This window comes from Photobacterium rosenbergii (genome assembly GCF_033022775.1).
GTDB classification, from domain to species: Bacteria; Pseudomonadota; Gammaproteobacteria; order Enterobacterales; family Vibrionaceae; genus Photobacterium; species Photobacterium rosenbergii_A.
The window spans coordinates 57,672-173,014 of sequence record NZ_JAWJZI010000002.1; the positions used below are offsets into that span (position 1 = coordinate 57,672).

101 protein-coding genes and 5 tRNA genes (1 of these 106 only partly in view) are annotated in these 115,343 nt (G+C 47.0%); 66 read left to right on the forward strand and 40 right to left on the reverse strand.

Going from position 1 to position 115,343, the window contains the following annotated elements:
* Positions 1–347: 347 nt before the first annotated feature.
* The 4 genes from uhpT to R2X38_RS04515 all read left to right on the forward strand — a co-directional run bounded on the left by uhpT (position 348) and on the right by R2X38_RS04515 (position 5,445).
* The gene (gene uhpT / locus R2X38_RS04500) at positions 348–1,748 is read left to right on the forward strand and encodes a hexose-6-phosphate:phosphate antiporter (RefSeq protein WP_317520952.1); all 1,401 of its coding nucleotides are present in this window, start codon (positions 348–350) and stop codon (positions 1,746–1,748) included.
* 173 nt (positions 1,749–1,921) lie between these two features.
* Positions 1,922–2,530: a transcriptional regulator UhpA gene (gene uhpA / locus R2X38_RS04505; RefSeq protein WP_317520953.1), complete on the forward strand. Its 609-nt coding sequence runs from the start codon at positions 1,922–1,924 to the stop codon at positions 2,528–2,530.
* The gene (gene uhpB / locus R2X38_RS04510) at positions 2,530–4,056 is read left to right on the forward strand and encodes a signal transduction histidine-protein kinase/phosphatase UhpB (RefSeq protein ID WP_317520954.1); all 1,527 of its coding nucleotides are present in this window, start codon (positions 2,530–2,532) and stop codon (positions 4,054–4,056) included. Before uhpA ends, uhpB begins: the two co-directional genes overlap by 1 nt.
* 60 nt (positions 4,057–4,116) lie before the next feature.
* The gene (locus R2X38_RS04515; RefSeq protein WP_317520955.1) at positions 4,117–5,445 is read left to right on the forward strand and encodes an MFS transporter; all 1,329 of its coding nucleotides are present in this window, start codon (positions 4,117–4,119) and stop codon (positions 5,443–5,445) included.
* 40 nt (positions 5,446–5,485) lie between these two features.
* Here R2X38_RS04515 and R2X38_RS04520 read toward each other — a convergent pair whose 3' ends face one another.
* Positions 5,486–6,160, reverse strand: a complete 675-nt coding sequence (locus tag R2X38_RS04520) for a DUF2982 domain-containing protein (RefSeq protein WP_317520957.1) — start codon at positions 6,158–6,160, stop codon at positions 5,486–5,488.
* Positions 6,161–6,558: 398 nt separating this feature from the next.
* Between R2X38_RS04520 and R2X38_RS04525 the strand changes: the two genes are divergently transcribed.
* Both R2X38_RS04525 and R2X38_RS04530 read left to right on the forward strand, forming a co-directional pair.
* Positions 6,559–6,969: a MarR family transcriptional regulator gene (locus R2X38_RS04525; RefSeq protein ID WP_317520958.1), complete on the forward strand. Its 411-nt coding sequence runs from the start codon at positions 6,559–6,561 to the stop codon at positions 6,967–6,969.
* 308 nt (positions 6,970–7,277) lie between these two features.
* On the forward strand, positions 7,278–7,583 hold the full coding sequence (locus R2X38_RS04530) for a hypothetical protein (protein WP_317520959.1): 306 nt from the start codon (positions 7,278–7,280) through the stop codon (positions 7,581–7,583).
* Between the two features lie 94 nt (positions 7,584–7,677).
* Here the strand turns inward: R2X38_RS04530 and R2X38_RS04535 are convergent, their stop codons facing one another.
* Positions 7,678–8,868: an amino acid aminotransferase gene (locus tag R2X38_RS04535; RefSeq protein ID WP_317520961.1), complete on the reverse strand. Its 1,191-nt coding sequence runs from the start codon at positions 8,866–8,868 to the stop codon at positions 7,678–7,680.
* A 541-nt stretch (positions 8,869–9,409) separates the two neighbouring features.
* Here R2X38_RS04535 and R2X38_RS04540 point away from each other — a divergent pair.
* Complete coding sequence (locus R2X38_RS04540; protein WP_317520962.1) at positions 9,410–10,756, forward strand: MFS transporter; 1,347 nt, start codon at positions 9,410–9,412, stop codon at positions 10,754–10,756.
* A gap of 86 nt (positions 10,757–10,842) precedes the next feature.
* On the opposite strand, the gene R2X38_RS04545 is transcribed toward R2X38_RS04540, so the two are convergent.
* On the reverse strand, positions 10,843–11,592 hold the full coding sequence (locus tag R2X38_RS04545) for an enoyl-CoA hydratase-related protein (protein WP_317520963.1): 750 nt from the start codon (positions 11,590–11,592) through the stop codon (positions 10,843–10,845).
* Positions 11,593–11,746: 154 nt separating this feature from the next.
* Here R2X38_RS04545 and R2X38_RS04550 point away from each other — a divergent pair, with 154 nt between their 5' ends.
* Positions 11,747–11,935, forward strand: a complete 189-nt coding sequence (locus tag R2X38_RS04550; RefSeq protein ID WP_317520964.1) for a hypothetical protein — start codon at positions 11,747–11,749, stop codon at positions 11,933–11,935.
* An 82-nt stretch (positions 11,936–12,017) separates the two neighbouring features.
* On the opposite strand, the gene R2X38_RS04555 is transcribed toward R2X38_RS04550, so the two are convergent.
* Positions 12,018–12,236 (reverse strand): VF530 family protein, encoded by a 219-nt coding sequence (locus R2X38_RS04555; protein WP_317520965.1) that lies wholly within the window; start codon positions 12,234–12,236, stop codon positions 12,018–12,020.
* A 185-nt stretch (positions 12,237–12,421) separates the two neighbouring features.
* Here R2X38_RS04555 and R2X38_RS04560 point away from each other — a divergent pair, with 185 nt between their 5' ends.
* Entirely contained in the window at positions 12,422–12,892 is a 471-nt protein-coding gene (locus tag R2X38_RS04560; RefSeq protein ID WP_317520966.1) for a DUF1456 family protein, read from the forward strand.
* A gap of 65 nt (positions 12,893–12,957) precedes the next feature.
* Here the strand turns inward: R2X38_RS04560 and R2X38_RS04565 are convergent, their stop codons facing one another.
* The 8 genes from R2X38_RS04565 to queE all read right to left on the reverse strand — a co-directional run bounded on the left by R2X38_RS04565 (position 12,958) and on the right by queE (position 23,190).
* Positions 12,958–13,536, reverse strand: coding sequence for a hypothetical protein (locus R2X38_RS04565; RefSeq protein ID WP_317520967.1), 579 nt, complete (start codon positions 13,534–13,536; stop codon positions 12,958–12,960).
* A 136-nt stretch (positions 13,537–13,672) separates the two neighbouring features.
* Positions 13,673–14,191, reverse strand: a complete 519-nt coding sequence (locus R2X38_RS04570) for a DUF2937 family protein (protein WP_317520968.1) — start codon at positions 14,189–14,191, stop codon at positions 13,673–13,675.
* A 276-nt stretch (positions 14,192–14,467) separates the two neighbouring features.
* A complete protein-coding gene (gene asnS / locus R2X38_RS04575; RefSeq protein WP_222548936.1) occupies positions 14,468–15,868 on the reverse strand; it encodes an asparagine--tRNA ligase in 1,401 nt (466 codons plus the stop codon).
* 103 nt (positions 15,869–15,971) lie between these two features.
* Positions 15,972–17,591, reverse strand: a complete 1,620-nt coding sequence (locus tag R2X38_RS04580; RefSeq protein ID WP_317520969.1) for a methyl-accepting chemotaxis protein — start codon at positions 17,589–17,591, stop codon at positions 15,972–15,974.
* Positions 17,592–17,815: 224 nt separating this feature from the next.
* Positions 17,816–18,424 carry a GNAT family protein gene (locus R2X38_RS04585; protein WP_317520970.1) on the reverse strand — a complete coding sequence of 203 codons (609 nt, stop codon included), beginning with the start codon at positions 18,422–18,424 and terminating at the stop codon, positions 17,816–17,818.
* An 81-nt stretch (positions 18,425–18,505) separates the two neighbouring features.
* Positions 18,506–19,342 (reverse strand): AraC family transcriptional regulator, encoded by an 837-nt coding sequence (locus R2X38_RS04590; protein WP_317520971.1) that lies wholly within the window; start codon positions 19,340–19,342, stop codon positions 18,506–18,508.
* Positions 19,343–19,498: 156 nt separating this feature from the next.
* Positions 19,499–22,351, reverse strand: coding sequence for a hydrogenase expression protein HypA (locus R2X38_RS04595; protein WP_317520972.1), 2,853 nt, complete (start codon positions 22,349–22,351; stop codon positions 19,499–19,501).
* Positions 22,352–22,521: 170 nt separating this feature from the next.
* Entirely contained in the window at positions 22,522–23,190 is a 669-nt protein-coding gene (gene queE, locus R2X38_RS04600) for a 7-carboxy-7-deazaguanine synthase QueE (protein ID WP_317520973.1), read from the reverse strand.
* 263 nt (positions 23,191–23,453) lie between these two features.
* On the opposite strand from queE, the gene R2X38_RS04605 reads away from it, so the two are divergent.
* Positions 23,454–24,668, forward strand: coding sequence for an ROK family protein (locus tag R2X38_RS04605; RefSeq protein WP_317521680.1), 1,215 nt, complete (start codon positions 23,454–23,456; stop codon positions 24,666–24,668).
* 74 nt (positions 24,669–24,742) lie between these two features.
* Here R2X38_RS04605 and R2X38_RS04610 read toward each other — a convergent pair whose 3' ends face one another.
* Both R2X38_RS04610 and bioA read right to left on the reverse strand, forming a co-directional pair.
* Complete coding sequence (locus R2X38_RS04610; RefSeq protein ID WP_317520974.1) at positions 24,743–25,309, reverse strand: LON peptidase substrate-binding domain-containing protein; 567 nt, start codon at positions 25,307–25,309, stop codon at positions 24,743–24,745.
* A gap of 118 nt (positions 25,310–25,427) precedes the next feature.
* On the reverse strand, positions 25,428–26,708 hold the full coding sequence (gene bioA / locus R2X38_RS04615) for an adenosylmethionine--8-amino-7-oxononanoate transaminase (RefSeq protein ID WP_317520975.1): 1,281 nt from the start codon (positions 26,706–26,708) through the stop codon (positions 25,428–25,430).
* Positions 26,709–26,848: 140 nt separating this feature from the next.
* Here bioA and bioB point away from each other — a divergent pair, with 140 nt between their 5' ends.
* Genes bioB through bioD form a run of 4 tightly spaced genes read left to right on the forward strand, consistent with a single transcriptional unit; the run spans position 26,849 to position 30,535 of the window.
* Positions 26,849–27,901 carry a biotin synthase BioB gene (gene bioB / locus R2X38_RS04620; protein ID WP_317520976.1) on the forward strand — a complete coding sequence of 351 codons (1,053 nt, stop codon included), beginning with the start codon at positions 26,849–26,851 and terminating at the stop codon, positions 27,899–27,901.
* Positions 27,888–29,048: an 8-amino-7-oxononanoate synthase gene (gene bioF / locus R2X38_RS04625; RefSeq protein ID WP_317520977.1), complete on the forward strand. Its 1,161-nt coding sequence runs from the start codon at positions 27,888–27,890 to the stop codon at positions 29,046–29,048. The genes bioB and bioF overlap by 14 nt, the downstream gene beginning before the upstream one ends.
* Positions 29,038–29,862, forward strand: a complete 825-nt coding sequence (bioC, locus tag R2X38_RS04630; RefSeq protein ID WP_317520978.1) for a malonyl-ACP O-methyltransferase BioC — start codon at positions 29,038–29,040, stop codon at positions 29,860–29,862. Before bioF ends, bioC begins: the two co-directional genes overlap by 11 nt.
* Positions 29,855–30,535: a dethiobiotin synthase gene (gene bioD / locus R2X38_RS04635; RefSeq protein WP_317520979.1), complete on the forward strand. Its 681-nt coding sequence runs from the start codon at positions 29,855–29,857 to the stop codon at positions 30,533–30,535. The genes bioC and bioD overlap by 8 nt, the downstream gene beginning before the upstream one ends.
* A 181-nt stretch (positions 30,536–30,716) precedes the next feature.
* Here the strand turns inward: bioD and R2X38_RS04640 are convergent, their stop codons facing one another.
* Positions 30,717–30,875 (reverse strand): hypothetical protein, encoded by a 159-nt coding sequence (locus R2X38_RS04640; protein WP_317520980.1) that lies wholly within the window; start codon positions 30,873–30,875, stop codon positions 30,717–30,719.
* 380 nt (positions 30,876–31,255) lie between these two features.
* Between R2X38_RS04640 and htpX the strand changes: the two genes are divergently transcribed.
* Positions 31,256–32,134: a protease HtpX gene (gene htpX, locus R2X38_RS04645; protein ID WP_317520981.1), complete on the forward strand. Its 879-nt coding sequence runs from the start codon at positions 31,256–31,258 to the stop codon at positions 32,132–32,134.
* Positions 32,135–32,244: 110 nt separating this feature from the next.
* On the opposite strand, the gene R2X38_RS04650 is transcribed toward htpX, so the two are convergent.
* The 4 genes from R2X38_RS04650 to R2X38_RS04665 form a co-directional block, all read right to left on the reverse strand.
* Positions 32,245–33,453: an MFS transporter gene (locus tag R2X38_RS04650; RefSeq protein ID WP_317520982.1), complete on the reverse strand. Its 1,209-nt coding sequence runs from the start codon at positions 33,451–33,453 to the stop codon at positions 32,245–32,247.
* Between the two features lie 2 nt (positions 33,454–33,455).
* Positions 33,456–33,626 carry a hypothetical protein gene (locus R2X38_RS04655; RefSeq protein WP_317520983.1) on the reverse strand — a complete coding sequence of 57 codons (171 nt, stop codon included), beginning with the start codon at positions 33,624–33,626 and terminating at the stop codon, positions 33,456–33,458.
* A gap of 143 nt (positions 33,627–33,769) precedes the next feature.
* Complete coding sequence (locus R2X38_RS04660) at positions 33,770–34,948, reverse strand: PQQ-dependent sugar dehydrogenase (protein ID WP_317520984.1); 1,179 nt, start codon at positions 34,946–34,948, stop codon at positions 33,770–33,772.
* Positions 34,949–35,020: 72 nt separating this feature from the next.
* Positions 35,021–36,505: a PLP-dependent aminotransferase family protein gene (locus tag R2X38_RS04665; RefSeq protein ID WP_317520985.1), complete on the reverse strand. Its 1,485-nt coding sequence runs from the start codon at positions 36,503–36,505 to the stop codon at positions 35,021–35,023.
* 100 nt (positions 36,506–36,605) lie between these two features.
* On the opposite strand from R2X38_RS04665, the gene R2X38_RS04670 reads away from it, so the two are divergent.
* Complete coding sequence (locus R2X38_RS04670; RefSeq protein WP_317520986.1) at positions 36,606–37,511, forward strand: DMT family transporter; 906 nt, start codon at positions 36,606–36,608, stop codon at positions 37,509–37,511.
* Positions 37,512–37,650: 139 nt separating this feature from the next.
* On the forward strand, positions 37,651–37,989 hold the full coding sequence (locus tag R2X38_RS04675) for a hypothetical protein (RefSeq protein ID WP_317520987.1): 339 nt from the start codon (positions 37,651–37,653) through the stop codon (positions 37,987–37,989).
* Positions 37,990–38,030: 41 nt separating this feature from the next.
* On the opposite strand, the gene R2X38_RS04680 is transcribed toward R2X38_RS04675, so the two are convergent.
* The 4 genes from R2X38_RS04680 to R2X38_RS04695 form a co-directional block, all read right to left on the reverse strand.
* Positions 38,031–39,410: an AarF/ABC1/UbiB kinase family protein gene (locus tag R2X38_RS04680; RefSeq protein WP_317520988.1), complete on the reverse strand. Its 1,380-nt coding sequence runs from the start codon at positions 39,408–39,410 to the stop codon at positions 38,031–38,033.
* A 204-nt stretch (positions 39,411–39,614) separates the two neighbouring features.
* A complete protein-coding gene (locus R2X38_RS04685; protein ID WP_317520989.1) occupies positions 39,615–40,454 on the reverse strand; it encodes an energy-coupling factor transporter transmembrane component T in 840 nt (279 codons plus the stop codon).
* Entirely contained in the window at positions 40,451–42,148 is a 1,698-nt protein-coding gene (locus tag R2X38_RS04690; RefSeq protein WP_317520990.1) for an ABC transporter ATP-binding protein, read from the reverse strand. Before R2X38_RS04690 ends, R2X38_RS04685 begins: the two co-directional genes overlap by 4 nt.
* 3 nt (positions 42,149–42,151) lie before the next feature.
* On the reverse strand, positions 42,152–42,703 hold the full coding sequence (locus tag R2X38_RS04695; RefSeq protein WP_317520991.1) for an ECF-type riboflavin transporter substrate-binding protein: 552 nt from the start codon (positions 42,701–42,703) through the stop codon (positions 42,152–42,154).
* Between the two features lie 919 nt (positions 42,704–43,622).
* Between R2X38_RS04695 and uvrY the strand changes: the two genes are divergently transcribed.
* From uvrY to R2X38_RS04765, 14 genes are all read left to right on the forward strand, one after another.
* Positions 43,623–44,267, forward strand: a complete 645-nt coding sequence (gene uvrY, locus R2X38_RS04700) for a UvrY/SirA/GacA family response regulator transcription factor (protein ID WP_039468571.1) — start codon at positions 43,623–43,625, stop codon at positions 44,265–44,267.
* A complete protein-coding gene (gene uvrC / locus R2X38_RS04705; protein WP_317520992.1) occupies positions 44,267–46,099 on the forward strand; it encodes an excinuclease ABC subunit UvrC in 1,833 nt (610 codons plus the stop codon). Before uvrY ends, uvrC begins: the two co-directional genes overlap by 1 nt.
* A gap of 38 nt (positions 46,100–46,137) precedes the next feature.
* Positions 46,138–46,695: a CDP-diacylglycerol--glycerol-3-phosphate 3-phosphatidyltransferase gene (pgsA, locus tag R2X38_RS04710; RefSeq protein ID WP_317520993.1), complete on the forward strand. Its 558-nt coding sequence runs from the start codon at positions 46,138–46,140 to the stop codon at positions 46,693–46,695.
* A gap of 403 nt (positions 46,696–47,098) precedes the next feature.
* A tRNA-Cys gene (locus tag R2X38_RS04715) sits at positions 47,099–47,172 on the forward strand.
* Between the two features lie 3 nt (positions 47,173–47,175).
* Positions 47,176–47,251 (forward strand) — tRNA-Gly (locus tag R2X38_RS04720).
* A gap of 77 nt (positions 47,252–47,328) precedes the next feature.
* Positions 47,329–47,415, forward strand: a tRNA-Leu gene (locus tag R2X38_RS04725).
* A 252-nt stretch (positions 47,416–47,667) separates the two neighbouring features.
* On the forward strand, positions 47,668–49,056 hold the full coding sequence (gene atpD, locus R2X38_RS04730) for a F0F1 ATP synthase subunit beta (protein ID WP_317520994.1): 1,389 nt from the start codon (positions 47,668–47,670) through the stop codon (positions 49,054–49,056).
* Positions 49,053–49,448 carry a F0F1 ATP synthase subunit epsilon gene (locus tag R2X38_RS04735; RefSeq protein ID WP_317520995.1) on the forward strand — a complete coding sequence of 132 codons (396 nt, stop codon included), beginning with the start codon at positions 49,053–49,055 and terminating at the stop codon, positions 49,446–49,448. Before atpD ends, R2X38_RS04735 begins: the two co-directional genes overlap by 4 nt.
* Positions 49,449–49,457: 9 nt before the next feature.
* Entirely contained in the window at positions 49,458–49,727 is a 270-nt protein-coding gene (locus R2X38_RS04740; RefSeq protein WP_317520996.1) for an AtpZ/AtpI family protein, read from the forward strand.
* 5 nt (positions 49,728–49,732) lie between these two features.
* Positions 49,733–50,374, forward strand: a complete 642-nt coding sequence (locus R2X38_RS04745; protein WP_317520997.1) for a F0F1 ATP synthase subunit A — start codon at positions 49,733–49,735, stop codon at positions 50,372–50,374.
* Positions 50,367–50,633 carry an ATP F0F1 synthase subunit C gene (locus R2X38_RS04750; RefSeq protein WP_317520999.1) on the forward strand — a complete coding sequence of 89 codons (267 nt, stop codon included), beginning with the start codon at positions 50,367–50,369 and terminating at the stop codon, positions 50,631–50,633. Before R2X38_RS04745 ends, R2X38_RS04750 begins: the two co-directional genes overlap by 8 nt.
* A gap of 49 nt (positions 50,634–50,682) precedes the next feature.
* Positions 50,683–51,432 (forward strand): F0F1 ATP synthase subunit delta, encoded by a 750-nt coding sequence (locus R2X38_RS04755; RefSeq protein ID WP_317521001.1) that lies wholly within the window; start codon positions 50,683–50,685, stop codon positions 51,430–51,432.
* Positions 51,419–52,918 (forward strand): F0F1 ATP synthase subunit alpha, encoded by a 1,500-nt coding sequence (locus R2X38_RS04760; RefSeq protein WP_317521681.1) that lies wholly within the window; start codon positions 51,419–51,421, stop codon positions 52,916–52,918. Before R2X38_RS04755 ends, R2X38_RS04760 begins: the two co-directional genes overlap by 14 nt.
* Positions 52,915–53,754 carry a FoF1 ATP synthase subunit gamma gene (locus tag R2X38_RS04765; RefSeq protein ID WP_317521003.1) on the forward strand — a complete coding sequence of 280 codons (840 nt, stop codon included), beginning with the start codon at positions 52,915–52,917 and terminating at the stop codon, positions 53,752–53,754. The genes R2X38_RS04760 and R2X38_RS04765 overlap by 4 nt, the downstream gene beginning before the upstream one ends.
* Before the next feature lie 178 nt (positions 53,755–53,932).
* Here the strand turns inward: R2X38_RS04765 and R2X38_RS04770 are convergent, their stop codons facing one another.
* The gene (locus tag R2X38_RS04770) at positions 53,933–54,874 is read right to left on the reverse strand and encodes a universal stress protein (RefSeq protein ID WP_317521006.1); all 942 of its coding nucleotides are present in this window, start codon (positions 54,872–54,874) and stop codon (positions 53,933–53,935) included.
* A 602-nt stretch (positions 54,875–55,476) separates the two neighbouring features.
* Here R2X38_RS04770 and R2X38_RS04775 point away from each other — a divergent pair.
* Entirely contained in the window at positions 55,477–55,782 is a 306-nt protein-coding gene (locus R2X38_RS04775; protein ID WP_317521008.1) for a helix-turn-helix transcriptional regulator, read from the forward strand.
* A 74-nt stretch (positions 55,783–55,856) separates the two neighbouring features.
* Here R2X38_RS04775 and R2X38_RS04780 read toward each other — a convergent pair whose 3' ends face one another.
* From R2X38_RS04780 to R2X38_RS04795, 4 genes are all read right to left on the reverse strand, one after another.
* On the reverse strand, positions 55,857–56,162 hold the full coding sequence (locus tag R2X38_RS04780; protein ID WP_317521009.1) for a helix-turn-helix transcriptional regulator: 306 nt from the start codon (positions 56,160–56,162) through the stop codon (positions 55,857–55,859).
* A gap of 281 nt (positions 56,163–56,443) precedes the next feature.
* Positions 56,444–57,292, reverse strand: a complete 849-nt coding sequence (locus R2X38_RS04785; protein ID WP_317521010.1) for an SIS domain-containing protein — start codon at positions 57,290–57,292, stop codon at positions 56,444–56,446.
* 92 nt (positions 57,293–57,384) lie between these two features.
* Positions 57,385–58,824 (reverse strand): sucrose-6-phosphate hydrolase, encoded by a 1,440-nt coding sequence (locus tag R2X38_RS04790; protein WP_317521012.1) that lies wholly within the window; start codon positions 58,822–58,824, stop codon positions 57,385–57,387.
* 40 nt (positions 58,825–58,864) lie between these two features.
* Complete coding sequence (locus R2X38_RS04795; RefSeq protein ID WP_317521014.1) at positions 58,865–60,256, reverse strand: sucrose-specific PTS transporter subunit IIBC; 1,392 nt, start codon at positions 60,254–60,256, stop codon at positions 58,865–58,867.
* A 251-nt stretch (positions 60,257–60,507) separates the two neighbouring features.
* Between R2X38_RS04795 and rpiB the strand changes: the two genes are divergently transcribed.
* Together rpiB and rpe are read left to right on the forward strand one after the other, a co-directional pair.
* The gene (rpiB, locus tag R2X38_RS04800) at positions 60,508–60,957 is read left to right on the forward strand and encodes a ribose 5-phosphate isomerase B (protein ID WP_107297574.1); all 450 of its coding nucleotides are present in this window, start codon (positions 60,508–60,510) and stop codon (positions 60,955–60,957) included.
* Positions 60,950–61,621 (forward strand): ribulose-phosphate 3-epimerase, encoded by a 672-nt coding sequence (gene rpe / locus R2X38_RS04805; protein ID WP_317521017.1) that lies wholly within the window; start codon positions 60,950–60,952, stop codon positions 61,619–61,621. The genes rpiB and rpe overlap by 8 nt, the downstream gene beginning before the upstream one ends.
* Before the next feature lie 62 nt (positions 61,622–61,683).
* On the opposite strand, the gene R2X38_RS04810 is transcribed toward rpe, so the two are convergent.
* Positions 61,684–62,706, reverse strand: a complete 1,023-nt coding sequence (locus tag R2X38_RS04810) for a PTS sugar transporter subunit IIC (RefSeq protein ID WP_317521018.1) — start codon at positions 62,704–62,706, stop codon at positions 61,684–61,686.
* Positions 62,707–63,664: 958 nt separating this feature from the next.
* Between R2X38_RS04810 and R2X38_RS04815 the strand changes: the two genes are divergently transcribed.
* The 17 genes from R2X38_RS04815 (at position 63,665) to R2X38_RS04895 (ending at position 85,053) form a co-directional block, all read left to right on the forward strand.
* Positions 63,665–66,562: a pyridoxal phosphate-dependent class III aminotransferase gene (locus tag R2X38_RS04815; RefSeq protein ID WP_317521019.1), complete on the forward strand. Its 2,898-nt coding sequence runs from the start codon at positions 63,665–63,667 to the stop codon at positions 66,560–66,562.
* A gap of 70 nt (positions 66,563–66,632) precedes the next feature.
* Positions 66,633–67,877 carry a carboxynorspermidine synthase gene (locus tag R2X38_RS04820; protein WP_317521020.1) on the forward strand — a complete coding sequence of 415 codons (1,245 nt, stop codon included), beginning with the start codon at positions 66,633–66,635 and terminating at the stop codon, positions 67,875–67,877.
* Between the two features lie 330 nt (positions 67,878–68,207).
* Positions 68,208–69,347, forward strand: a complete 1,140-nt coding sequence (gene nspC, locus R2X38_RS04825; RefSeq protein ID WP_317521021.1) for a carboxynorspermidine decarboxylase — start codon at positions 68,208–68,210, stop codon at positions 69,345–69,347.
* A gap of 1,094 nt (positions 69,348–70,441) precedes the next feature.
* The gene (locus tag R2X38_RS04830) at positions 70,442–70,777 is read left to right on the forward strand and encodes a hypothetical protein (protein WP_317521022.1); all 336 of its coding nucleotides are present in this window, start codon (positions 70,442–70,444) and stop codon (positions 70,775–70,777) included.
* A gap of 345 nt (positions 70,778–71,122) precedes the next feature.
* Entirely contained in the window at positions 71,123–71,476 is a 354-nt protein-coding gene (locus R2X38_RS04835) for a hypothetical protein (RefSeq protein WP_317521024.1), read from the forward strand.
* Between the two features lie 223 nt (positions 71,477–71,699).
* Positions 71,700–72,029: a hypothetical protein gene (locus tag R2X38_RS04840; protein WP_317521025.1), complete on the forward strand. Its 330-nt coding sequence runs from the start codon at positions 71,700–71,702 to the stop codon at positions 72,027–72,029.
* Positions 72,029–79,510 carry an RHS repeat-associated core domain-containing protein gene (locus R2X38_RS04845; protein ID WP_317521026.1) on the forward strand — a complete coding sequence of 2,494 codons (7,482 nt, stop codon included), beginning with the start codon at positions 72,029–72,031 and terminating at the stop codon, positions 79,508–79,510. Before R2X38_RS04840 ends, R2X38_RS04845 begins: the two co-directional genes overlap by 1 nt.
* A complete protein-coding gene (locus tag R2X38_RS04850; protein ID WP_317521027.1) occupies positions 79,494–79,850 on the forward strand; it encodes a hypothetical protein in 357 nt (118 codons plus the stop codon). The genes R2X38_RS04845 and R2X38_RS04850 overlap by 17 nt, the downstream gene beginning before the upstream one ends.
* Positions 79,851–80,245: 395 nt before the next feature.
* Complete coding sequence (locus tag R2X38_RS04855) at positions 80,246–80,551, forward strand: hypothetical protein (RefSeq protein ID WP_317521028.1); 306 nt, start codon at positions 80,246–80,248, stop codon at positions 80,549–80,551.
* An 86-nt stretch (positions 80,552–80,637) separates the two neighbouring features.
* Complete coding sequence (locus R2X38_RS04860) at positions 80,638–81,000, forward strand: hypothetical protein (protein WP_317521029.1); 363 nt, start codon at positions 80,638–80,640, stop codon at positions 80,998–81,000.
* A 1,051-nt stretch (positions 81,001–82,051) separates the two neighbouring features.
* Positions 82,052–82,375, forward strand: a complete 324-nt coding sequence (locus R2X38_RS04865; protein WP_317521030.1) for a hypothetical protein — start codon at positions 82,052–82,054, stop codon at positions 82,373–82,375.
* A 65-nt stretch (positions 82,376–82,440) separates the two neighbouring features.
* Positions 82,441–82,758 carry a hypothetical protein gene (locus tag R2X38_RS04870; RefSeq protein ID WP_317521031.1) on the forward strand — a complete coding sequence of 106 codons (318 nt, stop codon included), beginning with the start codon at positions 82,441–82,443 and terminating at the stop codon, positions 82,756–82,758.
* Between the two features lie 95 nt (positions 82,759–82,853).
* Positions 82,854–83,189 carry a hypothetical protein gene (locus R2X38_RS04875; protein WP_317521032.1) on the forward strand — a complete coding sequence of 112 codons (336 nt, stop codon included), beginning with the start codon at positions 82,854–82,856 and terminating at the stop codon, positions 83,187–83,189.
* 303 nt (positions 83,190–83,492) lie between these two features.
* Positions 83,493–83,822 (forward strand): hypothetical protein, encoded by a 330-nt coding sequence (locus R2X38_RS04880; protein ID WP_317521033.1) that lies wholly within the window; start codon positions 83,493–83,495, stop codon positions 83,820–83,822.
* A 563-nt stretch (positions 83,823–84,385) separates the two neighbouring features.
* Positions 84,386–84,721, forward strand: a complete 336-nt coding sequence (locus R2X38_RS04885; RefSeq protein ID WP_317521034.1) for a hypothetical protein — start codon at positions 84,386–84,388, stop codon at positions 84,719–84,721.
* A 179-nt stretch (positions 84,722–84,900) separates the two neighbouring features.
* Positions 84,901–84,974: transfer RNA gene (locus tag R2X38_RS04890), tRNA-Cys, on the forward strand.
* Between the two features lie 3 nt (positions 84,975–84,977).
* Positions 84,978–85,053: transfer RNA gene (locus R2X38_RS04895), tRNA-Gly, on the forward strand.
* Between the two features lie 60 nt (positions 85,054–85,113).
* On the opposite strand, the gene R2X38_RS04900 is transcribed toward R2X38_RS04895, so the two are convergent.
* Positions 85,114–85,461, reverse strand: a complete 348-nt coding sequence (locus tag R2X38_RS04900) for a hypothetical protein (protein ID WP_317521035.1) — start codon at positions 85,459–85,461, stop codon at positions 85,114–85,116.
* A 431-nt stretch (positions 85,462–85,892) separates the two neighbouring features.
* Here R2X38_RS04900 and R2X38_RS04905 point away from each other — a divergent pair, with 431 nt between their 5' ends.
* Genes R2X38_RS04905 through R2X38_RS04925 form a run of 5 tightly spaced genes read left to right on the forward strand, consistent with a single transcriptional unit; the run spans position 85,893 to position 89,132 of the window.
* Complete coding sequence (locus R2X38_RS04905; protein ID WP_317521036.1) at positions 85,893–86,642, forward strand: 5-oxoprolinase subunit PxpA; 750 nt, start codon at positions 85,893–85,895, stop codon at positions 86,640–86,642.
* Positions 86,629–87,354 (forward strand): 5-oxoprolinase subunit PxpB, encoded by a 726-nt coding sequence (pxpB, locus tag R2X38_RS04910; RefSeq protein WP_317521037.1) that lies wholly within the window; start codon positions 86,629–86,631, stop codon positions 87,352–87,354. The genes R2X38_RS04905 and pxpB overlap by 14 nt, the downstream gene beginning before the upstream one ends.
* Positions 87,336–88,289 carry a biotin-dependent carboxyltransferase family protein gene (locus R2X38_RS04915; RefSeq protein WP_317521038.1) on the forward strand — a complete coding sequence of 318 codons (954 nt, stop codon included), beginning with the start codon at positions 87,336–87,338 and terminating at the stop codon, positions 88,287–88,289. Before pxpB ends, R2X38_RS04915 begins: the two co-directional genes overlap by 19 nt.
* A 29-nt stretch (positions 88,290–88,318) precedes the next feature.
* Complete coding sequence (locus R2X38_RS04920; protein WP_317521039.1) at positions 88,319–88,894, forward strand: gamma-glutamylcyclotransferase family protein; 576 nt, start codon at positions 88,319–88,321, stop codon at positions 88,892–88,894.
* Entirely contained in the window at positions 88,881–89,132 is a 252-nt protein-coding gene (locus R2X38_RS04925; protein WP_317521040.1) for a hypothetical protein, read from the forward strand. Before R2X38_RS04920 ends, R2X38_RS04925 begins: the two co-directional genes overlap by 14 nt.
* Before the next feature lie 2 nt (positions 89,133–89,134).
* Here the strand turns inward: R2X38_RS04925 and R2X38_RS04930 are convergent, their stop codons facing one another.
* Both R2X38_RS04930 and R2X38_RS04935 read right to left on the reverse strand, forming a co-directional pair.
* Entirely contained in the window at positions 89,135–89,911 is a 777-nt protein-coding gene (locus R2X38_RS04930) for a DUF3108 domain-containing protein (RefSeq protein ID WP_317521041.1), read from the reverse strand.
* Positions 89,912–90,047: 136 nt separating this feature from the next.
* Positions 90,048–91,592, reverse strand: coding sequence for a long-chain fatty acid--CoA ligase (locus R2X38_RS04935; protein WP_317521042.1), 1,545 nt, complete (start codon positions 91,590–91,592; stop codon positions 90,048–90,050).
* Between the two features lie 164 nt (positions 91,593–91,756).
* Here R2X38_RS04935 and R2X38_RS04940 point away from each other — a divergent pair, with 164 nt between their 5' ends.
* The 3 genes from R2X38_RS04940 to R2X38_RS04950 all read left to right on the forward strand — a co-directional run bounded on the left by R2X38_RS04940 (position 91,757) and on the right by R2X38_RS04950 (position 95,012).
* Entirely contained in the window at positions 91,757–93,868 is a 2,112-nt protein-coding gene (locus R2X38_RS04940) for a sodium:proton antiporter (protein ID WP_317521043.1), read from the forward strand.
* A 312-nt stretch (positions 93,869–94,180) separates the two neighbouring features.
* Positions 94,181–94,399 carry a hypothetical protein gene (locus R2X38_RS04945; protein ID WP_317521044.1) on the forward strand — a complete coding sequence of 73 codons (219 nt, stop codon included), beginning with the start codon at positions 94,181–94,183 and terminating at the stop codon, positions 94,397–94,399.
* A gap of 142 nt (positions 94,400–94,541) precedes the next feature.
* Positions 94,542–95,012 (forward strand): DUF2947 domain-containing protein, encoded by a 471-nt coding sequence (locus tag R2X38_RS04950; RefSeq protein WP_317521045.1) that lies wholly within the window; start codon positions 94,542–94,544, stop codon positions 95,010–95,012.
* A 253-nt stretch (positions 95,013–95,265) separates the two neighbouring features.
* Here R2X38_RS04950 and R2X38_RS04955 read toward each other — a convergent pair whose 3' ends face one another.
* The 3 genes from R2X38_RS04955 to R2X38_RS04965 form a co-directional block, all read right to left on the reverse strand.
* Positions 95,266–96,093 carry a pirin family protein gene (locus R2X38_RS04955; protein WP_317521046.1) on the reverse strand — a complete coding sequence of 276 codons (828 nt, stop codon included), beginning with the start codon at positions 96,091–96,093 and terminating at the stop codon, positions 95,266–95,268.
* Positions 96,094–96,321: 228 nt separating this feature from the next.
* The gene (locus R2X38_RS04960; RefSeq protein WP_317521047.1) at positions 96,322–97,608 is read right to left on the reverse strand and encodes an outer membrane protein transport protein; all 1,287 of its coding nucleotides are present in this window, start codon (positions 97,606–97,608) and stop codon (positions 96,322–96,324) included.
* A gap of 555 nt (positions 97,609–98,163) precedes the next feature.
* Positions 98,164–99,807, reverse strand: a complete 1,644-nt coding sequence (locus R2X38_RS04965) for a VRR-NUC domain-containing protein (protein WP_317521048.1) — start codon at positions 99,805–99,807, stop codon at positions 98,164–98,166.
* Positions 99,808–100,026: 219 nt separating this feature from the next.
* Between R2X38_RS04965 and R2X38_RS04970 the strand changes: the two genes are divergently transcribed.
* Together R2X38_RS04970 and R2X38_RS04975 are read left to right on the forward strand one after the other, a co-directional pair.
* Entirely contained in the window at positions 100,027–101,469 is a 1,443-nt protein-coding gene (locus R2X38_RS04970) for a phosphatase PAP2 family protein (protein ID WP_317521049.1), read from the forward strand.
* Positions 101,470–101,617: 148 nt separating this feature from the next.
* The gene (locus tag R2X38_RS04975; RefSeq protein WP_317521050.1) at positions 101,618–104,683 is read left to right on the forward strand and encodes an FAD-binding and (Fe-S)-binding domain-containing protein; all 3,066 of its coding nucleotides are present in this window, start codon (positions 101,618–101,620) and stop codon (positions 104,681–104,683) included.
* Positions 104,684–104,755: 72 nt separating this feature from the next.
* Here the strand turns inward: R2X38_RS04975 and aqpZ are convergent, their stop codons facing one another.
* From aqpZ to R2X38_RS04990, 3 genes are all read right to left on the reverse strand, one after another.
* Positions 104,756–105,445 carry an aquaporin Z gene (gene aqpZ, locus R2X38_RS04980; RefSeq protein WP_317521682.1) on the reverse strand — a complete coding sequence of 230 codons (690 nt, stop codon included), beginning with the start codon at positions 105,443–105,445 and terminating at the stop codon, positions 104,756–104,758.
* A 136-nt stretch (positions 105,446–105,581) separates the two neighbouring features.
* Positions 105,582–106,403 (reverse strand): UDP-2,3-diacylglucosamine diphosphatase, encoded by an 822-nt coding sequence (locus R2X38_RS04985; RefSeq protein ID WP_317521051.1) that lies wholly within the window; start codon positions 106,401–106,403, stop codon positions 105,582–105,584.
* A gap of 94 nt (positions 106,404–106,497) precedes the next feature.
* The gene (locus R2X38_RS04990) at positions 106,498–107,382 is read right to left on the reverse strand and encodes a LysR family transcriptional regulator (protein WP_317521052.1); all 885 of its coding nucleotides are present in this window, start codon (positions 107,380–107,382) and stop codon (positions 106,498–106,500) included.
* Between the two features lie 192 nt (positions 107,383–107,574).
* On the opposite strand from R2X38_RS04990, the gene R2X38_RS04995 reads away from it, so the two are divergent.
* Positions 107,575–108,249: a cation transporter gene (locus tag R2X38_RS04995; RefSeq protein ID WP_317521054.1), complete on the forward strand. Its 675-nt coding sequence runs from the start codon at positions 107,575–107,577 to the stop codon at positions 108,247–108,249.
* A gap of 102 nt (positions 108,250–108,351) precedes the next feature.
* Here R2X38_RS04995 and R2X38_RS05000 read toward each other — a convergent pair whose 3' ends face one another.
* Positions 108,352–108,831 carry an NYN domain-containing protein gene (locus R2X38_RS05000; RefSeq protein ID WP_317521056.1) on the reverse strand — a complete coding sequence of 160 codons (480 nt, stop codon included), beginning with the start codon at positions 108,829–108,831 and terminating at the stop codon, positions 108,352–108,354.
* Between the two features lie 176 nt (positions 108,832–109,007).
* Here R2X38_RS05000 and R2X38_RS05005 point away from each other — a divergent pair, with 176 nt between their 5' ends.
* The 3 genes from R2X38_RS05005 (at position 109,008) to R2X38_RS05015 (ending at position 112,182) form a co-directional block, all read left to right on the forward strand.
* Positions 109,008–109,751: a DUF2884 family protein gene (locus R2X38_RS05005; RefSeq protein WP_317521057.1), complete on the forward strand. Its 744-nt coding sequence runs from the start codon at positions 109,008–109,010 to the stop codon at positions 109,749–109,751.
* 380 nt (positions 109,752–110,131) lie between these two features.
* The gene (locus tag R2X38_RS05010) at positions 110,132–111,943 is read left to right on the forward strand and encodes a sensor domain-containing diguanylate cyclase (RefSeq protein WP_317521058.1); all 1,812 of its coding nucleotides are present in this window, start codon (positions 110,132–110,134) and stop codon (positions 111,941–111,943) included.
* Positions 111,944–112,026: 83 nt separating this feature from the next.
* Complete coding sequence (locus R2X38_RS05015; protein ID WP_317521059.1) at positions 112,027–112,182, forward strand: hypothetical protein; 156 nt, start codon at positions 112,027–112,029, stop codon at positions 112,180–112,182.
* Positions 112,183–112,257: 75 nt separating this feature from the next.
* On the opposite strand, the gene R2X38_RS05020 is transcribed toward R2X38_RS05015, so the two are convergent.
* A complete protein-coding gene (locus R2X38_RS05020; RefSeq protein ID WP_317521060.1) occupies positions 112,258–114,570 on the reverse strand; it encodes a YgiQ family radical SAM protein in 2,313 nt (770 codons plus the stop codon).
* A gap of 322 nt (positions 114,571–114,892) precedes the next feature.
* Between R2X38_RS05020 and R2X38_RS05025 the strand changes: the two genes are divergently transcribed.
* Positions 114,893–115,343, forward strand: partial view of a phosphoribosyltransferase family protein gene (locus tag R2X38_RS05025; RefSeq protein WP_317521061.1) — the start only. It continues 758 nt past the right edge of the window; 451 of the gene's 1,209 nt are visible here — the first part of the coding sequence; its start codon is at positions 114,893–114,895; its stop codon lies off the right edge, out of view.

A 115,343-nucleotide genomic window follows, 5' to 3' on the forward strand; every position in this document is an offset into this window, starting at 1 on the left:
TCATCTGGGCTGTATGCTTTCTCTCCCTCAACAGATTCCTGTTTCCTTTTTCCATGGGAATTTTGTGACTACTTTCACGTTTCTTCCTCACTTAGGCTGGAATTAGGAAAAATTCCTAATTGTCCTAAGTCCGGTTCTCAAGCCTGCTTTTATTCGTCCCCCTACAATGACTGCCAATGGTCTTCTTGCAGTTTGCTTATCTGGCGAGTAGGGGCTGTTGAAGCTTTAGGCTTTTAGGCGCGGTTTACACCGTCCCTTGAAGTTTCAACAGACCCTATTCGGCAGGAGAAGAACAGAACTAGCAGCAACTGCTGCACATAACGTCGAAAAAGTATTGAGGGTGACACATGCTTAAACTTCTTGACCAGGTAAGAAAGCCAACACTGGATCTGCCTGTAGAAGAGCGCCGTAAAATGTGGTTTAAGCCATTTATGCAATCTTACTTGGTTGTATTTATTGGCTACATGACCATGTATCTGATCCGTAAAAACTTCAACGTTGCTCAGAACGACATGATTTCTACCTACGGTTTGTCGATGACAGATCTGGGTCTGATCGGTCTGGGCTTCTCCATTACCTACGGTATTGGTAAAACTGTTGTTTCATATTATGCCGATGGAAAGAACACCAAACAGTTTCTTCCTTTCATGTTGATTCTTTCCGGTATTGCGATGCTGGGCTTTAGTGTGAGCATGGGTGGCTCAAGCGCCAGTCTGTTCATGATGATTGCGTTCTACGGACTGAGCGGCTTCTTCCAGAGTACCGGTGGCCCATCAAGTTACTCGACCATCACCAAATGGACACCGCGTAACAAGCGTGGTACTTACCTGGGGCTGTGGAACATGTCCCACAACGTGGGTGGTGCGGGTGCGGCAGGTGTTGCCCTGTTTGGTGCTAATTATCTGTTCGACGGCCACGTGATTGGTATGTTCATCTTCCCGTCAATTATCGCATTGGTAGTGGGCTTTTTAGGTCTGCGCTTTGGTAGTGACTCACCGGAAGCTTACGGTCTGGGTAAAGCCGAAGAGCTATTTGGTGAAGAGATCAGCGAAGAAGATATCAGCGCTGAAGAAAACCAGATGACCAAGCGTGAAATCTTCATGGAATATGTACTGAAGAATAAGATTATTTGGCTACTGTGTTTTGCCAATATCTTCTTGTACATCGTCCGTATCGGTATCGACCAGTGGTCTACTGTATATGCTTACCAAGAACTTGGCCTGTCGAAAGAAACAGCAATCTCTGGTTTCACCCTGTTCGAAGTGGGTGCGCTAGTTGGTACGCTGATGTGGGGTTACCTATCAGACTTGGCAAACGGTCGCCGTGCATTGGTTGCTTGTGTGTCTTTGGTACTGATCATCTTCAGCCTTGAGTTCTACCAGCATGCTACCAATGAGTACATGTACCTGGGTTCACTGTTCGTACTTGGCTTCTTGGTATTCGGCCCTCAGCTTCTTATCGGTGTGGCGGCAGTTGGCTTTGTACCGAAGAAAGCAATCAGTGTTGCCGACGGTATCAAGGGTACTTTTGCTTACCTGATTGGTGACAGCTTTGCCAAACTTGGTTTGGGTATGATTGCTGATGGTACGCCAATCTTTGGCCTGACAGGCTGGAAAGGCACCTTTGCTGCATTGGATACTTCAGCAGCGGTGTGTATTGTCCTACTGCTGTTTGTTGCCTTTGCAGAAGAGAAGAAAATCCGTCGCGAGAAGCGTCAGCAAAAGCAGCTTGAGCTAGAAACGGCTTAATCGACTTCACGAGATGCTTTCAATGAAAAACTGCCTGCGGGCAGTTTTTTTGTATCTGCTTTTTTATAAGCGATTAGTTGCAATCTCACTATTTTTGATTAATTACATTTCAGCCTTGTCTCGGCAGGGCTGAACAGGTAGTTTATGCCTCTTTTTCGCCTTGGGGATAAAAAATGATCAACGTCGCTTTGGTTGATGACCATATCATTGTGCGGTCTGGGTTTGCGCAGCTACTGATGTTGGAAGATGACATCAATGTGGTGGGCGAATTCGGTTCCGCCAAAGATGCCCGCCAAGGTCTGCCGGGCAGTCAGGCCAATGTCTGTATTCTCGATATTTCAATGCCGGATGAAAGCGGTTTGTCCCTGTTGGCTGATTTACCTGAAGGGATAGCTTGTATCATGCTTAGCGTCCACGATAGCCCATCGGTAGTCGAGAAGGCGTTGGAGGTAGGCGCGAGGGGATACCTGAGCAAACGCTGTAGCCCTGACGAACTGGTACAGGCCGTCAGAACAGCAGCGGCTGGTGGCTGTTATCTTACACCGGATATTGCTATCAAGCTGGCGACAACCTCGAAAACGGCTGCTTCGGTCTCTCAATTGACCAAGCGTGAACGTCAGGTTGGTGAGTTGCTGGCGACCGGTTTGGATGTCAAAGCGGTCGCTACTGAGCTCGGCCTCAGCCACAAAACTATCCATGTTCATCGCGCTAATGCGATGGACAAGTTGGGTGCCAAGAACAACGTTGAGCTTGCCAAGCATTTCGACACTGAGGTGTTGTAGTGCGCAAATTTGCCCTGACCACGTTGGGCGGGTGGCTGCTGATCACCTGTGCATGGTTTTGCCTTTGGGCCATTGCTTCCTATTTTACTCTCGACCCTGAGTTGGCTGTTTTCCTGTTCCCTTTCGCCTTGCGGATGGGGATTGCCTTACATTGCCCGAAGAAATACTGGGGGGCGGTATATGGTGCCGAATGGGGGTTGATGCTGGCATTGGCTCCGCAGGTAGGGAATCCTTTATGGGCATCGGCTCTGTGTGCCAGTATCGCGAGTGTACCGCTGCTATGGCTTGCCCATGGACAGTACTTTGGCTCTCAGATCCGTCGCCTGTGTGTGATGGGGACAGTCATTGGCTTGTCGGCGTTACTCAATGTCGCGATCGCCGGTTGGTTCAGTGATCATAGTTGGATGGTGCTGTTGGTAAGTGTGACCGGCGGTTTGATGTTGGTACCAAGCTGTTACTTGATTTGGAGTTACCTGTTTCAGCAGGCTTGGATCCCACTGACCGTCGATCTGGTATCCCGTCCGGTTGCCTTAAGGGTCAGGCACATCTTTCTGTATGCCGGATTGTTTATTGCCAGTATCGCCTTGCAACTTGGCCTGCCGGATGAAATGCGCCGTTTTGCCCCGTTCTGCTTGGCTATTCCGATTATTTTGTTGGCATTCCGCTATGGTTGGCAGGGCGCTTTGCTTGGCACCTTGCTCAACAGTGTAGCGCTGATTGCTGCCCGTAGCACTGGGAGTGATCTTGAGGTCACCGACTTATTGCTGTCGCTCTCGGCACAAAGCCTGACTGGTATTTTACTGGGGATGGGGATCCAGCGTCAGCGTGAGCTCAATCAGCAATTGAGGCTGCAGCTCAACCGTAACCACAGTCTTTCCCGTCAATTGGTCAAAGCTGAAGAGTCGGTGCGGCGTGACGTTGCCCGCGAGCTTCATGACGAAATCGGCCAGAACATTACCGCTATACGCACCCAGGCATCTATTATCCAACGGGTCGAAACAACGCCTGTCGGAGCCAATTGTGCCGGGATGATCGAAAACCTTTCGCTGAATATCTATGACACCACCAAAGGCTTGTTAAGTCAGTTGCGGCCCAAGTCCCTCGATGACATGGGGCTGGCTGATTCTCTTGAGCAATTGATCAGAGATTTGGAGTGCGAGGCACAGGGGATCAAGGCGACGATCAAATGGCACTGCAACGGCCGAGAGCCAGAAGCATTGAGCGATACCCTGAGCGTAACCTTGTACCGTCTTTGCCAGGAAGCGATGAACAATGTGGTTAAGTATGCCCATGCCAGTCAGCTTGAGCTGACCTTTGTGCTCGGTACCGAGTCGGTGTCTTTAACCGTCAAGGACGATGGACGTGGATTCAGTGTTGAACAAGTGATGCAGATGTCTTCAAAAGGCTTTGGTCTTCAGGGAATGCGCGAGCGGGTCGAAGCCCTTGGTGGCGAAATCCAGGTGGAAAGCCATACCTCAGGCTCGCAGAAAGGAACCCGTATCGCCATTCAACTGCCTGTGCTTTGAGCAAGCCTCGTTTGGCTGCATGAAATGAATTGAAGTGAGAACGTCATTGTGGAATCACCGATGTTAGGGAGCGTAAAGTCTCCACCCATATCAGAGGCTGAATGCCAATCTGACAATGTCGATGCGCGCTATCGCTATTGGCGTTTGCATATCATGCTGACCATGTATGTTGGCTACGCGGTGTTCTACTTTACCCGCAAAAACTTCAACTATGCCATGCCGACCATGCTGGTCGACCTCGGCTTGGATAAATCCGACATCGGTATGATGGGGACGTTGTTCTACATCACCTATGGCGCTTCTAAATTTCTCTCTGGGGTGATATCCGATCGCTCCAACCCTCGGTATTTTATGGGCATTGGCCTGATGGCTACCGGGGTGGTGAACATCATGTTCGGTTTTGCCGATTCTCTGTGGTGGCTGATGACGCTATGGGTTTGTAATGCCTGGTTCCAGGGCTGGGGATGGCCTCCTTGCTCGAAGTTGATGACCACATGGTATTCCCGCTCGGAGCGTGGTTTCTGGTGGTCTATCTGGAATACGGCCCACAATGTCGGTGGGGCCATGATCCCACTGCTGGTGGGTTACCTGACCTTGCACTACAGCTGGCGACTGGGCTTTATTGTACCGGGTGTTGTCGCTGTAGTAGTCGGGGCAGTACTGTGCTGGCGGTTGCGGGACAAGCCCGTTACCCTAGGCTTGCCCACTGTTGGTGAGTGGCGCCAGGACAGGCTTGAATTGACCCATGAGCGAGAGGGATTTGGCCTCAGTTCACGGGAGATCCTGCGTAAATACGTACTGAGCAATAAATATATTTGGTTGCTGGCCTTTAGCTATGTGCTGGTATACGTGGTACGGACCGCAATTAATGACTGGGGTAACCTGTACCTCAGTGAGCAGCAGGGTTACGGCTTGATCCAAGCCAATATGGCGTTGTCGCTGTTTGAGATTGGTGGCTTTGTTGGGTCATTGGTTGCTGGCTGGGGATCAGACCGCTTGTTTGGTGGTAACCGAGGGCCGATGAACGTCATTTTTGCTATCGGTATTTTCCTATCGGTGGCTGCTCTTTGGCTGATGCCAGTGAAAAATTTCGCCCTTTTGTCAGGATGCTTTTTCTCGGTGGGTTTCTTTGTCTTCGGTCCTCAAATGCTGATCGGCATGGCTGCGGCAGAGTGCTCGCATAAAGACTCTGTCGGGGCTGCCACAGGCTTTGTTGGCTTGTTTGCTTACATGGGGGCTGCATTGGCTGGTTACCCGTTGGCATTAGTGATGGAATATTTCCACTGGACGGGGTTCTTTGTGATGATCTCCATCGCGGCAGGGGTCATTGGCTTATTGTTGATGCCATTTCTTAAAGCCCAGTCGGCCTCAGAAACCAAGGTGGTATAGCTTCACGTAAGAGGCGTTATATGACTTGGCTTCACATGATTCAGCTAGCAGCGAGATAGCGCCGGGCCAAGCCGGCAAAGTCCGCGGCAGGGCGGTCGAGGAAATCTTCCGAAATAAAAAAGTCGTAACCGATAAGCTCACGATTATAGTGCATCCGGTTGGCAAGCATCGCTTGTAAGCCTTTGAGAGTGTGTCCTGATAAAGTGGTGTAGTGGTGATCATCAAACATGATGTCTTCTATCTCATAAGGAGGGTTATCAATACCTTTATGCGCCATGATCAGCAGGATGCGCTGGTCGATAAGGATTTTTGTCGCGACCCGCGGACAAATAGAATCGATGAATTCTTCGTAGTCTTTGAGTCGAACCCCAACCCAAGGCACGGGTTGGTGCCAACCGTCTTTGGCAATACTGGCTTGAGAAATGCTGTCGATATTTTTCCAGCGTGCTAACCACCCTCCGCAATGGCTATGAAATTGGATGTGCATGAAAGTCAGGGTGAATGAAAGTTCGGGGCCTTGAGAGTACTTGTAGCCAACCAGCATCATGATACAAGCACCAATCAATAGGATGGCAACAACTGGTGGGGCGACATCGGGGAAAACCAAACCTATGAGTGTGGCGACAATGAAGCCGGCAATACCTGCAATAAACAGGTTCGCTTGATAGGGGGTGATACCGGTAGTGATGTAACGAGTTTTCAGACTTTCACGCATTGCCAATACCGAGCTGATTTGATCACCTTAAGTATTGTCGAAATGGCAAAAACGATCACTCAAGATGTGAAATTATCACGGGGTATGTTTCTTTAATTGCATATGGGTATTTATCCAGATGTTAGGCGAAGATGGAGAAAAATCCCTGCAAATTTCTATAACATCTTTTTATTTCGAGCTTTTTTCTGTTCGGAGTTAATAGTCAAAAATGAGAGGTGGTCGCTTATTTTTGAGTAAAATCATCTTTTGTTGAGGATGAAATAACCGTTCGCTGGCATTTCTCTGACATCCTTGGTATAACACGCGCTTACTTTTTCCCGCTGGAAGTATCGGCCTGTTCTGTTTTCGGGTTGATGAATGGTGGTGACTGAAAGTAGTGCAACGGAGTAGGAAATTTAATGAGAATCTCTCACAAACGTAAAGTTCAGCTGAAACTACAAAAGCGCATTAAAGGCCTAGTAGTTGAAGCAAAACCAGCAGCAGTGAAGGCTGTTGTGAAAAAAGCACCAACTGCAGAAACAGTAAAAGCTGCTCCAGCGGCGAAACCTGTTGTTGAAGAGCAGAAGCCAGTAGAAGCGGCAGCGCCAGTTGCAGCGAAAGTGTCTTTGACTCCAAAACAGCAGCAAGTGCTGGATATTGTTGTTAAGAACGCAGAAGGCATCAATCCGAAAGGTATTGGTCTGGAAGCGGGCCAGGAAGACACCAAAGCGGCTTCTTGGGCGACTGGTGCGCTGAAAAAACTGACCGAAGAAGGTTTGGTTGAGCGCATCCAACTGGCAGGCAACAAGGTGCTTTACAAAGCACTTTAATTCCTCTGCTACGGGGCACACTGTGTGATGCAGAGTGATTCGAGCCAGCTTTGGAATTACAGCCAGGCCCGTTCCTGATGCTATCAGGGGCGGGTATTACCTCTCTTCTTCATTTTCCGATAATTCCTCTAAACAAAGCGTTCCTGCAACGTTTGTAACACTGTCTCAAAAATGCGCTAAATTGCATCTCAATGATAAACGTGTTGCATTCTTCTGTTGTTATGTCTCATCTCTGCTATAACTTATTATAAATAGACACCTATCAGTAACGTCTTGGTTTTCAAGATGTGTTATGCGGAGGCGAGTTTATGACAATGATAAGTGCTAGAGAGTTCTCCGACTGGTTGCGCGTTCGATTCGCTAACGAAGACCAAGGCGTGAGTTTAACTAGGGACGACATAAACCAGTTGACGGGACGTCAGAGCTTTTCGCTAGGATTTGTAAACGACATCCATTATGAACTCATGCAGCATGGTATGGCATTTGTCACTGATACATCACGAGAGACTTTCTATTTGATCCCTGTGGCGAACAAACCTTGGCGCGAGCAGTTGGAGCATCAATACGAAAGAGAGCTGTTCTGTAACGTGCTACCTCTAGACAAGTCTGGCTAACTGCTAACGCTAATTTATGACATAAAAAACGGGCGCACTGCGCCCGTTTTTGCTGTCTTGATGTAACAGTTAGCTGTCTGGTATCGCTTAAGAGTTACAGTACCGCTGCAATGCCTTTACACAGTGGCTGCATATTTGCCTTGGTCATACCCGCAACACTGATACGGCCCGAGCCAACGATGTAGATACCGAACTCATCTTTCAGGCGGTTAACTTGCTCTTTGCTCAAACCAGAGAAAGAGAACATACCGTTCTGGCGCTCGATAAAGCTGAAGTCAGCCTCCACACCCAGATCTTTCAGTGTCTGTACAAAGAGAGTGCGCATTTCCTGAATGCGATCGCGCATATCGGCCACTTCAATTTCCCATTCGGCGCGAAGAGCTGCATCGTTCAGGATTTCAGTCACAATCGCCGCACCGTGTGCTGGTGGGTTGGAGTAGATCACGCGGGCAATACTTTTCACTTGGCTAAATGCCGTGGTTGCTTCTGCGTTATCTTTAGCGACGAGCGTGAAGGCACCCACACGCTCGTTGTACAGACCAAAGTTTTTCGAGAATGAGCTGGCGATAAGAAGTTCTTCACAAAGGTCTGCAAAAATGCGTAGTCCTTGGGCATCTTCTTCAACACCTTTGGCAAAGCCCTGGTAGGCAAAGTCAAACATTGGCAGTAGTTGCTTTTCTTTACAAAGCTCAGCCAACTGTTGCCACTGAGGTGCTTGAGGGTCGATACCGGTTGGGTTGTGGCAGCAGCCGTGCAGTAGCACAACATCACCCGGTGCAGCATTCGCCAGATCTGCCAGCGCTGCGTCAAAGTCCATGTCTTTGCTTTGCGCGTCGTAGTAGCTGTACTGGACGGTTTCAAGGCCAGCGGCGGTGAAAACACCGTTGTGGTTTGCCCAAGTTGGGTTGCTGATCCACACTTTTACATCGCCAAGCTGGCGCTTGATAAATTCAGCAGCCAAACGCAATGCACCGGTACCACCTGGAGCCTGAGCCGTCTGGGCGCGTTTAGAAGAAATGATTGGAGAGTCGGCGCCAAACAGAAGTTGTTGAACAGCCAGGCCGTATTCTGCCGTGCCAGGAATACTTAGGTAAGACTTGGTGGTTTCTTTTTCCAGCAAAATCGCTTCCGCTTTTTTTACTGTTGCAAGAACGGGGGTATTTCCTGATTCGTCTTTGTAGATACCAACACCAAGGTTAATTTTCTCTGGGCGGGTGTCTTTTTTGAACTCTTCAGTTAATCCAAGAATTGGGTCGGCGGGTGCAGCAGAAATTTTCTCAAACATTGTCAATCATCCATGCTGGTAATGGTAAGGGGTCAATATGTTCTTTATACCTTTTATCACCGGGCATTGACAAGAAATTGTAACATCTTGGCCAAATAAAATATGACAGCAGTGAATTGTTATTAGTTTTCACTAACATTTGCGCAAAGCGGACAAACTTCAAACAATCTTGGTTGCAAGAAAATTACAACAAAAATCATTAATATACTGGTGTTTTGTGCGCCAAATCGCAGTGAAACCGTATAAATTTCATCTAAAAACGTAATTAAATTATAAAATGAGTATGCAAGTGTAATCCTATGTGAAACTGATCACAGTTGGTAGGGGTGGGGTTGTCATAGCATTGCGTCCCGATGGAAATCGGTCAAATGTGATGATCATGGCCTGAAATATCGATGTAAACATGGAAAAATCCTGTCTTCACCTCGAATAGTTCAGAAACATACTAATTAAGATAAAAAAGATCATCAGCTTTGTCCGAATGTTGTAAATCTGCTGCAGTTTCAATGTGTTTGCAGCAGGCAGTATCGGGGAACACTCAATGGAAAAGCCACGCCTTACGTTTTGGCAGATATGGAATATGAGCTTCGGCTTCATGGGGATTCAGTTTGGCTTCGGCTTGCAAAATGCCAATGTCAGTAGGATCTTCGAAACCCTGGGAGCAAGCATTGATCAAATCCCTATTCTTTGGATCGCAGCGCCGTTAACTGGTTTATTAGTGCAACCGATTATCGGTTATTTCAGTGACCGCACCTGGACGGTACTCGGCCGTCGTCGACCTTACTTTTTGTGTGGTGCCATCGCGTCTTCACTGGCTTTGATCATCATGCCTTATTCGCCATACCTGTGGGTGGCTGCCGGTATGCTATGGATCTTAGATGCTTCGATTAATATCTCGATGGAGCCTTTCCGTGCACTAGTGGCAGATAACCTGCCATCAGAGCAGCGCACCCAAGGCTTTGCGGTGCAGACGTTCTTCATCGGCGTTGGCTCGGTGGTTGCATCGGCAATGCCGTACTTGCTCAGCAATGTGTTCGATGTGGCAAATACTGCCCCGGTTGGCGAAGTACCACCGTCGGTGAAGATTTCATTCTTGTGCGGTGCCTTGGTCTTTGTCGCCTCAATTCTCTGGACAGTGATAAGAACTAAGGAATACTCACCGAAAGAGCTGGCAGCATTTCACGGTGAGGCATCTGAGCCGGAACAAGAGAAGGCTAGCCTGAAAGCCATTTTTGCTGATATTAAAGCCATGCCAAAGACCATGATGCAGTTGGCTGTGGTGCAGTTCTTTTCTTGGTTCGCGCTGTTTGCGATGTGGATATACACCACTTCTGCGGTGACATCGCAAATTTTCGGTACCGCTGACACCAGTTCAGCAATGTATAACGAAGGAGCAGACTGGGTTGGTTTGTGTTTCGCTGCGTACAACGGTATTTCAGCTTTAGCTGCGTTTGCACTGCCTTGGTTGGCACAGCGTACCAGTCGTAAGTTTGTCCATAGCCTGTCGCTGATCATTGGTGGCTTGAGTTTGGCATCGATTTCCCTTATCCAGAACCCGACCATGCTGATGGTCAATATGGTGGGAATTGGTCTGGCCTGGGCCAGTATTCTTTGTATGCCTTACGCCATCTTGGCGGGCGCACTGCCAGCGAAGAAGATGGGGTTCTATATGGGGGTGTTCAACTTCTTTATCGTCCTGCCGCAAATCCTGGCTGCTGGGATCTTGGGCTTCTTTACCCGTTGGGCGTTCGACGGCAATACCATGATGGCGATTGTATTGGGTGGCGCTTCAATGATTTTCGCAGGCTTGGTGGTTTGCATTGTCAAAGATGAAGACGAGCCGAATAAGATAGAGCAAGGGATTCAGGCTGAAGGGGTAACAGCTTAAATCCAGCGTTTATAGTCGTAGGCCAGTGGTTAACTGGCCTAACTCTCCCAATGCTGTTCTTTTTACCAATCGGCAACCGCCTAAAGCTAACTAAACTTCGCAGGACGTTTTTCCAAAAATACACTGACGGCTTCTTTGGCCTCGTCACTTCGGATCCGTTTAATCAGCTCTACGTTTTCGTCTTCAATCGTTGTTAGTAGTCGTGCTTTGTCCTGCTGGCTGAGCATTCGCTTACTGATCTGCATTGCCTTGGGAGGAAGCTGGCTGATTTGTTCGGCGCACTGAAAGGCCAAGTCGTCAGGGGTTTGGTTGATCTGATTGATAAAACCCAACGCAAGTGCCTCTTCGGCGGTCATCGGCATTCCAAGCAATAGCATTTCTTTGGCTTTTCTCAGGCCGACTATCTTTGCAAACTCCGTGCTCGAGGCCATTTCCGGGCAAAGCCCTAGATGGACAAACGGCGTTTTGAAAATTGCCGAGGGTGAGCAATAAACCACATCGACAAACTGCAGCATCGTCGTCCCTATGCCAATCGCCGGGCCTGAAACCGACGCGACGATGGGGGTTTCGCATTCTACCAATGACTTCATAAAACGTTCGCCATGAAAGTCAGCCATGCCTTGTGAGATAGCCACAAAATCCTGCATGTCATTACCACCACAAAAGATTTCAGGCAGGCCGCGTAACACAATGACTCGGGTTTCGGGAGACAGGTTTGCGTGGTTGATGGTGTCTGCCAGCGTATGGTACATCGCTTGATTCAGCGCGTTTTTGGCATCAGGACGGGTGAGCTGGATATCAAGAATTGGTCCGTTGTGGGTAATGCAGATGTCCATGTCAGCTTTCCTTAAGTGGTAGGATGAGTTGTTTTGTCTATTAATCATGGACAAGGAAACAGCTAATGACAATAAAGGAACAAAAAGTGAGATCTTACCCCACTATTTTTCGCAGTAACTATAGTTACTCGCATAGAAGAAAAAGGGGGGATCTATGTTTCATTTCAGATGGGTAATGATTAGCGGGCTGCTAGTTTTTGCGTTGGGAGGCTGTCAGTCAACGGAAGAGGGCTATGATTGGTCCCCGGGAGATGACATTCAGACTAACGCCAGTGGCGAGGTGGTTGTGCCCGATGCGATTGTACTGCCAGAGCAAGATATTGAGGCAATTAACAAATTATGAGTTTGCTTAAATCATGTGCTTCAGCCATGGCTGACCCACCCCAAGCGGCGTGTCAGCCCTCATTGGCGATAAAGCCAGCCAACTAAAGGAAGAAGGTGTCGAGATACAATTGCTCGACTTCTTTCCTTGCCCATTCGGTGCGGCGCAAGAACTTCAGGCTTGATTTGATGCTTGGATCGCTATTGAAGCAACGGATTTTGATAATTTGACCAAGCTCTTCCCAGCCGTAGTGATCGACAAGTTCTTCGACAATTCTTTGCAGGGTAAGGCCATGTAATGGGTTGTTCGGTTGGTGATCCATAGTGTGTGCTTCATTGTGTTATCTGAGACGGCACTATACCAGCTTGGCTAGCACGAATGAATCTTCGGTGTCGAATATCTGTTAGACTACATAGCCAAGCGACCTCCAAACTGTTTTAGGTTGTCGGGGGAAGCCATTTCGCAGCAAGCCGTGTTGGCAAGCCTGCATTATTTTTAGGATTTACTGTGCTCAATAACGATATCTTGCGACGTCTTCGCTATACCTTTGATTTTAACGACTCGGCAATGATCAATATTTTCGCTGCTGCTGAGCATGAAGTGACGCGTGAGCAAGTTAGTGACTGGTTAAAGAAAGAAGATGATCCTGCATTTACCAAATGCACGGACCGTGAGCTGGCGATCTTCCTTAACGGTTTAATTAATGAAAAACGTGGCAAGAAAGAAGGGCCGCAGCCTGAGCCAGAATCACGTTTGACCAATAATATGATTTTCATGAAGCTGCGTATTGCGTTGAACTACAAAGCGGAAGATATCTTGGACATTATGCAGAGCGTTGATTTCAACTTGAGCAAGCATGAATTAAGTGCATTTTTCAGAAAGCCAGACAACAAGCATTACCGTGAGTGTAAAGATCAGATCCTGCGCAACTTCCTGCTAGGGGTGCAATACAAATTTCGTCCGGAGGCCTCAGAATAGCTCAGAGCATTCATGACGAAATCAAAAAGGCTGCCGATGGGCAGCCTTTGTTGTTTTTATCCGTCTTACCCTGCACTTTCGTCCAAGGTGATGTCACCTTCGTGTTGGTTGAGCAGCATTTTCTGGATGTTAAAGCCGCACAGCATCAAGATCAGGCACCAGTTCAAAAATGGTAGTGTGCCTTTGACCATACTCTCGGCAAGCTGAGCCGGTTTCCACTGAAACGTCTCGCACAGGCTTTCGATAGTGATGCCGGTAAAGGTATTGTCACCGATAACACGCTTGAACTCTTTTTCTGTCGGCATTTCAAATGCGGTTTTGTTCTTGAAAGCGGTCGGTTTGAACGCGCGCATGACTTTCCTTGCATCGACCTCAAGCGGCTGGCCGTTATTCTGGATGTTAGGACGACCTGCCAAGGCACAGAGGAAACACCAGCAAGGGTACGGTATATCAGACACATTCTCTGGCTCTCGCTTGTAGCGTGACATCCAATCAGAGAGTTTTTTCTCTTGCAGCCCCGTTAATTTTGCAAGGGCTGCGCCATCGTAGCCATACTCTTTGAGCAGGTTGATAATTTCAGCCACTTCGGCAACGAAGGGTTTCTTCCATTGGTTTGCCGGGGCTAGGGTGACATCTCTGATCATAATGGACTCATAAGAATTAGGGAGGCTTGAGAGGTTCAAGCAGATGGGCATAAGCTTATTCGAAGCTATAGGGGAAGTCTATCTAGTGAAGGCTTCAAACTATCTGTGCCCCAGTAGTTGTATTAAATCTCACCACCTAGTTTATTGATGGTACTGGGCCGGCAGCATTTTTCTGTTGGCGGCGAAAAACAATAAAGGGCAAATAGAGGATAAGGTTGAGCCCTAATGCCATCACAACACAGAAGGCAATGCTTTCAATATCAAGCGGAATACCGGGGGTGAAATGGATTAGCACCCGTTGAAGCTCACTGAAACGTGCCGGGTTAAACATATACACGGTCTTATCGACGAGGTGGCCATTGGCGAGTATTCCCATCCCTTGTTGCAGCATGTCATGTTGTTGTAGGACTTTGAGCTTTTGTTCAGCATCGACCCGAACCACAGAATTGTTTTCCTGCAATAGCGAAGCAATCATACTTTCAGCGCTATCAAAACCATGTTGCTGGGCATTGGCTCGGTAGGCGTTGACTTGCAGGGTAGTGGCATCATAAAAGCCGGATAAATACTGCAGGTAATGATCAGCTAGCATCGGGATCTGCAGCGTGGCAATGAGTAGCCCGCCGAATATCAGCCTATCTAGAATCCGTTTGATCATGTTGTCTCCTTACGGCAAGCCACTGAATTTTCATCTATATAACAATATATAGCGCATTGGCAACAGGATATGTCCTGACTGGGTCAAAACTACATGGCTGAGTCAAAACTACATAGATAGAGAAGAGATGATTAGGCGATTAGTAAGCGGCAACGGGGGAGAGCTTAAAAACTAACAGCCTAAAAACAAGCACCCTAAAAACAAGCAGGACGAGTATGGGCTCGTCCTGTTGAATAGATTTACCTATTTTTAAATAGGTTAGCTTCTAATGGGTAATTAGAAGTTTGCAGAGCGTGGTGCACGTGGGAATGGGATCACATCACGGATGTTCGCCATACCTGTAACGTAAGTAACTAGACGCTCGAAGCCCAGACCGAAGCCAGAGTGCGGTACTGTGCCGTAACGGCGCAGGTCGCGGTACCAGCTCATGTGCTCAGGGTCGATGTTCATCTCAACCATACGCTTGTCTAGAAGCTCTAGGCGCTCTTCACGTTGAGAACCACCGATGATTTCACCGATACCCGGTGCAAGTACGTCCATTGCTGCAACTGTCTTGCCATCGTCGTTCATACGCATGTAGAACGCTTTGATGTCTTTCGGGTAGTTCTTAACAACAACCGGTGCTTTGAAGTGCTCTTCTGCTAGGTAGCGCTCGTGCTCAGAAGACATATCGATGCCCCACTCAACGTCGAACTCGAAGTCACGGCCAGAGTCTTTCAGGATCTGGATTGCATCGGTGTAGTCAACCTGAGCGAAGTCAGAGTTAACAAACTGCTCTAGACGCGTGATCGCATCTTTGTTGATACGCTGAGCAAAGAACTCAAGGTCATCACGGCGCTCTTCCAGTACCGCTTTGAACACGTACTTCAGCATGTCTTCAGCAAGCTTAGCCACATCGTCAAGCTCAGCGAATGCGACTTCAGGCTCAACCATCCAGAATTCTGCTAGGTGGCGGCTGGTGTTAGAGTTTTCAGCACGGAAAGTAGGACCGAAGGTGTATACCTTGCTAAGGGCACAAGCATATGCTTCAGCGTTCAACTGACCAGATACAGTAAGGAAGGTTTCTTTACCGAAGAAGTCTTTGTCGAAATCCACTTCGCCAGCGTCTGTCATTGGTGTGTTAACCAAATCAAGTGTTGAAACGCGGAACATTTCACCGGCACCTTCTGCATCAGAGGCAGTGATCAGTGGCGCAGACATCCAGAAGAAGCCTTGTTCGTGGTAGAAACGGTGGATTGCTTGAGAAAGGCAGTTACGAACTCGTGCTACGGCACCAATTACGTTGGTGCGAGGGCGAAGGTGTGCCACTTCACGAAGGTACTCGATAGAGTGACGAGTTTTCGCCATTGGGTACGTTTCAGCGTCTTCAACCCAACCCACTACTTTTACTTCAGTAGCGGCAAGTTCGAAATCCTGACCTTTAGCTGGTGATTCAACAATCTTACCAGTGACCTCAACAGAGCAACCAGTTGTCAGCTTAAGCACTTCTTCCTGGTAATTATTCAACTCATTAGGGACCACGGCCTGAATCGGGTCGAAACAAGAGCCGTCATAAATGGCAAGGAAAGAGATTCCAGCTTTGGAATCACGACGTGAACGGATCCAGCCGCGAACAGTGACTTCACTGTCAACCGCTAGCTTACCGCTAAGTACGTCTGTTACAGGCGCGTAAGTCATGTGTAAATTATTCTCCGTTAAGGCACTTTATTTGTGTATTGCTGGGTAGATTCCGCCAAATACACAGTCCAAGGAGACCATATTACCTTTCTTACGTTTAGCATCAACCCTTGTTATTGCCTGAAAGGGTAAATTGATGCAGTAATCGCTCTAATTGTTCTGCTAAGTGTTCAAGATTTACACTAATTTCTCTCGACGCTTGGGCGTGGGTAGCGGTATCGTCTGCGTGTTGGGTAATGGTGCCGACTTTTGAGCGGATACCATCGGCCAATGAGGCCTGGCTGGCACTTTGCTGTTGGATATCGATGGCATGGGTATTGACGACCTGGATCTGATCGCCCATTGCCGATAGCGCTGCAGAGAGTTCTTGGATGGTACTGACCTTGGAGTAGGCAGTCTGGCATGTTGTCTCGATAGCATCGGCAGAGGCCTCGCAGTCATTGTGCAAGGTTTCGATAATCGTTTGGATATCACCGGTGGCTTGATGGGTACGGGTGGCAAGGCTACGCACTTCATCGGCAACAACGGCAAAGCCACGGCCTTGCTCGCCGGCTCTGGCAGCTTCTATCGCCGCATTCAATGCCAGCAGGTTAGTTTGCTCGGCGATGTTGCGAATGACATCTAGAATAGTGCCAACCTGAAGGCTCTGCTGGTTGAGGTGATCGATTTTCAGTTTTACATGTTCGATGTCTTTGACCAGCAATTGGATACTTTCTCCGGCTTCAGCGGCGAGCTGAGTCCCTGCTATTGCAGACTCTGATGCATGCTGACTTAACGTCGCAGATTCGGTAGTGCGCTGCTCGATGTCATGTTGTTGTTGCTGCATGGTGTCTATAGCGCTGAACGTGTCGCCGGTTTCGACCCGTTGGCTATCTGCAGCCTGGGTGGTGTGGGTAGAGACCGAAATTAAGTGATTTGCCTGCTCGGTCAGTGACTCAGACGTTTGCTGGACTTGTACCAGGCTGCCGGAAAAGTTATCTAGCATCTGGTCATAGCTATTACACAGCTCACCAATTTCATCTTGGCGGGTTTCATTTAGTCGTTGGCTGAGGTCTTTATTTTTGCTGGTGGTGCGCATGTAGTTTGACAGGCGCTTGAGCGGGCTGACAATGATCCGGCGGATCATGAAAAGGGTGAAGAAAAAACCGGTCGCTGCGATAGCAGCCATGATAGAGCCAGCCGACAGTAACTGCTGGTTGACCCGCTGGTAGAGCGGGACCAAATCATATTCAAGCCGGACGACACCCAGCACCTCATTTTCTGGCACGATATGGCATTGCAAGCAGTTGGTGCCACGGTAATCGGCACTGGCTTTCATTGGCAGGGCAACTAACAACCGACTGCCTGTTTCGGCCGTAATAGTTTCGGCAATGGTTTCACCTGCTAGCGCTCTTTGGTCAAAACTGTCGACGGGAGCTTGGTTGTCTAACCCCGGGCCGAAGAACTGGGTAATGCCGGGCCCGCGGATCACCCTGACATTCTCAATACCACTGTGGGAGAGCACCTTTTCACGCAAGGTTTCCCTCTGCGACATAGTACCAGTGAGCATCATCATATTGAGGCTATCAAAGTAGTTACCGGCTTTATCGAGGGTTTGCTCGCTGATCACCGACTCCAGTAACTTCTTTTGCTGCCCCGCTTCGTAGATCAGGCTGCTGACCAGCACAATACTGAAGACAGAAAAGAGGGTGAGCAGTAGTTTATTGGCAATTGTAAGGCGCATCTTCCATGATCTCTTATTTTTATTGTGGACATTGTAATGTGTTTAAAATGTTAAGAGATGGCTGAATGAAGTGGGTGTGATGGCGAGCAAATAATCTAGGTGAAAAGGTTAGCTGAATGTGATCTGCGTATAGTGTAGTGCTTTGTATTTACATGCTATTTCATTGTTGTTTTTTCATGTTTTTTGCAAGGAGGCCAAGTGATGCTTGGCCTCTCGGTGTTAATTTATTGTTGGGTTGAATAATCTGCTGCTGTCAGGCCGAAGTAGACCTTGTCATCGAAGCCTTGCTCGAGTTTGTAATAGTCCTTCTGCCGTCCTTCTAGCTGATAGCCACATTTCTCCAATGTTTTGTAGGAGCCAATGTTAGCCCCATAGCAATCAGCACTGATTTTGTGGGCGCCTAGCTCTTGGAAGCCTAACTCCGTCATCAATCGGCAAGCCTGAGTGGCGATGCCTTGCCCCCAAGCGCGGACAGGTAGCTGATAGCCTACTTCATAATTTCCTTCGCAGAACATCACCTGGGTAATGGCTGCCATGCCCATGTACCGACCTGCTTGGTCGCGGATAACAAAAGTTGGGCTATCAGGCCAGACACCGTTTGTTATTGCTTCTTGGGTGTTTTCAATAATTGGATCGAAAAAACCTTGGTACAGGCTCTCGTCGGCTGGGGCAAAGAACAGGTATTGGTTGACCTTGTCGTCGCCTAACATGGTGATGATATCATTGAGATCAGACGGCTGAATAAGGCGAATCGTCAATGTGTCACGGAAGGCGATCGCGTCGCCGTGTTTCAATGCTGAATATGACGTTGGGTTTGTCGTTGAATTTGTCATAGTTACCTCGTTATCTGGTCGCTATATTAACGAAGCTTATTCAACTGTGATTGGACTTTTGCGACAAAATAAACAGAAGGTTTATTCAAAGTCCCCATAGATATCGATAGTGAGATCTCGGTTCTGCAGGTAACTGGAAGGGGTACGCTTTAGCTGTTGCTTGAGCTGCCTGATCAAGTGAGATTGGTCGCTGAAACCAAACTGTTGGGAAAATGCTGTCCAATCAATCTCTTTATCTTGTTGGTAGAGAGCAAGGATCATCAGTTCCAGCTTGATCAATAATTGGTACTTTTTGACACTCAGCCCAGTGACTTGGCGGAAGCTGCGTTCCAGTGTGCGTCTCGAGCAGGCACATAACTCGGCCAGTTGGTTAATATCTAAGTGGTGGTCAGTCGCTTCATGCTGATTTTCCTCCATAACCGCAATGGCTCTCTGCACGATGGTGAAGGGTTTATCTATTTGGCTCGACAAGCATAGATTTTCAATTTGCTGTTGGATGCGCTCAACTAGGCTTTGTTTGGAATCGCTTTGCCAGAGTTGCTGCTGAAAATGGTTGTCGAAGAGCGAGTTTAGCCAGTCAAACCAGCCACACTGATTAACTAACGCTTCATTGGATTTGTTGAGCAAGTAAAGCCCTTCAGGGCGAAAAGTAATGCCTATTCGCTTAAGTGGGGCGCTATCGACCAAGGTCAGTAGCCTGTCGCTGGCTGTAAGTAAGTGACTTCCTTTACCTGACAAATGTTCGTCACCACTTTGATAGCAGTAACCTTGTTCTGGCGGGGTAAATAATAGGTGTGCTCTGGGGTTGGGAATAAGCTGAGGCAGTTTTTCGATGGTGTCTTTGTCTTCCACTTCAAGATACCAGATCTGGTGAATGAGCCATTCATAACCTTTTAGTTGGTGTTTCCATGTGATCATTCTTTACCTGCTCAGCTCGAGTATGCTTGTTTACGTTGTTATTTTAATGCACTTTCCACGTAACGGATATTGGCTTTTCATCTTGCCTGACTATAACAATGCAAAAAGCCCGGGGCAGTGAAGTGACCCCGGGCGTTGGATGGAAGTGGTGAAGAGTTATGGTGCTGGATCTTCAGGTACCTCAAGGTAGGCACAGGTTTTGCCATCGTTGAGGATAGTCCCGGCTGGTGGGCCTGAAGGCTCTTCTTCTGCTGGAGGCTCTTCACCTTCTGCGGGCGGTGCCGGCGGTGGCGGCTCAACAGGCACGACATTTGGCACTTGGCTGGCGTCTATCAGGGTGACGATGTCACTCCAGATCTCACCTTCGTCACTGCTGTAGTTCAGGGTTTCATCACTTTGCCAGCGGTTCTGGTGATTAAATGCTTTGATGGCCAGCTTCAAACCATCGGTATCGGTGATTTGGATTCGTTCATTCATCGAACCGTCGACCGCTTCGTAATATAGGGTGCCGTCATCTTCTATTTTCCATAGGATGTCGAAGTTGAAGCCACAGCCACTTCCGTCGACGTAAGTGCCCTTGAATAAATTACCTTGGAAATCGTCACTCAATTTTAGGTAGCGAGCAGTATCTTCATTACTGTGATTTCCGACATCCCCTCCGGGATCGCTAGCAAAAGTCAGGGCCTTGTCATCACTGTTGTCGCCTGTCACACCAAGCAGTAGAGATTCGGTGAACACCGGCTCCCGGCCGAACCAAATTTCTTTGCACTGTTGTACCCGATCATTATAGTTGGCTAAGGTTTCCTTGGTAACTGGCGTAGCCGTTGCCGGATCCCAGCCTGAATCACCTTCACTGCAAACGGCCAGAGTGTCAGGAGCATATTCGCGGGCCATCAGGCTGGATATTTGCGCCTCCTGTCCCTGCTGGCTATAAAGCTTGATCGCCAATAAACGCTGCTGGTATTCGTAACTGGTCAGCGACCAGTAATCGAACTCATCATCGAGGTTGGTATCAGCCAACAGTTTCAAATAACCGCTTTCGTTGAGTGACCAGTTGCGGGAACCCGCTTCAAGGTCGGTGTTGCGGTAAAACTCCCACGAGTTGTCGCCGCGTAGGATATGGGCAGAAATTTCGCCCTCTTCACTGATTTGTACCAGTGTCTTGTCGACAAGATCATTGACCGATTGGGTGGTAAAGCGCTCATCACCGCCACATTCGGTAATGGCATTGAGGAATAGACTCTCGTTGGCTAAATCGGTATCACCAAAGTCACACTCACCAAATGGCGGCAGGTTGTCGCGTGTTGCCGCATCAAAAATTTGCGCTTTGGCGTCATTATCGAAGCCAGAGAAATTAGACTCAGCCAACTCGAGCATCACCTGCCCGATGTTGACATAGCCCCTGTCTTCGACAAGGAACAGTTGCTCACCACTGAACGGATAATCATCGGCAATCTGCTTGATGATATCAGGGACATCAAAGCGGATAATTGATTTTCCTAATGCTGTAGTCGGTGCCCAAACGCCAGTTTCCTGAATCGTCCATTCATTGGCGGCGATGCGGCTCCAGTAGCGTACAGTGAAAAAGTCGTCTTCGATAAATTCAGCAATGACGTTATCGCTCAGTTTGAAGCCATTGATTTCATCGACGGACAGAGCAATATCGAACACAGGGGTTCTAATGTCGCTCAATGAAGTGAATGCCGCATCTGGGGTTATTACTGGGTAAACCCGGCACGTGTCTTTGTCATTGGTGTTATCGCACAGCAGGTAAGTCTCGCTCTCAGGTCGCCAGGTAAAGTAAAAACCAGATGCGCCCGCGCTGAAAGTTGCTTCAGGCTTGATGTAGCGCGTCAGGAAGTAATTTTTCCTGCTTGAGAGATAATCATGCATTTTCTTGTTTTCAAGTGAGTAAACCTGAGCTGTAAGCGTCACGCCAAGTTTGTCGTCAATGTTCAATGCAGCATCGGTCATTAGGGCATCGCGGTCGGTAGCAAACTGGACCTTGAGGTAGTTGAACAGACCCATCCATCCTTGATCGGTCAACACCTGAGATTTGATATCTTCTGAACCAAAGTTGGTAGAGTTACTGAGGTAGGAAAACATCAGATCCAGGGTGATGTCTTGGTCACCGCTCTTCGCCCAGCTGTATTCGTTTACCTGAGTTTCGCTGCCATCGTAAGAGGTGCTGTCTGTAAGTACTCCTTTACCGTTGTTGCTTTCGAAGGTGCTGATTGTCCAGTAGCCGTCATTGAGGATTGCTAGCACGTTGGCGGCGGTGGCCGATTGTTCGGTGAAAAAGCGCTCGATGCGACCATCGGTCATGGTTTGAACAATAGTTAACCCCATGAGATCTTTCAAGCTTAGGCCTTGCACACCAATTTTAGGTAACAGAGTATCACGAATGTCGATGGCAAGATTGTTGATATCTTCAAGGGCTAAAGAGACCTTGCCCCTAGGCGCATCTTGGAAGATTTCAGTGTAGATCCCCCAGCTTTCGTCCGCGGCAATACGCTTGGCAAAAGCAAAAAAGGTCAAGGTGGATTCTAAAGAAATCGCTAGCCGCTCCACGGCAAGCGGGATGAGGAACAAGCCTTCGGGAAGTGTTTCGCCTATTGTGTACTCAGGGACACCATCGAGATCGACCATCAGTACGGCATTTATCCGCGGGACGGTGCCTGCATCGAGCTCGTAGATCCCATCTCCTTTGTCCTCGAATCGGGTGATGTCGATGGACTCGAAGATTTTTCCTTTTTCGTCCAGCCAGACAGCGGCAAAGTTTTGTTCTGTCAGCCCTTGGACAGCATTGGCGTAGGCGGGTTGGATCAGCGAGAAGCTTTGCTGGTGGGCAAGCTCCATGCCGTCGGGTGCATCAACAGAAACCGTGAAGGTGGTGGAGGTTGGAACCGGATCTCCCGCTACAGGCGCGGGTGCATCACTGCCGCCTCCACAGGCAGCAAGCAGCAGGCTGCTGATGAACAGCAGGGTATATCCCATATAACTGCGCATAATCAATTCCCCAATAGGTCGTTAGTCTTTTATTGGTATTTGTTTTCTGCTGAGTATAGATAGGACAATAAGGTGCAAAGTTAAGAAAGGAGATGCGTCTCGTATATAGAGCGGCTGTCCTGAAAGTAAGACAGCCGCACAGAGAAGGTATCTGTATAGGTATCAGACTATTACGCGATTGCGAGGTATTTGTGGGTCTGGATAGATAAGCGCCAGTTGCGTTTGATGCAGGTATCAATGCACAACTCTGTTGCCCGTGGCTTTTGGCTAATCGGTTGTAGGGCAATATTGACGTTGGTTTTAAGGTTTTTGCCATCAATTAATTCATCCAATTGGTCGATATCTTTCTGGGTACCGACTGGGTGCTTGATTTCATCGGCACGCTCAAGGGCCGTTGCTAGCACTGGAAGCTTGGCTTTCATGTTGATTTTCGGCGAAACCGTTACCCAAGTATTTTCCGTCGCCAGGACTTCTGAAGTACCGCTGGTTTCAATTTGGCATTGGAAACCGGCTTGCTCCAAAGCGGTAGTTAGTGGCAACAAATCGTAGATACAAGGCTCACCCCCAGTGATCACAACGTGTTTGGCGGTGTATCCCTGTTGCTTGAGTAGATTAACGATGCCTTCGGCGTCTATCTCGGTCCAGACCGGAGAGTCGCCGGTTTTTGCCATAACGTCTTCGATAGAGCCATGGTCTTGAGGTTCGGCACTCCAAGTTTGTTTGGTATCACACCAAGCACAACCTACAGGGCAGATCTGTAGCCTGACAAAAATAGCTGGAACACCAGTGAAAACACCTTCACCTTGGATTGTTTCAAAGACTTCGTTAATTTTGTACACCGTTAACCTCATGGCGGGGGATTTTGCGACCGGCGATTATCGCAAAATTGCGAGGAGCTGTCTTTATGAAGGTTAATTTTTGTAGTTAAAAAAAAGGCAATAGTTTTGCGGTAGAATGAGAGATGGCACAAATATCGCCTTGTTTTTCATGAATCCCCGTGACCATTGTCACGGACTTAACATAATCGGCTTCACAATTAGTTCGCAAAGTAAAAAAATTCAATTTGTATTAAATGATGACAGATTTTATCGGGAGTTTAGGCATGTATGTCGCCCAGCCTGGTCACATCGACCACATCAAAAGAAATAATGCCGGCAGCGTGTACAAGCTTATCGACTTGTTTGGCCCAATCTCCCGCATTGAGCTTTCCAAGCGTAGCCAATTAGCGCCCGCAAGCATTACCAAGATCACCCGCGAGCTGATTGATGCGCACTTGATCAAAGAAACGGCAATTCAAGAATCCTCCAGTCGTGGGCGACCAGCAGTGGGCTTGGTACCAGCCAATGAGGGCTGGCAGTTCATGTCTATCCGTTTGGGGCGGGGTTATTTGACCATCGCTCTGCATGAATTGGGTGGCGATATTTTGGTAGAAGAGCGCCAGGATATCGACGTGCTTCATCAAGATGAAGTCTTGAAAAAGCTTATCTCAGAAATTCACACTTTTTTTGCCAACCATGTGAGTGAACTTGATCGTATTACGGCTATTGCTGTGTCGCTACCGGGGGTAGTGAATGCCGATGCTGGGACGATTATCCAGATGCCGCATTATGATGTGCACAACCTGGAACTGGGGCCAGCTATCCATCAGGCAACAGGATTACCAGTATTTATTGGTAATGATACGCGCTCCTGGGCGCTTGCCGAGAAACTGTTCGGTAATTCTCGTGATGTTGCTAACTCTATTCTGGTGTCGATCCACCACGGTGTCGGTGCCGGTATCGTGCTCGATAATGTGGTGCTTCAAGGCCGAATTGGCAATGTGGGTGAGCTAGGCCATATCCAAATCAAACCTTACGGTAAGCGTTGTTTCTGCGGTAACCATGGCTGCCTCGAAACGGTAGCCAGCGTAAAGGCGGTTATCGAACAGGTGGAGCAGCGGCTGCGTGAGGGGCACCCTTCGTCTTTGCACGGCAAAAGTCTGACCATAGAGCGTATCTGCGACGCGGCTATCGCGGGTGATACTTTGGCTCGTCAGGTCATTATCGAACTGGGGCATCATTTGGGGCAGGCAATCGCCATCATGGTGAACTTGTTCAACCCTGAGAAAATTCTCATCGGTGGGGAATTCAACCGAGCAAAAGATATCTTATATCCGGCGATTATGGATTGTGTGCGTAATCAATCATTGCCAGTCTATAACCGGGATTTGGTGATCGAACAGAGCTCGTTTTATACCCAGGCAACCATGCCTGGTGCGGCTTTGGTGAAGCAGGCCATGTATGACGGCCATTTGCTGATGAAGTTGATTGAAGGTTAGTTACCTCAGGGCGAAGTCAGCATGTCTTTGTAAAAATTCACATCCACAGACATGTGCTTTAATTTCGTTATAACTTAGCTGTCGCTTTTTAATTGCTCGTCAATGACATTGTGCAGGAATGATAACGCTGCACGGTGGTCATTGCGGCTCATAAACCATTGCTTCTGGTTTGTTTCCAGAGGCAATAGCTCAAGCCATCGCTGGCATACCCAGGTCATATCATTGTAATCAGGCAGGGGATAGTTTTCTGCATGTTCGGGGTATTCCTCAAACAGCGCTTTCAAGCTGTTGGATATATCCCTGTCGACAAACTTGATCTCGCTGGGGGTCCAATTGGACATCGGTGTGACATCGCCAAAACGCAAGCCATCATCTTCCTGCCAATGTTTATTGATCAGAAACTTCTCAACGCCCCGGATAGTAATACCTAATAGGCCATCAGGAAGCTTTTCGAAGTCGGTGATGATCACCCGGGTGCCGAAATGGCAGAGCGAGTCTTCGTCTTTCATGCAGAGACCGAAACCATTGCCATCACCCATAGCCAGTTTGACTAACCGGGTGTAGCGGGGTTCGAAAATCCGCAATTTACTTATCCCACCTGGCAGTAGGTAAATTTGTAACGGAAATAGTGGTAATTGCATAGTTCTAGCCTTACTGACGTTATTCATTATAAATACGGTCCAATCATGAGTTGGGTTTGCTATAACGTTCAGGAAAAGTATAAGCAGACAATCATTAGAAGTTGTCTGCTTTTCGATACTACTTAAGTGCTAACTTGATGGCGGATGTGAGCTGGCTAAGTTGTTGTAGATTAATGATAAAAGGAGGCATTATGTAGACAAGTGTGCCAAAAGGGCGAATCCAGACGCCACTGTCTACAAAAGTTTCCTGAATTCTGGCCATATCAACGGGCTCGTAAAGCTCAACGACACCGATGGCACCCAGCCAGCGAACGTCTTTGACCTTGTCTAGCTCTCCAATCTCAGGAAGTGACTCAGCTAGTTGTTTTTCAATTGATTTCACTTGATGTTGCCAGTGACCTTGGGCAAGGATATCCAAGCTGGCATTGGCAACGGCGCAGGCCAAAGGGTTGCCCATAAAGGTTGGGCCATGCATGAAGCACCCCGCTTCACCGCCACATACCGTATTTGCGACATGTGTGCTGGTTAGGGTGGCCGATAGGGTCATGTACCCTCCGGTGAGTGCCTTGCCCACGCACATAATATCAGGACTGATACCGGCATGTTCGCAAGCAAATAATTTTCCTGTCCGGCCAAAACCGGTCGCAATTTCATCGGCGATGAGCAAAATTCCGTATTCGTCGCACAACTGACGCACCCGCTGAAGGAAGGTTGGATGGTAAATGCGCATCCCTCCGGCTCCTTGGACGATAGGCTCGATGATAACTGCGGCAACCTCTTTGTGGTGTTGCTCAAGCTGGTGGCGGAAGTCGTCGATATCTGATTCTTGCCACGGCTCGAAGAAACCACATTCTGGCGACTGGGCAAAAATATGTTCGGGCAAGAATCCTTTATACAGACTGTGCATGGAGTTGTCTGGGTCGGTAACAGACATGGCGGCAAACGTATCGCCGTGATAGCCGTGTTTGACGGTCAAGAATTTCGGTCGGCGCTGGCCTTTGGCATGCCAGTACTGCAGGGCCATCTTTAGGGAAACTTCCACTGCAACAGAGCCTGAATCAGCCAGAAACACATGCTGGAGAGGCTCTGGTGTGATATCAACCAGTTTACGACAAAGCTCTACGGCTGGCTGGTGGGTGATCCCGCCGAACATGACATGTGACATCTTGTCGAGCTGTGCCTTGGCGGCCTCTGTCAGTGCTGGGTGGTTATAACCGTGGATGGTTGACCACCATGACGACATGCCATCAATAATTTCCCGTCCATCTTCAAGTTGCAAATACACTCCGTTGGCACTGACTACTGGGTAACATGGCAGTGGGTTAAGCGTTGAAGTGTAAGGGTGCCAGACGTGCTGCTGGTCAAATTCCAAATCGACTTTGTTGTGTATTTTTTGCACAATTGTAAACCTTGCTCCTTGTTGGTGGTTGACAGTCTACCGTCTGAAAGTAGACTAGCCAAGTAACAAGAAGCAATGAATGCATAATCTCAACGGCACAAGTCAGTGCACGTTGAGCACATAATAAGAGGTGATTACACGTGGAAGTACGTCACGACTGGACAGTCGAGGAAGTTCAAGCGCTATTTGATAAGCCATTTATGGATTTGGTGTTTGAAGCCCAGCAGGTACACCGCCAGTACCATGATCCTAACAAGGTACAGGTGAGTACGTTGCTTTCAATCAAAACAGGTGCATGCCCTGAAGACTGCAAGTACTGTCCGCAAAGTGCGCATTACCGTACTGATGTCGATCGCGAGCGCCTGCTTGAAGTCGAACGGGTACTGGATGCGGCACAAAAAGCCAAAACCTCTGGTGCGACCCGTTTCTGTATGGGGGCAGCATGGAAAAACCCGAAAGAGCGCGACATGCCTTATCTGCTAGATATGGTGCGCGGGGTGAAATCCATGGGGCTGGAAACTTGTATGACACTTGGCATGATCACAGGTGACCAAGCCAATGAACTCGCGGAAGCGGGGTTGGATTACTACAACCACAACCTTGATACCTCGCCGGAGTTCTACGGCAATATCATTACTACCCGTACTTACCAAGACCGCCTTGATACCTTAAGCCATGTCCGTGAAGCGGGTATGAAGATCTGCTCCGGCGGGATCATCGGTATGGGTGAGAGCTCCCGTGATAGAGCTGGCCTATTGGTTGAACTTGCCAATTTGCCAACCCACCCAGAAAGCGTGCCAATCAATATGCTGGTTAAGGTGAAAGGAACGCCGCTTGAGTCTGTCGATGATGTCGACCCGTTCGATTTCGTTCGTATTATCGCAGTTGCACGTATCATCATGCCGAACTCAGCGGTACGCTTGTCGGCTGGTCGTGAAGATATGAACGAGCAAATGCAGGCCCTATGTTTTATGGCCGGTGCCAATTCGGTGTTCTACGGCTGTAAGCTGCTAACGACACCCAATCCGGGCGAAGATAAAGACATGCAGTTATTCGCCAAGCTAGGGATCAACCGTCAGGAGCAAGCCGCGAAGCCGGATGAAGTGCAGGCACAGGAGTTGTTGGGGCAAGTTGCCCAGCGTGTGGCCGCGCGACCAACCAAGGATGATCTGTTCTACGATGCATCGGTTTAATCAACGCATCGCTTCTGCCCTTGCTGACAGACATGAGCAAGGGCTTTACCGGACGGTAAGCTGCCTTGAACGCGGACAGGATATGTCAGTGCAGTTCCGGGAGCATTCATTGCTGAATTTTTCCAGCAATGACTATCTTGGTCTCGCACAAGATCCCGCGTTGATTGCAGCTTGGCAGGACGGGCTATCTCGCTATGGTGCCGGTAGCGGAGCCAGCCCGTTGGTAACAGGTTTTCACTCGCCACATCAGTACTTGCAGTCACAGCTTGCCGACTGGTTGGGTTTTGAGCAGGCGCTGTTGTTCAGCAGCGGCTTTAGTGCCAATCAAGCCTTGCTCTTTGCCTTGCTCCAAGATGGGGATCACCTTTTACAAGATAAGCTAAACCACGCCTCGCTGATAGAAGCAGGGATGTTGTCGCCAGCTGCGATGAGACGCTTCAACCACAATGACTCTTCTGCTTTATCCCGCTTGATCTCACGCATTCCTGATACCTCCCCGAAACTCGTTGTGACCGAAGGGGTGTTCAGTATGGATGGGGATTTGTCGCCGCTCTGTGATATCGCAAGGGTTTGCCAGCAAACCGGCAGCATGCTGGCGGTAGACGATGCCCACGGCTGCGGGGTGCTTGGTGAGTCTGGCCGTGGCAGTAGTGATCATGCTGGCATCAAGCCAGATATTCTGGTGGTGACCTTTGGCAAAGCGTTTGGCCTCCAGGGAGCCGCGGTACTATGCAGCAATGATATTGCCGAGTACATGATCCAGTTTGCTCGCCATTTCATTTATTCCACCGCCATGCCTCCTGCCCAAGCACATGCACTGTCTAAGGCGTGTGACATGATCCAGCGAGATAACTGGCGGCGTGAGAAACTTGCAGCGCTTGGTGAAACTTTGGCGGTTAATTTGTCACCAGATGTCGAGGTGGTAGATACCCAGACCCCGATCAAGCCATTGATGGTGGGGAGCAGTGAACGGGCCGTCAAGTTTGCGGAAAAACTACGTCAGCGTGGACTTTGGGTCAGTGCTATCCGACCGCCAACCGTTCCGGCTAACTCAGCAAGGTTGCGGATCACCCTGACGGCAACACATAAAGATACGGAAATTCGCTCGTTAGCACAGGCAATCAATGAGGTATGGCATGAAGAATAATGCAGACACTGCAGTCCCTTCTCTGGACGATGTCGTTGTTACCGATAAGCAAGCAATCGCCGATGCCTTCGGCAAAGCCGCAAAGCATTATGATCAATCGGCAGCGTTTCAACGCCAGGTTGGTCATTATCTTATGGCGAAATTACCGGCCCTCAATATCGCGGATAGCCAAGTGCTCGATCTCGGCTGCGGAACAGGCTATTTCAGTCAGCAACTGGTGCAAAGGGGAATGAAAGTTTGTGCCGCGGATCTGTCTAGCCAAATGTTGGATCAGGCAAAACGACGTTGTGGTGAAGGTGTGACTTATGTTGAAGGAGACGCAGAATGCCTGCCGCTGCCCGATAACCAGTTCGATTTTGCCTTTACCAGCCTAGCCCTGCAGTGGTGCGATGATCTGTCTGTGCCGCTAAGAGAGTTGCGCCGTGTCGTTAAACCTGGTGGCCATATTGTCTTTTCTACATTGGCAGAAGGGTCACTGCATGAGCTTTCTTATGCATGGAAGCAGGTTGATCAATATCAACATGTAAACCAGTTTCTTTCGCAAAAGGCCATAAAACTTGCGCTGGCGCAAGCGGGGTGTACAGAGGTTGACCTAGAATTCCTGCCAATCACCATGTATTACCGCTCGGCAGTTGACCTTATGAAAGATTTGAAAGGTATAGGGGCAACACATATTCATCAGGGGCGAAAAGCAGGCTTGGCCAGTCGAAAGACGTTTAAGGCATTAGAGAGCGCTTATGATGAGTTTCGACATGAGGATGATCGGCTGCCGGCAACATACCAAGTCTGTTTTGGAGTAATTATTAATGACTAACGCTTTCTTTGTAACAGGTACAGATACTGAAGTAGGTAAAACTGTAGCCTCTCGCGCCATTCTTCATGCTGCAGCTAGCGCGAATATCAAGATGGCGGGTTATAAGCCGGTCGCGTCCGGTAGCGCACCGACTGCCAATGGTATGCGTAATTCAGATGCCTTGTATATTCAAGATGCATCGGTTGTTGAGCTAGAGTACGACGAAGTAAACCCTTATGCGTTTGAAGCGGCTATTTCTCCGCATCTAGCGGCAGAGCAGGAAAAACGTGTTATTGAGTTTGACGTGTTGTCTGAAGGGTTGGATCACCTTAAGCAAAAGTCTGACGTTGTTTTGGTTGAAGGTGCAGGTGGCTGGCGTGTGCCAGTGTCTTGGAGTGACTACCTATCTAGCTGGGTTAAGCAGGAAAAACTGCCAGTTATCCTGGTCGTTGGTGTCAAACTGGGTTGTTTGAGCCATGCTATTTTGACAGCTGAAGCTATTCAGAACGATGGCTTGGAAGTGGTTGGCTGGGTAGCAAACCGCATTAATCCGGGTACCGAGAACTATGCCGATATCATTCGTATGCTGGAAGAGAACTTGCCGGGTCAGAAACTGGGCGAAATTCCTTACATGCCAGGTATCAAAAAGCGCAACCTGTCGAACTACATCGACCTGTCACCGCTTGGACTATAACCGGCTAACCGATTATAAGTCGCAGGTGAAACCTGTGGCTGAATACTCGTTTAATTAGACAAAAAACCTGCCAGCCGGCAGGTTTTTTTTCGTTCAAGCATCTTGAAGTTAGATGGGTATAGATATAAAAAACCTCTCCTTGCAGAGAGGTTTTTATTGAATTTGGTCATAAGCAAAAGGCTTAATTGTTGCCTGTTAGGCCAATAAGCACTTCTTGCGTCTCAGTAAGCTTTTTGTTATTTCCGTCTAACCCCAGCTCTTTACGCGCTTCTTCTGCAGACATACCAAGATGACAGCGTAGAATGTCAATTGCTACCTGGTAGTTTTCGTGATCGGCCATCATTCCTCCTTGATAATTAAACACCATACATCATCACTAACTAAATACGACAATAGAATATCTCAGTAATAGTTACAATAAGACTAAAGTCTAAACGTGTCTAGTCCATCTGTTGCTCGGTGTTTCATATTATTGGTAGTAGATCATATTCTGCGTTAAGCCCCAATTAAAGGTGTTTCTATTACCATAAAAAAGATTGTTTAATAGTATTTGATTGTTTAATAACAATAATGAAACGTAACAATTTTCCACTTCCACTTGTTTTCTGTTTCAACGACCATACTATACATATCAATAACAAATGGATGATGTCTCAGCAGTGTACAAAGTCGTCATGACTGGGGCAGCAGCACCTTCTTTTTTTGGAGAAAGAGTACAATATGAAGCGTATTGCATTGTTTTTGGCAACTAACCTAGCGGTAATGCTGGTTTTCAGTGTTGTCTTGAACGTCGTTTATGCGGTGACAGGCATGCAACCGGGCAGCCTGTCAGGGCTGTTGGTCATGGCTGCCTTGTTTGGTTTTGGTGGTTCGCTGTTTTCACTGTTTATGTCGAAGTCAATGGCACTTCGTTCAGTGGGCGGCATGGTCATCGAGCACCCGCGCAATGAGACTGAGCACTGGTTGATGGAAACTGTTGCCCGTCAGGCTCAGCAGTCTGGTATTGGTATGCCGACAGTCGCTGTTTACGACTCTGCCGATATCAACGCATTTGCAACCGGTGCAAAACGCGATGATTCCCTTGTTGCCGTTTCAACAGGTTTGCTGCACAGCATGACCCGAGACGAAGCGGAAGCGGTATTGGCCCACGAAGTGAGCCACATCGCTAATGGTGATATGGTTACCATGACCCTTATGCAAGGTGTGGTGAATACTTTCGTTATCTTTGTTTCACGTTTGGTTGCCGGTGTGATCAGCGGCGTGAACAGCAATGATGAAGAAGGCGAGGGCGGAAGCTACATGACTTACTTCATTGTTTCTTCGATCATGGAAGTGCTATTTGGCTTCTTGGCGAGCATCCTGACTATGTGGTATAGCCGTCACCGTGAGTTCAAGGCCGATGCAGGTTCTGCGCACTTAGTGGGTAAAGAGAAGATGATTGCTGCGCTAGAGCGCTTGAAGATGAGCCACGAGTCTCAGCTTGAAGGTTCGATGATGGCGTTCGGTATCAACGGTAAGAAATCACTTTCTGAGCTGTTCATGACGCACCCACCACTCGACAAGCGTATTGATGCGCTTCGTCGCGGTGAGCACCTGTAATCAAATTACAGTTTCTCGTAGCACTTGCCTGCTACTGAAATGAAAAAGCCCCTGGTCAACATCAAGTGACTGGGGGCTTTTTGTTTTTTGCTAAGAGCTTGAATTAAGTATTACGCCGCAACAGGTTGACGTACAACAGGCTTGTCGTTGATAGGGATGTGGATCAGCGCTGCAATCAAGGCAAATACCACAGTCGACCACCAGATTGGCTCGTAGCTACCGTAGTAATCGTAGATGCGGCCACCGAACCATGCCCCAAGGAAGCTGCCGACTTGGTGGGTGAAGAACACGAGGCCGTACAAGGTCGACAGGTAGCGAGGGCCGAAGATTTGGCGTACCAAGCCTGACGTCAGTGGTACTGTGCCTAGCCAACAGAAACCAATTGCTCCACCAAATAGAGCTGCCGTTTCCGTTGTAACTGGCAGAGTTACAAAGCCCGCGATAACCAGTGTACGCATGACATACAAGGCAGACATAACATAGCGCTTGTTGAACTTGTCACCCATTACGCCCCAGAAGTAGCTGCCGAAGATATTGAAGATTCCGACATAGGCCAGAGCCATCGCGGCTGTTGTGCCTGGTAATCCTTTGTCTGCCAAGTAACTAGGTAGGTGAGTTGCAATAAACATCACGTGGAAGCCACACACGAAAAAGCCCATGTGGATCAACCAGTAGCCACGGTGGCTGAAGGCCTCTTTCAATGCGTCTTTGAGGGTTTGCTCTTGTTCTGGTGCTGCCGAGGCAGCCGCTGTCTTTTTGTTGGCTTTCATAAAGAAAGAGAAAGCCATCATCAGCGCACACAGCATGGCGAAAACTTGTAGTGCTGTCTGCCAGTTAAATTCGCTAAGCATGTACTGGGCACCCGGGATCACAGCAAACATGCCGAATGAGCCAGCAGCAGTGGTGAGGCCAAAGGCTTTTGCCGTGTGCTCGGCTGGAACAACGCGAGCAACCGCGCCCAGTACAATAACGTAGCTGGTGGCACTCAAACCAAGGCCGACCAAGGCGCCAAGAGATACGTATAGCCAGTTTGGTTCAACGGCGATAGAGGTGAGGTAAAGCCCGAGGCCATAAGCAATGGCACCACTCCAAATTACCCTCTGAGCACCCCAACGGTCAGCGGCCATACCAACAAATGGTTGGAATACACCGAACAGCAGGTTCTGAAGAGCGATAGCCAGACTAAAAAACTCACGGCCAGTATCAAAATGCATAGAAATCGGCATCATGAAGATACCGAAAGATTGCCTGATCCCTAGGCTGATAATTAGTGTTCCAATGCCCATCCACACAAGCAGTGGAAAGCGAAAAATACTCATGGTTATAGTCCGGTCAAAGTGTGGTCATTTGAGTTTTGCTGATGGCAACCACCGCTCATGGCATGCTCGGCCAGCGAGTCCAACAAAGGCTGGCAATGGTGAACACCGACTAGCGTCAGGGCCAGTAGCAATACCATGCGCACAAGTTGAGCTGTCAGGGATTGTGAAAACATCAGTGCCTCAAAGTGCAAAAAAGAGCGGCGATAGTAGAGGAATTCAAAACATGACTCAAATGACAAAAGATCAAAGGCTCTATGCATGATATGCATTCAATGCGGATACTCATTGAAAAATGAAGTTACTGATTTGGCAGTATTTATTTGGAATGAGGGCGCAGACGGTATATTGCCCCCGAATCAGCAGACAAGTACAACCACCCCTGATTGTCAGTAACAAGTGCTCTAATGCGTTCGTCAAGCTCTTCGAGCAACCGCTCTTCACCCTTTATGCTGCCATTATTCGTCACAGTGACTCGATTTAAATGACGCAGCTTTAGTGCGCCACTGAATAAATTCCCCTGCCAGCTAGGGAATGCGGCACCTTTGTATAGAAGAAGACTACCCGGCGCGATGGAAGGGATGTATACCTTGAGTGGGGAAACAATCCCTTCCTTTTCTTCCGCTTCTCCGACGGAAATCGGCCCCCAGTATTCTTTGCCGTGGGAAGTGATCGGCCAACCATAGTTAGCCCCGGCTTTCACTAAATTGATTTCATCGCCGCCGCGCGGCCCATGTTCGTTAGACCATAATCGTTCCGTGTCTGGATCAAAAATCACCCCCTGTGGATTGCGGTGACCGTAGCTCCAAATCTCAGGTAGGGCATTACTGTTATTGATGAAAGGGTTGTCTTTAGGGACGGAACCATCCAGCTTGAGCCGAACAATACTGCCTGCATGGGTGGCTAGATCCTGCCCGTTGGGGCGATGGGCTCTATCGCCGATGGAAAAAAAAACATGGCCTTGGCCATCAAAGGCAATACGACTGCCAAAGTGGCGAGATGCATCACTGAATGACCGGGTGACCAATAAATCCTGCCACTGGATAAGTTGGTTACCGTCTAGTTTAGCGCGGGCGAGGGTGGTTGCCGCTTGTCCATCACGTGCTTTGCTATAGGTGAAATAGTACCAAGCCTGACGGTTAGGCATATCCAGCCGAGCGACATCCATTAGACCGCCTTGGCCATATTGACTGATAGCGGGTTGGCCGGAGACAGACTGTGTTGAACCTGTTTCGGTGTTTAACAGGCGTATTTTCCCGTCACGATAAGTAATGAGCAGTTCTTGTTGCTGCGAACCCTGTGCTGGCGTGAAGGTCATCCCCCATGGCACTCCGTCGGTTTGTGCAATGCGCTCAACCACAAATGGCGTCCCTGCACTGCTGCCCTCAAGGACAGAAACTGGCGCAGATAAGGTTTGAGGAGCTAATGCCAAGCTAAATAGGCAAACTAAGGCGATGAACTTCGCCTTTAATTGGGCTGGTAGATACTGTCCTGACATCTTAATCGCTCCTTGCACATTTTTGCAGGCTACCAGTAGTGTAGCAGCTTGTATTGCCTTGTCTTTTCTACTTTATGATGATTGCGGTGTATGGCTTGCAATAATCGCAGCAAACTGCGTTAGCCCTCGTTGCCAGTCATTGGACTCTCTGAAGTTAGCAAAGCTGAGGCGCAGACAGTGCGCATAACGTTGATTGGTGCTGAACATGCTGCCGGGAAGCACACTGATACCGTGCTCTAAAGCTTCCTGGTAGATGGCTTGGCCATCGGTATTTTCAGGTAGTGTCAGCCAACACAAGAATCCGCCACTCGGTTTGGTAAGGTGGTACTGGCCTTGCAGTTGGGAGTAATGACCCAAAGCTTGGCTCAGTAGATTGTGAAACAGTTTTTGTTTTTTTGCATAACTACGGCGAATCTTGCCTAGATGCTGGCGGTATTTACCAGTTTCGAGGAATTGTGCAACGGCAGAGTGGATCAGGTTTGGGCTTCCCATATTATCGGTGAGCAGGCGCTTTTCTATGACGGATTGATACTTTCCTGCAATTACCCAGCCGATGCGCAACCTTGAGTCCAAGGTCTTTGAGAGGGAGTTGCAGTAAATGACTCTGTCATCCTGATCAAGGGTTTTCAATGGCAATGGACGTTGCTGATAGGCCAACCCGCCGAATACATCGTCTTCAATGATTGGAATACCGTGGGTCATGGCGAGAAAGCGAAGCCGATCGGCCGTTGACATGACATACCCGGTCGGATTGTTGAAACTTGGGTTAATCAAGATAGCTTTTACAGGCCAGCGCTGCAGTGCCAGTTCAAGGGCGTCGAGCTGAATCCCTGAAATAGGGCTGGCTGGGATTTCTATCACTTTCAGATTCAGTGATTCAAGCAGCATCAAGTTACCGAAGTAACTGGCAGACTCGACCAAAACGATATCCCCATCATTGGTGAGGGCCTGGAGGCTCAGGCTGATGGCCTGCTGGGCACCATGGGTTACCAATAGTGACTGCTTGGAAATCGTCATGCCCAGTTCTCTGTTGATGCCTACCAATTGTTGTAATAGCAGGTCATTGCCGGGAGGCAGTTGGTAGTGGCTGGGGATATGACTCTGGTAACGGCTATGGCGGCCAATCTCTGCGTATAGGCTATTGATTGCGGGGAAGTCTGTGTCTGGGTGGGCCGAGCCCATCGGCAGGATTTCGCGTGAAACCGGAAGCCCCATGATTTTTTTGCTCAGCGCCATCAGGTCGACAAACCCCGGCTCAGGGATAGGCGTGGTGTCAAAGAGTGTCGCCTTGGTCTGATTTACACGATAGCCGGAACGTGCTGAGGCGGAGATCTTCTGGTTGGCCTCCAGTTGCTGGTAGGCGCGGATCACCGTGTTCTTGCTTACAGACAACTGTTGGCTGAGTTCACGAATGGAAGGCAGGCGCTCTCCTGGCTGAAAGCTCTGCTTTTCAATCCGCTCTTCTATCCATTGGTAAACATACTGGTATTTTCTTTTGAGTTGGCTGTTCGGCTGCGACTCGATTTGCTTAACGTGTCCATGATGTTCTTCATTCATACCATCTGTACCCTATAAAACACACCTATCTGTCCCTGTTAAGGATTTTGTACCCGATTTAAAGTAATCGTTATTGAGGTAAAAGAGAAGCGAGTAGGCCATGATGACGCGATTTATCCCATTCTTGTTTGTAGTACTTTGGAGCTCCGGTTTTATTGGGGCACGGCTAGGTTTACCCTATGCAGAGCCTGCGACTTTCCTGCTGATCCGTATGCTGGCAAACATAGCTGTGTTCTTGCTGCTGGTGGCTATCCTTAAATCCCGCATTCCAACTGGTAAGGCGATGATTCACTGCATGGTAGCTGGGTTGTTGATCCATGGCTTTTATCTCGGTGGAACCTATATTGCAATTGGCTTGGGAATGCCGGCAGGGCTTTGTTCTTTATTGGTAGGGCTACAGCCTATAGTAACAGCCGTGGTAATGTTTGGTTGTGCGGGAGAACGGATGCGGGTGTCGCAATGGCTAGGGCTTGTGATTGGCTTTATCGGGATCAATCTAGTACTGCAGGGCAATATGGCTTGGCATCAGGACGGCAGCCGGGAAGCGGCCTATTTGTTCACTATCTTTGCATTAATAGGCATTACATTCGGTACGCTTTACCAGAAAAAGTTTTGCCAGGGTATAGACATGGTGGGCAGTGCAGTGTGGCAGTATAGCGCGGCAGCTTTGCTGTTTCTTCCGGTTGCACTGACAACCGAAACTATGGTGGTTAATTGGACGCCGACGTTTATTTTTGCCTTGAGCTGGCTGGTCTTGGTGCTGTCGGTCGTCGCTATTTTGCTGTTGCTGTTCATGGTCAAGCATGGTGAATCATCCAAAGTAGCTTCCACATTTTACTTGGTCCCACCAATGACAGCGTTCCAAGCTTGGTTAATTTTCGGGGAAACTTTTGACGAGCTGGGCGCGGCTGGGTTTGTTTTGGCTGCCGTTGCTGTCTTCCTTGTTACCCGTAAGCCGAAACTGCCCAAGGCAGAAACATACTCTCCGGCCAAACCTGCATCATAGTATGAGAGGTTAACACGATGGCAGCTATCTTAAGCTAAGGAAAGACATGGTCTGATGGAAAATTGTTCAGCTTGTATTAATTGAACGCCATTCAATTGTTTGTCATTATTGTGTCAATGATCAGGTATGAGGTTGCATGATGATGAAGAATGTTATGAAGACAGGTTTATTAGGTCTCGCGTTAGGCTGTTCATTGTTTGTGGTCAGCCTAGAGCAAGACGCACCTCATGCGGGAGAGAATGCCATAGGCTATATCGCCAAAGAAAGTACCGCTCATGAAGGTATTCGCCAGAACCTATTGATTGAATCGCAGCAGGCATACATTGCCGAGTTATACCGCGCTCGTGAAAAGCTGCAGTCGTTAGGGGAAGAAAACTCAGAGCTATACCTTTCGATTGAAAATGCCATCGCACTTAATGAAGAGCTATTCGATGATGCCGGTTTTTGGCGGGCCCATTACCTGAGCCCTGCTTCGTAGCTGTTACCTATATAGCTGTTGCCCATATCGAGGCCTCAGCTTTACTCGGCTTTCAGCAAGTATGGCGAGAAAATCTCACGGACATTGACCCTAGCTTCAAGTCTGGCGGCTAGCAGGTACAATCCACCCAGTTTGCGATGGAAGAAAATTGCATCTGCGGGTGGGGTATGCCAATAATTTTCTTTCATGCTCAGCGCCGTTCCTGTATCTCGTATCCGCCGTGCCAAATCTGTTTGGCCAAAATCAAACACACCATCAGTCATTATCGGCTCGCAGGCTTCTAAACATAGCTCGATGACTGCATTTTGTTGAGATGCGGTGATTGGTTGTCTAAAGAAACCAATTTGCCGCAATGCTAGGTTCATTGCTGGCTTATTATGTTCAAGGGCAGCGCTAAGTAGTTGCTGATAACCTTCCGCAACATGGGAAGGGTAAGCACGTGTCGCACCGAAGTCGAGCAAGATAAGTTGTCGTGATTGTTCGTTGTAGAGGAAGTTGGCGAAGTTCGGATCGGTCTGCACCAGCCTGAATGAAAAGATCTCTTTGAACAACAGTTCGAAAGCAAGCGCCATGACATGGTCACGTATAGGCTGTGGCTGATTGGTCAGTGACTCAACCGGTAGGCCCTGCAAAAATTCCATGGCAAGGATGTTATCTGTGGTTAGCTCATCAAAGACATCAGGTATCTGGTAGCGCGTGTCAGTAGCAAGCAGCTGTTTGTACTGCTTGAGCAATTCGGCCTCAAGTTTGTAGTCAGCCTCGGCATGGAGCTGTTTTTTTGCCTCTTCGAGCAAATCTTGATAGTCGACTTCTTTGGGCAGTACCCCTGAAACCCTTAGTAGCGTTGCGACATTATCGACATCGCTATCTATGCTTTCTTTTATGCCCGGGTATTGGATCTTGAGCGCAATTTTCTCCCCCTGCCAATTGGTGGCTGAATGAACTTGGCCAATGGAGGCTGCCGCAACAGGGTAAAACGAAAAGGTTTGGAACCTGTCCTGCCAGTCGATGTCCCACTCGTCTTGTAACACAGCGTTGAGTTGGCTGATAGGCATGGCTTTGGCTTCAGCACGAAGGCGTGCGAGTAACTCGGTTAACTCCGGTGGTAGTAGGTCGCCAGCGTCCATAGACAGGAGTTGGCCCACTTTCATGGCGGCTCCACGCAACTGGGCCAATTGTTCGGCAACGCGTTTGGCATTACCAGGAGTGAGCAGTAACTCACTGGCTTTTGGCCGGTTTCCCTGGGCAAGTTGTTTTACCCCTTCGGTGACCATGCTGCCCGCCACTCGGGTGGCCAAGGAACCAAGTTGCCCTAGGCGAGATAGACGTCCCTTAGGCACCTTAGCATACTCTCTTGCTGTTCCTTGTTTGCCTTTGTTGGCTGATTTTTCACCCTGGTTGATAATTGTCTCCGTTTTCATATCCAGCTATCCACAAATCATATTTAATGAGATTACGTGTTGCTGCCGAAGTTAGTTCATAAAGAAAGAGTATCTCGTACCATGGTGGAGTGACAGATCACGCGTTGCAATTAAAAGGAATACGTCGCCTTTTTGTAAGGGTGCTGAATAACAAAAAGGCCAGCAATGCTGGCCTCTGAGTCAATGATAGAGCGAGTATCGCAATTAGAACGGATACCAGAACAGCTGCTCAGCGTGATAGCGGTTGGCGAAGCCAAGAGCCAAAACCACCGCGATAGTGAACAACACGGTAAAGTCTGCCTTGGTCATTGGCTTGAGGCTGTACCAGCTACGGCGCTTGTGCTGGCCAAAACCACGTAGTGTCATGGCATTGGAAATCACCTCAGCGCGATCGAGGCTGGAGAAAATCAATGGGCCAAGGATTTTCGCGACGTTTTTGATACGGGTCAAAACCGGGGCATTCTTTGAGATATCAACGCCACGCGCCTGCTGGGCATGCATGATGTTGATGAAGTCCTTGGTGACTTCCGGCAGGTAACGCAATGTCAGGCTGACTGCATAGGCGATACGATATGGTACGCCTAGTTTGTTCAAACTCGCCGAGAACTCGGTTGGGTGGGTGGTAAACACAAACACCAAGGCGACCGGGAACATGCTGAAGTATTTCAGTGTCACTGTAACCAAGTAAAACAGGGTTTCCTGGGTTAGCGAGTAGTTACCCGGCAGAGCAAGCAATACCGTCTGGCTTCCCATGTATTCTTTGCCCTGCTGCGGGGCAATGAGGAACATGAATAATGCATTAAGGAGCAGCACGGTGACCGTACCTGTCATCAATGTCTTATAGTTGGCAAAAGGCACGCGAGAAAGTCGCAGCAAAGCAAAGCCAACCAAAATCATGGCGACAATAATCCGGACATCAAAGGTCATCAGCACCATGGTGACCCAAGCCATAAACAAAATGAACTTGGTGATCCCGTTTAGCGCGTGCAGGGGGGAGCCGGTATTGATGTAGCTAATACCGAATTTAATCTTGTTGGTTTTCATGAGTGTGGGCCTGCCTCATGGCTAATGAAGCAACGGATAAAGTGATCAATACGTTCTATACCCAGGCGAGATGCAAGTGTATACAAACTGGTGACGGTCAGGTTGGCTTGTTCAAGCAACGACGGTTGGCTGAACACCTCGTTAACGGCAGAATCGGCCAGTAGCTTGCTGTCAGCAATAACGATAGCGCGTCGGGTATATTCCAATACCAAGTGCATATCATGGGATATAATCACTATGGTGATCCCAAGCTTCTGGTTCAGCTCCTTGATAAAGCTCATCATTGCTGTGTAGTGGTGGTAATCCTGGCCCGCGGTTGGCTCGTCGAGGATAAGCAGCTTAGGTTCCAGTACCAAAATGGTTGCAATGGTTACTCGCTTTTTCTGGCCGTAGCTCAACGCATCAATCGGCCAGTGGCGGTAGCGATCCAGGCCACAAAGCTTCAGCGTTTCAAGAACCTTGGTTTCAACGTCTGCTTCAGGTACGCCACGGTTACGCAGGCCTGATGCAACTTCATCGAAAATCATATGATGGGAAATCATGTGGTTCGGGTTTTGCAATACAATACCGATATCTTGGCTTCGCTCGAAGATAGAGCGGGATGCCAAATCGCACCCTTCAAAACGAATGCTGCCTGAGTCCGGCTCAAGGACGCCCATGATCAAACGGGTAATGGTCGATTTGCCCGAACCGTTCTTGCCCAAGATAGAAACAAACTCGCCCTTGTTAACGGTAAAGCTGACATTTTCTAGGGTCTGGCGCTGACCATCGTAGGAGTAGCTGAGGTTTTTGACCTCAAGCAGAGGCGTCTCTTCAGCTTCTACTGTGACGATGTCACCTTGTTGGAACCACTCCATCACTTGCGGCTTGAAGCGCTCGATATCGAGTGTTGATAAATAAGCTGGCTTATCGGTTTCATTGATCTCACAGCCGGCCGCTTTTAACGCTGATAGGTAAAGGGGTTCGCGGATCCCGTGCTGTGCCAACAGCGGGCTGGCAAGCAGCTCGTCAGGTGTCAGGTTGGCAACGATTTCGCCGCGCTCCATCAAGATGATTCGGTCAGCCTGGCAGTGCAGAACATCTTCGAGGCGGTGCTCGATTATCACTACGGTTTTGCCTGTTTCACGGTGCAGGCGATCGATAATTTCGATGGTTGATTTACCGGTTTTCGGATCCAGGCTCGCGAGCGGCTCATCGAACAGCAGAATGTCGACATCGTCGACCATCACACCCGCAAGAGAAACACGCTGCTTCTGGCCGCCGCTGAGATCGAAAGGAGACAAGTGCAGCATGTCAGCCAGATCCATCATTGCAGCCGTGTCTTCCACCACTTGGCGCATTGGCCCTGGTGCAATCATTTGGTTTTCAAGGGCAAAAGCAATGTCTTCCCCAATGCTCAAGCCAACAAACTGGCCATCGGTATCCTGTAGAACCGTCCCCACCATGCCAGTGCACTGGTGAAGATCCATCTCTTGGGTTTCTTTGCCATTGATTTTCAGGCTGCCAGTGATGTCACCCTTTACCGAGAATGGGATCAAACCATTCAAGCATTGGCCCAGGGTGGACTTACCGCTACCGCTTGGCCCAACAATAACAACTTTCTCACCTTGGTTAATGGTCAGGTTGATATTTTTCAGGGTTGGCTTTTGCAACGCCCAATATTTGAATGAGAAATCTGTAAACTGAATAGACATAGCTTATTCGGCCTCGATCAGGTTGTAGCTTTGTTGCTTGCGTTTGGCGACAGCGGTAAGGATGAAGTGGCCGACAATGGCAATCAGCACGGTGTTACCGGCAGCAATGATGGTGAGCTGCGCCAAGACCTTGGTAAACGGTTCGGCATAGAGGACGGCATCAAGAAAGGCAGAGCAGCCATAGCCGACCACGTTACCGATGAAAGCAAGGGTGACGAACAGGCAGAAGTCGAGCTTGGAGAACAGCCCTTTTTCAATACGCTCTTTGGTGATTTTTGGATAAAGACCAATGACGAGTCCGACGATTCCAGAGCCGAGTACCCAAGTGACCCAGACGCCCCATCCGGCGAAGAGGTCGGTCACCCAGTGGCCGATAAATCCAACAAGAAAGCCGACAAGAGGGCCGAATAGCACGCCAAACAAGGCAAGCACTGCCATGGCAGGTTTGAGGGTGGTATTTGCGAAGACAGGAATACCGAACATAGGTAAACCACCAATACCATATAAGGCTGCACCGATAGCGATGAGCACAACTGTCTTGGCAGAGAGATTCATGACATAACCTTTTAAAGCTCTTGGGTATTTGCATGTACGTTGCCGGCCAAAAGGCTGCTTTGCGATATCCAAAAGAAAACCCACAATCATGTGTCGGGTAGTACTGCAAAAATCCATATTTAAGCAAGAGCAGTTATGCCGGCAGGCATAAGGACGCGCCATAATACATGAACATACAACAGAAGGGAAACCTCTACATCTAGACGTCTAACTCTTAGCCAAATCTGCCTTTACTGCTGTTGCGGTGAACATTGCGGAACGTTCATGCGTAGTAGAGATGCAGTCAGAGGATGTCTTTGTGAACGGCGAGTTATATCAATAAGTATTCGAAGTAAGATTTTTTTGGCGTGTCTTTGTTAACAGGCAATGATGGGCAATACTTTATACAAGAGAGTAATATCTATTTATGCGAGTATGAGCCTCGCAAATCTAACTCCTCCCAATGGGGGAGGAACTTCAAAACGTCGAACGTGATAGTACAGTTTTTTGCATATTATTTTTGTAGCTTGCCGAAAAAACAGTAAATTGTGGTAAGTAACTGCTTTTTTTAAGCTTTGGTGAGAAAATGATAAATAGACACCACTTATGGATGGTTGATTTAACTTATTGATTGTCACACTATTATGACAGCTTAGAGCTATCTTTTTGAGATAAATCTAACTAATTGGATAACTTGAATATTTCACTTTATTTTTTTCGAAATATAGTAAATACTGCTGTCCAAGCTATTTTATTTTGAAGCTTGTAAAAATTGACAAATCATTGTTTTGTCAAGTCTTAACTTTCCGCGAAAACATGCGCTGTTACACAGAAACTGCATGAGATCCGGTGGGAAGTTAAGGTAGAATTGGGTAATATCAGTAACAGCTATCCCGCCATCTCGGCTGGGTGCAGAGCCAAATCATATTGGAGATACAGCTTGATTAATGTATTCCTTGTAGATGATCACGAACTGGTTCGCACAGGGATCCGACGTCTGCTTGAAGATGTCCGTGGTATAAAAGTGGTAGGGGAAGCCGACAGTGGTGAAGAAGCCGTAAAGTGGTGCCGTAACTCGCATGCGGACATCATTCTTATGGATATGAACATGCCTGGTATCGGTGGCCTTGAAGCGACACGTAAAATTTTGCGCTTTAGTCCTGATGTCAAAATTATCGTTTTGACAATACATACAGAAAATCCGTTCCCGACCAAGGTGATGCAGGCAGGTGCAGCAGGCTACCTAACTAAAGGTGCCGGCCCTGACGAAATGATTAATGCTATTCGCATGGTTAACAGCGGTCAGCGATATATTTCACCAGAAATCGCGCAACAGATGGCATTGAGCCAGTTTGCTCCGGATTCAGAAAACCCTTTCAAAGATCTTTCTGAGCGTGAACTTCAGATCATGATGATGATCACCAAAGGACAGAAAGTGACCGATATTTCAGAGCAACTGAATCTGAGCCCGAAGACTGTCAACAGCTACCGTTACCGTCTTTTCAACAAGCTGGACATCAATGGTGATGTTGAGCTGACCCACCTTGCTATTCGCCATGGAATGTTAGACACAGAGACGTTGTAGTGTCGGAACAGTTTGACGCCAAAAGTTTTCTAAAAACAGTCACTCATCAGCCAGGTGTATACAGAATGTATGATCTGGCCGATGAGGTTATCTATGTCGGAAAGGCCAAAGATCTCAAAAAACGCCTTTCCAGTTACTTCCGGGCCAATGTGGCTGGGGAGAAAACCAGAGCACTGGTTAAAAATATCGCCAAGGTCGATGTCACCGTTACCCATACCGAAACGGAAGCGCTGATCCTTGAGCACAACTATATCAAGCTATACCTGCCCAAATACAATGTCCTGCTCCGGGACGATAAATCCTACCCTTACATTTTCTTAAGTGCCTCTACCCACCCTCGCTTGTCGATGCACCGGGGAGCCAAGAAGCGCAAAGGTGAGTATTTCGGGCCATACCCAGACGGCGGCGCTGTCAGGGAAAGTCTGCATCTGCTGCAAAAGATTTTTCCGATCCGCCAGTGTGAAGATTCGGTGTATGCAAACCGTAGCCGTCCTTGCTTGATGTATCAAATCGGCCGCTGCCTTGGCCCGTGTGTCAAAGGGCTGGTGACTGACGAAGACTATGAAGAGCAGGTCAACTATGTTCGGCTGTTCCTGAAGGGAAAAGACCGGCAAGTGATCACCTCGATGGTCGAGAAAATGGAGCAGGCGAGCCAGCAGCTGGCATTCGAAAAGGCAGCAACATACCGCGACCAGATACAGGCGTTGCGACGGGTGCAGGAGCAACAGTTCGTTAGCCATGATAGTGACGATGATCTGGATGTTGTCGGCATTGCCTATGACAACGGTATGGCATGCATCCATGCACTCTACATTCGCCAGGGTAAAATCCTCGGTAGTCGGAGTTATTTCCCGAAAATGCCGGTGGATGCCGAAATAACCGAAGTGTTATCGAGCTTTGTCACCCAGTTCTACCTCAATCAGGCTGAGGGCAGGGTGATCCCGAGTGAAATTCTTTTGGGTGAAGCACTGGGCGACGAGCAAGCGGTGATTGCCGAGACGCTGACGGAGCTGGCGGGGCGCAAGATAGTGATTAAGTCTAGTACCCGTGGCAATAAGGCCAAGTTCCAGCGCTTGGCGCAAACCAACGCCAGAACGGCACTGACAAGCAAGCTCAGCCACCGGATGACAGTCCACCAACGTTTCACCGCTTTGCGTGAGGCGCTCCAGCTCAATCGTCTTGAACGCATGGAATGTTTTGATATCAGTCATACCATGGGTGAAAAGACGGTTGCCTCTTGCGTCGTGTTCAATCAGGATGGACCATTGAAGCAAGAGTACCGGCGCTATAACATTTCAGGCATTACCGGAGGTGATGACTATGCCGCCATGGCACAAGCTTTGGAGCGTAGGTATGGTTCACAAGTCGATCCGGATAGAATTCCTGATATTATTTTTATCGATGGGGGTAGAGGTCAGCTGTCAAGAGCGTATGATGTAGTTAACCCATTGATGGTTGAGTGGCCTAAGCGCTCGATCCTCGTGGGTGTTGCCAAAGGAACCACCCGTAAACCCGGGCTGGAAACTTTGTTGCTGACAACGGGTGAAGAATTTTCGATGCCTGCAGATTCCCCAGCGTTGCATTTAATTCAACATATCAGGGATGAGAGTCACAATCATGCAATCAGTGGTCACCGTGCCCAGCGTGCAAAAGTAAGAAAACGTAGTGCCTTGGAAGACATTGAGGGCATTGGCCCGAAACGCCGCCAAGCATTGCTCAAGTATATGGGTGGCCTACAGGAACTGAAGAAAGCTAGCAGAGAAGAAATCGCTAAGGTGCCGGGCATCAGTCGTGCGATGGCAGAAAAAATTTATGACGCGCTGAATCATTAGGCCAGCGCGGTACATCTACACAATAAGAACGAACAATTATGCGTTTAACAATTCCGAACATTCTGAGCTTCATACGGCTAATTTTGATTCCATTTTTCGTGATCACCTTTTATCTGCCGTATAGCTGGTCCCCATTCGCAACAGCATTGATTTTCTTGATTGCCGGCATAACCGACTGGTTTGATGGCTATTTGGCTCGCAAGCTTAACCAGACAACCCGTTTCGGTGCGTTTATCGACCCTGTTGCCGACAAGGTGATGGTTGCTGCCGCAATGGTGCTGGTGGTAGAGCATTACAATTCAGTATGGGTAACCATTCCGGCTATTACCATGATCGGCCGTGAGATTATTATCTCAGCCTTGCGTGAATGGATGGCCGAACTGGGTAAACGCTCAAGTGTGGCGGTGTCTTGGGTCGGTAAAGTAAAGACCGGTGCCCAGATGGCCGCATTGCTTCTTCTACTCTGGCATCCGCACGAGTGGTTGGTCTGGATTGGTTACATTGCACTGTATGTGGCGATGATCCTGACTTACTGGTCGATGTACATCTATCTCAAAGCGGCCAAGCATGACTTGCTGAACTCTGAGCACCTCTAAGAGCGGTGTATTGATTAAATTGAAAAGAAGCGGCGATTAAGCCGCTTTTTTTATACTTGAAAACATCAATGCCTAGTCGTCGTTGAAAAAACAGTGAGTTTAGGTAGATTTCACACTTTTTCTCACAAACGGTACTGTTTACCTATCATTTTGAACTCTGAATAGGATAACAGTGATCAAAATCACTTTGTGGGCTTTTTAAGTTTTGTTTTAAATTTGAGCACCCTACGAGGGCGGAAGGATGAAAAAAGGATAAAATAGCGCTTATTGACTGTAAATCCACCACTTGACCAAAAGTGGTGAATTTTACTGTTGACTCAACCTCAGTATTGCGTAGAATGCACCACATACCGCAACGGAACACACCGTGAACGGTTGGTTAATCAAGCTTGATTGACATTTAGGCGCGTTGGCAGAGTGGCTATGCAGCGGATTGCAAATCCGTGGACCTCGGTTCGACTCCGGGACGCGCCTCCATTTGCGACACTAGCTCAGTTGGTAGAGCGCAACCTTGCCAAGGTTGAGGTCACGAGTTCGAACCTCGTGTGTCGCTCCAAATTAAAATCTTACGGCAATCTGCGGTAAGAAACAGATGGTGTTTACTGTACTAAACGGCATCGCAAAGAATTGCGTGCCCTGGTGGTGGAATTGGTAGACACAAGGGATTTAAAATCCCTCGGCGTTCGCGCTGTGCCGGTTCAAGTCCGGCCCGGGGCACCATCAAATCAAAGGCTTACAAGCTTGGCTTGTAAGCCTTTTTTATTTTTCGAATCCTCTTCAAACTACTCATATCAACCTCCGACCTGATAACAACCATTTCTTTTGGGTATCCCATGGACCTGCAGGGGTGGGGGCAGATACGCCTTGGCCATAAATGAATTGGCGCCGATTACTCTATACTAAGTTGTCGATAGCTTTAGGTTGTGAACCCACCTAAGACCTAAAGCGGAGGTGTTTCAGTAAGGGGGGCTAATGGTCGAAGTGCAAAGAGAGCAAGTGCCAATTGGTGTCATTACCGAGATCCACGGCCCCGTGGCGGTCGTTGCCTGCGATACCTTGCCCCCTCTGCATCAGGCCTTATGTGCCAGCATCGCGGGTGAAACGTATCTGTTTGAGGTCCATCAGCATCTTGATCAGAGCCATATACGCATTATCATTTTGCACCGGAACATCTCTTTGCACCGGGGCACCACAGTGTATGATACCGGTGCCTCACTCCATATCCCGGTCACGACTGACTGTCTTGGCCGATTGCTCAACATCTTCGGAGATCCGCTGGACGGCGGCAGTGCGCTTAACGCATCGGCATTTCGCGATGTACACAGTATCCCCGTACCGCTCCATAAGGCGGTCGGTGTCGGCGAGGTATTGGAAACAGGGATCAAGGTGATTGACCTTCTGTGTCCTTTCATCAAAGGAGGGAAAATCGGTCTATTCGGTGGGGCGGGGGTTGGCAAAACCGTGCTGATCATGGAGTTCATGCACTCGGTCGCGAAGCTGCACCGGGGGGTGTCCGTTTTCTCCGGCGTTGGCGAGCGTATCCGGGAGGGGCACGAACTATGGCATGAAATCCGTGATGCGGGGGTGTTGCCGCAGACACTCATGGTGTTTGGGCAAATGGACGAATCGCCAGGAGTCCGTTTCCGCGTCGGGCTCTCGGCTCTGACGTATGCTGAATACCTGCGCGATACACTGAAAAAAGATGTACTGTTTGTCATGGACAACATCTTTCGCTTTGTCCAGGCCGGTAGCGAGGTGTCAAGCCTGCTCGGGCGCATGCCCGCCACCGTCGGGTACCAGCCCACACTTTCGACCGATATCGCCGAGATGCAAGATCGTATTGTATCGACCAAGGACGGCTCAATCACCTCGGTCCAGGCAGTTTATGTGCCGGCGGATGACATGACTGATCCTGCGGTAAGCACTCTCCTCAGCCACCTTGACAGCACTGTGATCCTGTCTCGGGCTCAAGCCGGCAAAGGTATCTATCCTGCCGTTGACGTTCTGCAGTCCAGCAACAAGCTGATGAACCACCATACGCTAGGCTCTCGGCACTACGGTATCGCCGAAGGTGTCAGGGAGCACCTGGCCCGGTACCACGAGTTGGAAGACATTATCACCATGCTCGGGGTTGAGGAGCTCTCTGTTGCCGACCGCAGAATCATTATGCGGGCCCGTAAGCTTCAACGTTACCTAACCCAGCCTTTTTGGACGACGGCCGCGCATACCGGCCTGCCTGGCGTGTCGGTTCCGCTCGAGAGCACGATACAGGACTGCGAGCATTTTCTGCTGGGCCATTACGACGGTATCCCTGAAGAGCGCTGTTACATGCAGGGGAGTATGGAGGCGGTGCGACGATGAAAGGGTTTGTGCTCCAGCTGCTTGACGCAACGCATGCCGAGGAGATCATCGGTGTGACCTCTTTTGTTGGTGAAGATGCTAGTGGCAGTTTTGGGTTGCTGCCCGGGCACATTCGGTTTATGACCATCCTGTCTACCGGGATCGCCAAGTACCGAATTGGTGACAGTGACTGGAAATATCTAGCAGCCCCCGGCGGGGTGATCTATTTTCACAATAATAGACTGACACTGTGCACCTACCGCTTTGTGCTAGACGATGACTACCTTCGTATTAGCCAGACCCTGCAGGAGCAACTGCTCGGCGAGGAAAAAAAGCGACAGCGGGTCAAAGAGAGCCTTCACCATATGGAGGAAGCGATCCTCAATCGGCTCTGGGAAATGGGCAGGCGATGAGTGGATGCCATGGCAAAGCTGGGTGATTTGAAAGAAAAAGTAGAACGTAAGGTACACCGTATGAAGAAGGCTGAGCGAGAAAGACAGACGCTTGTCGGCCAGACTATTTATATCGGAACCCTGGGGCTGTTGTTGGTGCTGCCGATTGTCGGGGGGGCTTATCTCGGCCACTGGCTGGATAGCATGATGGAAGGATACTCTATCCGATGGACGATGAGCCTGATTTTGCTTGGGGTGATGGTGGGTGCGGTGAACGTCTATTTGTTTATTAAGGAGTGATCCTATTGATAAATAATACGGTAGTGACGACCTGGGCGATATTGGGGGCGGTTTGGCTGCTTGCCTGGCTGTTGTCACGCCGCCTATCCCTTAACCCCGGAGTGGTGCAAACTGCCGTTGAAGGCATCGTCGCCAGCATTGAAAGTGTGATCCAGGAGGTCGCGCCCCAGCATGTTAAAAGCCTGACGCCATTTATTGGCAGCCTTTGGATATTCCTGGTCATCGCCAATCTGTGCGGGCTGATCCCGGGAGTGCATTCCCCGACACGCGATCTCTCTGCCACGTCGGCCTTAGCGATTGTGGTGTTTCTATCAACCCACTGGTATGGCATCCGCTTGCAGGGAATAAAGCGCTATCTGAGCCATTACCTCAAGCCGAGCCCCATCCTGCTGCCGTTTCACCTTATCGGCGAGATAACCCGTACCGTGGCATTGGCGGTGAGGTTGTTTGGCAACATGATGAGCCTAGAAATGGCGGCGTTGCTATTTTTGATGGTAGCCGGCTTTCTTGCCCCTGTGCCGATATTGATGCTTCATGTCATCGAAGCGCTGGTCCAGGCCTATATCTTCGGCATGTTGGCCCTCATCTATGTCGCGGGTGGTCTACAGTATAAACAACAGCAGCATGACGGAGACTCTAATGCCTGAATTATCTACCTTTGTTTTGACTTCTACCGCTGTTGCTGTGATCGGAATCTCCTTAGGCGTCATGCTGCCGGCCGTGGCGATGGGGTGGGCTGTCAGCCGTGCGATGGACGCGCTGGCCCGCCAGCCGGAAGCTGAGCGGGCGATTATGCGAACGCTCTTTATCGGCCTTGCGATGATAGAGTCGCTTGCCATTTACGTTCTGGTCGTCGTGCTGATTATCCTGTTTCGCAATCCACTGCTCGAATATCTCATTTCCTAGAGGCTGGCGGTTACTTGGCGGCGCTATTATCGATTGAAGGAGCGATGCTTTGGAGTTTAGTTGGTCGACATTCTTGCTTGAAATCATCAATTTTCTGTTCTTGGTTTGGATTCTCAAGCGGTTTCTGTTCAAGCCGGTGATGGCTGTCGTTGTTCAGCGTCAGGCCGGAATTGACCAGCGACTCGCCGAATCTCAGAGCCTGAATGACGAATCGGTAGCCCTGAAAGAAGAATATGAGCACCGCCTGGCCAACTGGGAACACGAATGTCAGCAGGCGAGAGAGGAGCTGGCCAAGGAGATGGATGCCGAGCGGGCGTCTAGGCTTAGCCAGCTGATGCAGTCAGTCGAACAGGAAAAAGAAAAGGCCGAGATTGCAGGGGCGCGTCAGCGAGCGGAAGTAATGCGCGAAATTGAACTGCAGGCATTGAAACAGGGGGCAGAGTTCGCCACGGTGCTGTTGAGCAAGGCTTCTGGGCCCGAGCAGGAGGCACGCCTGCTGGACATTCTGTTGGATGACCTGTCGTTGCTCCCTGACGATAGCGCGGCGGCTCTTCGGCAGCAGTGGGGGGAGGTGCCAGATGTTATCGTGGTGGCCAGTGCCCATCCGATAGCGGGAAATAAACGGCAGGAACTAGAGAAAGCCTTAATGGCCGTGAGTCATTTATCAGTCCCGGTTCAGTATGAACAGGACCCCGGGCTGATCGCCGGGGTATGCATCACGATAGGGGCGTGGCGGTTGCATGCCAATATCCGGGATGACTTAAAAGAGTTTGCGGAATTTGCCCATGCTACACGATGAGTTCGAGTACAGCAGCCTGCTTGCCGAGCAAGCGGCGTGGCTCAGGGATTACAAACCGGGGTTGCGCATTGAAGAGCGGGGCGTCGTGTTGTCCCTGGGAGATGGCATTGCCAAGATCAACGGGCTTCCCTCAGCGGCGATGGACGATATTCTCACCATGGAGGATGGCAGCCGGGCCATGGTCTTTGATTTGACTGAGGATCAGGTCAGTGCGGTGTTGTTATACGAAACCAGTAGTCTGACTGCCGGCACGTCGGTCCATCTTGCTAGCCAGCCGCTTAGCGTACCTGTGGGGAACGAATTGCTTGGCCGGGTTATCGATCCTCTCGGTACCCCGCAGGACGGCAAACCCTCTCCTGTTCCTTCTGCATGGCAGCGCATGAATGCGTTGTCGCCGCCGATCACGGACCGCGACTTTGTTAATTCCCCCTTGTACACGGGAATAAAGATCATCGATACGCTTATCCCCATTGGCAAGGGGCAGAGACAACTGCTTATCGGCGATGAAGGTTTGGGGCGTAGTGCTCTCGCTCTGGATACCGTGCTCAACCAGCGAAACAAGAATGTTTATTGTGTCTACGTGTTGATTGGCCAAAGGCGCTCTGCGGTGGTCAACACGATAGAGACGTTACGGGATTTCGGTGCGCTGGAATATACCACTGTGGTTGTGGCGGAGGCGAGCAGCCTTCCCGGGTTGCAGCACCTTGCCCCCTTCTCCGGTTGCGCCATTGCCGAATATTGGATGCAACAGGGGCGTGACACCCTGGTGGTGTATGATGATCTCAGCACCCATGCCAAAATATACCGCGAATTATCTCTGCTGTTGCGTCGCCCTCCCGGACGGGAGGCCTATCCTGGGGATATATTCTCAATCCATGCTAGCCTGCTAGAGCGAACAACCTGCCTGAGTGCATCCCAAGGCGGTGGAAGCATGACTGCGCTACCGATTGTGGAGACCAAGCAAGGGGAAATTTCCGGTTATATCCCGACCAACCTGATCTCAATCACCGACGGCCAGATTTATCTGGAGCGAATATTATTCGCTGCGGGCTTCCGGCCGGCGATCGATATTGCCCGCTCGGTGTCACGCATCGGCGGCAAGGCCCAGCATCCGAGGATCAAGCAGGAGGCGGGAAGCATGAAACTGAATTACCTGCAATTTTTGGAGCTTGAGAATTTTACTCGATTTGGTGCCCGCCTTGAAGAAAGCGTAGAGAGGGCGATTCAACGTGGTCTGCTACTGAGGGAAATCCTCAAGCAGGAGCAATTTTCCCCTTGCGGTGAACGTTTCCAACTGGCCTGGCTCGTGGCGTTCAACGATGGCCGTTTCAATGGGATCGAGCGCCAGCAAATCCATCCGGTCCTCGAACGGCTCAAAGAACAGGTCGAGTTTTCCGGGCTGACACTAGATAGCGCCAGGGAAGCGTGGAGCCAAGCCTTAGCCGGATGGCTATCATCCAACAGTGCGCGGGACGATGCATCATGACCCAACGTCAGGAACTACAACACCAACTCCACAGCATCAATGAAGTTATCGGCGTACTCAATGCCATGAAAATGCTCGCTTACATGGAAAACCACAAATTGAGCACGTTCCTCGACACTCAGCACCGGGTAGTCGATGTCATTGCAGAAGTGGCTGATGATTTCCTCTGCTTTCACCCCGAGACACAGCCAGAAGACATCATCGCAACACCGGTCTATCTGATTATCGGCTCTGAAAGGGGGTTCTGTGGTAATTTCAACCAGGAGCTGGTCGCCCATATCGAAGCGACGGTGAAAACGGCAGCCAAAACAAGACCCGCTCTGATCATTGTTGGTCGCAAATTGTATAACTTGGTGCAAGACGATGTAGATGTGCATGCCAAAATGACTGGGCCTAATGTTGTCGAAGAGGTGCCTAGCGTGCTCGAGCAAACGGTCCAAGTTATTGTAAAGCTGCAACAGCAGCAGCCTTTGGTAAGCTTGTACAGTGTTTACCATTGCGGGGATCAGGGCATTGTCACGAAACAATTACTGCCGCCATTCCAGTCTCCCCCTCGCCAGCCGCCGCATTTTTCGTATCCGCCTGAACTTAATCTAGCACCGAAAGATTTTCTGCTGAATGTTGCCGAGCAGTATCTTTTTGCTGCATTACATGAATTATTCTATACCTCCCTGATTGAGGAAAACCGTAGCCGGACCATGCATCTGGAAGGCGCGGTGAAGCACCTAGAGCATGCAGTCGATGAACTAACCCAGCAGTGTAACGTGTTGCGACAAGAGGAAATTATCGAAGAAATTGAGGTGATTCTACTTAATGCCGGTGGTTTCGAAGATTGAACCGGTATATGCAAGCAAGAGCATTTTAGAGTGATCGCCAGCCAAAGCAAAGCTTGGGGGCTGACAATCTCACGCTACAAAAAAAGCCTAACACGCTATAGCGTGAATGCCAGCGCGCCATGAAGGAAGGGAGGCTGAAATGACAACACCTCCTTCCACTGCGCTTCAAGCTTCAATATTACTTCTGGTCCAGCACTGGCGAATGGAACGCATCTGGCTTGAGTGTGAGTACTGAACAGGTGAGTTTATCAAGCATAGATTCTGCGGTATTTCCCATCAAAAATCCGGCAATTCCGGACCGCGACTGTGATCCCATGATCACCATATCGATCGACTTTTCCTTCACCATGCGCGGGATGGCCTCTTTAGCGTCCCCTTCCAGCAGCTTGATCTGCTGCCTTACCGGCGAGTCGGTATGCTGTGCCAGTAGCGACTTCAATCGTTCGGCGCGATCCAATCGCATTTCTTTCGATATCAAGTCTATATCCAGGTCTCGGTAATTCCCCCATTTGCGGAAAAAACCTTTGAGATCAACATGCCAGGCATGAAGCAACGTCAGCTCGGCCCCGGTTGACGCGCAGACTTCCAAGGCAAGCGACAGGATTTTTTCATTAAAGGCGAGCTGCTCCTCAGAGGAAACATCAACCGCCACGGCAACCCGGCTGATCGGTGACTGATGGGAGTTGCTGGACCAGATAGGGAGCGCTGACTTGCGCATTAAATGACGGGTGGTACTTCCTCGTTGGCAGGCTTCCGTTTTATTCTGCCGGTGGGTATCAATCACGATCATACTGGCCTGAAGTTCATCTGCTGCCTTAATGATTTCAACAAATGGTATTCCCAGCCGTACCAACACCGAGAATGTAATTTTCGGGTATTTGGCTTTCAACAGCTGCACATGGCCTTCCAAGGTTTGGCGCGATGTTTTTGTCGCCTCATCCAAAAGCCCCATTACCTTACTGGAATACCGAGCTATTTCTTTCAACTCATCAAGCTTTTCAATAACAGAAACCAAAGTAACCTTGGCCGACTGGCTATCGGCAATTTGTAGGACTTCCTGGAAGGCATCTCCCAGCGGTTGATCCGGTGCAACAGGTAGCAGCAGGTGACGAAAGCTCATAGGACCTCCTCTGGTTTAACATAAGCTGGACGTTTTGCCACAGAGCATCATTGAAAGCCGAATATAAAAATGAATGCTTTAATAGCATAGACAAGTATTAAAGGCCGGGGTGACGCATGGTTTCTCCCTGCATATAACTACGTTGCATTTCTCGTCCCGCGGGTGGACAAACTTAGTGGGATCCAGAGCAGAAAAGCAGTGCCGCGATGGAAGGGGGGCAAGGGAGGTAAAAAGCCGTCGTACAAAGAGGGTACGACGGTAAAAGAATGTAGAACTCTTGATAAGGCTTAAATCATCAAGATAGGCCTATTATGTCATAATACGCAGGCGTATCAATAAAAATGATGTAAAAAATTATTTGGATAAGAAAAGGTTATTTTGTGCTAGCAACCGATTGATTGTCATACTTATGCTGAAAATCAGTATGCGTTTGCTATTGATAATGTGATATTGGTTGAATAATTTACATGCATTTCGAATGAAAGTATAATTCCTTCAGATTGAGAAATTTTGTGCTCTTAATTCATTCAGCGCCAAGCGCTGCCAATTGATTGCTTTTAAGCGGAGAGCTTGGCAGTTTTGAGAAAAACCGGTAAGGATAGATGCAACTTAATAAGTATGAGCCTGAGTTTCTAGCCCACAGAATTAAAACCCTTCGTGAGTTTCGTGGTAAAACGCAAATCCAGGTTGCCAAATGTATTAATGTTTCAAGAAGGACCTATATTGATATTGAGTCAAATAAATCAGATATTAAGCTTTCTACGCTTTATCGGATTTGTAATTGCCTGAAGTGTGAAATCACTGACGTGTTAGGGATTTCAAAAAAAGATAATGACTCGATGATGGGAAATCGTATTATTGAAATTTTTGAGAAAAATGGCTTGATGGTTGTCAAGAACACCAAATAGCATATTCAGTGATAGCCAAGATAAGTGATAGGCACGAGCCTAATGCTTTATCCTGGCTGCTTATTTCCTTTTTCCTACGCCTCTTTCTTGGTGCCAATGAGAGCAATCCCGCCTTCTGAGAGCATACTGACTATATTGTCACCTGTGCTAAGGGCTTGGCTTGGTTCATATAAAAGCTCATTAATATTACAGCTAAGGCAATCTGCGAGCTTTAGTAGTGTTTTTACCTTCAAAGAGGTCTTGTTCGATTCGATATCAAGAATGGTTTTTCTTGATACTCCAATACATTGGGCTATTTCTGACTGAGTAAATCCTTTTATCTCCCGACGCTGTTTGATATTGAATGCGATTACTTCACAATAGTAATCATAAGTTAGCATTGTAGTGCTCCCTGCTGATTGCGGCTGCTGACTAATAAAATGGATTCCGCATTATGAAAATATAGCATTTATAATTGTAAGTTTTATTATATTTGTACATGCTCATTTGTATATTAAAATCAAAGTAAATGCACAATGGATGATAAAAACTGCTGTGGGAGTATCTCAATGTCATTAATTATCTACATTGGGTGATAATTACTGCACACCAAATTGAATAAAAGGAAAATAAAACCCCACGTTATAAAGTGGGGGTAGGAAAGGAAATACTGAAATGGCGGCTACCGGTGAAGGAGAGCCACAGCCTTGGTCGTTTTCTCGAGGTTCTCGTCGACCAGATCTGGGATCTTGCCAGCGATAGTGGCGTATAAGCTGTCAATCATTGCCAGTTTGACTAAACGGGCAGTCCCGTTTTTGCCCAGCAGGGGTTCTGGCGAGGCTGGGGCGTATAGCGGGTAGTCAGAAAGCTGGGAAAGCTCAGCATGGTAGTTATTGGTGATGGATATGATTTTGGCACCGGACTGTTTGGCCAAGCGGACGGCATCCATCAGATCTACTGTTTGGCCTGAATGTGAAACAACCAATACCACATCGTTACTGCTCAGTACGCTGGCCGACATGAGCATCAGGTGCCTGTCGCGCGGCACTGATGCACGCATACCAAAGCGCAGTAGCTTATGCTGGAAGTCCTCACAGATGATAGTTGAGCCACCTGCGGCATAGAGTTCGATATTTCGGGCATTGACGATGGCATCTGCTGCTGCGCTGACCATATTGGCATCGACGAAATTAAGGATCTCAGTCAGGGCATTGATAGAGTTTTGCAGCACCTTGGTGATGATCTGCTCGCAGGAGTCGTCCGGCTCTAGCTGTTCACTTGGCAGGTAGGACTCAGACTGGTGCTGGGCATTGAGGGCATCTTTTAATTGCTTGAAACCACTGAAGCCAAGCTTTTTCGATACTTTCACAATTAAGGCAGTAGACACTCCCAGGCGCTCGGCAACTTCTTTGATAGACGTCGACTTTTGTAAAAAGTGCGGCTTTAAAAAGTTTTCCGCGATCGACTGCTCGGTACGAGTGAGCGAGGGAAGGCGCATGCGAATATTTGGAATTACTTGGTTAAGATCCACGGACAGTATCATTCCTTTTGAAGCAATCGCATCATTATACATAGGGACCCTCGATTAGTCATGGAGGCTGCTAGGCGCAGCCTCCCTTTGGATTAGGCCGATAATTGCCAATGGGTGGCTGTGATCTCTTTTTGGCTAGTTAGTGCAAAGCCAACATTTTTCTCTTCACCTTGCCCAAGGCCAAAGAAGCGGGAAGTAGAAACAGCAATGCCACCGTTGATAAAGGCTTCAACCGAAGAATGATCGCGGAGCAGGCGAAGTGAACTGACGGTCCCCTGCCAAGCGATAGATTCCCACTCTGCGGTCTTGAGGTTTTTGCGCCTGGTGACAAGCCCGGTTTGGTTGGACTCAATGTAGCAATCGTTGGCGATTTCCAGTTTGATGTCTGCGCCCTCTAAGTTTTCGAGAACCAACTCGGCAGACAAGCCGGTGAACTGTTGTTTGAGCCCGGTGAAGTCTTGCTGATCTTGGCGAAGGCTTTCCAGCTCTTTAACCGGTGTCTGTATCAGAGTATTGTTACGGATAGTCAGTTCGCGGGCGCAGGTCATCTGGTGGATCCAACCCAGCTCGATAGTCGGCTGGTAAGGCTCGAATTCGTCAGGCTTACCCATCCAGCCAAATAAAATTCGACGGCCAGACTCATCCTCGAAGGTCTGCGGAGCATAGAAATCGAAACCATTATCCATCAATACACCGTTGCTGTGCTCGAAGGTCGCTGTCTGGTGATCGAAATCACCGATATGGTAGGTCACATCAAAGGTTTCGACTTTTTTGCCACCCATATCAATCCAATTTTTCGGGCAGGTGATCAGCACATGCTTGTCAGCGAGCGGGAATAGGTCGGGGCACTCGAGCATGAAGTCATCGGATTGCTGGTTACCGACGCCATCGCCAAAGATCTCGCCGATCATCTCCCAGTTGTTGAGATCGTTTGAGCGATATGCCAACACCTTGCCGCGGTAGTTGAGATCTTCGGCACCAAGAACCATGTAAAACGCATCTTGGTACTGCCAGACTTTCGGATCACGGACATGGCCGCTATAGCCTTCAGGCAGGGATAATACAATCCCCTGCTTCTTGACCTGTTTGCCCGCTTCAAGGGTTGCCCGGCATTGGTAAGCGGTTCTTCCGCCTTGTTCAAATTTGACATTGCCGGTGTAGAAAAGCTCAAGTTTGCCGTCGACCACCAAGCCAGAACCGGAATAACAGCCATGAGTTTCGTAGTGCTCTGTTGGTGCGAGGGCAAGCGGTTGATGTGACCAGTTGATCAGGTCTTTACTGGTTGCATGCCCCCAAGCTTTGGCTCCGTGCTGGCAGGCTTTTGGGTTCCATTGGTAAAAAAGATGGAATTCGCCGTTGAAATGAGCCAGTCCATTAGGATCGTTGAGTAAACCAAACTGTGGAGCGAAGTGCCAAGCCGGGCGAAACGGATCATTGTTTGACTGTGATGACATGTTCATGGCTATGGCGAGTACATCATTGATGTATCGTTGATCTGCAGTAGCAGTAGCAGTAGCAGTAGCTGTCTTCATTGGATCTCCAAAGCCCCCAGTCAGGGGGCTTCTAATTATTTTATTTATCAAGCATCTTGTCTGAGTAACCGAACATCCAAGTTAAGGTGAATGCGGTTGCGATGGCGATAGCATTGACGGCTAGGTAACCAAGCATCTGGCCATTGAGGTACAACAGGGCACCAGGGATAACCGTGATGGCCATACCTGTTGCCTTGAGGCCAAACATGACAGCGAAGAAGCCACCTACGGCACCGCCGATTAAACCCATGATGAATGGTTTGAAGAAGCGAAGGTTGACACCGTATAGCGCAGGTTCGGTAATGCCCAAGAACGCTGATAGTGAAGAAGGCATAGCCAGCGCCTTGAGCTTTGTGTCTTTGGTTTTCAGGCCGACAGCCAAACATGCAGCACCTTGAGCGGCAATCGCAGCAGTAATGATTGCGTTGAACTCATTGGCACCGGTGTTAGTCAGCAATTGTATTTCAAGCAGGTTGAAGATGTGGTGAACACCAGTCATTACAACAATCTGCTGGAAGCCACCAATCAAGATCCCGCTTAGACCGAATGGCAGGTCGAGCATGAATTGTGTTGCTGACAGAATAACCAGTTCCAGCCAGTGGAAGATTGGACCGATGACAAACAGCGATGCGGTGATCATGATCAGCAGGGTAAGGAAAGGAGTGGCCACCAAGTCCAGAGCTTCAGGCACGATGTTGCGGATCCGGCGTTCGAGCTTCGCCCCTATCATACCGGCAATGAAAGCAGGGATAACCGAGCCTTGGTAGCCGAGTACAGGGATAAAACCGAAGAACATGAGTGGATCCAGTTCACCGGAGGCAACCAACCAGGCATTCGGTAGTGCAGGGGAGACCAGCATCATACCCAGCACTAGGCCAATAAGTGGCGTTCCGCCGAACACTCGTGCAGCTGACCAAGCAATCAGTGCCGGTAGGAAGATAAACGCAGTATCCGTTAGGATTTGGGTATAAAGCACGAAGTTTTGCGGGATAGTCTCCGGCGTCAGGCCGAATAACCCCAGAATTTCTTCTTGCATCAGCAAGCCGCGCAGACCCATAAACAAGCCTGTCGCTACCAGTGCTGGAATAATTGGAACGAATACATCGCCAAAGGTACGAATTGCGCGCTGGAAAGCTGTACCTTGTTTTTCAGCAGCTTTTCGTTGTTGGTCTTTATTCGCTACTGTTAATTTCAACCCTTCAATGGCTTCAAATACACGGTTGACGGTACCTGTACCAAAGATAATTTGGTATTGGCCACTATTAAAAAACGCGCCTTTTACTTTCTCCGTATCTTCAATGCGCTTTTTATCAATCTTGTTTTCATCTGCCACCATAACGCGTAAGCGTGTGGCGCAGTGCGCTACGGAAACAATATTATCTGCTCCGCCGAGGGAGCCGACAATCTCTTCGGCAATCATTGAATATGACATCTTGTCTACCCTTCACAGTCATTGGTTAACTCCCTATTAAATTATCAGCCAAAAGTCGCTTTAACATCGATCTAAGTCACAGAAAAAACAATTCCGTGAATTTTTTATTTTTGTGATTTTTTTTGTGAAATTTTAATTTCTTTTATTTCAGTAATTTATATTTATAAATGGTATTCTGTAAATTTAATGTGTTTACAGTAGTAAATTATTTTGTAAACTACAGCCAGGTTTAGTTATCAGTGAGAGCAAAAATGAAAATCGCTATCGGTTGTGACCACGTAGGCATTGAACATAAAGATCTAGTCATCAGCCACTTAGAAAGCAAAGGCATTGAAGTTGAAGACTTTGGTGCATTTACAACTGAACGAACGGATTACCCGCAATACGGTTTGGCAGTGGCTGAAGCCGTGGTTGGTAAGCAGGCTGACCTGGGTATTTTGATTTGTGGTACGGGTGTTGGCATCTCACTGTCGGCGAACAAAGTACCGGGTATTCGTGCGGTGGTTTGTAGCGACCCTTATACAGCTCAGCTCTCTAAAGAGCACAACAACACTAATATCTTGGCGTTTGGTTCACGTGTGATCGGTATTGAGCTGGCGAAGATGATCATTGATAACTGGCTGAATGCTGAGTTTGAAGGTGGACGCCACCAGAACCGCATTAACCAAATCGCTGCGATTGAGGAGAAGTACCATGGCTAAGTTTTGTCCTTCGATGATGTGTGTGGATTTTTCTAAGTTGGCCCAAGAGCTAAAAGAGTTAGAAAAAGCCAATGTTGATATGCTGCATATCGACGTGATGGATGGCCACTTTGTCCCGAACTTTGCACTGGGCCCGGAAGATATCAAAGCGATCCGTGAGTTGAGCGATATCGATTATGATGTTCACCTGATGCTTTCAAATCCGGATCAGTTTATCGACCTGTTTGCTTCGCTAGGCCCTAAGCTGATGTATGTGCATGCTGAGGCGCCACCACATCTACACCGTACACTGGGGAATATCCAGGCCAAAGGTATCCAGTCGGGGTTGGCGATTAACCCTGGCACGCCATTGAGTACGATTGAAGATGTGCTGGATGTGACTGACGTGGTGTTGGTGATGTCAGTGAACCCTGGATTTGCTGGTCAGGCATTCATTCCAAACGCCTATAGCCGTATCGAGCGTATTATTTCGATGATTGAAGAGCAGGGTGTAAATACCAAAATTGCCATTGATGGTGCAATTAGCCCTGAAGTGATTGAAAAGCTGCAAGACAAGGTTGAATACTTTGTCCTAGGTACTGCAGGCTTGTTCGGCAAAGATAAAAGCTATGCCGAAACTATGGACGACCTGCGTACATTAGGCCAGCAAAGTGTAGCGGCTTAATCATAAGACCCACAAATAATAGACCCGCTAGTCAACAACCTTGGCTAGCGGGTTTTTACGTATTAGCCGTTAGCAAAGTGCTGCAGGGGTATACGTTCAGCCAGTAGCTTGTTGTAGATACGGTTACCGATAATGCCGCCTGCTAAACCGGCAATGGCGGCAGCAACAGTAGACATTAGCAGGGTATGCGGTTCGTTGAAGGCGATCGAGGCGAGTAAGCCCGGTATCGGTGCGGCACTACCCGGGGCATCGTTGATGATACCGAAGTAGGCGGCAATAACCCCGGCCAACGCACCACCGATAAAATTAGACATAAAGATAGGAACCGGGTTTCTTGTCACTATATGGGCTTGGGTCAATGGCTCCAGCATGACACTGATGGTGTTACTGGACTTACCAAGCTTGAGTGAATGAAATATATAACCATTGGTAAATGAGCCACCGACACAGGCAATCGCCGCGATACCCATTGGCAAGCCGGTTAAACCCAGCATTGCGGTCAAAGCCATTGAACTTAACGGTGAAGTGCATACCATTTTGATCAGGCCCCCGAGCAGGAAGCCCATGGCGATAGGGGAGAGCAACGTGGCCTCGGTGATCATGCTGGCTAAGGTACCCATTAGTACTTCCAGCCCTGGGCTAATGAAAATTCCGACCAACCTAGCAAGAGGGGCAAGAGTTAGTACCCCCAGTATTACATCTACCCCTTCAGGTAAGTACTTCTTGAACAGCGGAGCTGCAAAAGAGAACAGGTAGCCGACGATAAAGCCTTCCAAGATACCGAGATTGGCCATGGCTAGCCCGGTTACGATGGCATATACAGGCTGAACGCCCATTCGCAGCATCACCAGTGTGGCGGCGGCTATGCCCCCCATACTGCCGACCATATTCCCAAAATCGGCCAGATAGCTAATACCCAGTAGATTACCCATGACATATTTATGTATGGCTTCAACCAAGAAAGTGGCAATTGCCGCATCGGCCAGCCCACTCATTGCGGCGCTGCCGTTGGGAGCCTTGAAGCTAAACAACGAAAAAAGGCACAGTGCGCCGAGCAGGGCAGCGACACCCATCAAGATTTCCATAATCATTCCTTGTTAATTAAAGCTGTATTGGAGCACTAAACGAGAAATCAGCAGGAACCGGGATCGGGAATAGAGAGGAGTTGGTGAGGTTTAAGAATAGAAAAGTAGTTGCTGAACAGACCGTTAGCAGCAGCTTGAACTCAGGGTTGGGATCCTGAGGGAGGGGAAAACAGAACAATGTGTCTCATAGGCCTTCCTTAGTAACAGCAATATTCCGCTCAAACAGTAGCATATGAATCTGGCTGTTTTGGTGATCTGCTTCATGTTATGCTGGATGTAGGTGAGTTATTGGGTGTTTTGTTCTGGTATGGCGAGTTTATTGGTCAACGATCGCGAAGTTAGATTTTGACACATAATTCAATTAAATATTTCTGGCATACACATATCGGGTGTGTTACTTTTCTGCGCAATCTCAGACAGACCTTTCTGAGGCACACTGTATCAAGCGGTATTCGGGCTGATTGCCCCTTGATACGCCGTAGGTACTAACCTGATTAGGGTTAGTAGAAGGGCATTGATAATGCAGACCTGTAGAAAGAACACAGGCGCATATTGAAGGAACCCAACTGTGAATACTATTACGCTAAAAACTCTAATCAGCTTTGTCTTACCCAACTGCAGTATTATTACTGAGCCTTGATCTTCCTGATCACATTCACTGGTTTATAACTTTCTGATCGCATTCTGTCGTTGTTGACGAGTGGCGCCTTGCAAACGTTTGTCTGGCTAATCAGTTTGTTTACGGTCACGCCGATCGCGTAAGCAATCGGTTGTTTATAGTCACGCATCTATGCAACTTGGCAAGATGCTACTGTGCCGGACCTTGATACCTTCTCCAGTTCTCGCTTAACCCACTCCGTTAGTCACGGGGTGTTTGTTGTGGTGAACAACAATTATTTTTGACATTGTTATCAATGGAGAAAGGGCAAGGGGCGCAGTGTTTCAAATGGAAAAGAACATGAGTAATGTGTTTGACCTTGACGAGCTAAAACTCGCGTCGAATGTACCTGTTGTCAATGGTGTTTATGACCTAACACCTGACGAGTTGTTGCTTAGTCAAGAGCATTATGAATCCGAAGTGCGATCTTATCCACGTCGTCTGCCTCTAGCTATTGCCAAGGCTTCTGGTGCGCTAGTCGAAGACAGCCGTGGCCAATTGTTCCTGGACTGCCTTGCAGGTGCCGGTACGTTGGCAATGGGTTACAACCACCCTGAAATTAACCAAGCAATTGTTGATCAATTGCAAGCAGGCCTGCCATACCAGACATTGGATATCACGACTCCAGTAAAAGACAAGTTCATTAAAGAGTTGATGAACTTCTTGCCTGATGAGTTTGCCAAAAATGCTCGTATCCAGTTCTGTGGCCCATCGGGCGCCGATGCCGTAGAAGCTGCAATCAAACTGGCGAAGCAAACCACAGGCCGTAATACTATGGCGGCTTTCCACGGTGCTTACCACGGTATGACCAATGGCACCATGGCGATGATGGGTAATCTAGGTACCAAGGCGCGCCGCCAAGGTCTAATGGCTGATGTTCACTTCCTTCCTTTCCCATACAGCCTACGCTGCCCGTTTGGTATCCACGGTGATGAAGGTGCGAAGCAAACGCTTCGTTACATCGAGCGCATGCTTAATGACGATGAGAGCGGCGTGCAAAAGCCCGCGGCTATCATTGTTGAGCCAGTACAGGGTGAAGGTGGTGTGATCCCAGCTCCGGCCTTCTGGCTCCGCGAGCTACGCCGTATTACTCAAGAGCACGGCATCCTACTGATCTTTGATGAGATCCAGTGTGGTATCGGTAAGACCGGCTCTAACTTTGCCTTTGAAGAGTCAGGCATTACTCCTGATATCCTGTGCTTGTCTAAAGCCGTCGGTGGCGGCTTGCCAATGTCGGTGCTTATCTTTGATAAGTCGATTGATACTTGGAAGCCGGGCGAGCACACGGGTACCTTCCGTGGAAACCAGCTAGCAATGGCAACTGGTGCGAAAGCACTTGAGATTATCCGCCGTGACAACCTGGTTGAGCACGCTCATAAAGCAGGTCAATACCTACGCGAAGGCTTGGAGCGTATTGCTCAGTACACCGACTGTATCGCCGAGGTACGCGGTAAAGGCTTGATGCTGGGTATCGAGATCTGTAAGCCGGATGGCTCGAAGAACAAGTTCGGCGAACCGGAAGCGGATCCTGAGCTGACGATTGCTATCCAGCGAGCAGCGCTTGAGCGCGGCCTGATCATCGAAAAAGGCGGCCGCCAGGGCTCTGTACTGCGTTTCCTACCGCCGCTGATCATCTCTTACGAGCAGCTTGATTTTGCCATTGATGCACTGAGCAAGGCCATCATTGCCACAGCAGGTCCTGCCAAGGTGAAGGAGCCCGTGATTGCTGAAGCTGCAGATTGGCGCAACCACTTCATCCACACAGGCAAAGGCGGTGCGGATACTTTTGAAGCGGCACTGAACCAGACCACGCAAGTGCTTAAGAATGTATTCGAAAATACCGAAACACCATACTCGGGCATGGATCCACAGCAGCTGAAAACCATGATCAACAACATTGATCTTGATAACCAGCAAATGCCTTTGGACTTGGTGATTGAGCAAACTGGCGAGCTGATTGCCAAGAACTCCATCATGGTACAGCACCCACACTGTATTGCTCACCTGCACACGCCACCATTGCTGCCGGCAGTAGCGGCTGAAGCCTTCATTGCTGCCCTGAACCAGTCGATGGACTCTTGGGATCAGGCAAGTGCGGCAACCTTTGTTGAGCAGAGAGTGGTGGACTGGTTGTGTGAACTTTACCAGTTAGGCGCTCAAGCTGACGGCGTATTCACCAGTGGCGGTACCCAGTCCAACCTGATGGGCTTGCTGCTGGCACGCGATTGGGCGGCAGATACGATTTCTGGCCACAATATCCAGAAGCAAGGTCTACCAGATTACGCAAGCAAAATGCGCATTCTGTGTTCGGAGAAATCTCACTTTACGGTGCAGAAGTCAGCCTCTTTGATGGGACTGGGTGAAAATGCCGTGGTGACAGTGGATACCAACCCAGACGGTACCATCAAGCTGGCATCTTTGGTCAATGCTATTGAAACCCTGAAGAACGACGGTTTGCTGCCGTTTGCTATGGTGGGTACGGCTGGTACGACTGACCACGGTGCAATTGACGATCTGACCGGTATGGCCGATGTTGCCCAGCAGCACAACCTGTGGTTGCACGTCGATGGCGCTTACGGTGGCGCTTTGATTTTGAGCCGTCACAAGACTCGCCTGCACGGTATCGAGAAGGCCGACTCAGTGAGTGTCGACTTCCACAAACTGTTCTATCAGCCAATCAGCTGTGGTGCGGTGCTGATCAAAGACAAAGAGAACTTCAAGTATCTGCTTCACCATGCAGATTACCTGAACCGTGAAGATGATTTGTTGCCAAACTTGGTCGACAAGTCAATCGCGACCACCAAACGCTTCGACGCTTTGAAAGTGTTGATGACCATGCAGTGTGTTGGCCCTCAGTCACTAGGTGCGATGTACGATCACCTTCTGAACCAGACCCAGCAGGTCGCAGACATGATTAACAAGTCGGCAGAGTTTGAACTGCTGGCGGATCCGGCTCTATCAACTGTGTTGTTCCGTTACATCGGCAACAACGAAGAGTCGGCATTAGATGGAATTAATAAACAACTACGCATTGATGCACTTGTTGAAGGCAAGGCAGTACTGGGTGAAACCGTGGTGGATGGCAAAGTGGCCCTCAAGTTCACGATTTTGAACCCATGTCTGACTCTGTCTGACTTTGAATCATTACTAACAGAAATCAACCAGGTTGCAGCTCTTGCCGAGCGCAAGCTAGGTTAATAAACAGGTACGGCACAGCACGTGAAATCGCTGTGCCGGAACACTCATTAATTAGATGGAATAAATAGAAATGGCAATTCTACAGATTGGTGCTGGTGGTGTTGGCTGGGTAGTTGCACACAAAGCAGCTCAGAATAACGACGTTCTTGGTGATATCACGATTGCATCTCGCACAATTGGTAAGTGTGAGAAAATCATTGAGTCAATCAAGAAAAAGAACAACTTGAAAGACCCATCCAAGAAACTAGAAGCACGTGCGGTAAATGCCGACGACGTTGATGCGCTCGTAGCACTGATCAAAGAAGTTCAGCCTGATCTTGTGATCAACGCTGGTCCTCCATGGGTAAACATGACCATCATGGAAGCTTGTTACCAAGCGAAGGTCTCTTACCTAGATACGTCTGTAGCCGTAGACCTATGCTCTGAAGGCCAGCAAGTACCACAAGCATACGACTGGCAGTGGGGCTACCGCGAGAAATTCGCAGAAGCGGGCATCACAGGTATCCTAGGCGCTGGCTTCGATCCAGGCGTAGTTTCTGTATTTGCAGCATACGCTGTGAAGCACCTCTTCGATGAAATCGACACCATTGACGTGATGGACGTTAACGCCGGTGACCACGGTAAGAAGTTCGCAACCAACTTCGACCCAGAAACCAACATGCTGGAAATCCAGGGTGACTCTTTCTACTGGGAAAACGAAGAGTGGAAACAAGTACCGTGTCACTCACGTATGCTTGAGTTCGATTTCCCTCTAGTGGGCTCGCACAAAGTTTACTCAATGGCGCACGATGAAGTTCGTTCAATGCAAGAATTCATCCCAGCCAAGCGTATCGAGTTCTGGATGGGCTTCGGTGACAAGTACCTGAACTATTTCAACTGCATGCGTGATATCGGCCTACTTAGCCCAGATCCGCTAACACTGCACGATGGCACTGTTGTTCAGCCGCTACACGTTCTTAAAGCACTTCTACCAGACCCAACGTCTCTAGCTCCGGGCTACACAGGTAAAACCTGTATCGGTACTTGGGTACAGGGCAAAAAAGACGGCAAAGAGCGTAGCGTATTCATCTACAACAACGCCGACCACGAAGTTGCTTACGAAGACGTAGAGCACCAGGCGATCTCTTACACCACAGGTGTTCCAGCGATCACTGCCGCACTTCAGTTCTTCCGTGGCAAGTGGGCAGACAAAGGCGTGTTCAATATGGAGCAGCTAGACCCAGATCCGTTCCTAGAAACCATGCCTGAAATCGGTCTAGACTGGCATGTTCAGGAATTGGAAGTCGGTCAGCCTGACATCAAGATTTTGAAATAATTCTGGTTATTTGAGGCAGTAGCGGTGTCAATCGTGCTCATTTACGTTCGTAAACTCCGCGCGATTTCCTTGCTCTTGTCTCAAATCCCTACGAATTATCATCAAAATATACAAATTGGCGGTTAATGATTACTGCCTAATTTAGAAAGTAATATCAGAAGGGAGCAGCGATTGCTCCCTTCTTAGTACGATTGATTGGGTTTGGATACATAGATTGGTTGTTGCTTGGGATATTTATTTGCTTTGTCCTGTCTGAACGCAGTGAGTTACTAAGCAGAGAAATATCTCAAGCAACTATCAGGCAGACAAACCTGAACGCGGAACAGAACAATGACATTTAAGAAAGAAGAATTGAAAACACCTTACTTCATGATCAATGAAGATAAGCTGATTGCCAACTTGGAAAAAGCCAAGCTGCTCAAAGAGCTTTCAGGTGTAAAACTGGTATTGGCACTGAAGTGTTTTTCGACTTGGGGTGTGTTCGACATCATCAAGCCATACCTTGACGGCTCAACCAGCAGCGGTCCGTTTGAAGTGAAGCTGGGCTACGAAACCTTCGGCGGTGAAACCCATGCTTACAGCGTTGGTTACAGCGAAGATGACGTACGTGAAGTAGCAGACATCTGCGACAAGATGATCTTCAACTCGCAAAGCCAGCTAGCCGCTTACCGCCACATCGTAGAAGGCAAAGCATCAATTGGCCTACGCCTGAACCCTGGGGTGAGCTACGCAGGTCAAGATCTGGCAAACCCAGCTCGTCAATTTTCCCGTTTGGGCGTTCAGGCTGATCACATCAAGCCGGAAGTGTTCGAAAACCTTGATGGCGTCATGTTCCACATGAACTGTGAGAACAAAGATGTTGATGCTTTCATCGGCCTGCTTGACGCTATCTCAGAGCAGTTCGGCAGTCACCTCGACAAGCTAGACTGGGTCAGTCTTGGCGGCGGCGTATTCTTCACATGGCCGGGCTATGACATCGAGAAACTGGCGCAAGCCCTGAAAGCTTTCTCCGAGAAACACGGTGTTCAGCTCTACCTTGAGCCGGGTGAAGCGATTATCACCAAAACGACAGACCTTGTGGTTACCGTTGTTGATATCGTGGAAAACGTTAAGAAGACCGCGATTGTCGATTCAGCGACAGAAGCCCACCGCCTAGATACGCTAATCTATGATGAGCCAGCTTCAGTACTTGAAGCATCAGAAAATGGTGAGCACGAGTACGTGATTGGTTCTTGCTCATGCCTAGCTGGCGATCAGTTCTGTGTCGCTAACTTTGAACAGCCACTAGAAATTGGCCAGAAGCTTCACATCATGGATAGCGCGGGCTACACCATGGTGAAACTAAACTGGTTCAACGGTTTGAAGATGCCATCCATCTACTGCGAGCGCAGCAGTGGCGATATCCAGATGCTGAACGAGTTTGGCTACGATGACTTCAAGCGCTCGTTGTCGCAGTGGTCGGTGCGTTAATTAGGTTTGATTCATTGAAAAAGTTAAAGGCCGCGTTTGCGGCCTTTTTTGATGGCATCGCTGCAATGTTCTGCTAACAGCTCTCTCACTACTTCCCCCACATGGCTAACAAAATATCAACGCTCGAATATATACATCCTCTGGAATGAAAGATTTCTTCTAGATATCTATGAGTAGTCAATACGTGAAGGAATTTTGCAATAGGTAACTTATGAACTCAGTGCCGATTTTTATTGATAGATATAATCTTCATGAAATTGCTGTGACAATGAATTGCCGCTGATAAGTCATATATTTTAAAACAAGCATTTTTTAAAATTAAAATTGGTATTATTACCTGAAATTACTGTAATTCCATACATTAATAACCAACTTTAAGATTGAGCGTCAATTTAATGACGTCATTATTTAATTAAGTTATTGATCTTGAAATGTTTTTATACTTTATTATAATATTTGAAATAAATTGTAACATGTGGGGATTTAATTCCTTCGGCGGTAGCATGAGTTTTCGTTAATGTGTTAACTATCAATGATTCGGGCTGATTAACATAAGAGCTTCGATTTGGCTCTAACATAGGAAAGGCCCTGCATTTCTTTCTACTATACAAAGGGTAAAAATTCCTATTGAGAATATAGTTTTGGGCTTAGCGCTAGTATCAATAAATGCAATGGCCGATCCGTGGTCCGATCATTCAGAGATTTTAATGGTTTAGCCGCATAGTGGTGGGCTATCATTCCTTTCAAGTTATGCAAATACTGATTTAAGCAGTTGCGATGAAGGTAAACGTTTCTCTATATCCATAACTCATGCTAATTATGATGTATTAGCATGTAGCTTATTGGCCACTTTTTGCTGCCGAGACAAAAATTAAATTTAATATAGATAGTGATCAAGATAAAAGTTGTAGCCCAACAATCAATAGATTTTATGTATTCAAGTAATTTTAGCAATCATAAACTTAGTAGCTGATAAAAAGTTATCTGTATAATTCTGGAATATATAACAAAGTAAATAACCTCTAGCTTTCAAAAATTAGAGGGAAATAGTTTATTATAGTAATAATTTACCATAAATTTTAAAGGATAATATAATGTTGAATAGAATTTTCATTGCTATGATATTTTCAGGCTTGTTATCAAGCAACGTACTCGCCTTAGACTGCTCAGCCAATGTGCTATCTGTGCGAGTGATTAAGACTGGTACACTGGAGCTTAAAATGGATGGGCCGGTTGAGAACAACTACATTAACATATGTAGTGTAGCCATAGTCTATAACGATGTTAGCCCTGAAGTCTGTAAAAGCTGGCTTTCAATAGCATTAACGGCAAAAGCAAGTGGAAAGCATGTTAAATTATGGGATGTTCAGGGTGGGACTTGTGCAACAAATGGTTCGGTTGTACTAAATAAGGTCAGTGTCGCTCAGTAAAATTACGTAATATTCTTTATCCGAATAACTAGTTAAAATATATTGAAGTAATGAGAAAGAATATTTTCTTTCCGTGGTGCAAACACATACATTAATAATGTCAACATATAACAAGATAATGACTTCTATATTTATGTTACAGATTGTATGTGTAATTAACTAAACAATAAATATATTGGTTATATATAGAAATGCCACGCCCAATAATACTAACAATTCAAATTTTATGCGGTTAATTCAAATGATGAATGGGTTGTTAAATTAGTCGACATAAAAATAATGTAAAATTAATGAATATGTTTTTATTACCCAAATACAACAATTTTACTTTTAAGGAACTCACTAATGAGAATCATTAAATTATTAGCTCTTTTTTTTCTATCTTTTTATTCAATTCAGCATGCAAATGCTGAAAATTTTTCAAGTTATAGAAATGTAGGGGAAATAAAAGTAGATCAAGCCAATTTAATAAGGATTAAAGCTGGAGTTGGGGAGAAATGGATAGATAACCAGCAATGTAATGGTTCAAATGAAACCTCGCAAGTCTATTTGGACTTATCCAATGAAGCAGGTAAAGCCATGTATTCTTTAATTCTAAGCGCTAAAATGGCAAATCAGCCCATTGCTTTTTGGTTCGATGGTTGTAAAAAACTGTGGGATATTAATACCCCAATTGTTGTATCTGCTTATATTAGCTAATTAAACTTTGGTAACCCCCCAGATATGCACAGAACCTTGGGGATTACTTGAATTCTTTGAGGGTTTTATCAAATAAATCTCCGGTTTTTTCGGTGACCACTTACTTTTGATAAAAATTTTCAGTTTAGATTGCCTTTCTAAATTGAAACTTTTTCTGTACCCATAAAAGTGCTATTCAGTGTTTTATTTCAACTATTAAAATAACGAGTAATGATATAATAATATGAAGAAGATGATAATAGTTTATTATATTTTGGCTGCGGTGTTGGTTATCTCAGGAGTGAATTATTTCCTTTGGTATATAGACAAGGAAGATGCTGAGATTAAATTAATTGATGAAAATTCACCACAAGACGAATTGTTCTTTGAAGATAATACAGTTGATAAGTTGAACTCCCAAGTTAGCGTAAAAAAGCTTAGAGAGCTGGTTTTAAAAAGCGATTCTGAAATATCTGAGAACATCAACATTAATGATGACCTGAGTAATTATAGTCTAGATAAAATCGAGCAAGATATCCTTTCACTAGAACAGCGCCTGGATAAGGAATTCTAATGCGTATATTTCTTACTGTCCTCTTAATCGCAACAAGCCAATTTACTAGTGCTAGTACGGTTGGCACATTACCTGGTGAACTGGTTGTTGACTCTGGGGTTGCAATGTATCAGATCCCTCTTCAACTGCCAGAAGGTCGCGGGGGGAATACTCCTCAAATCTCTATTACCTACAACAGCCAAGGTGCCCACCATAGCGTGTTAGGCCCTGGTTTCTCGATCTCTGGCTTGAGCGTTATTACTCGCTGTGGTTCAACAGTTGCGACTGATGGCTTTAGGCGTTCACCAAGTTATTCTTATGAAGACAACTTTTGTTTAGATGGGGAGCGACTTATTGCCACCTCCGGTCAAATAGGAAAAAGTGGTTCTGCTTATAAGACTGAACTCGAACAATACAGCAGAATTACCCTAAATGGAGATAGTCTAAATGGTAGTAGTCAATTTACTGTAAAAACTAAATCTGGTGATGTACTGACTTATTCAGGTAATGCAGAGAACTCAGCTTGGATGTTAAGTACCTCTACAGATACGACAGGGAAGAATCCGGTTAAATATCTCTATGATGAAAAAAATCTCATCGTTGAAATAGATTATGATATTTACAAAATAGATTTTAATTATGAAGATCACGGTTATTTAAATATTAATGGTACTGAGTTTAAAATCAATGGTAAAATTATTAGGCAGTATAAAAAGCTGAGTAACATTCAAGTTGAAGTAAATGGAAAAGTAAAAAATACCTATGATTTTAACTATTATGATGGTGACTTTAACGCTAATACCCCAATTAAGATTAAATCGATACAGTACTGTGATGCGGACTCTAACTGTTTACCAGAGACAACGTTTCACTGGGTAAATAAAGCAACTACAGAATTTGATAAAACCACAAAGAAGCAAACGTCATGGGGAGTTACATCAGGCTTTCCTTGGAGCCATTCTGATTATACTCCACTGAACTATTGGGTTGATGTTGATGGAGACAGAAAGCTTGATCTCTGTAAGATCAAGACAAGTGGTAGCCCGTACGAAAATACATATAATACCCATATTGAGTGTGATTTAGGTAATGGGCAAGCATTTAACCACCCGTACACAGCGTGGGGCAAGAAAAAGCAAAACTGGTGGCTGGATATCGATAGTGATGGCAAATCTGAATATTGCTTCATCGATGGCAGCAATCTGAAATGTTCCAGATTCTCTACCACTGGTGTGTCTACATCGTCTATTGCTATGCCTGGAGGGTGGGGGAGTGATAGCGATCGCCGCTGGTGGATGGACGTTAATGGTGATAGCCGGGTGGATTTCTGCCGAAGAGATGGCAGCCTGCTGGTGTGCAGTATCAATAAAGACGGGAAGTCTTTTAGTAATAAGCAGTTTTCTATTTCAGATTGGGGTGACTTAAACAAGTCATGGTGGGTTGATCTTGATGGAAATGGATTCCAAGATTATTGCAGAGGCATTGCTAATTCAGGTGTCGGTGGTACCCTTCGTTGCGACATGTTCAATGGTGCCAAAATTCAAGCCAGCAAGGATTTCAATGTTGATGATTGGGGATATGAAGACAGACGCTGGTGGGTTGATATTAACGGCGATGGCGCCAGTGATTACTGTCGGGCAGTAGGTGACAGCTCTGGGCCAAACAGCAGGCTGCGTTGTTCGTTGGGCTCTGTCGGAAAGGTCTCAGATCTTAAATATGATTTTGAAATCGCCAATATAGACTGGGGCTATAGTGATAGAAGGTGGTGGCTAGATCTTAACCGTGATGGTAAACAAGATTATTGCCGAGCTGTTGGAAGCGGCTCAAATATATTCATGCGTTGTTCCACAATGGATGGCCAAACATCGATTCGTGACTATAGCGTCCAAATTGATGATTGGGGTTACAGTACAAAGCGCTGGTGGCTTGATACAAATAATGATGGCAATATTGAGTACTGTCGTCATACGGGTAAAAAAAGCGGCACGGGCAGTTATTTGAACTGCAGTCAAAATTCAGAGTTTACCCCCCAGAACGTTTCGCTTTCAAGCGTGATCAACGGCCTTGGACATAAGTCCTACGTTCAATTTAAAACATTGAATGATCCGTCTGTGTATACTCCCGCTTTTGCAGAAAACTATGTGTCTGGTATTCCTTTCGGTCATGGAATAGTCAAAAAATCAATTATCCCTTCGAAACCATTTCCTTATATGGATGCAAAAGGGCCAATGTATGTGGTTAGCAAGCTGGCAACAGAAAACGGGAGTGATGCTTCAACATTAAATAGCTATGAGTTTATCTATGGGAAAGCGCTGTTCCATGCTCAAGGGCGGGGCTTTTCAGGCTTTAGCTGGATTGAACAAAAGGAGTCTATCGGTTCGAATCTAGTGAGAACCAGAAATACGGTAAATAACATGTATTATCCACTTTCTGGTACGGTAAAAGAGACATATGAATATTTGGGCGATGAGTCATTACTGAATAAAGCAAGTTATAGCTACGATTCGGAAAAAACACCCATGACAACACAATATACTCAGGTTGCAACTGAGACAATTGTAGCGCTAATGTCAACAGTACCAACTAACGGTGAAGTTGAAGATTTAGAACTTTATAAAGTCAATGGTCAGGAGTATTTAAAGAAACCTGATACGTTTATACCGATAGCGGCTGACATCATGATTCCTGTTGTGATCCCTTCAAATGAGTATTATCGGGTAACACGTGGAAATTCAGTTTCATATAATAGTGATGGATATCCAGTCTATTATGGTGGAGTTCAGAGCTTATCCGCAACAGAAATAGCCCAAGTCCGTTCATTGATATCGGGGGAGACACCAGAGCATTTTAAAGTTGATAGCACGGCTGGCTATCAAACGCTAACCAAGTACAAGAATGTCATGTCGACAGCTGATATCTATCAGGTTGTCCAGTCCCAATCGGTTGAACAAAGTTTCACTGAAGAAGGCGTACTAGTTTCTTCGGTTACCACTGATAATACTGATGTTGACCAGTTTGGGAATGTCGGATTGGTTACGGTTTCGACAACGGCAACAAACCCGGTGACATCTGAGGCTGAAACGTTTACCAAGCAAACGAAGAGCTCATATACCAATGATACGTCCAAATGGCTCTTAGGCCGTTTAACTGCGTCTGAGGCGATGCACACCGATCCAGCAGGTAATACCGAAGTCCGTAAGGCAGCGTTTGAATACAATTCCTCAACAGGGCTTCTCGAGAAGGAAGTTTCAGCAGTAGGCACACCGCTAGAGCTAACAACGGTATATACCCGAAATTCAGAAGGAGAAATTATATCTTCAGAAACCAGTGGATTTGCTGGAACGGAAGGTGTTAAAAGCCGTGAATCATTGACAAGCAAGACTTTCAGTGGCGATACAGTAACTATTGAGACCTCTAATGCTCTAGGTCATAAATCTGTCGAAGAAGCTGAACGCTACAACAATACGACAACGCTTACTGATATTAATGGGTTGGTAGCAAAAAGCCATTTAGATGGGTTTGGCCGTGTCGTTAAGAAGGAAGCCTTGGTAGGGAAACCATCACAGATAGATACGACGGTTCAGTACCTACCTGCTAGCCGTCAGGAATGCAACCTCAAACCCAATAACCTTATTGTCTACTGCGTGGTAACCAAGGTTGAAGGCAGCGGGGAAACCATTCAGTTTTTTGACAAGATGAAACGTGAATGGCGTACAGCGACATTATCAGTAGGAGGTAAGCGTTGGATATTGACTGATACGTTCTACAACACCAAAAACCAGATCGTAAAAGTTAGCCGTCCATATTACCAAGGTGATACGCCACAGTATTCTGAAACAAAATATGATGCGTTAGGTCGGATCAGCTCGGTGTCTGAGCCTGGCCCGGCGGGTAAGGCTGATGTGTATGTTAGCTATGACTATTCACCGCTCAAGGTTACTGAAACCGATGCCCTGAACCGTGAGAAAACCACCTATATGAATGCAATGGGGTGGGTTATTCAGGTTGATCAATCTCGCTTGAGCACTATCAAAAATGAGTACACGCCTACGGGACAGCTGGCCAAGGTTACTAGCGAAGGTTCAGTCATAGCCAATACCTACGATAGCGCAGGTAATAAGCAGTCAACATCGGATCCGGATCTAGGCTTCTGGCAGTACAGCTATGATGCTTTTGGTAATTTGCTTACCCAGACCGACGCTAAAGGGCAAACCGTCAAGATGACTTACGATGCCCTTAACCGAATGACCAAGCGTGTCGATGAAAAGCTAGTGGTTGAAAATAGCAAGCCCAAAAGTCTTTTCACTCAGGCTAACTGGTATTACGACAAGCACAATGCCCGAATCTGGAAAGGTGCCCTGATGCGTGTCGAAAGTCCGGGTTACATGAAAAACTTGACGTATACCAATTTGGGTCAGTTGAATAAAGAGGAGGTCTTTACAACTGAACATACATTTAGCCGTGAGTTTAAATATGATAATTACGGGCGTATTGTTAAAGATATCCGCCCAAACAACTTCACGCTAGAGAATGAGTATGATGCGGTAACAGGTGCCTTGACCGCTGTATGGGGCCATCCGAGCCAGTTTAGCCTTCAGTTTAGTCCTGAAGAATACAACAAGGTAATTAAGCCTTTACTTACCGAAGCGCTTGAGAAAGCATCTGATTATGTCAATAAAGCCCGAGAGCTTGAGGGGCAGGCCATCACATATGGTCAACGTCGTGATGAGTATGAGTGGTTGCTGGATCAGGTTCAGAATATTGCTGGCGGAACGAGCGATATCAATCGTGATGTCAACCATAAAACCTTGACTGTGCACCGTCATCCTTCAGGAGAAGTCTATCTAGAAGTTCCTGATAACTTCATCTTGATCCATAACGATGTCAGTATTCCTTTGTTAACACCGCCTGCCTACCATTTGAAATTGCAAGGCAACCAGCTAAGTAAAGTAAGCCTAGAAGAGTGGGCAAGCATAGCTTCAAGTTTAACCGCGACGGGAGAAACTGCATTCTACGGTGACTACAACAATGACGGCACCTATGATTTGACCATGCTTGGCATTAGTAAAGTAATGCCTGAAATATATGATGATTTAGTTCGGACATATTTTGGACGCCTGAATCAGCTTGCTTCAGAAATTCAGCGATTGGAGTATGTGGAAGATCATACTCAGATGCAGGCAACTAACTATGCGGCCGCAGCTGCACAGCTTGTTACATTGGCTAAGCAAACCATGTTGATTGCATCGCGCTATGATGACTTGGGTGAGCAGAACCAGACTCAATATGATCAGTTAACTGAACTGACTGAGGAGCAGATCCAAAATAATCGTATCTATTACTGGAAGTTGAATAGCCTGGATGCAGAAGGGCGCATCGCCGCAGAAACTTACGGTAACGGTCTTATCAACCAATATGACTTCAATGAAGGAAACGGACAGCTTCAGAATATTGCCACTCATAAAGGTAAGCAAGCACTGCGTTTGCTGCATTACCGCTATGACGCAATGGATAATGTTAAGCTGCGAGAAGATATTGTTACGGGTATTTCCGAAAGTTATGACTATGACGAGCTGGATAGGCTCAAATCTAATCGTATTATCGACACTATTGGATTAAACAAAGATAATCCCCTGTTTAATAAAACAAATAATGTTAATTACCATACCAATGGCAATATTAAATATAAGTCAGATGTCGGTAATTATTCTTATCAAGATGCCAATCACATCCATGCGGTAACCAGGGCGGGTAATCGTACCTACAGCTATGATTTGAACGGCAATATGCAGCAAGGGGACGGTAAAACCTTTGAATGGAGTAGCTTTAACAAGCCGACCAAGATTACCAAGGGAAGTAACTGGGTAACCTTTAGTTATGATCCGAGTCGGGCAAGGTATCTGAAGACTAACCACAATGGTGACAAAACTTGGTATCTGGGCAAGGCTTATGAACGTATCGATCTGAGCAATGGCGATGTTGAGCATAAGCAGTTCATCAATGCAGGTGGCAAGCTGGTAGCTATTAATATTGACAAGAAATCAACTAGGGATGGCACTGAAGCATCAATAGACAGGCAGCTGCGTTACACCCACTCCGATGCGTTGGGTTCGGTTGATTTGGTGACTGATATCTGGGGCAATATCGTTGATCGCAAGAACTACGATGCTTGGGGTAAAGAGCGGAACTTTGTTTGGGATACGGGTGAAACTTTTACTCAGCAAGCCTTGATGACCAATCGTGGTTATACCGGCCACGAGCAGGTTGATGAAGTTGACCTCATCCACATGAATGGCCGGATGTATGACGCCACCATCGGCCGATTTATCAGTGCGGACAGCTTTATTCAGGCTCCGAGCAATAGCCAGTCCTACAACCGCTACAGCTATGTACTGAACAACCCGATGAAGTACACGGATCCGAGCGGACACTTCTTCAAGAAGCTGTTTAAGAAGATCAAGAAGTATTGGAGGACTATTGCAGCAATTGCTATTGCAGTTATTGCTCCATATGCCGCTGCATATATAGCTACCTCTGGAGCAGTTGCAGCTGGTGGCTGGGCTGCTGCAATAGGAACGTTAAGTGCTGGTCAATTAGCTCTTACTGGTTTCGTTGCTGGTGCGATAGGTGGTGCAATAACTGGACGATCGTTTAAATCGGCATTAATTGGAGGAATTGCTGGTGCTGCATTCGGAGCGATGCACTCTTGGGATCCTTCTGGGCTTGAGATGGCTGCCAAAGCTATTGCTCATGGTGCTGCCGGAGGCTTTAGTTCTGTAATGCAAGGCGGTCAATTTGGAGATGGATTTACTTCGGCCTTCGCAATGCAAAGTATCACGCTAGCGGGTGGTTTCAAAGCAATAGGTGCCGCCACAGCACAAACGCTACCCCAAAAGATATACAATGCAATAACAAGCGCAGTAATAGGTGGTACAGTTTCGGCGTTATCAGGTGGAAAGTTCCAGAATGGGGCTGTGAGTGGTGCATTCTCAAGGTTATTGAATGATACATTAGCTTCATTTGCTAACTCTTATAAATCTGCTCATCAGCTCGAGAAAGCGAAATTATCAATTGCTAAAGCTGAAGCTTATGCGCAAGCAAAAACCATCCAACCAATTGTAGATGATCCACTCGGCGTAGCTGTAGACACAGGGGGGATCATAGTTGGCACTGTGGACTGTTTAGCAGTAACTAAGATTGGTTGTGTTGGTGCAGTTATATCAGCTACATCTTTGAAGAGCCGTTGGACTGGACAGAATGATATAGCAAAAGGGGTTGAAAACGTAGCAAGCTTGTTTACAAGTAATGAAAATGCAGTTTCAATAGGAAAAAATAGTGTAATATATATGTCAATAGGGACTTCTGCTCCTGGGGCATTTAAAACTTTTTATTACCTAGGAGGTACTAATTTCAAGCAGGCTTTCTCAATTGGTAATTTAACTGACACTGCTGGCTACTCTATAACGATAAGAGACACATATAGAAATGAGAATAACGAATAATATAGCGAATGTTTTTCTAACAATCATAGTAATTTTGTTAGTTATCTCTCAGTTCGATTTAAAAAAAGTCAAGGGTATAGAAGTACCGGTTATAATATCAAGTTACAAATGCATACCAGAGTCACGACTTGGCTATAGCTTTGAGATTAATTGGTATAAAGTAAATGAACCATCAGTAAGCTATAGCTCAAATATTAAACCTGATGTTGCGCAATGCTACAGTAATTTTGACGATAGGATAAAGGAAGGGAAAAAGGTTATATTGATAGTTGATGAAGAAGAAAATACGTGGGTTGAAGCGATTCGTGATAATGAAGTAACAATTTACACTAGAAAGTAAAAGTTAAAATATTGACAATGTTTTTCTAGTTAAATGACATTAGAAAATTATTTTATATATTTCGATTATTTCTTGCTTCTTTTAATTGTATAATTTTTATCGAACTTTTTATTTTGTGTGTTAGTTAATAATCTGACACGAGAAAAGCAATTTTATAAATATAGGGATAAATGGTTAATTGTGCATGTGATTTTTTATCTTTTACCAAATGTTAAGACTTCACGCGATCCATATTGTTTAGCCAATGTGCTACCGGTACGAGTGATTAAAAGTCGCACATCAGAGCTAAAATGGATGGGCCAGTAGAGAAAAACTATATCAATATTTGTAGTATTACACAATAAAACTGGCTATTGTACCTGTCAGACTATATATAAAAATGTAAAGAGGGATAAATGAAAAAGTATGCTTACCTAGCAGCATTGATGTTCACAACCTCAGTATCAGCGATAAATACTGAAGGTTATGTGACAATAAAAGAAGTGAAATCTTGGGATACAACGATTGATGTATATTTATCTGATGGTCAGGATCATAAGTGCTCAGATACGAATTACAAAACTCGGTTTGTTGCGGACTCAGTGAAAAGTCACCATGTTTCTTTTTTACTAACTGCGTTTAGTGCCGGGAAATCAGTTTCTTTGGCATATAACTGTGATGAAAATGGTTATCCAAAAATCGCAGGTATTCGAATGCGATAAGAATTATTGAGCAATGAAATCTTAGAGCTATTGTTGCCTTAATGGATTTTTTGATAGTTGTAATTATAAACGATGTGGTGAAGCTTATGAAATTTAAGATTATGAAATATATTTTGTTACTTAGCCTATTTTTATCTCTTCCTGTAAACGCACAGATTGTTTCAACGAAAATTGGCCAAATTGATAAAATGTTTGCATATGATGATTATGGTGCAGTCGCAGGTCGAAATGGTTCTGATATAGTTGTTTGGACTGTGACAGGCTTAGCTGCTTGCGAACATGGCGTATGGTTAACACCTGCAGCTCCCGGTTATAGCACTATTACATCATTCTTGCTAACAGCTTATACAACCAAGCAAAAAGTAAGGTTTCAAGTTTATAATGATATAATTTGGAAAGGCTCTACAAAATTTAATTTTTGTCAAATTGATTCTATCAGTTTTGAATGATCTTCATTGCTCATTATTAGCCTGATTTACTATTGGGTTAATAGCCTTTTTACGATTGTTGATGTAATACAACATATTGTGTCTTTAGGTATTACATTAATTAAACTATCTTCGCCCAGGTTGATATTGCAATGAGTTATATGTAGTGATGTGATTTTTATCATAAATTCGTGTTTTAACTAAATCTTGGAGCTGTAACTTTGTTGAGTGAATAAAACATGCTTCACTTACTATTGTTGCTTATAGAAATATTGGGAATGATTAAATATCAATTTAATGTTATTTATTTTATCAAGGCATGAAAATAATTTCTATAAAGTGAGCGGGATTCTATTATTGCAAAGCGTAATGCTTTTCCTTAAAGAGAATAGTTACTTTTTTTAAATTGAAAACATAGTAAGTTTAAATTAAGTCGAATTATTAAGGATGGATAGTGATGTTTATAAAGTTTCTGGCTACGGTTTTTCTACTATTTACAGCGGCTAATTCAAGCGCGCTCGTACGGATTGAGATAAAGCAAAAATTCAGCGTATTCAAGTTGAAGGCGAGGCCATTTTATACCAACAGGTTGATGCATCATTGCGAAGGTTAGGTCGCTTGAATGTCAATGATGGTACAAAAGAGCATTATTCTGCGTTATTAGCCGCACGAGCTTCAGGAAGGGAAGTAATGATTGCATACCCTCATAACAATCATGACTACTCCATTACTGACTTTAAAACCGATGCACACATACTTAGGATTTATGATTAGTACATTGTCATTCAAAATAACTAATGGTTTGTAATAGTTAAAGTATTGAGCTTTTTTAATGTTTTTCTTAGGAAGTGAAAACGTACTTTTGATATATTTATCATATGGAGAATGATTTTTGGGTGTGATTGTAGCGTTGGTATGATCTTTAAATTAATTTTGAAGTTTTTATTTTTATCTACATGTAGTGCAAGTTAATTTGAGAAAGTAGATCGTATTGGTTATTTTCCAACAGTAAATTATTACATTAATAACAGGTTATTATGATTTTAATCATAACTATAAAGAAAGGATATTTATGAGGTTATTAAACATCGTCTTGATTAATGCTATATTTTTTAGTGTGGATGTAGTATCTGGCTCATACTCTGGAAATATTACAAAAATACAATCAGAGGCAATTGGTGATGCATACAATACATTGTATATAAATGTAGATATATCAGACTCTCCTTGCAGTGATACAAATATTAAGGATCGTTTTACTATCGTAAACACAGTTCAACACAGTACGGAATTAGCGGCGCTTATGGCGAGTAAAAGAGTGACCATTCAGTCGAATGGTGTGTGCAGGAATGATATTGAAGAACTAAATTTCATTATGATTCGTGCCATTGAGTAGATCGAATTGTTCGTATACTAAAAAAGTTAACTTAATATATTAATAAAGATAAAGGTTGTATTAAAATGCGTTACTGCTTTATATTATTACTAATTTTTTCATTCAAAGCGACTGCTGACAATGAAAACTACACGGTTAAAAGAGTTGGTGCACATGCCCAACATGGTTGGATATATATTGAAGTAGATAGACTCCCCAAAAATTATGAATGTGGTGGGGATATAAAAGAGTTTGTATGGGAGATACATAACCCAGTTGCAAATAATATTATGTCGATAGCTCTTTCAGCGTTAGTATCAAATAAGACCTTAAGAATAAGGCATGACACAGGTGACTGCGTAGAGAATTATCCATCTGGATCTTGGGCTGCAATTTTACAATAGATGTGATTGAATAAGTAGATTTTTTGTCATGAAGCGTAGTGCGAAAGATGTTAATTATACTGTATAAGTGAAGGTGATGATTTTTGAGGTGATAGATGAAAGGAATAAAAGTATTTATCTTACTAATGTTATTGATTAGTACAAATTCAGCTAGTGCTGGTTCATGTGGTAAAGGGAAAATTAAATCTATACTGGAAGGCGGGTGGAACGATAATGATTATCGTATTGTGATCGACTATTCAGAAGGAGAAAGTGAACATAGCGGTACGGAGCAAAGTAGTTATATAGTCTTCAGAAGTTCTCTTGATCCATCCAGATTAACTGGTATCAAGTCTATCGTTTTAGCTGCGTTTACAACAGGGCAGATAGTTAATACATTCTCACATTATGACGATTGTAGTAATGCAACCCAAGTCTCTGTTTGGAAGTAAACTGTTTATTCTTGATTAAGAATGATACTATTAACACCTAAATTGCCCACAATTAAAATTATCTAGTTCTACTTCACTTTAGCTTCGAAAAACCTATCCTCTCTCAGGGGATAAGGATTAAGTTCAAGAAAGAGAAGAAAATAATAAGTTGTCTGTGCGACATTAATGGCGGCACTAGCTAGTGGTAAAAAGGTTAATTTTGTTATCAATGATAATGACACAGAGTGTGTTGGCCAGCACATACACCTTTTAGCTGACTAGCTGTTGAAATTTATAAAATCGTTTTATTAAAAAGGATAAAGTATGTTTAACAAGACCATGTTTTCTATGTTATTACTGGCCTCAGTGAGTGCCACAGCTCAAATGATTGATAATGATGGTTACTACAAGGTAGAGCATGTCTATTCATGGTCAAATGGAGAGGCTCACATATGGTTGGAAAGCAACGGAGGTGAGCATCAATGCAGCGATAAAACGTATCCAACTCGATATTTAATGTCGAGAAACACTGCTTTAGAATTTGATCACAAATTTTCAATTTTCCTTGCTGCAAAAACATCTGGGCAACCCGTAAAATTGCGCTATGAATGTGACAGTTCGAATATTCCTTTTGTTAAAGCCGTAAGGTTTTAAAGTTTTGTATTGACGTAACTTTTCTATGGCGATATATATGGAATTTACTATTAACAAATAATGCGCATTATAGACTGACGTGAAAGTTATATTCATCTTTTTTATAGTGATGATAATATAAATTCGATTATATTACCAAAGATAAAAATTGCTTAATTGAAGGGCTTATAATGAAAATAATTATTGCTTTATTTACCTTATTTTCCTCCTCAGTACTTGCCTGGTACAATGGAGGCGTAAAAACAACTATTACTGATGTCACTGTGCTGCAAAATGGTGCTTTTTATATTTAGGCCGAGCATGATTTATGTGAGGGTGGGGAAGTGAATAAAGTGGGATATGTCTATTTGAACTCCAATCCAAATAACATCCATCAAACAGAGAATGGTGTGTCAATGTTATTGTCAACAGCATTAACTGCCCAGACAACCCAGCAACCTGTTGTTATTTACGCAGACAACTCTAATGACCAGTGGGGATGCAATATGGGAGCGATTAAAATAACAAGATAACTAGTCTCCAAATTCAAGCTATCTGGCTTAAAATTTGAAAAGGAATTAAAAATGAAAAACCTACTAATAACTGCCATGTTGTTTTTTATGACACCATATGTATTTGGAGCCTGCAATTCCAACTCTTGTTATGGAACCATAGATAGAATTTATTTGACTCACCTTTCAACCGGTGAGATTTGGATCAGGCCAAGTGATTCCCCTTCAGAAGTATTAAATTGTAATCTTAGGGAAGGGGTTTATATGACCTTAAAGCAAAATCATATGCTGTTTGACGAGATATATTCGGCTGCGTTAGCTGCATTGGCAAGCCAAAAAGAGGTAAATCTGAGGATCGCTGAAAATAGCGATGATTGTGAATTAGTCTATTTAATGATTGACAGCTAGAAAACAGGCGCACCAAAGTCTATTGAGAAGATGTTTCGCCTAAAATCCCACCGAGTTGGTCGCCTTTGCTGGTAAAACGACCAGTTGACAATGTTTCCCTAAATTTCTTGTTGACTCGATTAGCTCAATCCGTAGAATGCACCCCATACCGCAACGGGGAACACCTCGTAGGTATTGAAGGCGCGTTGGCAGAGTGGCTATGCAGCGGATTGCAAATCCGTGGACCTCGGTTCGACTCCGGGACGCGCCTCCATTTGCGACACTAGCTCAGTTGGTAGAGCGCAACCTTGCCAAGGTTGAGGTCACGAGTTCGAACCTCGTGTGTCGCTCCAAATATAGAAAAGCCCCAGCAGAAATGCTGGGGCTTTTTCGTTGCGACTTAGCTGTTAAACTTACTCAGCGAGCATGTGGAATTTTGTTATTTTCGGGGCAGTTTCGACACCATGCCCTGGTGAAATCATAGTGCAACCTGAAACTTGAACAATGGCTTGCTTTCCAGATACTAAAGCACTCAATGCAACCGAAATCATTGTCTTACTTCCAGCATCTGTTTCAACGATTATCCCCCTATCTTTAAGCGTACAACCTTGATCCGGTATAGTGCTAGAACCATACAACGCATGCGCGCCACTGTATCTGGATTCTATCGATTTAACTTTCATCGGGGAAGAATTCTCGGCCGCATTCACTGCGAAAGCTGTGATTAAAGCGCACGACCATAATAAATTATAAAATTTCATCTGCTTTATCCATTATTTGCTAGTAACAGCTATTACGATAGAGCTTAAAAAATATAGTAGCAATCGATTATTTTATATTTTATTTATCACTTGGGGTCTATCAACTAATAACAAACGAGGATTAATAATAAATGATCTTTACCTAAACAATTAAAGCAAGGTTTTCTTAAGAAATACTTTTCTAAACAGGCTTTGTTGTTGGGTACAGATTACTACCTTTGGTTAATACATCGAGAGCGCTGACGGCACCCAATTCGTTTGTTAAACCGGCCAGTGGACTATTATGCTGGGCACTAGAAAACAAATATAGGTAACTCATTAATTAAGTCGGTTAGTAATAATCAATTTGTTATACTTATTCGAGTAGATTTAATATCAACCACTTAGTTTGGAAATTAACAAACTAACTTTGGTGTAAGCAGGGAGCAGATATGAAACTCAATTGTGATATGGGCGAGAGCTTTGGCAGCTGGACGATGGGGAAGGATGCCGACGTCATGCCATATATCGACATGGCCAATATTGCCTGTGGATTCCACGCCTCAGACCCTGATCATATGGCCAAGACCATACAATTGGCGGTGGAAGATAACGTCGAGATTGGTGCCCACCCAGGCTACGACGACAAGAGTGGGTTTGGGCGCCGTTCTATCCCCCATAGTGCCGAGGCCATTACCCGATTGGTCGCCTATCAAATTGGTGCGCTCGATGCGCTATGCCAGTTATACGGCGGTGTTGTTAGCTATGTTAAACCGCACGGTGCCCTTTACAACGACATGATGGCACAGCCGTGGATCTTCGAAGCGATTCTCAGTGCCGTTGCTGATTTAAACCCATACCGCTCCACGGCGCTGAAACTGATGATCTTAGCGCGGCGCGATAATCAGCAATATATCAAGTTAGCGGAACAGCGTAACGTAGAGTTGCTGTTCGAAGGTTTTGCCGACAGGGCTTACGATAGCAAAGGCTTACTGGTACCCAGGTCGCAAGCCGGTTCGGTTTACCATGACAGCCAAAGGATTCGTCAGCAGGTTGCTGAGCTAGCCAACGGAAAAATAACCACCATCGACGGTAAGACGCTTGTGCTTGATGTCGACACGGTTTGCGTGCATGGCGACAATGACGAGTCGATAGCGGTGGTCCGGCAGCTTGCAGAGGATCTGGCCAATGTTCAAGGTTGAAGCCGTCTCTGAGTGCAATGCGATAGTGTATTTTGGTGATCACATTGATCTTTCGCTTACTCCAAAGATCAGCCAGTTTGTCGCTTATCTGCAATCTTTATCGCATCCCGCTTTGATCGAGGTGATCCCTTCTTATACCTCGGTGTTGATCCAGTACCGCCCCGATATGATGAGCTACGAGCAGCTTGCTGGTGTGCTGGCCTCTTATTCTGCACATATAGAACAAGCCAGTGACATTACCGAGCACGCATTGGAGTACAAGGATTATCAGCCAAAGCTAATCTCTCTGCCTGTATATTACGGAAACGAGGTTGGCCCTGATTTAGCCTCGATGGCGCACGCTAAAGGGATGAGTGTTGAAGAGGTTATCCAACGCCATAGCCAACAGGTTTACACGGTTTGTGCCATCGGCTTTGCGCCGGGTTTTGCCTTTCTTGCATCGGTTGATGAGTCCATCGCGACCCCTCGCCATAGCGAGCCACGTAAGTGGGTCCCAGCTGGCAGTGTAGGCATCGCCAATCAGCAAACGGCGGTATACCCAAATGATTCTCCGGGTGGGTGGCAGATTATCGGCAACTGCCCGCAGATTTTATTTCAGCCTGACCAATCACCCATGACGCCTTTTCAAGTTGGCGATAAGGTGCAATTTTCACCAATACCCAAGGACGAGTTCATCGCTCAAGGAGGACAGTTATGCCCACAATGGAAGTGATCCGGCCGGGTATGCTTACTTTGATCCAAGACACCGGGCGCTATGGTGCGGGGGCGCAGGGTTTAAGCCAGGGTGGCGCAGTTGATCTGCATGCGTTTTGCTGGGCTAATTATCTGCTAGCCAATGATGCCAATAGTGCGATGTTGGAAATTACGCTTGGTCAAGCTGAATTCCATGTCCTGCAAGACTGCCACATCGCGGTGACAGGCGCGGACATGCAACCGCAGCTAGATGGTGTCCCTTTACCTATGTGGCAAAGCATTGAGGTAAGAAAAGGACAGCGGATCGTGTTCGGTTTTGCTCGCTCAGGGCTTAGGGCCTATTTGGCTGTTCAGGGCGGGTTTAAGGTTCCTATTATTCTTGGTAGTGCTTCCTGTGTACCGCGAAACCAATTGGGTGGCTTGCACCAAGGAACAGGTCTTGAAAAAGGGGATACCTTATCGGCAAGGCAGGTATCAGTGAGTGCCTTGCAACAGCAAGATAGGCTGTCGGTTAGCCGCCAAGCGTCTGCGCGATTTATTCCCGACTACAATCAGCCCATCCAGTTGCGGGTGATAGAGTCCTACCAGCAGGCAAGCTTTTCAGATAGTAACAAGCAGCGCTTTTATTCGGGGCACTATACTGTTAGTCAGGAAACAGATCGTATGGGCTGCAAGCTGGCAGGAGAGCCAATTCATGCGAAGGTTGAAGGGATTGTGTCGGAAGGGATAGCACTTGGGGCGATTCAAATTCCTCCCAATGGTCAACCCATTGTCTTGCTCAATGACAGACAAACACTTGGTGGATACCCCAAATTAGGCTGTGTGGCCCGGATTGATTTACCTAGACTGGCGCAGGCAAGACCGGGTACCGAAGTCATGTTTAAACGTGCTACATTGGCAGAAGTCATTGAGCAATGGCAGCAGTTTTCGCGTTTTTTTGGTTTATCGCTTTGAGTGAGCGTTCGAGAGGTAAATGCAGTTTTATGTATATTTTTGGTTATGGCAGTTTGATTAACCACGCATCACGTTTGCTAACCGGCCAGGCAAAAGAAGCCCAGCCAGCCACCGTCCATGGGTTGCAACGCCATTGGGGCAAGGTCGATGGCTCTTACCGTATTTCCCCCTTGGTCGCAGCACTGGGTGATGGCCACTGTAATGGTGTGCTTGTCAAAGTGGATGAAAAAGTATTGCAGCAGTTTGATCATCGCGAAAGAGGTTACCGTCGCATAGAGCTTGATCCTGCTCAGGTTAAATCTCAGCAACCTTTAAGCGGGGATTTGCCGGTTTGGGTTTACACCAAAGAGGATCATGAACCTCCTTGTCCTCTCCAGCCGATCATGCAGACCTATGTCGATACGGTATTAGCAGGCTGCCTGTCAATATCGAGTTCCTTTGCCAACAGATTTGTCGAGACGACAATTGGCTGGCATCATCCTCTGGAAAATGATCGTCACCAACCTAAATATGGCAACCATGTCGGTGTGCATGAGGATCATCTCGCACATATCGATCAACTTCTGTCGCAGGTAAGAACAAAGCATCATCATGGCAAAACCTAATAAAAAAGGCCCAACCAAAACTGTTGAAATCTATTGTGCAGGATGTAAAGCCAAGTTGTACAAATACCGTAAAGGTGGCAAAGGGGCGTTGGTGAAATGCTTTAAAGAGCGGATCGTCAAAGACTTTACCCTGCAAGAAGGAGTGTGCCCCAGCTGCGAACAAACTTTTGCCCGTGATACGTTAATTCGAGGCGCTCCCGCCCTGAAAATGATCGGGGGTAAAGTCTCGATGAAGTAGGCTCAGTCGTTGTTCGGGGCGGGCATGGCCGTGTTCATTGAAAACTGGCTTGCCGGGGGACACACCTTTTTATTGCTAAGCATTACGGCCTTGAGATCCAATATTTTGCGTTTGTAGGTGGCACGTACCAATTGGTAATCAATGTCTGGTGAGAACCACATGACAAATTGACGGTCACTCTTTCTAATTTGCTCAACCCGAATCGCATTGATGCTGCCAAAGTTGGAATTAATCCTTTCTTTGCCTTTTACTTGAAAGTAGTAGCGGTTTACATCGTCGGTATCTTGCAGGTTGTACTCAAATTGGGTTTTGCCTTCGATTAACCCCAATCGCATTTGGCTACCAATGGCATCTGCATCGAGCAGGGGCAGGGTGTCGCTAGTGAACGAGGAGACTTTGCCATCGACGGTGACTTTGGACGACCTGCCATCATTTTTGAATAAGACATTAGAGCTGCCGCCTAGCAAGCCTTTTACTTCCCGGCGAAAACCTTTAGACAGGAAACTTTGCTGTTCTTCCGACCAATAGACTTGGCTTTGTTGGTTGAAGCGGGTTTTGGTCGCTAGTACCTCGATATTGCTATAAGCGTTGATTTGCGCTTGTTTGTCCTGCCAGCGCAATACTCGGGTCATCTGGCCTATTTTCAAATTGTTGAAAAATAGTTGATACGTCAGTGTTTTCGTACACTGATGGAAGGCCGGGGGCGGCTCGGCATGAGCCATGGCAGAAGTGAAAGGGCTGAGGTAGGCCAATATAAAGATATAAGGTATCACCCGCACACTCGCACCTTCTCAACTAAATCGCGCTAGACAATGTAATTAAGTTAGCAGGGCGGGCACTAATATGCCAAATTGGCCTGTCTTAATAACAGGCCAGAAGTGAGTTTTAGGTATTGAGCCGGGTTATTTAGACTGGCTATTTAAGCAGGCGCTTGAGGATTTTTCCCGTCGCTGTCATTGGTAACTCTTCGGTAATTTCAATCAAGCGCGGGTATTTGTAGTCAGCGAGGCGTTCTTTACCCCAAGCCACCAGCTCTTTTGCTGTGACAGCCGCATTTTCCTTCAGGATGATAAAGGCTTTAGCTTCTTCACCGTATGTCTTGTGAGGAACGCCAATGACAGCAATCATCTGAACATCCGGATGGGCCATAAAGGTTTCTTCGATATCACGAGGGTAAATGTTGAAGCCACCACGGATGATCACCTCTTTCAAGCGGTCGACGACATATACATAGCCTTCATCGTCCATGCGAACGATATCACCGGTGTGGAGCCATCCGTTGACCACGGTTTTAGCCGTTTCTTCAGGTTTCTTGTAATAGCCCTTCATCACGTTATGACCACGTATAAGGAGTTCACCTTCTTTGCCACGGGGAACCTCTTCGCCATTGTCATCGACAACTTTCATGGCAACGCCTGGCAAAGGCTGGCCTATACTGCCAGGTTTACGCTCATACTCCAGGTGGTTGAAAGCGGCAACTGGCGAGGACTCGGATAAGCCATAACCTTCGATGACGGGTACTTTTAGTTTCTCTTCGAACTGCTTAAGGATCTCTACAGGCATAGAGGCACCGCCCGAGATGGCGACTTTGAGGTTATTTGCGATTTCATCAATATCAGCGTTGCCATGTTTTTCAGCAAAGGCAAGCAGCCCCATGAACATGGTAGGAACACCAGCCATATGTGTCACTTTATGCTTGTGCATTTGCTGGAAGACATTTTTGGGCACAAAGCGCGGGATCAAAACCAGAGCGCTACCGGCCAGCATTGAAGTGTTCATGATGAGCGACTGGCCGAAGGTATGGAACAGCGGCAGGATGGCGATACTGACATCAGAGCCTTTTTGGTTCGTTAGAGCTTGGCAGGCCTGGGCGTTACACAGCATGTTGCTCTGGCTGAGCTCAGCCCCTTTAGCGCGTCCTGTGGTACCAGAGGTATATAAGATCACACAGGTATCTTCTGCGCGTCGGTATACCGCTTCGAAGTCCTTGCTTCCGGTATTGAGCCATTGGTTAAAGCTGTAGGCACCTTCAGGTAAAGGTTCGCCGCTGCCGGATTCAATAGAGATGAAATGTTGGCAACCAGGGGTTTGACTAAATCCTTCGAAACAATGGTTACCACTTGGTAGTGCGCTGTTTCCCTGGAAACTGATGATAGCCACTGCGTCGGAGTCATTGAGGTGGTAGGCCACTTCAGGCCCTTTGAGCATGATATTGAGTGGAACAGTGACGGCCCCAACTTTTTGAATCGCGTAATAGCCGATAACAAAAGCAGGCATATTCGGACAAGAAATGGCCACCTTGTCATCAGCTTTAATACCAATTTCACAAAGGTGGTTGGCTATGGCATTGACCATGTTGTTCAGAGTGCGGAAGTTGATTTTCTCATCATTGAAAATCAAAGCGGTGTCGTGTGATCGGAAATCGGCGTTGCGTTCAAGGTTGGTGGCTAGGTTATACATAGACTAAGCTGCTTTGAGTGTTTGTTATTGATTTTAATCCCTCTAAAAAGCCACGGCTAGCGAATACCAACCGAAAATAAGTATTTGATCAATCTTGGTGGTTACCGTACAAAACTTCAGCAGTATACTTGGCTTAGGGCTCATTAGATCTCAAGGTAATGCAAATGGAACATGGCTTATCTACCAGTCCGCTAATAGCCGCTTTGGTGGGAATGATGTTGTTGGCCGCGGCTTTGTTGCTGATTGCCAACCGATTGAAATGGCCATTTACAGTTTTACTGGTCATCGCCGGGGGACTGCTTCACGCTAGTGGTGTGGACTCGTGGGCTGGGCTGGATCACTTTTCCCAACCGGATGTGGCGACCGAGATCATTCTGGTGATCTTGTTGCCCACGCTGATTTTTGAAGCGGCTTTTAATCTGGATGCCAACCGCCTCAGATATAACTGGTTAGCGATCTTTACCTTGGCCGTACCCGGCACAGTCATAACCACTTTGCTCATCGGCACTATTGTGGCGCTACTCACCCCCTTATCTTGGGAAGTCGCTTTTTTGCTCGGAGCTTTGCTCAGCGCTACCGATCCGGTATCGGTCATCGCCCTGTTCAAAAAGCTGGGTGCCCCCAAAGATCTGACCTTGTTGATGGAGGGAGAAAGCCTGTTCAACGATGCAACCGCTATTATCCTTACCAAGCTTCTGTTGGCGGCGTTACTTACGGGGATCGGCATGCCCGATGCGGTGCTGTCAGGTCTGTTAAGTTTCGTCGTTATCGTGATGGCCGGTATTGTGATCGGCGGCGTGCTGGGAGTGGCATTTTCCTGGATTGCCGGACAGGTCGATGATCAGCCTTTTGTCGAAATTACCCTGACACTGGTACTGGCTTATGGCTCTTACCTACTGGCCAATGTGTTGGGCGGGAGTGGGATACTGGCAACAGTAACAGCAGGGCTGGTGATGGGTAGTATTGGGCGGCCCAGGCTCTCGACCTCAGCTTACCGCTATTTGGAGCACTACTGGTCATATACCGCCTTTGCAGCTAACTCTCTGATTTTCTTGTTGGTAGGGCTCAGGGCCGATCTCGGGGTCATCATGGAAACCGGGCCGATCCTGCTGGTGGTGCTCTTTGCCATGCTGTTTTCCCGAGCTGCCTTGATCTATGGCCTGACTCCCTTGATTGGGCGTGTTTCTCGCAATAGTCACCCAATTAGCTATCCCCTACGCCATTTACTGTTCTGGGGGGGATTGCGCGGAGCGGTGACCCTCGCCTTGGCGTTGAGCCTTGAGCACACTTTTGCGCTCGGGGAGACCCTCGTGGCACTGGCCACCGGAGCAGTGTTATTCACCATACTTGTGCAGGGCCTTACGATGGGGCGCCTTGTGCAGCGTCTCAAGCTCGACAAGCCTGAACTAAGCCATCAACTGATGCGTATGGAAGGGTGGCTCAGTGCCTACCATAAGGCAAAGTCAGAGTTGGAGAAAATCAAGCAAACGCAGGCTGCTAACTCAACCTCCCTTGATGATATGCTGCGCAGCATTGATGCGGCAATTGTGCGGCTCTCATCGGAGTTAAAAGAACAGCGAGTCGAGAAGCTCGATCTCGAGACTGACTGGCGTTTGTTTTTGACCCGCTGTTTTATGATTGAAAACACTTTCCTACATCAGTTATCAGAAAACGGCTATCTGTCAGAAAGTGCTTTTTTGCGCCTCAGAGCGTCTATTCTGCAACAACTTGATGCCCTGCGACATGATTATCCACTGCCGGAACATAAATTCCTGATGAACCGCTCAAAGCCTAACAATTTGCTGATGCGCTGTTTTCTCGGGAGAGAAGAATTTCGTCGTTGGTACGGAAAAGAGGAGTACCTCGAAGCTTGGGGACGAGCCCAGAGCTGCAAGCATTTGTTGAACGTCCTAAAGGATATGGAGCGAAATGATGAGATTGCAGATGTACAAATACCAAGGGCCAAGGAGCTCTACCAGAGCTGGTTGGTTAGCTCTGAGTCGCAAATGAATAAGATAAAGGATATCTACCCCGAATCGATTCGGTCTTTGGGGACCCAGCAACTAAAATCCCTGGTCATCAACATTCAATGCCAGGCCATAAAGCGGCAGGTGCGAGCCGGTGCCCTGACAGAGGGTATAGCCGATGTTATGTTACAAGAGTTGAGCAGCGAATTGATGCATGCCCGAAGAGGGGACTTTTCTTTGTTGCCGGGGCGCATTACTGGATTACTCAGCCGAACTAAGCTCCTGCACCGCACATCCCGTTATTTTTAGCCTATGGTGACCGGCAATCGTTGGGCGCTTTCCAGTCTGCCGAGTAAACACCGAACAGTGGTGGCGGAGATTTTTCTCTCTAGGTAAAAAATAATTTTTGTGGCAGAGATATGTTTTATATTTCAGGAAATTATATTTTGAATATGAAACGGCCAAATCAACAGACTTAAATGCCGAAAGTAACTCTTTGAATTTTAAAGTGCGTAAAATCGACCCTTAGCGGATAAATGTGACAATATCAGGACTATTATTTGACGATTTTCTTAACGCCTCCTATTTTTATTTGGGCTCAATCAATAGAGGTGTGGAAAGATGAAGAAAATGAACTCGGCTTACCGCTTGCAAATCATCAAAGAAGTAGCGACTCGACGTCGCTTGACGACAGGTGGCGATCCGATGGCATGCCACATTTCGAAATTGATTGAATCCAACAAGCAAGAATCGACCGTTGTCGAGAAACACTATACGGGGTGTCATTATGATGATGCCGTGGGCGGTTGGGTGAGTAATCTCTGGGATCAAAAAAAATAGCAATAATTTCAGGTACTCGAGCGGTAAGTCACCGCTCGATTGATGTGAGTCATAGAGTAATTAGCGTTAAAACCGGATAACTACTGGCACAATAGGGACGACTCAGGTACATTTCCCCCGTCTTGAATTGTTAGGTCGTCCAATGAACCACGTAGAGTTAGATAACTATTCCCGCAAGTGGATTTTCACCCACGCATCTATGCCAGTTGCCGAATCAGACTTGGCCTTAATCAAACCCTTTACCCAAGCACGATCTGCCCAGATCTGGGGGGAGCATGTCAGTCGTCAAAGCCCTGATGCTGATCATTTTGAAAAAGGGGATTGGGCACATAACGACAAGATCTGGTCTGCACCTATTGATTGGCAACAAGCTTGGGATAGCGACGAACCTGAAATGCCGGAAGAGCTGTTGGATTTTCTTGATTGGGAAGATAACACCACCGTGTTCTTCTGCTACGAAAAGTACAATGTGATTGAAACAAAATGGGATGTGTTCAAGCGCAATTGGAAAAATTTCCTGTTCTTTGATGATGGTCCAATGTTGCTAGGCCGGAAAAAAACGCAGGCCGTTTGGTTCAGCTCAAAAGGTACATTTCGTTTAGCTAACCGCTAATCGTTACTCCGGTTCAACGATTGCTCGCTACCACCGAAAAGCGCTTTATGGTGGTAGCGGATCCCTCAATGATTAATTGATAACTTTCAATTTTCATCGGCATAGCAATAGATTCCATTATTTCATTTGTCGTATCTTGTATAGATGAACTGTTTTGCCCCTCAGATAAGACAATATCGAATTCGTCCCCGGCGATACAGGCAACAACATCGTGGCGATGGATCTCGCTTATTGTGTGGTTGTTAAGCCAAGATCACTTTCTTGTCGTCATCAAGCGGTCGATATTTTGAGTCGCTTTTGACATGTTCTTCTGCGATGAGTGAACCGAGTGATGGTTTGAGATTAAAGGCTGCTGCTGAGGTTTTCCGGTCACAATAAAGATCCTGGCCCCGAGTTTGCTGGTACGCACTTCAATCGGTAATGGTGACTGGCTTAGGGTTGCCATTTGATGATTATGGAGCTGGCTGCCGCTGATATACACGCTACCAGAGCGAAGATAGACAAATCCTGCCAGTTGCTCAGGGTCGGTGTCGAAGTACCAACATCCATATGGCGCAATCATTATATCGAGGAATGTCATGGGAATACTGTATTTCGCAGGGCTTGCGATGCCCTTATAGCTCCCGATAATCACTTTCGTTGTCGAGTCATGCTCTTCGATAAGCGGCAATTGTTGGGTATCAAAATTAATACAGCTAGCCGGTGACATTTCCATTTGCCCTGCAGGCAGAATGGTACCCAGGCAAAAGGATTCCACTTGCCCGTTTTGCGGCGTCATGATGTCCTTATGAATAATACCATCACCTGATGTCATAATATGGACATCGCCACTGGCAAGGGTGACGTGGTTGCCTGTAGAGTCATGATGGCTAAGTTTGCCGATCACAGGATAGCTGACAGCATCAACCCCTGAGTGGCTCTGATAGTTGAGGCGTTTGGAATGTATCAGCGCTTTAGCGGTGTAATGATCCCATTGCACAAACGGGTTTAGCTGCTCGAGCTCAGACTGCCTGATAAATGTTGTGTATAGGCCACGCTTTCTGCCAAAACGGATTTTTTGTACGGTTCTTGTCTTTCTCATGGCGTTGACCAATATCGTGATGCGACGATGAGCATGCACTCTGATTAACAGGGAAGAGAAACATGCTGCAATCATGAAATTGATACAATAAATCTTAGACCCAAGACTGGGGCTTCACCATGCTAATTCATGAAAAAAAACAGAAAATTGACAGTTTGTCGTGGGAGAAGACAAAAACGGAAACCGCACTGGGTTTCCGTTTAGAGAGATAATCGAATGGATTATGGATTAAAACGAGCGGCTATATTGCAGGCCGACCATGATCGCATCCGAACGCGTGGTCGCATCGGTAATAGACGGTACCGGTAAAGCGTCGTTGAGCGTTTCGTCGAATGTAACATCTTCACCGATCAAATAGGTGAAGCCGAAATCGATATTTTGCTTATGGTCAATGTGGTAGGTGAAACCTGCAGAAAACCATTGGCGATCCGAGTCTGGGATCGAGATCGACTTAATCTCATCGGTCGCTGCGATGTCGTACATGTACCCGGCACGCAGTGTCCAGTCATTGTTGAGGTAATAGGTACCACCGACTGAAACATGGCCAGCATCTTTCCAAGCGTATTCCTTGTTGATACCCGCAATTTGCAGCGAGTCAAAGGCGCTCCACTCGACCCATTGCAGGCTGTAGTGTGCGGCAAATTTATCGCTCAAGCGGTGGTAGCCAGAGAATTCGGCCATATCAGGTAGAGGCAAGTCCATTGAGTTAGCTGTAGATAGGCCGCCTTTGACATCCCCTTCGGCTTTGACTGTCGGGCTGTAGCGGTAGCTCAGGCCGAAGCGGTGGTTTTCGTTCATCTCGTAAACCAAGCCGGCATTCCAGCCTAGCCCCACGCCGGATGCATCGACATCGACGACATTAGCTTTGATATCTTGACATTGTGTGCCGATAAATGGGAGGTTGGCACATCCTTGCGCATCAAAATCACGGGATAGCTCACCCATGCCGTAGATAATGTCGAGCCCGGCACCGATGCTCCATTGCTCGTTGAGGCGGTAAGATAAGCTGGCACCCAGGTTCATGCTCATCACGCTGGTTTTGCCGCCGAAAATAGACGCGGCAAAGTCATCCTTGAACTCGGTCGTGGTCCCGAAGTTGGAGTAGGCCGACAGGCCCCAGGCCCATTTGTCGTTGAGTGGCATGACTAGGTGTACGTTGGGCACGAAAGAGGTACCACCAATATCGTTAGTGCCAGAGATATCGTAACTTTCGAATCCTAGCGAAGGGTCACTGATGTTAAATACTGGCTGGTTGTAAGTACCAGATTTTACGCGGACATCAGCTTCGATAACGTTGAAGCCAATGGAAAAGTTGGCTTCCTTAAATAGTGCCATTGCGGCCGGGTTGCGCGCTGCAACAGAGGCATTGTCAGCGATAACTGCATCACCGGCAAATGCACGGCCAAGGCCCGTTGCTGATTGGCTATTGAGCTGGAAACCGGCTGCCATAGTTTGTGCAGACGTAACAGAGAGTGCTGTTAATACAGCACAGGATAACAAACGCTTCTTGAACATAGAGAATTCTTTAGTTTTTATGTAATTTGGTATATTGCGAACGATGCTGCTGCATATATTCGGGGCGGATTTTAGGTGGCTGGTTAATGACTACAAATCAGACCAGTTAAAATTAAAATGTTGTCGGTTTGTTGTTAGTGAAAATATTAATCTGGCTAACAAGAACGATAATTTTAGGGGCGTATTTAAGGTGGGTTGTTTAAACTAAAAATAAAGTAAATACTCTATAATTTCACATTGGTTACTTACTCTATGTATATGCTTAGGCTAAGCGTATGTTTTTAATGATTTGAACAACTCCATAATTTACCATAATGGCATAAATTCGTGACTATGCCTGTTGTTTTTATTTTACTGCGTTCAGTTGCGGATAGTTCCAGTATTTCATGCTTAATCTTCTAATTAATGACCAAGGTGCCTTTGCGTATTCTAAATTTTAAATGATCATTAATTGTTATTTATTGCATTATATTGCTTTTGGTTGTTCAAATTTAGTACAAGTTAACCATTGTTAATTCATATATTGTTACAGTTTAATGGTGCCAAAATACAGCCCTAGCACCATTCCACATAGACTACCTTGGCCGTAATGCCATGCTGCTCAAACATCTTAAGCCATCGGATTTGATTGCTTTGCAAGGTATCTCCAGGGCCTTTCACTTCGGCAAGGCAGTATTGCCCTTCTTTAAACAAGGCCAAGTCGGGAAAGCCGCTGCGGTTGTTTTTCGGATCGAACAAGATCCGTTTGAAAATAGCGGTTAAGGCCGTTACTGGAATGGTTGAAATCGCATTTATGATGATTTCTTCAGTGATCAGGCCCCAATGGACCCAGTCATTGCTGAGCCCTTGTTTGGCGTTATATACCGCTAACCATTTTTCCCATTCCCCAGTTTCCAGCTGATTGAGGCGCTCATCTATCTGCTGTTTGCGGTTGAGGTAGAAATCACGCGAAAACATATCTTTTGGTGAGCGCTGGAAGGGGTTAAGGAAAGCCCCTTGCTGGGCTGAAAAAATAAGGTCCCACAACGCAAGGCCGAACAAACCACAAAGTAGGGTATTTTCGAGGTAATAGGCTTGCCAACCTTGTTGTTGGTAGTAGTCGGCGACGTCCAGTTCAACACATGACTGTTGCGGTTTCAGCTGAATTTTTTCATTGGCAAAGGTTGGCTTTCTCCTCGGTGGCTGTTTGTCTCCCAACCTGTTGAGCAAACGGTGGTTGAGGACGTCGGCCACATCGGCTTCTTCTTCGTTTTGTGGTGTTGCGAGAATCTGTTTTACAAGTGTGAGTGCTTGTTCGGTTTTTCCCTGCTTATCCAGGATCCTGATTTGCCGCTCTCTGGACGGTGCCCGCTCACTGTGCTGAAAAAGAGTCAGAGCTTGCTCTAAACGGTTTGCGTCATGGTTGCCAAGCCTTTCTAGATCACGGGCAATATGATTGATGAGACGTTGGCGTTTTCGCTCCAATGGCTGCCAGTCGAATGCATCGGGCAAATTAAACTGCATCTCAGCGATGGCTTGGTTGTCTTTTGCTTGTTTATGCTGCCAGTAAGTGTCCGCCAGCTTGGATAAAGCCAGCCAGCTGTCAATGTGCTCTCTGTGTTTAAAAAGGCGGTAGGCTGAATCGATAGGGTAGCTTTCAAATTGTTGAATACCGATATCGGCTAAAACGAATTGGCTGAGGTCTTGGTGGGTATTGCCAAAAAAAAGTAAGCAAAATACCGCCAAGTGTTCTGCATGGTGGGCTTTCAGTACATCACTACTGTAGTTATTGAGATCCGGTTGATGAAGGGTGACTTGCTCAATAACTTCTGCTTTCTTAGCTTGCTTATAACCCGACAGAAAATCAAAGCGGCTGATAAGCTCAGGCTTTGTGAAAAGGTTACAATATTCACAATGCGAAATATCAGTGGGCTCTAGAGTGATCAGCCCGACACGGTTCAGCTCGGTAAAAGCTTGGGGTAGTAATTTGATTTCTGGATAACGGATTTTATCGCGTCTAAAAAAAGGTCCTTTTCGGGTGAGTAACCTGATATAGAGACATTGAGCCGCTTCACTGAGCGCAAAATAGGTGTTGCACCAAAGTGTTTCCTCTGGGGATAACAAATCAGAATATTGTTCAATGACAGTGCTCACCAAGCAATGGAAATTATCTCGGTAATAGGTGTCTGCTAAGTCAGGGAAAACGGCTTGGTTACTCATAGCGCTTCATGTGTTGATGGTATAAAAGTTGTTATTTAATAATGGTTTTATCAAAGTAGCATGATAGGGCTCGAAAGAGAGATATCATCTTTTGATTTCAATGGTTTGAGTGTTGTTTTGTTGGTAGAATTCAAATCATTATCCTTCAAAAAACAATTGGCTTAACCGGTGAAACCAAACCCAATCATCCAGTTTTTTATACTTGTTTTATTGGCAATAATGAGTTTTAGCACTGTTGCCGATGAAAGTGCAATAGATGCAAGCAAGCAACCTGACAACCTGGTGGGGGCGGTATGCGTGATCCGCAATGGGGATAACTTAATCATGCTGTCAGAGGTTATCACTAATAAGTTGTCGTTACCCGGGGGATATATCGATAAAGGTGATACTCCTCAAGAAGCTGCTGCGCGTGAAGCACTCGAAGAAACTGGGATTGCCGTTGAGGTTGAGCACCTTATTCAATACCGTGGCAGGGCAGCGATTTTTGCCTGTAAGGCGAGTTCACCTATTTTAGTGTCTTCATTTAAAGATAGCCGCGGTTATCCTATTGTGGCGTCATGGTTTTCCAAGCACTTTGCCACAGAAGTGGAACGTGTCTATCTCATCAATCCGTCTGCGATAGAAGTCGATGATTACCGCTATGCAGAAGATGCAGCCTTGTTATCGCAATGGTTTGCACAAACCCCTGACAGTGAGGTGAAGGTTTACGATCGTTTTGACGCTGAAATCAGCTTATTGCATGATTATGAGCTGGGGCTAATCGACAAGTTCCAACATTACATTTCGACATGGCCGTCTTCCTTGCAGTGGACTTTTTGTGTCTTGATGTATGGCATCAGTGTTCTGGGTGAGCCATGGTTTGTGTTTATCATAGCGGTTGTGATAGCAGGGTATGGCCGAATGCCGTTTTTCCTTGAGATGGCTTTCTTGATGCTGGTTGCTTTGTTTGGTGCTTCGTTGCTTAAGCATGGATTAATGATGCCCCGACCATTTTTCTTTTTTCCGGCACTACAGAAAGTCAATGCGTATGGGTTTGGCTTTCCCAGCGGGCATATTTTAATGGCTTCATTGCTCCTTGGTGTATGGGGGTATCTACTTCAGCTCAAATTCAAAACGATATGGTCAAAAATCATGGTTGCTTTGTTGGTGCTGTCACTGATCGTTGGACAGGGAGTCGCGAGGGTTTGGTTCGGTGTCCATTTCATTAGCGACGTGATTTTGAGTTTGATGCTCAGCACTGTCATCGTTGCCATGTTTATCGTTTGGCGCACCTATGAATTTACGGCTTTTCAACAGCAACTCACTAACCGCTGGTTTTGGCTTGGCCTGAGTGTGATGGTCGGGACGGTGGCTGGTATTTCGCTTGTGCCAGTGCAAGCGTATTTATTTGCAATTCTATTGGGGATCTTCCTCGCTATTGATTATGCCGTGCAGATAAACCAGTTAACACTAGAGCTTTCTGTTTCAAGGAAGCTTATAGCAAGTGCCTGTGTTCTGGTTGGTGCATTTGGAATTTATGGTGTGACAACGTCTATTGCCGCCATGCAAACGGTGAGCTTAATTGTATTGGGGATCAAGGGATTCGGTTATTTGTTACTAGGGGCTTGGCTTGCTTCAGGCTCTGCTTGGGTCCGCTACCAGTTGGGCCGATGGTGTGTTTAATGCGTAAAAAAGGTATTCGGGGCAGAGGATTGAAGCGGATACTTTTTTTCCCGATCCTGCTGGGGTAAAGTGTGACGACAACCAAATTATAAAGCAATGGAGAGGCCAGTCGTCGTAGGATACGGCGTGATACTGGACAAGGAGAGCAATGTTACCAGCACTGACACACCAAAACGGTACTGAAGAAATAGTACTGTCATTCCTACAACAACTTGAAAAGTCGGGTTTTTGTGGAGATATAGAAAGTTCGTATGCCAGCCGTCTTGCAGTGGCAACGGATAACAGCGTCTACCAGCAACTTCCACAGGCTGTTATTTTCCCCACCAACAACCAAGATTTGGTTATTCTCGGCCAACTGGCACAGACTAAGCCTTTCGGCAGTATTACATTCTCAGCCCGTGGAGGTGGTACAGGAACCAATGGCCAGTCGCTGACCCCGGGCATTGTCGTGGACCTCTCGCGGCATATGAACCAGGTGCTGGAAATCAATGCAGAAGAAGGGTGGGCGAGGGTTCAGACCGGCTTGGTAAAAGATCAGCTTAATGATGCGCTTCGCCCTTATGGTTTCTTTTTCTCTCCGGATCTCTCTACCAGTAACCGTGCGACCATAGGCGGTATGATCAATACTGATGCCTCAGGTCAAGGGTCGCTTAAGTACGGCAAAACCTCAGATCATGTACTGGGCCTCAAGGCGGTATTGGTTGATGGTTCGGTGCTGGACACTGAGCCGTTGCAAAGTGATGCGATTCAGTCACTGCCTGTAGCAACGGAGCTTGCTCGTCAGGCTCTCAAAGTGTCTGAACAGGTATGCCGAGAAAAGCGCGAGCAAATTGTCGAAAAATTTCCGCCGCTCAACCGTTTTCTAACCGGTTACGATTTAAAAAACGTTTTTGATGAATCACTGAGCCAGTTTGATATCACGCGATTGCTGTGTGGCTCGGAAGGCTCCTTGGCCTTCATTACCGAAGCCAAGCTCAACCTGACACCGATCCCAGAATCCCGTACCTTAGTTAATATCAAATACGACAGCTTCGATTCAGCGCTGCGCAATGCCCCAATGATGGTCGAAGCGCAGGCACTCTCGGTAGAGACTGTCGACTCTCGGGTTTTGAATCTCGCCAAGCAAGATATTATTTGGCATACAGTCAGTGAGCTGATCACGGACGTGCCCGATCAAGAGATGCTGGGTATCAATATTGTTGAATACGCCAGTAATGATCCAAAAGCCAACCAGCAACAAGTCGATGATCTGTGTCTGCAGCTTGATGAGATGCTGGCGAAGAAACAGCATGGCATTATCGGTTATCAGGTATGTACCGAGCTTTCTGATATCCAAAAAATCTACAATATGCGTAAAAAGGCGGTGGGACTGCTAGGCGCAGCAAAAGGCAGTAAAAAACCGATCCCATTTGCCGAGGATACCTGTGTGCCGCCGGAAAATTTAGCGGACTTTATTGCTGATTTCCGCCAGTTGCTTGATGAGCACCAGCTAGATTACGGCATGTTCGGCCACGTAGATGCCGGGGTGTTGCATGTTCGTCCTGCGCTCGATATGTGTGATCCCCAGCAAGAGCGCCTTATGAAGCAAATCTCCGATCAAGTGGTTGCTTTGGTGGCTAAATATGGTGGCCTGATGTGGGGCGAACACGGCAAAGGCTATCGCTCTGAATATGGGCCGGATTTCTTCGGTGATGAGCTGTTTACCGAATTGCGCCGAATCAAGGCGGCGTTTGATCCGGATAACCGGATGAACCCAGGTAAAATCTGTACACCGCTGGAAAGTGACGCTGAGTTAGTGAAAGTGGATGGCCTGAAACGTGGCTATTTTGATCGCCAGATCCCAGTGAAAGTGCGTGACAGCTTTAAACAGGCGATGGAGTGTAATGGCAACGGGTTGTGCTTCAACTACGACACGAGTTCGCCGATGTGTCCGTCAATGAAAATAACCGCTGATCGCCGCCACTCACCGAAGGGTCGGGCAGGCTTGGTACGAGAATGGCTAAGACAGCTTTCCGAGCAGGGCCTTGATCCTGTCGAGATTGAAAAGTCATTGATGGACAGTTCACCGTCAGTGAAGCAAATCATAGACCGTTTTAGGAATACCTTTGGCGCCAAACGCAACGACTACGACTTCTCCCACGAGGTCATGGAGGCAATGAATGGGTGCTTGGCGTGTAAAGCCTGTGCTAGCCAATGCCCGATCAAAGTCGATGTACCGAGCTTCCGTTCGCGTTTCATGAACATTTACTACAGCCGCTACCAACGTCCGGCCAAAGACTACCTTGTCGCGTATGTTGAAAGCTATTTGCCATTGATGGCCAGAGCCCCGGCAACCTTCAATGCGATTATGCGCCCGAACTGGTCGAAGAGCCTGACAGCAAAAACGATAGGCTATGTCGATATGCCAGCCCTGTCTGTACCGACATTGTTTGAAAGCTTGGACGGACACCATTCAACGCGGTTTGATCTGCAGTGGCTTCAAGCGCTGTCAGAGCGTGAGCGTCAGGACTATGTCTTGATCGTACAGGACCCGTTCACCAGTTATTATGATGCTGAAGTTGTTCGAGACCTGGTATTTCTTGCAGAAAGGCTAGGTAAAAAGCCAATGCTCGTGCCATTTAAACCGAACGGTAAGGCGCAGCATGTGAAAGGTTTCTTGCGCCAGTTTGCCAAAACTGCCAAGAATACAGCGGATTTTCTCAATCAACTGTCTCAGTTGGGTATTCCTATGATGGGGGTCGACCCAGCGCTTGTGCTGTGTTATCGAGATGAATATAACGAAATCTTGGGTGACAAGCGTGGTGATTTTGAAGTGCTGACTGCCCATGAGTGGCTCCTTCCTTTGTTGGCAGAAAAACCAGCGGTACCTCAAGTCGAAGGTGATGACTGGTATTTGTTTGCGCACTGTACCGAGAAAACCAAACTACCTAATGCGGAAAAAGAGTGGGGAACCATATTCCGTCATTTTGGTGCCAACTTGATGCCTGTTTCCGTAGGTTGCTGCGGGATGGCGGGGACTTTCGGCCATGAGAAAGATAAACTAGAAGTATCAAAAGGTGTTTTCGACCTAAGCTGGCAGCCTAATTTGGCGAAGCTGGATCCCGACAGGTGTTTGGCGACAGGTTACTCTTGTCGTAGTCAGGCAAAACGTTTTGAGCACATTAAAATGAAACATCCAGTCCAAGTCCTCGTTCGGATTTTGACTAGCCGATAGGGCTATAATCGCAGGTGTTTGCAACCAGTAAAAAAGAATGCGGCGTTTGGCCGCATTCTTTTTGTGTGTCGCTTAATCGTCGTTAGGGGAAAGCCACCGATAGACTAATCCAGCGATAAGCGCACCAAGTAACGGCGCTAACCAGAATAACCAGAGCTGAGTCATAGCCCAATCACCGACCATTACGGCAGGGCCTGTACTTCGAGCCGGGTTAACAGAGGTGTTGGTGACTGGAATACTGATAAGGTGGATCAGGGTTAGCGCTAGACCAATGGTCAAACCTGCCATGGTGGGTGAAGCTAACTTGTGGGTTGCACCCAGAATGACAATCAGGAACATGAAAGTCATTACAAATTCGGTGATAAAGCCAGACATCATTGTGTAGTTGCCAGGGGAATGATCGCCATAGCCATTGGAAGCAAGCCCGCCTTCTAGACTGAACCCCGCTTGGCCGCTCGCAATAATATAAAGAACAAATGCGCCAGCAATTGCCCCTAGAACCTGAAAGACAACATAGGGAATAACCTCACTGGCAGGAAAACGACCGCCTGACCACAGGCCGACAGTGACTGCGGGGTTAAGGTGACACCCTGAAATGTGGCCAATAGCATAGGCCATCGTTACGACGGTAAGCCCGAAAGCGAGCGACACCCCCAGCAAACCAATCCCGACTTCAGGAAAGGCTGCCGATAATACCGCACTGCCACAACCACCGAGTACTAACCAAAATGTCCCGATGAACTCGGCCACTAGTTTTTTTATCATTTAGGCCTACCTTTAATGAGTTACCACCGAAAAATGTGTCCATTAAGTGTAGAAACCCTGATTTGAGACACAGACTCAACACTGAAACGTGAAGTTCGATAAGCCGTTTTCATTGTGTTTTTATCTTTTTAAATCATGCCACTCTATCTTTTGAGACAGACGCTGTGACACTGTCCGAGACCATCTTCAAAGAGTGGTTACGTGCTATTTCCTGACACCTGTCTGTCCAACTTATCAGCGATAGTCCGCCATCAAATGCTTCGGCGATACAGGTGCAGTTTTCAATCCAGTCACCGTCATTGAGATAGAGTATTTCCTTGTCTTGGACAATGGATGGGTGGTGGATATGGCCGCAGACAATGGCATCGACATCCTGTTGGCGGGCATGGTTGATTGCAGCATGGGTAAAACGCTCGATAGCTTGGTTAGCTTTGTCGACTTTCGATTTCAGATAAGTGGCGAGAGACCAATAAGGCTTGTTACGCAGTTTCTGGAACAGGTGCCACCATCGGTTGATGAACAGTAGAAAATCATAACCGACATCTCCAACCATGGCGTGAAAGCGGTTATGGCATACGACGCTGTCAAATTGATCGCCATGAATTGCCAAAATGCGCTTACCGCTGGCCGTTGTATGGATATAAGTGTCATGAAGTTCGACATGGCCGAAGTTGTATTGTACAAACTTACGCACTGAGCTGTCGTGATTACCAGGAATGTAGATGATCCGAGTTCCAGCGCTGGCTTGCTCCAGTAGTAACTTAATGATTTGGTTGTGGCTCTCTGGCCAATAGTGTTTGTTTTTCAGGGACCACAAATCAATGATATCGCCGACCAGGATCAGGGTATCGGCCTTGTTCTTATTGAGAAAGTCCAACAGGTAATCGGTTTTACAGTCTTTGTTGCCCAAATGGATGTCGGATAGCCAAATAGTTCGGTGATGTGTGACTGACATGTCCCTTCCTTGAAGTAGCTTGGGTTTATATAACGCTAGAGCGTAAACATGACCCTTTGTTTGAGCTATCGTGACATCGTCATGTCAGTTGCAACTAGTTCGACTCCTTGTCTAGATAAGCTTCCAATTGGGTTGAAAGCCATCTTGACACTTTCCCGAGCTGGATATGCTTGCCATATATCACCCCGTAAGGCTGCCAGCGCATCGACTGGTAATGGTTGAGCACCTTTAGCGTACCATCGCGCAAATAGCTATTGATGAGCACGGATGGAACAGTAGACCAGCCATTGCCATCGAGCACCGCATTGCGCAGGTGTTCGTAAAAGGTCAGCGCGATATAGTTGCTAGAGGTGGGCGACACTGCGACAAGCGTTTGATCTTTAATCGCTGCCAGCACAAATTCTGTCGCATGAGCCAAGTCGTCGCTAAGCACTTCACTCAGGCTGTTAAGCGGGTGATCGGCCCGTGCTACTGACATCATTCTAATCTGGCCCAATTGGGTATATTGATTTTTGGGCAGGTTATCGGTCGTGGGCAATAAACAAAAAGCCATATCCACCATATTCTGCTCGACCATTTCATCAAGCTCGGGAGGTGGCGCGACATAGATAGAGATACTGCTATTCGGGTATTTGACACTCAGATCGTGGACTAACTGGCGCCAGAAGGCTTCCGGAAGGGCGTCGTCTCTGGCTATCCGCAATACTGATTCAACACCTTCGAGGTGCTGTTGGCATTTTGCGTGGATATCATTGGCGATCATCATGATCCGTTCGGCATCACTTCTGATTGAGTCGCCGATTTCCGTTAGCTGTACCTGGTTTCCACTTCGTTCAAGGAGCGATACGCCCAGTTCATCCTCAAGTGCGCTAAGCGCCGAACTGACCGTCGTTCGGTTTTTGCCACTCCGTTTGGCGGCTTCGGTAATCGAGCCCGTTTCGCAGGTGTCTAGAAACAGCGCTAATTGACTGAGTTTCATCGTGATCCTGTGTTCTGAGTAGGTTATGCGAGTAAGTGTAATTATCCTTTATCCTATAAAGAAAGTCTGTGTTAGCGTCAAAAAAATTGGCGCTCAGTGATTTTCAGCTTTTGAGTTGCCTCGGTATGATCATCAGTGAAAACAAAATTGGGAATCACGCAGGGGAAATAGAGACTCTGCACTGAGGTAGTTATGCAATGTAATGTGGCACTAGAGCGCAAGCTTTTACAATTTTCAACATTTTCTGCGCTGTTGTTTGCTGTTTTAGGGATCGGTTTTGGTCTATGGATGGGCTCGCTGGTTATTATTTTCGACGGTGCTTATTCATTAGTCAGTTTGGCGTTGACCGTGTTATCCCTGATGGCTGCAGCGTATATTCGCTCGCCATCACGAAAAGACTCTGAAGCGCTCCAGAAGGTTGAGCCGATGGTCATCGCGTTTAAAGGGTTAGTGATCACTTTCATGTGCTGTATTTCGTTCAGCTCAGCCATTGTGGCAATACTCGATGGTGGCCGAGATATTGATACTGGTTTAGCACTTCTTTTTGGTGTGATTAACGTCGTCGGTTGCTTGGCAACGTATGTTGTGATGAGAAAGTATGGCCAAAAGTCAGGCTCTAACTTAGTCGTTGCTGAATCAAAACAGTGGATGATGGATATGGTGATCAGTGGTGCGGTAATGGTGGGTTTTATTTTGGCAACCGTGATGCAGTATATCGGTTTGGCGGCATATTCTGTATACGCAGACCCTGTGATGGTAGTCGTTGCCTCTGTGTACTTTGTGATTGTACCGCTGAAGATGATGATTGGTGCCCTAAAGGAGTTGCGTGGCCCCACAGAATATAAAGCACTTACGGAAATGCGTTAATCGAAATAAGTTAGCGTAGTCGATGTGAATAGTAACAATGGGTAGGAGCTTGGCTCCTACCCATTGTTGTATCGAATAGTGTTATTTTATCGAAAATACTGTCTAGCGTTTAAGCAGCAGCGTGTCTTCAATCTCACGGAAGAAGTTGGCCGTGTTAATCAGTGATGCTGCGGTTAGTCCCGGAACGCCATAGATCTCTACGTCTATCCCGTACTTGCCTTGCACCTTATCAACAAGGAGGTCGAAGTCGCCATCTCCCGATAGCAAGATGACACGATCGACATCTGGCGCATGCTCCATTACATCGAGAGTGATACCCACATCCCAATCTCCTTTGGCAGAACCATCACTGCGCTGGATGAAAGGTTTGAGCTTAACGTCGAAGCCAATTCCACGAAGAATATTTTGGAATTGACGCTGTTTTTCGTCACCACGGTGAATGGCATAAGCGTACGCCGCCACAACTTCTCTGCCTTGGGTAGCTTCAGCCCAAAAAGCATTGTAATCAAAGTTACACCCATAGGTGTCTTTGACGGTGTAATAGATGTTTTGCACATCGACAAAAATAGCGACTTTTTCCACGGTAACTCTTTCTTGATGGGGCCAAGGGGTAGTATATACCTAAGTGATTGTAATATGTAATCTTCGGCTGGGGTAAAATTCAAAGGGCTACTGAATAACGTGCCGCTATCTGCTGGCATTAGGCAGTAGTTTGGGTATAAAGTAGGGCAACAAAATCGATAAGATTGAAGTTAGCCATGAAAAAATCCGTTATTGCCTTGTCACTTCTTGCTTGCTCGACAGGAAGTTTTGCCCAAAGTTGTCCGGTTAATGTACCGAATGATATCCATATCTCTGGTGAACAGGTTTCCGTTTACCAAGGCGGTGAGCCGAAGCTTTTGATAAATGAAGCTAACCAGCTATTTATTAATGGCAAGCAAGTTGCGCTTTCTGAGCAGCAGACGCAAGCCTTGCAATCTTACAGTGAGCATGTGAAATCGTACCTGCCCAAAATGGCAGATCTCGCCGATGATGGCGCGAGTATTGCGCAAGAGGTTATCGATGAGCTTTCATCGCACTTCGGAGAGAGTGATGCTTTCGCTGGTGCAGAACAGTTAGTTGATGAGTACAGCGCGAAGGCCAAGCAGAAGTTTTACCCTGAAGGCGAGTTTGTTATGCCGGCTGATGTGTTCGGGTCGATGGAGACCGATTGGAAGCAAGAGTTTGAAGATGCCCTGAAGCATATCAGTGTCGAGTCGGTATCGGGTGTCATTGCTTCCCTCTCTGAGGAAATGAAAAGCGGCGATCTGAGCTTCTCTGAATTCCAGGCCCAGCTATCTGAGTTGAAAAAGAGCCTACAGGATAAAATACGCCAACGCTCTGGTGAAGTCGCCGAGCAGGCAGGTTCTGTGTGTGAATCTATCGAAGGCTTGGCTGAAGAAGAGCAGGAGCTGCAAAAAGTCATTCCTGAGCTGAAAGATCACCCGATGTTTTATATCTAGGGCTGTAGTTGTAGGTGTTGTAACTTTTCTCGCTTAAAGCCCTGCAATGCAGGGCTTAGTTTTATGTGGCGACTCTGTTTTATGTGCTGGCTTTGCCTTATGCAGTGAAGCTGTCGCATGATGCATGTTTGATGTATTGGAGTTATTTTCTATTATTGGTTTGTTCTTCTGGTTCATTTTTCTTATGAACCCTTATTTATTGAATATAAAGTAGGCTGTTTTACTTCGTTTCGCGAAGTTTTGTGCAATAGCTCACTAAATAGCGCTTTGATTTCTATAACTAAAAGCGCTTTTCTTCCACATATGGATAATGTTGCACTACGCTCGGTCAAAATTTTGACCGAGTGACAAAAAATAAACTTCAAAGGTCATTGAAGTACATGAAAGTACAGCCCAGATTATTAATTTCCATTATATTTCCGCTGGTAATATCAGTCTTAAGCTTATTAATTTATGTAGGCTACAGCGAATATAAAAATAACCAAAAAGCAGCAATCAGCCAGGCGACCTCAAATGTACGCATTGCACGCGAATATTTGGAGCATCATTTTGCTTCAGCTGAGAGTCATATGTATCTTCTGGAGCAACTTTGGGAAGAGAAAAACAGCATTCCAGGCCTGATGGAAGCGGCGCAAACCATCGTCAGTGAAAAGAGTAAATATCTCGAAGTCGGCTTGTTGGCTTACGGTAATTACTATGGCACCGATGGTTTTTATAAAGAAGCAGCGACACATCAGTTTGTCAAACGTCCATGGTATAAGCCAGCGAAACCGGGGCAAACCTATATCACGCCAATATATCTGAGTGACAGCACTGAAAAGTGGACGGTTGCCTTTGTTGCCGTGCTGGCACCTTTAGAGCGGCAAGAAGTTCGGGTTATTTTGGAAGTTGATGTCGCCAGTTTGTACGAAAACTTATCGCTACTCAAGACATTGGATAATGGCTATGTTTATGCGGTTGAGCGAGGGACCGGAAATATCGTCATGCACCCGGACTCAAGCAGGATCGGAACGCCTTCGGTCAGTGTGGGCCAAGATTTGCTGGCCGTTATCGAGGAGGGTGAGGGGACAGGTATCATCCCTTCCTACGAGTATCAGGCTAAAGAAAAATTCAGCGTTTATGACGCCGATCCGTTGCATAACTGGGTTGTATTATCCGGTGCGGCTAAGTCTGAAATCATTATGCATACTTTCAGTATTAGCGCTGTGACTTTATCACTTTTGGTCTTTATCTTAATTATTGGGTTATCGTTTTACATTATCCACCGAGTACATATTTATGGTAGGCAACTCAGTGAAGTCGAGAGTATCCCAGAACTGCTTGATGCGTTGAAGCAAATGGCTGAAGGGGTAATTGGCTGTCAGTCAATCCATTTGTATATGCGAAATGCCTACTCTGGAGATTTTGAATCGGCTCAGTGTAAGCATTGTATTTCTGAGAAAGAGTTACGACTGAATTTAGCATCAAGGCTGGGAAACTTGGCAAAATTGCCAGAAAAGCAACCGGACATCCTATCGGCCTTTCTTGCGCCAGGTAAAACCTGTATCCGGGTCCCATTGACCAAGAATAAGCAGCTAATCGGACTGTTGTATATTACCGCTCCGCGTTTGGAGCTGCCGTTCTTTATCAATATGCTGAGAACGTATGCGCAAGGGGCGTTAGGGCACGTCATGTTGGCATTAAGAATCCAGCAAACGGACGCAATGACTGGCTTAATGAACAAGAATTACCTGCAAGCCCAGATTGAAAAGCAGCTCAAAGCAAACGGGAAGTGCTATGTTGCCATGATAGATATTGATGATTTCAAAGTTATCAATGATACCTATGGGCACATGTTCGGCGATAAAGTGATCACCTCTGTGGCAAATTGCCTGAGGCAGGAAAGTGATCGGCCTGCTGTCGTGGCCCGTTATGGAGGTGAAGAGTTCGCTATCTTGCTGCCAGCTAAAGACTTACCGGCCGCAAAAGCAAAGTTGGACTCTATTCGTTCTAGTATCGCTTCTGTTGTTATCGAAAGTGGCCGTAAGTCATGCCGGGTGCACGTGAGCATAGGGGGGGCGGAGATCAGCGAAAATATGGAAACATCCATAGCCAGGGCTGATCAGGCACTTTACCAAGCGAAAGCATGTGGAAAAAATCAAGTAGTGATTTATTGTTTAAACAGTATGTTACAAACGACTTTCGCCGAATAGTGAAAACATGATTGGCTAGACAGATCATGCATTATCGGTCTGATATGGTTGTTATATGAGCCAATATTCATGGTGGTGTTGAGATGCTGAAGCTTGCTGTGATCATTATACTTTTGTTGCTGGGGGCATTAGTCACCAAGTATCTTGATGAGAAATCGCAACAGAAAATTTTGATTGGCTTCGGGGTGCTGGTGGCACTTGCCGTTGTGGGATTGATGGCCTCAGAATTGATGCGATAGGTTTTTACCCTCCGAATGTATGTTATGCAAAAGAAAGCCCGCTACTGCGGGCTTTCTTTTTTAAGATTGGTAAGGTTATCGTGCGCGAGAGCGATTTGGTTTACCACCAGAGCGTGACTGGTTTGGTTTGCCATTACGCGGGGCGTTTCTGGCGTTCGATGATGAACCATTGCGGCTACCGTTTGGCTTGCTGCCTTGCTTGGCTCCTTGGTTATTACCGTTACTTCCGGAGTGGCTACCATTCTTACGCTGGCCACCACGCTTACCATCTTTACGGATATCTGGCTGGTTAGGGTGCTTGGTTGCAAAGCGTTTTGAACCATGGCGGCCTGATCCGCGGCGTTGTGCTGGTGTCATCTCAGCGTCGCTGCCTTCTTCTGGTACCAAGCAGCTTGCTCTGTCTCCGATCAAGTGCTTTTTGCCCATGCTGATCAGTGCCTCACGGATCATCGGCCAGTTAAGCGGGTCATGGTAGCGTAACAGAGCCTTGTGCAAGCGACGTTGACGTTCACCTTTGGCAACAAACAAGTCTTCACGTTTTTTGTATTTAACACGCTTGAGCGGGTTAGTTTCCGAGTGGTACATCGCAGTGGCATTACACATCGGCGATGGGTAGAAGTTCTGTACCTGATCACACTGGAAGTCGTTCTTTTTCAGCCACAAGGCCAAATTCAGCATATCTTCATCGGTTGAGCCTGGATGGGCAGAGATGAAGTAAGGGATCAGATACTGTTTCTTACCCGCCTCTTTGCTGAATTTCTCGAACATTTCCTTGAAGCGGTCATAGGTGCCCATGCCCGGCTTCATCATCAGATCCAGTGTGCCTTTCTCGGTATGCTCAGGGGCAATCTTCAAATAGCCACCGACGTGGTGAGTCACCAGCTCTTTGACATATTCTGGTGATTCAACCGCGAGGTCGTAACGAACTCCTGAAGCGATCATGATCTTCTTGATGCCATCAACGTTACGTGCCTTGCGGTACAGGTCGATGGTGTGCTTGTGGTCAGTATCGAGCTTCTTACAGATCTCAGGGAAGATACATGATGGGCGACGGCAGTTCTTCTCAGCGCGGGGATCGGAACAGCCTAGGCGATACATGTTAGCTGTTGGGCCACCTAGATCAGAAATGGTGCCGGTAAAGCCCGGTACTTTGTCACGAATGTCTTCCAGCTCACTGAGGATTGACTCATGAGAGCGGTTTTGAATAATACGTCCTTCGTGCTCGGTGATTGAGCAGAATGAACAGCCACCAAAACAGCCGCGCATGATGTTAACACTGGTCTTGATCATGTCATAAGCCGGGATTTTCGCCTTGCCATATGCAGGGTGCGGTACACGTGCGTAAGGCAGGCCGAATACATAATCCATTTCCTCTGTAGTCAGAGGGATTGGCGGACGGTTAATCCACAGCTCGCGATCACCATGCTTCTGCACCAAGGCACGTGCTGAGTAAGGGTTAGTCTCCAAGTGCATCACACGGCTGGCGTGCGCATACAAGATACGGTCGTTACGCAGCTTTTCGAACGAAGGCAGACGAACTACTGTTGTTTCGGCATCATGGCGAGAAGGTTGGATCTGCACCGGCTTAGCTTCAGGTTCTTGTGCTTTTTCATTTTTGTTGGTGGCACAGGTTTCTTCTGTCGCATATGGGTTAGGCATCGGCATGGCCTTGCCCGGTTTTTCGATGCGGCTAGAGTCGATCTCTTTATAGTGCTCAGGGCACTCGCGCATGATAACCGCTGTACCGGCGATATTGGTCAAATCCGCAATGTTTTCGCCATCTGCCAAGCGATGGGCCACTTCCACTAAGGCACGCTCAGCATTACCAAATAGCAGAATATCGCCTTTGGCATCAAACAGCACAGAGCGACGGACTTTATCTGACCAGTAGTCATAGTGGGCAAGGCGGCGAAGGCTGGCTTCGATACCACCCAGAACAATTGGGGTATCTTTGTACGCTTCGCGGCAACGCTGAGAATAAACCAGTACCGCACGGTCAGGACGCTTGCCACCTTCATTATTTGGCGTATAAGCATCGTCATGGCGCAATTTACGATCGGCGGTATAGCGGTTGATCATGGAGTCCATGTTACCGGCGGTGATACCGAAGAACAGATTTGGCTGCCCCAGTGCCATGAAGGCATCTTTATTGCCCCACTCAGGCTGCGCAATGATACCAACACGGAAACCTTGTGCTTCAAGCAAACGTCCGATGACGGCCATACCAAAGCTAGGGTGGTCGACGTAGGCATCACCGGTAACGATAATAATGTCACAGCTATCCCAGCCCAGCGCGTCCATCTCGGCACGGCTAGTCGGTAGGAAAGGTGCGGTACCGTAGCATTCCGCCCAGTACTTTGGATACTCGTTAATTTTGTCTGAAATCATTTGCTTACAGTTTTTCTCAAAATGGGGCATAGCGGGGCATACAGATGCCCGGCCTTTTTGATTATTTGTGTCTTTTACCTATACCAACGAAAACAGCGCCGGAGTCATATCGGGCGCTAGAGAATAGTATAGGGTGTTTAAAAGGGGAGCAGTTTACCACGTTCGCTGTGTATTACATCTTTTTTACTCTTTCAGTACATAGTAAGCATTGCGAGGAGAATGGGGAAAATTAATTCGCAAGGGCCAGTTTGCCTCTGCCGTTTTGCTCATTCTGTAATAGAATACACGCGACCAACACTCTTTCTTATAGATAAGGAATGCCATGAGCAGCCAGAATGCACAATCAGATGATGTAGTGATTGTCAGTAACTCTTCCGACAACCCTTTCGCGATCGACGTCGCCTATGCAATGGGTCAGGATGAAGATATCTCCGATGTCATTAGCATGAAGCACTTCATGAACACTGAGTTTTGCCCGCGCTTTATCTCAGATGAAAATGACATGGAGAATATCGGCAACAGCTTAGATGGCAAAACGGTTGTCATTGTTAGTACCGGTAACCTGGTGACAAATCGCCAGGAATTGGCAATGCATAACCTTATCATTGCACGTGCAGCCAAAGAAAATGGCGCTAGCCGAGTGGTTTTGGTTGAGCCAGATTTATTCTTCTCAGCTCAAGATCGTGGTCCCCGTGCAGAGTTGGGTGATCCCGCCGGTGAGCGTGATGTAGCCGACATCAAGAAGTTTGATAGCCAGCCCTTTACTTCTCAGC

Coding starts and splice junctions, on each gene's coding strand:
- R2X38_RS04670 (WP_317520986.1), top strand. CDS start 36,606: ATGATGACGCGATTTATCCCATTCTTGTTTGTAGTACTTTGGAGCTCC.
- R2X38_RS04695 (WP_317520991.1), bottom strand. CDS start 42,703: ATGAATCTCTCTGCCAAGACAGTTGTGCTCATCGCTATCGGTGCAGCC.
- R2X38_RS04955 (WP_317521046.1), bottom strand. CDS start 96,093: ATGAGAAAGACAAGAACCGTACAAAAAATCCGTTTTGGCAGAAAGCGT.
- R2X38_RS04520 (WP_317520957.1), bottom strand. CDS start 6,160: ATGCGTGAAAGTCTGAAAACTCGTTACATCACTACCGGTATCACCCCC.
- htpX (WP_317520981.1), top strand. CDS start 31,256: ATGAAGCGTATTGCATTGTTTTTGGCAACTAACCTAGCGGTAATGCTG.
- R2X38_RS04680 (WP_317520988.1), bottom strand. CDS start 39,410: ATGAAAACGGAGACAATTATCAACCAGGGTGAAAAATCAGCCAACAAA.
- R2X38_RS04750 (WP_317520999.1), top strand. CDS start 50,367: ATGCCTGAATTATCTACCTTTGTTTTGACTTCTACCGCTGTTGCTGTG.
- R2X38_RS04850 (WP_317521027.1), top strand. CDS start 79,494: ATGAGAATAACGAATAATATAGCGAATGTTTTTCTAACAATCATAGTA.
- bioC (WP_317520978.1), top strand. CDS start 29,038: ATGAAGAATAATGCAGACACTGCAGTCCCTTCTCTGGACGATGTCGTT.
- R2X38_RS04845 (WP_317521026.1), top strand. CDS start 72,029: ATGCGTATATTTCTTACTGTCCTCTTAATCGCAACAAGCCAATTTACT.
- R2X38_RS04960 (WP_317521047.1), bottom strand. CDS start 97,608: ATGTTCAAGAAGCGTTTGTTATCCTGTGCTGTATTAACAGCACTCTCT.
- R2X38_RS04550 (WP_317520964.1), top strand. CDS start 11,747: ATGTTTCATTTCAGATGGGTAATGATTAGCGGGCTGCTAGTTTTTGCG.
- R2X38_RS04925 (WP_317521040.1), top strand. CDS start 88,881: ATGGCAAAACCTAATAAAAAAGGCCCAACCAAAACTGTTGAAATCTAT.
- R2X38_RS04640 (WP_317520980.1), bottom strand. CDS start 30,875: ATGGCCGATCACGAAAACTACCAGGTAGCAATTGACATTCTACGCTGT.
- R2X38_RS04795 (WP_317521014.1), bottom strand. CDS start 60,256: ATGTCATATTCAATGATTGCCGAAGAGATTGTCGGCTCCCTCGGCGGA.
- R2X38_RS04735 (WP_317520995.1), top strand. CDS start 49,053: ATGAAAGGGTTTGTGCTCCAGCTGCTTGACGCAACGCATGCCGAGGAG.
- R2X38_RS05020 (WP_317521060.1), bottom strand. CDS start 114,570: ATGATTTCAGACAAAATTAACGAGTATCCAAAGTACTGGGCGGAATGC.
- R2X38_RS04880 (WP_317521033.1), top strand. CDS start 83,493: ATGTTTAACAAGACCATGTTTTCTATGTTATTACTGGCCTCAGTGAGT.
- R2X38_RS04920 (WP_317521039.1), top strand. CDS start 88,319: ATGTATATTTTTGGTTATGGCAGTTTGATTAACCACGCATCACGTTTG.
- uhpA (WP_317520953.1), top strand. CDS start 1,922: ATGATCAACGTCGCTTTGGTTGATGACCATATCATTGTGCGGTCTGGG.
- R2X38_RS04995 (WP_317521054.1), top strand. CDS start 107,575: ATGCAATGTAATGTGGCACTAGAGCGCAAGCTTTTACAATTTTCAACA.
- R2X38_RS04865 (WP_317521030.1), top strand. CDS start 82,052: ATGAGGTTATTAAACATCGTCTTGATTAATGCTATATTTTTTAGTGTG.
- R2X38_RS04605 (WP_317521680.1), top strand. CDS start 23,454: ATGTATGTCGCCCAGCCTGGTCACATCGACCACATCAAAAGAAATAAT.
- R2X38_RS05005 (WP_317521057.1), top strand. CDS start 109,008: ATGAAAAAATCCGTTATTGCCTTGTCACTTCTTGCTTGCTCGACAGGA.
- R2X38_RS04585 (WP_317520970.1), bottom strand. CDS start 18,424: ATGACAAATTCAACGACAAACCCAACGTCATATTCAGCATTGAAACAC.
- R2X38_RS04835 (WP_317521024.1), top strand. CDS start 71,123: ATGAGAATCATTAAATTATTAGCTCTTTTTTTTCTATCTTTTTATTCA.
- bioD (WP_317520979.1), top strand. CDS start 29,855: ATGACTAACGCTTTCTTTGTAACAGGTACAGATACTGAAGTAGGTAAA.
- R2X38_RS04530 (WP_317520959.1), top strand. CDS start 7,278: ATGACAATGATAAGTGCTAGAGAGTTCTCCGACTGGTTGCGCGTTCGA.
- rpe (WP_317521017.1), top strand. CDS start 60,950: ATGGCTAAGTTTTGTCCTTCGATGATGTGTGTGGATTTTTCTAAGTTG.
- R2X38_RS04820 (WP_317521020.1), top strand. CDS start 66,633: ATGGCAATTCTACAGATTGGTGCTGGTGGTGTTGGCTGGGTAGTTGCA.
- R2X38_RS04540 (WP_317520962.1), top strand. CDS start 9,410: ATGGAAAAGCCACGCCTTACGTTTTGGCAGATATGGAATATGAGCTTC.
- pgsA (WP_317520993.1), top strand. CDS start 46,138: ATGCGTTTAACAATTCCGAACATTCTGAGCTTCATACGGCTAATTTTG.
- R2X38_RS04655 (WP_317520983.1), bottom strand. CDS start 33,626: ATGTTTTCACAATCCCTGACAGCTCAACTTGTGCGCATGGTATTGCTA.
- R2X38_RS04570 (WP_317520968.1), bottom strand. CDS start 14,191: ATGATCAAACGGATTCTAGATAGGCTGATATTCGGCGGGCTACTCATT.
- R2X38_RS04810 (WP_317521018.1), bottom strand. CDS start 62,706: ATGGAAATCTTGATGGGTGTCGCTGCCCTGCTCGGCGCACTGTGCCTT.
- R2X38_RS04885 (WP_317521034.1), top strand. CDS start 84,386: ATGAAAAACCTACTAATAACTGCCATGTTGTTTTTTATGACACCATAT.
- R2X38_RS04770 (WP_317521006.1), bottom strand. CDS start 54,874: ATGAGCTTTCGTCACCTGCTGCTACCTGTTGCACCGGATCAACCGCTG.
- R2X38_RS04860 (WP_317521029.1), top strand. CDS start 80,638: ATGAAATTTAAGATTATGAAATATATTTTGTTACTTAGCCTATTTTTA.
- R2X38_RS04545 (WP_317520963.1), bottom strand. CDS start 11,592: ATGGACATCTGCATTACCCACAACGGACCAATTCTTGATATCCAGCTC.
- R2X38_RS04515 (WP_317520955.1), top strand. CDS start 4,117: ATGTTAGGGAGCGTAAAGTCTCCACCCATATCAGAGGCTGAATGCCAA.
- R2X38_RS04555 (WP_317520965.1), bottom strand. CDS start 12,236: ATGGATCACCAACCGAACAACCCATTACATGGCCTTACCCTGCAAAGA.
- R2X38_RS04940 (WP_317521043.1), top strand. CDS start 91,757: ATGGAACATGGCTTATCTACCAGTCCGCTAATAGCCGCTTTGGTGGGA.
- R2X38_RS04525 (WP_317520958.1), top strand. CDS start 6,559: ATGAGAATCTCTCACAAACGTAAAGTTCAGCTGAAACTACAAAAGCGC.
- R2X38_RS04900 (WP_317521035.1), bottom strand. CDS start 85,461: ATGAAATTTTATAATTTATTATGGTCGTGCGCTTTAATCACAGCTTTC.
- R2X38_RS04610 (WP_317520974.1), bottom strand. CDS start 25,309: ATGCAATTACCACTATTTCCGTTACAAATTTACCTACTGCCAGGTGGG.
- R2X38_RS04870 (WP_317521031.1), top strand. CDS start 82,441: ATGCGTTACTGCTTTATATTATTACTAATTTTTTCATTCAAAGCGACT.
- pxpB (WP_317521037.1), top strand. CDS start 86,629: ATGTTCAAGGTTGAAGCCGTCTCTGAGTGCAATGCGATAGTGTATTTT.
- R2X38_RS04685 (WP_317520989.1), bottom strand. CDS start 40,454: ATGAAAACCAACAAGATTAAATTCGGTATTAGCTACATCAATACCGGC.
- R2X38_RS04775 (WP_317521008.1), top strand. CDS start 55,477: ATGCAACTTAATAAGTATGAGCCTGAGTTTCTAGCCCACAGAATTAAA.
- R2X38_RS04780 (WP_317521009.1), bottom strand. CDS start 56,162: ATGCTAACTTATGATTACTATTGTGAAGTAATCGCATTCAATATCAAA.
- R2X38_RS04675 (WP_317520987.1), top strand. CDS start 37,651: ATGATGAAGAATGTTATGAAGACAGGTTTATTAGGTCTCGCGTTAGGC.
- R2X38_RS04950 (WP_317521045.1), top strand. CDS start 94,542: ATGAACCACGTAGAGTTAGATAACTATTCCCGCAAGTGGATTTTCACC.
- R2X38_RS04945 (WP_317521044.1), top strand. CDS start 94,181: ATGAAGAAAATGAACTCGGCTTACCGCTTGCAAATCATCAAAGAAGTA.
- R2X38_RS04970 (WP_317521049.1), top strand. CDS start 100,027: ATGAGTTTTAGCACTGTTGCCGATGAAAGTGCAATAGATGCAAGCAAG.
- asnS (WP_222548936.1), bottom strand. CDS start 15,868: ATGACTTACGCGCCTGTAACAGACGTACTTAGCGGTAAGCTAGCGGTT.
- R2X38_RS04740 (WP_317520996.1), top strand. CDS start 49,458: ATGGCAAAGCTGGGTGATTTGAAAGAAAAAGTAGAACGTAAGGTACAC.
- R2X38_RS04650 (WP_317520982.1), bottom strand. CDS start 33,453: ATGAGTATTTTTCGCTTTCCACTGCTTGTGTGGATGGGCATTGGAACA.
- R2X38_RS04830 (WP_317521022.1), top strand. CDS start 70,442: ATGTTGAATAGAATTTTCATTGCTATGATATTTTCAGGCTTGTTATCA.
- R2X38_RS04965 (WP_317521048.1), bottom strand. CDS start 99,807: ATGAGTAACCAAGCCGTTTTCCCTGACTTAGCAGACACCTATTACCGA.
- uhpT (WP_317520952.1), top strand. CDS start 348: ATGCTTAAACTTCTTGACCAGGTAAGAAAGCCAACACTGGATCTGCCT.
- R2X38_RS04580 (WP_317520969.1), bottom strand. CDS start 17,591: ATGCGCCTTACAATTGCCAATAAACTACTGCTCACCCTCTTTTCTGTC.
- R2X38_RS04565 (WP_317520967.1), bottom strand. CDS start 13,536: ATGATCAGAGATGTCACCCTAGCCCCGGCAAACCAATGGAAGAAACCC.
- R2X38_RS04990 (WP_317521052.1), bottom strand. CDS start 107,382: ATGAAACTCAGTCAATTAGCGCTGTTTCTAGACACCTGCGAAACGGGC.
- R2X38_RS04915 (WP_317521038.1), top strand. CDS start 87,336: ATGCCCACAATGGAAGTGATCCGGCCGGGTATGCTTACTTTGATCCAA.
- R2X38_RS04975 (WP_317521050.1), top strand. CDS start 101,618: ATGTTACCAGCACTGACACACCAAAACGGTACTGAAGAAATAGTACTG.
- R2X38_RS04855 (WP_317521028.1), top strand. CDS start 80,246: ATGAAAAAGTATGCTTACCTAGCAGCATTGATGTTCACAACCTCAGTA.
- R2X38_RS04765 (WP_317521003.1), top strand. CDS start 52,915: ATGACCCAACGTCAGGAACTACAACACCAACTCCACAGCATCAATGAA.
- R2X38_RS05010 (WP_317521058.1), top strand. CDS start 110,132: ATGAAAGTACAGCCCAGATTATTAATTTCCATTATATTTCCGCTGGTA.
- R2X38_RS04985 (WP_317521051.1), bottom strand. CDS start 106,403: ATGTCAGTCACACATCACCGAACTATTTGGCTATCCGACATCCATTTG.
- R2X38_RS04760 (WP_317521681.1), top strand. CDS start 51,419: ATGCTACACGATGAGTTCGAGTACAGCAGCCTGCTTGCCGAGCAAGCG.
- nspC (WP_317521021.1), top strand. CDS start 68,208: ATGACATTTAAGAAAGAAGAATTGAAAACACCTTACTTCATGATCAAT.
- R2X38_RS04595 (WP_317520972.1), bottom strand. CDS start 22,351: ATGCGCAGTTATATGGGATATACCCTGCTGTTCATCAGCAGCCTGCTG.
- rpiB (WP_107297574.1), top strand. CDS start 60,508: ATGAAAATCGCTATCGGTTGTGACCACGTAGGCATTGAACATAAAGAT.
- atpD (WP_317520994.1), top strand. CDS start 47,668: ATGGTCGAAGTGCAAAGAGAGCAAGTGCCAATTGGTGTCATTACCGAG.
- R2X38_RS04665 (WP_317520985.1), bottom strand. CDS start 36,505: ATGAATGAAGAACATCATGGACACGTTAAGCAAATCGAGTCGCAGCCG.
- R2X38_RS04790 (WP_317521012.1), bottom strand. CDS start 58,824: ATGAAGACAGCTACTGCTACTGCTACTGCTACTGCAGATCAACGATAC.
- R2X38_RS04535 (WP_317520961.1), bottom strand. CDS start 8,868: ATGTTTGAGAAAATTTCTGCTGCACCCGCCGACCCAATTCTTGGATTA.
- R2X38_RS04660 (WP_317520984.1), bottom strand. CDS start 34,948: ATGTCAGGACAGTATCTACCAGCCCAATTAAAGGCGAAGTTCATCGCC.
- R2X38_RS04935 (WP_317521042.1), bottom strand. CDS start 91,592: ATGTATAACCTAGCCACCAACCTTGAACGCAACGCCGATTTCCGATCA.
- R2X38_RS05015 (WP_317521059.1), top strand. CDS start 112,027: ATGCTGAAGCTTGCTGTGATCATTATACTTTTGTTGCTGGGGGCATTA.
- R2X38_RS04905 (WP_317521036.1), top strand. CDS start 85,893: ATGAAACTCAATTGTGATATGGGCGAGAGCTTTGGCAGCTGGACGATG.
- R2X38_RS04875 (WP_317521032.1), top strand. CDS start 82,854: ATGAAAGGAATAAAAGTATTTATCTTACTAATGTTATTGATTAGTACA.
- R2X38_RS04815 (WP_317521019.1), top strand. CDS start 63,665: ATGAGTAATGTGTTTGACCTTGACGAGCTAAAACTCGCGTCGAATGTA.
- R2X38_RS04690 (WP_317520990.1), bottom strand. CDS start 42,148: ATGTCTATTCAGTTTACAGATTTCTCATTCAAATATTGGGCGTTGCAA.
- R2X38_RS04840 (WP_317521025.1), top strand. CDS start 71,700: ATGAAGAAGATGATAATAGTTTATTATATTTTGGCTGCGGTGTTGGTT.
- R2X38_RS04590 (WP_317520971.1), bottom strand. CDS start 19,342: ATGATCACATGGAAACACCAACTAAAAGGTTATGAATGGCTCATTCAC.
- bioF (WP_317520977.1), top strand. CDS start 27,888: ATGCATCGGTTTAATCAACGCATCGCTTCTGCCCTTGCTGACAGACAT.